This is a genomic window from Pedobacter planticolens (assembly GCF_014172375.1).
In the GTDB taxonomy this organism is placed as follows: domain Bacteria; phylum Bacteroidota; class Bacteroidia; order Sphingobacteriales; family Sphingobacteriaceae; genus Pedobacter; species Pedobacter planticolens.
The window spans coordinates 1-115343 of sequence record NZ_WNXD01000001.1; the positions used below are offsets into that span (position 1 = coordinate 1).

88 protein-coding genes, 2 tRNA genes and 1 rRNA gene (1 of these 91 running past the window's edge) are annotated in these 115343 nt (G+C 34.7%); 48 read left to right on the forward strand and 43 right to left on the reverse strand.

Annotation, left to right across the window (positions count from 1 at the left end):
* The 8 genes from rrf to GM921_RS00035 form a co-directional block, all read left to right on the forward strand.
* Nucleotides 1–73 (forward strand): 5S ribosomal RNA (gene rrf, locus GM921_RS17625); the annotation flags it as partial.
* A gap of 340 nt (nt 74–413) precedes the next feature.
* Nucleotides 414–2177, forward strand: a complete 1764-nt coding sequence (locus GM921_RS00005; RefSeq protein WP_182920564.1) for a S8 family serine peptidase — start codon at nt 414–416, stop codon at nt 2175–2177.
* A 271-nt stretch (nt 2178–2448) separates the two neighbouring features.
* Nucleotides 2449–3300, forward strand: coding sequence for a hypothetical protein (locus GM921_RS00010; protein WP_182920565.1), 852 nt, complete (start codon nt 2449–2451; stop codon nt 3298–3300).
* A gap of 37 nt (nt 3301–3337) precedes the next feature.
* Nucleotides 3338–6244 (forward strand): outer membrane beta-barrel protein, encoded by a 2907-nt coding sequence (locus GM921_RS00015; protein WP_182920566.1) that lies wholly within the window; start codon nt 3338–3340, stop codon nt 6242–6244.
* Between the two features lie 408 nt (nt 6245–6652).
* On the forward strand, nt 6653–7018 hold the full coding sequence (locus GM921_RS00020; RefSeq protein WP_235969751.1) for a VOC family protein: 366 nt from the start codon (nt 6653–6655) through the stop codon (nt 7016–7018).
* A 5-nt stretch (nt 7019–7023) separates the two neighbouring features.
* Entirely contained in the window at nt 7024–7896 is an 873-nt protein-coding gene (locus GM921_RS00025; RefSeq protein WP_182920568.1) for a helix-turn-helix domain-containing protein, read from the forward strand.
* A 384-nt stretch (nt 7897–8280) separates the two neighbouring features.
* On the forward strand, nt 8281–11448 hold the full coding sequence (locus GM921_RS00030) for a SusC/RagA family TonB-linked outer membrane protein (RefSeq protein WP_182920569.1): 3168 nt from the start codon (nt 8281–8283) through the stop codon (nt 11446–11448).
* Between the two features lie 12 nt (nt 11449–11460).
* Nucleotides 11461–12951 (forward strand): SusD/RagB family nutrient-binding outer membrane lipoprotein, encoded by a 1491-nt coding sequence (locus GM921_RS00035; RefSeq protein ID WP_182920570.1) that lies wholly within the window; start codon nt 11461–11463, stop codon nt 12949–12951.
* A gap of 364 nt (nt 12952–13315) precedes the next feature.
* On the opposite strand, the gene GM921_RS00040 is transcribed toward GM921_RS00035, so the two are convergent.
* Entirely contained in the window at nt 13316–13672 is a 357-nt protein-coding gene (locus GM921_RS00040; protein WP_182920571.1) for a hypothetical protein, read from the reverse strand.
* Nucleotides 13673–14100: 428 nt separating this feature from the next.
* Between GM921_RS00040 and GM921_RS00045 the strand changes: the two genes are divergently transcribed.
* Nucleotides 14101–14844, forward strand: coding sequence for a DeoR/GlpR family DNA-binding transcription regulator (locus tag GM921_RS00045; protein WP_182920572.1), 744 nt, complete (start codon nt 14101–14103; stop codon nt 14842–14844).
* Nucleotides 14845–14886: 42 nt separating this feature from the next.
* Here GM921_RS00045 and GM921_RS00050 read toward each other — a convergent pair whose 3' ends face one another.
* From GM921_RS00050 to GM921_RS00065, 4 genes are all read right to left on the reverse strand, one after another.
* Nucleotides 14887–16200, reverse strand: a complete 1314-nt coding sequence (locus GM921_RS00050; RefSeq protein ID WP_182920573.1) for a RagB/SusD family nutrient uptake outer membrane protein — start codon at nt 16198–16200, stop codon at nt 14887–14889.
* A 21-nt stretch (nt 16201–16221) separates the two neighbouring features.
* On the reverse strand, nt 16222–19224 hold the full coding sequence (locus tag GM921_RS00055) for a SusC/RagA family TonB-linked outer membrane protein (protein ID WP_182920574.1): 3003 nt from the start codon (nt 19222–19224) through the stop codon (nt 16222–16224).
* Between the two features lie 39 nt (nt 19225–19263).
* The gene (locus tag GM921_RS00060) at nt 19264–20460 is read right to left on the reverse strand and encodes an anhydro-N-acetylmuramic acid kinase (RefSeq protein ID WP_182920575.1); all 1197 of its coding nucleotides are present in this window, start codon (nt 20458–20460) and stop codon (nt 19264–19266) included.
* Nucleotides 20461–20921: 461 nt separating this feature from the next.
* A tRNA-Met gene (locus GM921_RS00065) sits at nt 20922–20995 on the reverse strand.
* 128 nt (nt 20996–21123) lie between these two features.
* Between GM921_RS00065 and GM921_RS00070 the strand changes: the two genes are divergently transcribed.
* From GM921_RS00070 to GM921_RS00080, 3 genes are all read left to right on the forward strand, one after another.
* Nucleotides 21124–21504, forward strand: a complete 381-nt coding sequence (locus GM921_RS00070) for an START-like domain-containing protein (RefSeq protein WP_182920576.1) — start codon at nt 21124–21126, stop codon at nt 21502–21504.
* A 30-nt stretch (nt 21505–21534) separates the two neighbouring features.
* Nucleotides 21535–22983 carry an LptF/LptG family permease gene (locus GM921_RS00075; protein WP_182920577.1) on the forward strand — a complete coding sequence of 483 codons (1449 nt, stop codon included), beginning with the start codon at nt 21535–21537 and terminating at the stop codon, nt 22981–22983.
* A gap of 138 nt (nt 22984–23121) precedes the next feature.
* Nucleotides 23122–24333, forward strand: a complete 1212-nt coding sequence (locus tag GM921_RS00080) for a bifunctional 3,4-dihydroxy-2-butanone-4-phosphate synthase/GTP cyclohydrolase II (protein ID WP_202985612.1) — start codon at nt 23122–23124, stop codon at nt 24331–24333.
* Nucleotides 24334–24424: 91 nt separating this feature from the next.
* On the opposite strand, the gene GM921_RS00085 is transcribed toward GM921_RS00080, so the two are convergent.
* Nucleotides 24425–28825, reverse strand: a complete 4401-nt coding sequence (locus tag GM921_RS00085; protein ID WP_235969752.1) for a translocation/assembly module TamB domain-containing protein — start codon at nt 28823–28825, stop codon at nt 24425–24427.
* A gap of 77 nt (nt 28826–28902) precedes the next feature.
* Between GM921_RS00085 and tsaD the strand changes: the two genes are divergently transcribed.
* Nucleotides 28903–29904 (forward strand): tRNA (adenosine(37)-N6)-threonylcarbamoyltransferase complex transferase subunit TsaD, encoded by a 1002-nt coding sequence (gene tsaD / locus GM921_RS00090; protein ID WP_182920578.1) that lies wholly within the window; start codon nt 28903–28905, stop codon nt 29902–29904.
* Between the two features lie 10 nt (nt 29905–29914).
* Entirely contained in the window at nt 29915–30130 is a 216-nt protein-coding gene (locus tag GM921_RS00095) for a hypothetical protein (RefSeq protein WP_182920579.1), read from the forward strand.
* Between the two features lie 57 nt (nt 30131–30187).
* Here the strand turns inward: GM921_RS00095 and recA are convergent, their stop codons facing one another.
* The 5 genes from recA to GM921_RS00120 form a co-directional block, all read right to left on the reverse strand.
* A complete protein-coding gene (gene recA, locus GM921_RS00100) occupies nt 30188–31201 on the reverse strand; it encodes a recombinase RecA (RefSeq protein ID WP_182922205.1) in 1014 nt (337 codons plus the stop codon).
* A 149-nt stretch (nt 31202–31350) separates the two neighbouring features.
* Nucleotides 31351–31995 (reverse strand): endonuclease III, encoded by a 645-nt coding sequence (nth, locus tag GM921_RS00105; RefSeq protein WP_182920580.1) that lies wholly within the window; start codon nt 31993–31995, stop codon nt 31351–31353.
* A 49-nt stretch (nt 31996–32044) separates the two neighbouring features.
* Nucleotides 32045–33226 (reverse strand): MFS transporter, encoded by a 1182-nt coding sequence (locus GM921_RS00110; RefSeq protein ID WP_202985614.1) that lies wholly within the window; start codon nt 33224–33226, stop codon nt 32045–32047.
* Between the two features lie 588 nt (nt 33227–33814).
* The gene (locus tag GM921_RS00115) at nt 33815–34006 is read right to left on the reverse strand and encodes a hypothetical protein (RefSeq protein ID WP_182920581.1); all 192 of its coding nucleotides are present in this window, start codon (nt 34004–34006) and stop codon (nt 33815–33817) included.
* 212 nt (nt 34007–34218) lie between these two features.
* A complete protein-coding gene (locus GM921_RS00120) occupies nt 34219–34809 on the reverse strand; it encodes an RNA polymerase sigma factor (RefSeq protein WP_182920582.1) in 591 nt (196 codons plus the stop codon).
* 266 nt (nt 34810–35075) lie between these two features.
* Between GM921_RS00120 and uvrA the strand changes: the two genes are divergently transcribed.
* The gene (uvrA, locus tag GM921_RS00125; RefSeq protein WP_182920583.1) at nt 35076–37877 is read left to right on the forward strand and encodes an excinuclease ABC subunit UvrA; all 2802 of its coding nucleotides are present in this window, start codon (nt 35076–35078) and stop codon (nt 37875–37877) included.
* Nucleotides 37878–37891: 14 nt separating this feature from the next.
* Nucleotides 37892–38545: a LysE family transporter gene (locus GM921_RS00130; protein WP_182920584.1), complete on the forward strand. Its 654-nt coding sequence runs from the start codon at nt 37892–37894 to the stop codon at nt 38543–38545.
* A gap of 416 nt (nt 38546–38961) precedes the next feature.
* Here GM921_RS00130 and GM921_RS00135 read toward each other — a convergent pair whose 3' ends face one another.
* The 11 genes from GM921_RS00135 to GM921_RS00185 all read right to left on the reverse strand — a co-directional run bounded on the left by GM921_RS00135 (nt 38962) and on the right by GM921_RS00185 (nt 48843).
* Entirely contained in the window at nt 38962–39444 is a 483-nt protein-coding gene (locus tag GM921_RS00135; protein WP_182920585.1) for a nucleoporin, read from the reverse strand.
* 12 nt (nt 39445–39456) lie between these two features.
* Nucleotides 39457–39807 (reverse strand): DUF488 domain-containing protein, encoded by a 351-nt coding sequence (locus GM921_RS00140; protein WP_182920586.1) that lies wholly within the window; start codon nt 39805–39807, stop codon nt 39457–39459.
* Nucleotides 39808–39813: 6 nt separating this feature from the next.
* Nucleotides 39814–40410, reverse strand: a complete 597-nt coding sequence (locus GM921_RS00145; protein WP_182920587.1) for a YdeI/OmpD-associated family protein — start codon at nt 40408–40410, stop codon at nt 39814–39816.
* A gap of 12 nt (nt 40411–40422) precedes the next feature.
* Nucleotides 40423–41463, reverse strand: coding sequence for a DUF2157 domain-containing protein (locus GM921_RS00150; RefSeq protein ID WP_182920588.1), 1041 nt, complete (start codon nt 41461–41463; stop codon nt 40423–40425).
* 141 nt (nt 41464–41604) lie between these two features.
* Nucleotides 41605–43818, reverse strand: a complete 2214-nt coding sequence (locus GM921_RS00155; protein ID WP_182920589.1) for a cation:proton antiporter — start codon at nt 43816–43818, stop codon at nt 41605–41607.
* 468 nt (nt 43819–44286) lie between these two features.
* Nucleotides 44287–45294, reverse strand: coding sequence for a bifunctional riboflavin kinase/FAD synthetase (locus GM921_RS00160; RefSeq protein WP_182920590.1), 1008 nt, complete (start codon nt 45292–45294; stop codon nt 44287–44289).
* 10 nt (nt 45295–45304) lie between these two features.
* Nucleotides 45305–46165 carry a YitT family protein gene (locus GM921_RS00165; protein ID WP_182920591.1) on the reverse strand — a complete coding sequence of 287 codons (861 nt, stop codon included), beginning with the start codon at nt 46163–46165 and terminating at the stop codon, nt 45305–45307.
* An 8-nt stretch (nt 46166–46173) separates the two neighbouring features.
* On the reverse strand, nt 46174–46908 hold the full coding sequence (gene truB / locus GM921_RS00170; protein ID WP_182920592.1) for a tRNA pseudouridine(55) synthase TruB: 735 nt from the start codon (nt 46906–46908) through the stop codon (nt 46174–46176).
* 29 nt (nt 46909–46937) lie between these two features.
* Nucleotides 46938–47732, reverse strand: coding sequence for an undecaprenyl-diphosphate phosphatase (locus tag GM921_RS00175; protein WP_182920593.1), 795 nt, complete (start codon nt 47730–47732; stop codon nt 46938–46940).
* Nucleotides 47732–47965, reverse strand: coding sequence for a DUF3098 domain-containing protein (locus GM921_RS00180; RefSeq protein WP_182920594.1), 234 nt, complete (start codon nt 47963–47965; stop codon nt 47732–47734). The genes GM921_RS00175 and GM921_RS00180 overlap by 1 nt, the downstream gene beginning before the upstream one ends.
* Nucleotides 47965–48843 (reverse strand): cell division protein FtsX, encoded by an 879-nt coding sequence (locus GM921_RS00185; protein ID WP_182920595.1) that lies wholly within the window; start codon nt 48841–48843, stop codon nt 47965–47967. The genes GM921_RS00180 and GM921_RS00185 overlap by 1 nt, the downstream gene beginning before the upstream one ends.
* A 234-nt stretch (nt 48844–49077) precedes the next feature.
* Here GM921_RS00185 and GM921_RS00190 point away from each other — a divergent pair, with 234 nt between their 5' ends.
* The 7 genes from GM921_RS00190 to GM921_RS00220 all read left to right on the forward strand — a co-directional run bounded on the left by GM921_RS00190 (nt 49078) and on the right by GM921_RS00220 (nt 58312).
* Nucleotides 49078–49491: a hypothetical protein gene (locus tag GM921_RS00190; protein ID WP_182920596.1), complete on the forward strand. Its 414-nt coding sequence runs from the start codon at nt 49078–49080 to the stop codon at nt 49489–49491.
* Nucleotides 49492–49620: 129 nt separating this feature from the next.
* Complete coding sequence (gene leuS, locus GM921_RS00195) at nt 49621–52419, forward strand: leucine--tRNA ligase (RefSeq protein WP_182920597.1); 2799 nt, start codon at nt 49621–49623, stop codon at nt 52417–52419.
* Nucleotides 52420–52568: 149 nt separating this feature from the next.
* On the forward strand, nt 52569–53063 hold the full coding sequence (locus tag GM921_RS00200) for an RNA polymerase sigma factor (RefSeq protein WP_182920598.1): 495 nt from the start codon (nt 52569–52571) through the stop codon (nt 53061–53063).
* 24 nt (nt 53064–53087) lie between these two features.
* The gene (locus tag GM921_RS00205; protein ID WP_182920599.1) at nt 53088–53735 is read left to right on the forward strand and encodes a hypothetical protein; all 648 of its coding nucleotides are present in this window, start codon (nt 53088–53090) and stop codon (nt 53733–53735) included.
* A 128-nt stretch (nt 53736–53863) separates the two neighbouring features.
* Nucleotides 53864–56269 carry an outer membrane beta-barrel family protein gene (locus GM921_RS00210; protein WP_182920600.1) on the forward strand — a complete coding sequence of 802 codons (2406 nt, stop codon included), beginning with the start codon at nt 53864–53866 and terminating at the stop codon, nt 56267–56269.
* A 1192-nt stretch (nt 56270–57461) separates the two neighbouring features.
* Entirely contained in the window at nt 57462–58067 is a 606-nt protein-coding gene (locus GM921_RS00215) for a hypothetical protein (RefSeq protein ID WP_182920601.1), read from the forward strand.
* Entirely contained in the window at nt 58064–58312 is a 249-nt protein-coding gene (locus tag GM921_RS00220; RefSeq protein ID WP_182920602.1) for a redox-active disulfide protein 2, read from the forward strand. The genes GM921_RS00215 and GM921_RS00220 overlap by 4 nt, the downstream gene beginning before the upstream one ends.
* A 107-nt stretch (nt 58313–58419) precedes the next feature.
* Here the strand turns inward: GM921_RS00220 and GM921_RS00225 are convergent, their stop codons facing one another.
* On the reverse strand, nt 58420–60051 hold the full coding sequence (locus GM921_RS00225; protein ID WP_182920603.1) for an ABC transporter substrate-binding protein: 1632 nt from the start codon (nt 60049–60051) through the stop codon (nt 58420–58422).
* Between the two features lie 45 nt (nt 60052–60096).
* Here GM921_RS00225 and GM921_RS00230 point away from each other — a divergent pair, with 45 nt between their 5' ends.
* A complete protein-coding gene (locus tag GM921_RS00230) occupies nt 60097–60552 on the forward strand; it encodes a hypothetical protein (RefSeq protein ID WP_182920604.1) in 456 nt (151 codons plus the stop codon).
* Between the two features lie 77 nt (nt 60553–60629).
* Here the strand turns inward: GM921_RS00230 and GM921_RS00235 are convergent, their stop codons facing one another.
* A complete protein-coding gene (locus GM921_RS00235) occupies nt 60630–61151 on the reverse strand; it encodes an NADPH-dependent FMN reductase (RefSeq protein ID WP_182920605.1) in 522 nt (173 codons plus the stop codon).
* A 179-nt stretch (nt 61152–61330) separates the two neighbouring features.
* On the opposite strand from GM921_RS00235, the gene GM921_RS00240 reads away from it, so the two are divergent.
* The 6 genes from GM921_RS00240 (at nt 61331) to GM921_RS00265 (ending at nt 67790) form a co-directional block, all read left to right on the forward strand.
* Entirely contained in the window at nt 61331–62134 is an 804-nt protein-coding gene (locus GM921_RS00240; protein ID WP_136841435.1) for a ParA family protein, read from the forward strand.
* A 9-nt stretch (nt 62135–62143) separates the two neighbouring features.
* Nucleotides 62144–63043 (forward strand): ParB/RepB/Spo0J family partition protein, encoded by a 900-nt coding sequence (locus GM921_RS00245; protein ID WP_182920606.1) that lies wholly within the window; start codon nt 62144–62146, stop codon nt 63041–63043.
* Nucleotides 63043–63717 carry a DUF5683 domain-containing protein gene (locus GM921_RS00250; protein WP_182920607.1) on the forward strand — a complete coding sequence of 225 codons (675 nt, stop codon included), beginning with the start codon at nt 63043–63045 and terminating at the stop codon, nt 63715–63717. Before GM921_RS00245 ends, GM921_RS00250 begins: the two co-directional genes overlap by 1 nt.
* 120 nt (nt 63718–63837) lie before the next feature.
* Nucleotides 63838–64581 (forward strand): 4-hydroxy-tetrahydrodipicolinate reductase, encoded by a 744-nt coding sequence (dapB, locus tag GM921_RS00255; protein WP_182920608.1) that lies wholly within the window; start codon nt 63838–63840, stop codon nt 64579–64581.
* Nucleotides 64582–64584: 3 nt separating this feature from the next.
* On the forward strand, nt 64585–65784 hold the full coding sequence (lepB, locus tag GM921_RS00260; RefSeq protein WP_182920609.1) for a signal peptidase I: 1200 nt from the start codon (nt 64585–64587) through the stop codon (nt 65782–65784).
* A gap of 134 nt (nt 65785–65918) precedes the next feature.
* Nucleotides 65919–67790 carry a DUF4139 domain-containing protein gene (locus GM921_RS00265; RefSeq protein ID WP_182920610.1) on the forward strand — a complete coding sequence of 624 codons (1872 nt, stop codon included), beginning with the start codon at nt 65919–65921 and terminating at the stop codon, nt 67788–67790.
* A gap of 41 nt (nt 67791–67831) precedes the next feature.
* On the opposite strand, the gene GM921_RS00270 is transcribed toward GM921_RS00265, so the two are convergent.
* The 7 genes from GM921_RS00270 to rpmB all read right to left on the reverse strand — a co-directional run bounded on the left by GM921_RS00270 (nt 67832) and on the right by rpmB (nt 73719).
* Nucleotides 67832–68914 carry an Ldh family oxidoreductase gene (locus GM921_RS00270; protein ID WP_182920611.1) on the reverse strand — a complete coding sequence of 361 codons (1083 nt, stop codon included), beginning with the start codon at nt 68912–68914 and terminating at the stop codon, nt 67832–67834.
* Nucleotides 68915–69013: 99 nt separating this feature from the next.
* The gene (bshC, locus tag GM921_RS00275; RefSeq protein ID WP_182920612.1) at nt 69014–70603 is read right to left on the reverse strand and encodes a bacillithiol biosynthesis cysteine-adding enzyme BshC; all 1590 of its coding nucleotides are present in this window, start codon (nt 70601–70603) and stop codon (nt 69014–69016) included.
* A gap of 47 nt (nt 70604–70650) precedes the next feature.
* Nucleotides 70651–71982, reverse strand: a complete 1332-nt coding sequence (rimO, locus tag GM921_RS00280) for a 30S ribosomal protein S12 methylthiotransferase RimO (protein WP_182920613.1) — start codon at nt 71980–71982, stop codon at nt 70651–70653.
* Between the two features lies 1 nt (nt 71983).
* A complete protein-coding gene (ftsY, locus tag GM921_RS00285; protein WP_182920614.1) occupies nt 71984–72946 on the reverse strand; it encodes a signal recognition particle-docking protein FtsY in 963 nt (320 codons plus the stop codon).
* A 71-nt stretch (nt 72947–73017) separates the two neighbouring features.
* On the reverse strand, nt 73018–73179 hold the full coding sequence (locus tag GM921_RS00290) for a DUF4295 domain-containing protein (RefSeq protein ID WP_173273917.1): 162 nt from the start codon (nt 73177–73179) through the stop codon (nt 73018–73020).
* Between the two features lie 83 nt (nt 73180–73262).
* Nucleotides 73263–73445, reverse strand: coding sequence for a 50S ribosomal protein L33 (gene rpmG, locus GM921_RS00295; protein ID WP_008242799.1), 183 nt, complete (start codon nt 73443–73445; stop codon nt 73263–73265).
* Between the two features lie 40 nt (nt 73446–73485).
* A complete protein-coding gene (gene rpmB, locus GM921_RS00300) occupies nt 73486–73719 on the reverse strand; it encodes a 50S ribosomal protein L28 (protein ID WP_182920615.1) in 234 nt (77 codons plus the stop codon).
* Between the two features lie 178 nt (nt 73720–73897).
* On the opposite strand from rpmB, the gene acs reads away from it, so the two are divergent.
* On the forward strand, nt 73898–75793 hold the full coding sequence (acs, locus tag GM921_RS00305; protein ID WP_182920616.1) for an acetate--CoA ligase: 1896 nt from the start codon (nt 73898–73900) through the stop codon (nt 75791–75793).
* Between the two features lie 97 nt (nt 75794–75890).
* On the forward strand, nt 75891–76076 hold the full coding sequence (locus GM921_RS00310) for a CsbD family protein (protein WP_182920617.1): 186 nt from the start codon (nt 75891–75893) through the stop codon (nt 76074–76076).
* 56 nt (nt 76077–76132) lie between these two features.
* Here the strand turns inward: GM921_RS00310 and GM921_RS00315 are convergent, their stop codons facing one another.
* Nucleotides 76133–78514 carry a hypothetical protein gene (locus tag GM921_RS00315; protein WP_182920618.1) on the reverse strand — a complete coding sequence of 794 codons (2382 nt, stop codon included), beginning with the start codon at nt 78512–78514 and terminating at the stop codon, nt 76133–76135.
* A 120-nt stretch (nt 78515–78634) separates the two neighbouring features.
* Nucleotides 78635–81568 (reverse strand): M16 family metallopeptidase, encoded by a 2934-nt coding sequence (locus GM921_RS00320; protein WP_182920619.1) that lies wholly within the window; start codon nt 81566–81568, stop codon nt 78635–78637.
* Between the two features lie 121 nt (nt 81569–81689).
* On the opposite strand from GM921_RS00320, the gene surE reads away from it, so the two are divergent.
* The 8 genes from surE (at nt 81690) to GM921_RS00360 (ending at nt 90510) form a co-directional block, all read left to right on the forward strand.
* Complete coding sequence (gene surE, locus GM921_RS00325; RefSeq protein ID WP_182920620.1) at nt 81690–82529, forward strand: 5'/3'-nucleotidase SurE; 840 nt, start codon at nt 81690–81692, stop codon at nt 82527–82529.
* Between the two features lies 1 nt (nt 82530).
* Nucleotides 82531–82800: a stationary phase survival protein SurE gene (locus GM921_RS00330; RefSeq protein WP_182920621.1), complete on the forward strand. Its 270-nt coding sequence runs from the start codon at nt 82531–82533 to the stop codon at nt 82798–82800.
* Nucleotides 82801–82815: 15 nt separating this feature from the next.
* The gene (gene lpxB / locus GM921_RS00335; protein WP_182920622.1) at nt 82816–83919 is read left to right on the forward strand and encodes a lipid-A-disaccharide synthase; all 1104 of its coding nucleotides are present in this window, start codon (nt 82816–82818) and stop codon (nt 83917–83919) included.
* A 115-nt stretch (nt 83920–84034) separates the two neighbouring features.
* Entirely contained in the window at nt 84035–84679 is a 645-nt protein-coding gene (locus GM921_RS00340; RefSeq protein ID WP_182920623.1) for a hypothetical protein, read from the forward strand.
* Between the two features lie 71 nt (nt 84680–84750).
* Nucleotides 84751–85752, forward strand: a complete 1002-nt coding sequence (locus tag GM921_RS00345; protein WP_182920624.1) for a LacI family DNA-binding transcriptional regulator — start codon at nt 84751–84753, stop codon at nt 85750–85752.
* Between the two features lie 106 nt (nt 85753–85858).
* A complete protein-coding gene (locus GM921_RS00350; protein WP_182920625.1) occupies nt 85859–86734 on the forward strand; it encodes an ROK family protein in 876 nt (291 codons plus the stop codon).
* Between the two features lie 36 nt (nt 86735–86770).
* Nucleotides 86771–88189 carry a glycoside hydrolase family 125 protein gene (locus tag GM921_RS00355; protein ID WP_182920626.1) on the forward strand — a complete coding sequence of 473 codons (1419 nt, stop codon included), beginning with the start codon at nt 86771–86773 and terminating at the stop codon, nt 88187–88189.
* Nucleotides 88190–88215: 26 nt separating this feature from the next.
* On the forward strand, nt 88216–90510 hold the full coding sequence (locus GM921_RS00360) for a GH92 family glycosyl hydrolase (RefSeq protein ID WP_182920627.1): 2295 nt from the start codon (nt 88216–88218) through the stop codon (nt 90508–90510).
* 91 nt (nt 90511–90601) lie between these two features.
* On the opposite strand, the gene GM921_RS00365 is transcribed toward GM921_RS00360, so the two are convergent.
* Complete coding sequence (locus tag GM921_RS00365; RefSeq protein ID WP_182920628.1) at nt 90602–91246, reverse strand: response regulator; 645 nt, start codon at nt 91244–91246, stop codon at nt 90602–90604.
* Entirely contained in the window at nt 91243–93441 is a 2199-nt protein-coding gene (locus GM921_RS00370; RefSeq protein WP_182920629.1) for a sensor histidine kinase, read from the reverse strand. Before GM921_RS00370 ends, GM921_RS00365 begins: the two co-directional genes overlap by 4 nt.
* 203 nt (nt 93442–93644) lie before the next feature.
* On the opposite strand from GM921_RS00370, the gene GM921_RS00375 reads away from it, so the two are divergent.
* A tRNA-Ala gene (locus GM921_RS00375) sits at nt 93645–93721 on the forward strand.
* 224 nt (nt 93722–93945) lie between these two features.
* Nucleotides 93946–95142: a tyrosine-type recombinase/integrase gene (locus tag GM921_RS00380; protein WP_182920630.1), complete on the forward strand. Its 1197-nt coding sequence runs from the start codon at nt 93946–93948 to the stop codon at nt 95140–95142.
* Nucleotides 95143–95148: 6 nt separating this feature from the next.
* Here the strand turns inward: GM921_RS00380 and GM921_RS00385 are convergent, their stop codons facing one another.
* Entirely contained in the window at nt 95149–95463 is a 315-nt protein-coding gene (locus GM921_RS00385) for a hypothetical protein (RefSeq protein WP_182920631.1), read from the reverse strand.
* A 409-nt stretch (nt 95464–95872) separates the two neighbouring features.
* On the opposite strand from GM921_RS00385, the gene GM921_RS00390 reads away from it, so the two are divergent.
* From GM921_RS00390 to mobC, 3 genes are read left to right on the forward strand one after another with little or no spacing between them, the layout of a single operon-like run.
* On the forward strand, nt 95873–96277 hold the full coding sequence (locus GM921_RS00390) for a mobilization protein (RefSeq protein WP_182920632.1): 405 nt from the start codon (nt 95873–95875) through the stop codon (nt 96275–96277).
* Nucleotides 96262–97452 (forward strand): relaxase/mobilization nuclease domain-containing protein, encoded by a 1191-nt coding sequence (locus GM921_RS00395; protein ID WP_182920633.1) that lies wholly within the window; start codon nt 96262–96264, stop codon nt 97450–97452. Before GM921_RS00390 ends, GM921_RS00395 begins: the two co-directional genes overlap by 16 nt.
* A gap of 2 nt (nt 97453–97454) precedes the next feature.
* Nucleotides 97455–99473 (forward strand): conjugal transfer protein MobC, encoded by a 2019-nt coding sequence (gene mobC, locus GM921_RS00400; RefSeq protein WP_182920634.1) that lies wholly within the window; start codon nt 97455–97457, stop codon nt 99471–99473.
* Nucleotides 99474–99538: 65 nt separating this feature from the next.
* On the opposite strand, the gene GM921_RS00405 is transcribed toward mobC, so the two are convergent.
* The 6 genes from GM921_RS00405 to GM921_RS00430 all read right to left on the reverse strand — a co-directional run bounded on the left by GM921_RS00405 (nt 99539) and on the right by GM921_RS00430 (nt 108650).
* Nucleotides 99539–102013: a hypothetical protein gene (locus GM921_RS00405; RefSeq protein WP_182920635.1), complete on the reverse strand. Its 2475-nt coding sequence runs from the start codon at nt 102011–102013 to the stop codon at nt 99539–99541.
* Between the two features lie 257 nt (nt 102014–102270).
* Nucleotides 102271–103038 (reverse strand): TonB family protein, encoded by a 768-nt coding sequence (locus GM921_RS00410; protein WP_182920636.1) that lies wholly within the window; start codon nt 103036–103038, stop codon nt 102271–102273.
* Nucleotides 103039–103103: 65 nt separating this feature from the next.
* Nucleotides 103104–103622: a hypothetical protein gene (locus GM921_RS00415; protein ID WP_182920637.1), complete on the reverse strand. Its 519-nt coding sequence runs from the start codon at nt 103620–103622 to the stop codon at nt 103104–103106.
* Nucleotides 103622–105271, reverse strand: a complete 1650-nt coding sequence (locus GM921_RS00420) for a hypothetical protein (protein ID WP_182920638.1) — start codon at nt 105269–105271, stop codon at nt 103622–103624. Before GM921_RS00420 ends, GM921_RS00415 begins: the two co-directional genes overlap by 1 nt.
* Before the next feature lie 49 nt (nt 105272–105320).
* Complete coding sequence (locus GM921_RS00425; protein WP_182920639.1) at nt 105321–107297, reverse strand: transglutaminase domain-containing protein; 1977 nt, start codon at nt 107295–107297, stop codon at nt 105321–105323.
* A gap of 90 nt (nt 107298–107387) precedes the next feature.
* The gene (locus GM921_RS00430; protein WP_182920640.1) at nt 107388–108650 is read right to left on the reverse strand and encodes an O-antigen ligase family protein; all 1263 of its coding nucleotides are present in this window, start codon (nt 108648–108650) and stop codon (nt 107388–107390) included.
* Between the two features lie 680 nt (nt 108651–109330).
* Between GM921_RS00430 and GM921_RS00435 the strand changes: the two genes are divergently transcribed.
* Nucleotides 109331–109879 (forward strand): RNA polymerase sigma factor, encoded by a 549-nt coding sequence (locus GM921_RS00435; RefSeq protein ID WP_182920641.1) that lies wholly within the window; start codon nt 109331–109333, stop codon nt 109877–109879.
* Nucleotides 109880–110689: 810 nt separating this feature from the next.
* On the opposite strand, the gene GM921_RS00440 is transcribed toward GM921_RS00435, so the two are convergent.
* Nucleotides 110690–111070, reverse strand: a complete 381-nt coding sequence (locus GM921_RS00440) for a helix-turn-helix domain-containing protein (protein ID WP_182920642.1) — start codon at nt 111068–111070, stop codon at nt 110690–110692.
* 681 nt (nt 111071–111751) lie between these two features.
* Between GM921_RS00440 and GM921_RS00445 the strand changes: the two genes are divergently transcribed.
* On the forward strand, nt 111752–113056 hold the full coding sequence (locus GM921_RS00445) for a TlpA family protein disulfide reductase (RefSeq protein WP_182920643.1): 1305 nt from the start codon (nt 111752–111754) through the stop codon (nt 113054–113056).
* Nucleotides 113053–115343: the 5' portion of a SusC/RagA family TonB-linked outer membrane protein gene (locus GM921_RS00450; RefSeq protein ID WP_182920644.1), read on the forward strand. The gene runs 913 nt beyond the window's last position; 2291 of the gene's 3204 nt are visible here — the first part of the coding sequence; the start codon lies at nt 113053–113055; the stop codon falls past the right edge of the window. Before GM921_RS00445 ends, GM921_RS00450 begins: the two co-directional genes overlap by 4 nt.

Genomic DNA, 115343 nt, shown 5'->3' on the forward strand with positions numbered 1-115343 from the left:
CGAACAGAGAAGTTAAGCCCGCCAGAGCCGATGGTACTGCAGTAACATGTGGGAGAGTAGGTCGGTGCCAAATCTTAAAGAAGCCCTGTAACGTAAGTTGCAGGGCTTTCTTGTTTTATAACAATTGCAAAAGCATACCTCAATAGTAGTACAAACCCGATTGGGATAAACCTGATTGCGCCAAGGTACCGTGATGGGGCTAAGAGCAAGGTTGTACTGGCAAAAGCAGGGCTGCACTCTTTTTCTAGCTCTCCAGTACCTTTCCAATCTCAAAAACAAATTATCATTTCTATGCGAATATTACGAATTTTAACTCTTGTTAAAATTTTGTTAAAATGTCTCAAATTGTGAGCTTAAAAATTTTAAAACTGTATTATTGTAAATTATGTTAATCTAAAAAGAGCATTTGAATCATGAAATTGAAGATCAGTTTATTTTTTGCATTTTTTATAGCGATAAGCGTTAGTATTTTTGCACAAGATAAAAACGTTATTCTCCCCCCAAATTGGTTTAATCTCGATTTAACAGCGAATGGTTATTTTGGTATCAGTACAGAAAAAGCCTATAATGAATTGCTTAAAGACAAAAAGCCTAAGAAAAAGATTATAGTTGCTGTAATAGATGGTGGTACAGATATTAAACATGAAGATTTAAAGGATGTTTTATGGACGAATGCTAAAGAAATTCCGGATAATGGAATAGATGATGATGGCAATGGTTATATAGATGATGTTCATGGTTGGAATTTTATAGGTTCTAAAAAAGGTAACCTAGCTTATGACAATCTAGAGCTTGTTCGAATTAAAAGGAAATATGAACCAAAATATAGATCTACTATTATGAGTACGGTATTAGATAGCACTGAGAAAAAGGAATATGCACTATATAAAAAGGTTCAAGCAGATTTTGGTAAGAAATATGATGATGCGAGTTCAACATTCCCTGTTTATATTATAATTAAAAAGGTAATGGATTCTGTTGCCTTGATTAATAAAAAAGAAGTTCCATCCTTAGAAGATATAGAGAAATATAAAGCTGATGATGAAACAGAAGAATATGTAAAGAAAATTATAAGAAAAGGAGCTAAGGACGAAGGTAGTATTGAGAAATTCTATACCACAATAAAAAAGGGGTATAAAGAATTAGAAGTAATGCTAAAATATAATTTGAATGTGAATTATGATCAACGTGCTGAATTAGTTGGTGATGATTATGCGAATTCTGAACAACATAATTATGGTAATAATGATGTAACAGGTCCGAATGCTGACCATGGAACGCATGTTTCAGGAATTATTGGTGCTAATAGAATGAATAATATTGGGATTTTAGGAGTAGCCAGCAATGTAAGTATTATGACGATTAGGGTTGTGCCAGAGGGTGACGAACGTGATAAAGATGTAGCAAATGGAATTCGTTATGCGGTTGATAATGGCGCAAGAGTAATAAATATGAGTTTTGGTAAGGGTTATAAATGGGACAAAAAGGTTGTAGATGAAGCTGTGAAATATGCAGAATCTAAAGGGGTATTATTAGTGCATGCAGCAGGTAATGATAACAAAAACAATGATATCGAAGAGAATTATCCAACTAAATATTACGATAGTCCTGAGGCTATTGCTTATGCCAATGCTCATCAAAAACCTGAGAAATTAGGATTTATTCCGCCAAAACCGGGAGAAATAATGAATGGGCAAGGGATGGGAAGAAAACCAGATCCATTTGCGAAACCTAAACCATTAGATTCTGCAAAATTCAATTTACCTCATGCGAGTAATTGGATTGAAGTTGGTGCTAGTTCTTATAAAGATGATGATGATTTGAAAGCATCCTTTTCGAATTATGGCAAGAATAATGTGGATGTATTTGCACCTGGTTTTATGATAAATTCTACGGTACCTGGATCAAAATATGAAGAATACGACGGTACAAGTATGGCAGCACCGGTTGTTTCTGGTTTGGCAGCTTTAGTATTAAGCTACTATCCAGAGCTTAATCCAACGCAGTTGAGAGATATTATTATTAAATCGGTAGCCAAAGTTGATCATAAGATTAAATATAAAAATGATAGAGATGAAAATGTTAGAGTTCCATTTTCAGAAATTTGTGTAAGTGGTGGGATTGTTAATGCTTATAATGCATTAAAGCTAGCAGAGTCTTATCAGCTTTCAAAATAGTTGCTACAAAGTATAATGTGAAATCCTTGGTTTTTATAATCAGGGATTTTTTGTGTAAGATATTTTTTTGATACTTAGAATTAGTAACAATTTAGTGATGTGGTTAAAATGAAATCAGATAAAAGTGCTTTTTTGAGCTACATATGGCTTTTTTGTTTCGGTAATTTATCTTTACTTCATAAATATTGATTTTGCTATTAAGCCATTAGCGGATTAATAAGTCTATTCGCTTAATGCTCGTTATTTGCTATAGACTAACCAGTAAATCAATATGAAAAAAATATACTTAAGTTTATGGATGGTGTTTTTGGCCATTTCTTCATTTGCACAGAAATTGCCTGATATACAGACATCCAACATGGCTGCTCCTGCCACTGTTAAAATAGATGGGAAAACGACCGAATGGAATGATTCTTTTGCTGCTGAAAATAAAAGAACAGAATTATTTTATAGCATAGCCAATGACGATAAAAATCTGTATTTAGTACTTAAATCATCTAGTACAACAGGTTCTAATAAAATCATGATGGGAGGAATAACATTTCTCATCAATACAGATGGTAAGAAAAAAGAGAAAGATGCAATAACCGTAACTTATCCGTTAATTGTTCGTGCAAATAGAGCACAAGGTGGAAGAGGAGGACAAAATAGACAAGGTGGTGGACAGGGTGGTTTCCAAAATCGAACTCAACAAAGTACACAACAGCGAGATTCTATAGCACTAGTTTTGCATAAAACTCAATTGGCGACTGTAAAGGAAATAAAAATATCAGGCTTTAAAACGATAACTGATTCGTTAATTTCTATTTACAATGAACATGGAATTAAAGCAGTAGCATCTTTTGATCAAAAAGGAATATATACTTGTGAGTTTGCTATTCCATTAAATCTACTTGGCTTATCTGCAAATGATACCAAAGAATTTGCTTATCAAATTAAAGTTAATGGATTAAGTAACATGAATTTTGGTGGTAACGGCGGTGGCTTTGGAGGAAATGGTGGCGGTTTTGGTGGAAATGGTAGAGGCGGAGGTGGATTTACCGGCGGAAATAATGCTGGTAGTGGGCAAGACTTAATGAGCCCTACTGATTTTTGGGGTAAATATAGTCTCGCCAAAAAATAGTCTAATTTAAAAGCTCTTGACTCTAACCAATCCTTACATGATCCACTTTTATCAATTTCGCTCTTTTACTACTCTGTTTAAAGGATTAGTTTTTCTAATTTCATTAACTATTATTAGTACTAAATTACAAGCCCAAACACCTCAAACCCCTAAAAAGACAAATACACCACCTCCAGTATTAGTCCGCGAGATAAGTGGAATTGTAAAAGATACAACTGATGTTGGATTGCCTGGGACTACTGTACGTTTAACTTCTGATAAAGATACATTAGTAATTAGCACCAATCCTGATGGGATTTTTGTATTTAAAAATGTAAAATCAGCAACTTATACCCTAAGTATTAATATGTTGGGCTATAAGTCTTTGGTTGCAAAATATAAACAAAATGATGCCATTCCTAGGATTGTAATGGATCCAATTATTCTAAAATCTCAATCAAATACTTTAGATGCCGTGGTAATTAATGGAACTCCTTCTATTACTTATAAAACGGATACTGTAGAATATAAAGCAAGCGATTATATTGTAAGAGAAAATGCAACGGTTGATGAATTGCTGAAAAAGATGGAGGGGATGGAAGTTGGTACAGATGGTTCATTGGTGCATCAGGGAACTGCTGTTACTAAAGCTAAAATTAATGGGAAAACTTATTTAGGAGGAGATGTTTCTACTGCTATTCAGAATTTGCCAGCAGAAATTGTTGAGAAAATCCAAGTAGTAGATGATTATGGAGATCAGGCTGCAAGAACAGGAATTAAGGATGGTGATCCCGAAAAAATCTTAAATATTGTTACTCGTGCCGATAAATCTGTTGGAAATACAGCTAATATGGCCGCTGGGGCTGGAAATAATGAAAGATACGAAGGTTCTGTATTCGCTACTAGGTTAAATGCTAATCAAACAATAGGTGTAAATGCCAGAATAAATAATACAGTAAATGGGGTGGCGAATAGTGGAAGTAACAATGGCGGGGGAAATACTGGAGGTGGCAATGGTGGAAGAGGTGGAAATGGAGGGAATAACGGGGGAGGAAACTCCTCAGAAGGAAGTGGAGGAACTACAAATAACGGAAATACCTCTTTTTCTTATCGTGATCAACTGAGTAAAAAAGTTAAAATCAATACCAATTATAGATATAATTTTAGCGATGTAAATTCGCTGAATAGCAGTATTTCTCAAATACCTAGTTTATTGGGTAAAACGTTTTCAACTAATGATGGATCAACTAATAACAATACAAAGGCACATAATTTGAGTTTTGAATTAGAGGCTGATTTAGATAGTGCAAATTTTTTGAGGGTTAGTCCAACATTTAGTTATTCTTCGACTGAGTCAGCTAATCAATCATTTAATACACAACGTTTTATTGCAACAAATCCTACACCTGCAAATCCGTCATTTCGTCAAGATCAGACTGGTAAAAATACAAGCTCAAACACAAGACCTAATTATGGAATAACAGTTTTTTATCAGCATATATTTAAAAAACCTAGACGGAATATATCCTTCCAAGTAAGTTTAAATAACAATAACCAAGAAGCTGAACAAGAACGTAATTCTCGAATCCTATATTATAATGGTTTATCGGATGATTTACTTAAAGATTCGTTGGTCAATCGAATTGTTGATAGAGATAATTTAACAAAGAATTATAGAGGAAGTTTAACTTTTGCAGAACCTTTAACTGCAAATACGCAATTGGAATTTAATGGGCAGATTAATTACAATGGATATGACAATACAGCTACAACAAGCAATATTTTTGCAGATGGAAGTAAGCACTTAGTAGATTCATTAAGTAATATATACGATTACTCATTTACGCAAACGCGTTTGGCTTTGAACTATCGTTATGGTGTTTCAAATGCCTCTAAAGTTAGGTTCTCTTTAGGTTTAACAGCTGTTCCTGGTGTGTTGAGTGGAACTAAAGCAAGTTTAGGCACAACAACTCATAGAACTAGTTTTAATTTGATACCTATCGCTCGTTTTCAATATTTATGGTCGAGACAACATAGCATACAAATTAATTATTCTGGGAATGCTTCTGAACCTACTTTTGATCAAATTCAACCAGTTAGAGATGTGTCGAATCCTCAAAATCCAATAGTGGGTAATCCAAATCTTAAAGTAACCTTCAATCACTCGATAAACACCAATTATAATAATTATATAGCTAATTCTAAGCTTAATTATTCGGTAAATGCTAATGCGACATTTGTGGAAAATTCTGTAGTACGAAATGTAGTACAAATTGTTGATGCATATAATAGTAAGAAAAATGAAACTCGTTATGTAAATATTGCAGGTGTATATCGTATAAATGGAAATTATTCTATTAGTAAACAGCTTGATAATCGCAAATATGACCTTACACTAAATGGTAACGCAAGTTATAATCATGGTGTTTCAATGAGTGATAGCAAGGAAAATATTACAACAACTTGGAGATTTAACGAACGTTTTGGACCAAGAATCAATCCAACAGAATGGTTGGAGATTAACCCTTTTGTTTCATACGATTATACAAAATCGAATAATACTTTGGCCAGTTCAATAGATAGTAAAACAAATACATTAGCGTTTAATATTGATGGAAAAGTTTATATGTGGCAAACCTTAATTTTTGGATATAGTGCCAGCAAAAACTATGTGAGTGGTATTAATGCAAACATTACAAACAATCCTTTGGTAATTAATGGTTATTTAGAAAAAGAATTTTGGAAACGCAAAGCTAAATTCACTTTTCAAGCATTTGATATCTTAAACCAAAATAATTTTGTGAATAGAAATATTTTAGATAATGGAGGGATAGTAGATACAAAATCAAACTCACTTAGCAGATACTTTATGCTGCGCCTTACAGTAAGATTACAGAAATGGAGTGGGGTTAAACCTCGTGATGGAAGGCAAATGATGAGAAGAGGAGATGGAAGTTTTAATTAATCGATTGGCCTAAATCTAGAATTAAGTCCTAAACATTACTTATTTAATGTAGTTAAATCTCTCTGAAAGATTGTAATAAAGCATCTCTATGTTTCGTAAATAACTTGAATAAGTACTTTTTCATAAGATTTCTAGAGTAAATAACCATCATTATTCAATTCTTTGTTTTCTAAAGTTAACCTGTAACCCACCGTAATAAAATCATCTTTTGGTGTGAGATTAAACATATTGATTTTTTCTCGATTATTATCATTTTATACTTAATAATTCAATTCTGCCCCCTATTTCTTCAAATTTGAAGCTTATTTCAATAAATAATTTATCAGCTTAAAAGGTGATTGTATGGAGAAATTAGTAGCTCTAATTTTGGGATATGATTATAAGTCTAATTGATAATGTATCTAATTTATGAAGTTGGCATTAGTATATACATGCTTAAAAGTGAACGACATATGTAGTGCAACTCAGTTTCTTAGGGATATATTAGGCTTTGAAGAAGACAAATTCAATTTAGATGTTTTTGACGGAGGTTTGGTATTTACCAATGGAGAACATCATAAAATTGTGTTAGTAGAGTGCGCAGAAGAAGTTCAAAATCCAACGATTTTACTGCTTACTAACGATTGTATTCGTGATTATCACAGTCTATTGGATAAAGGTATTCGATTTACTAAAACTCCAGATTATACGGATAATGGTTTAATAGCCGAATTTTTAGATCCATTTGGAAATTGCTATTGCTTATTGGAAGAGCGTAATTATAAACTTAATTAAGTACAATGAGGATTTATAAGGAATTAATTAATAAAAATACGATTACAAGCGGTACTCTTAATCGTGTTTCAGCTACTGTGGATGAACAGAACTATAGCTTTAAGATTATATTTAGTGGACATCAGGATTTTTTAATAGGCAATAGAGAGATTAGACTTTATCCTGATAGTTTTATTCTATTGGCTCCAGGAACTAAATATTTAAGTCGGGTGGACTCGGATGAACCAATCAAAACACTTTCGATTTCTTTAACCCAAACCTTTGTAAGCGATTTTTTGGAGTCCAATTACATGAATTCAAATTGTTTAACTGCCTATAAAAATGCAGAAGCACAATTGCCGATCCAAACAATTTATCCTTTTAAAGGAGACATGTGGTTCAATATAATGAATTTACAAACTCAACTCCATAAAGATCAAAACAATGAACAATTAGTTAATGAATATCTTTCACATGTATTAATTAACTATTATCGACTTTATCATGAAGAGGTACAAGTAAAATTTGGTAATCTAAATTTTGCAAGGAATAGTACAAAAAAGGAAATATTTGGCAGGTTAATGCTAGCTAAAGAATATATCAGTAATAATTACAACCAGAAATTTAAAATTGAAGATGTCGCTTCTGCCTCTTGCTTATCAGCTACGCATTTAATGAGAACTTTTAAACTCGCCTATGGATTATCTGCTTATGAATATTTAACACTTGTTCGTTTAAGTAGAGCGCAGGCTTTATTAAAAGAAGGAAAATATTCGATAAATGAAATTGTGATGTTAGTAGGTTTTGAATCGGTAAGCTCATTTATTAGTTTATTTAAATCATCTTTTAGTCATACTCCTTTAAAATACAAGAAGTTAATACATCAAAAAACAGCATAGAAAAATTAAAATATTTTACTTTTTAGCAAATTGTGAAATTTTAAGAATGGTGTTCTGGAAATATTTTAGGTAAATATTGGTCCATACATTTGAATTGTTGAATACGCATAATTTTTAGTACAGGTTATATCACGAATTCAATGTTAGTTAGTTATTTAATAGCAGTAAACTTCCAGGATTGGAACTTACTGCTTTTTTATTTACTAGGGTTTTTGACTATTTAATTAAACTATTCAGCTCTATTTTTCTGCCATTTAAAAGCATTAAGCATGGTTATTTTCTAAATGGTGTTCTGCAAACATTTTACATTTTGCCTTCTGCCTAACTTGCTAAATGGACAGAAATTCATCTGTCCATAAAATCTATTAACTAAAAATCTAAATTATGAAACAAAAATTACTATTATTAATGGTAATGTCTTGTTGGTTATTTAATGCTGCTTTGGCACAGCAAATAACCATTAAGGGGAAAATTACCGGTTCTGATGGTTTGCCTATTCCAGGAGCAAGCATCAAAGTACAAAATACACAGAAATTTGTTGCATCAGATTCAGATGGGAACTATGCTATTGCTTTACCTAATGGATCAACCGCACTAGAGTTTTCATTTGTTGGGTTTGTATCTCAAACCAAAACAATTGGTACGGCACGCACAATTGATGTAGTATTGGTTGCTGATTCTAAGACTTTAATTGAGGTGGTAATTACTGCTTTGGGAGAAAAAAGAGAGTCAAGATCTTTAGGTTATGCTGCAACTGAAATTTCAAGTGAAAAACTCACCGTAGCAAAAAATACCGATATCAGTACTGCATTAGCAGGTAAAGTTGCAGGTGTGCAATTAAATGGTTCGCCAAGTTCTTCTTTTGATAATGCTTCAGTTATTGTTCGTGGTATTAATGGCTTTAGCGTTGGCTCTCCATTATTTATAGTTGACGGTACTCCTGCTACTCAGGAAAACGTGAATATGGATAATATAGAAAGTGTTACAGTATTAAAAGGTGCGGCTGCTACTGCCCTTTATGGTCAACGTGCTTATAATGGTGTTGTTATCATTACAAGTAAAAAAGGAACTAGAAAGGCTGGTACGTCTGTAGAAATCAATTCGGGAGTTGCATTTGAAAAAACGTCTTTATTGCCCGATTATCAAAATGAATATGCAGGTGGTTATACTGGACAGTTTGTGAAATTTGTATATGACCCAGCAATTCACCCTGTAGCTTGGGCAGCATTCAATGGTCAAAATATGTTAGATTATGGTGCAGATGCAAGTTTTGGTCCTAAAATAGATGGTACAACACTTTATCGCCCTTATTATAGCTGGTATCCTGGCGAAGATTTTGGAAAACAAGCGCCACTTACTGCACAACCAGATAATGTTAATCAATTTTTACAAACGGGTGGTTCATATAACAATAGTATCGCATTTACCGCTGGTGGAGAAGGTTTTAATTTGCATGTTGGTTATACCAATCAAAGCAGAACTTTGGTTCAAGAAAATTCAAAAAGGTCAATGAATATTCTGAATTTAAACGGCTCATTTGATATCAGTAAAAGATTTTCTGTTTCAACAGATTTTCAATTTGCAAAAGAAAGTAGAGTAGGTCAGCCTTATGAAACCTATCGTAATGATGGTTTAAATGTAGTACAAGGATTTAACCAGTGGTTTCAACGCCAGTTAGATATGAACTATTTAAAAGCCCATCAAACTCTTACAGATGGAACTATTACCTCATGGAATATTGGTGATCCAAACGGTAGCGGAGATTTTTCTGATATTCTTCAGCCACAATATTGGGATAATCCTTTTTGGGTAATTAATCATAATTACAGGACACAAAGAAACAATCGTTTGGTTGGTAATTTAGGCTTAAAGTATGATCTTGGAAGTGGTTTGGCACTCACAGGATTTTTAAGAGGAAATGTTAATAATGAATCAGGTGATGAGCGTATGGCAACTGGAGGCTTAAAGCAAGATTATTTTAAAGATAGAAATTGGACAGATACAGAATTTAACTATGAATTAAATTTAACGTATAAAAAAACATTTGGTGATTTCTCTCTAAGTGGTTTAGCTGCAGGTAATATACGTCATGAAAAAAGAGAACGAATTGACATGGCTACTGCTGGTGGTTTAAGTTTCCCTAACTACTTTAATATAGCGGCTTCTGTGGCTCGCCCAACTGTAACTAATGATTATTATGAGAAAGAAGTAAGAAGTGTATTTGGAAAAGCTTCATTAGCGTATAAAAATTATTTATATGTAGATTTAACAGCAAGGAATGATTGGTCTTCTGTTTTTGCTTCAGATTTAAATTCTTATTTTTATCCTTCAGCATCATTATCATTTATAGCTTCCGAGTTTTTCCCAGATGGACTAAAAAGCATACTTTCTTTTGCTAAATTAAGAGGAGCTTATGCTCAAGTTGGGTCTGATGTAGATCCATACCGAGTAAATCTTCAATACAATACTTCGCCAGCTTACGAGAATAATCCATCTTTGGCAATTGGTAATGAATTTAGAGATGGCAGACTTGTGCCAGCTAAAACAAATTCATTTGAGGTTGGAGCCGAACTAAAATTTCTAAAAAATAGAATTGGTTTAGATTTCGCTTATTATATCAACCAAAATAGAAATCAAATTTTAGGAGTTACATTAAACGGTGCAACTGGTTATACCTCTAATTTAATTAATGCTGGTAGTTTAACAAATCGTGGTATAGAATTTAGTTTAACAGGTACACCTGTTAAATCTAAAAATGTAAATTGGGATTTAACACTAAACTTCAGTAAATCAAAAACAATTGTCAACAAAATCACTGATAAACAGTCTAACGTTATTTATCAAACATCACAAATCGGAAATACCTTAAATCTACGCGAGGGTGAAGAGTGGGGTTATGTTTTAGGTCGTAAATGGAATCGTGATGCGAACGGTAATGTTATTATAGGTGCAAATGGTTTACCTACTTCAACAGCAAATCAATTTATCGGTTATGCTCGTCCAAAATTTAATGGTGGGGCATTTAGTTCGTTAAAAGTATTTGATTTTGATTTAGGGTTCTCTTTAGATTTTCAGAAAGGTGGTTTGTTTAATTCTACAACCAGAGCCTATAATATGGGTAGCGGTTTATCTCAAGAGACTGTTGGTTTAAATGATAAAGGAATTGATTGGAGATTACCAGTTTCTCAAGGTGGGGGGTATAAGTTTGTTGGGGTATTAGCAAGTGGGCAACCAAATACAAAATATGTTGCTGCAAGTACTGCATTTTATAATGGTATGCAAGCAGGCTCTGGAGAGTTATTTATGATTAGTGCTTCTTATCTGAAATTGAGAGAAGTTAGATTAGGATATAATTTACCAAATAAAATACTTTTAAAAACAAAATATCTAAAATCAGTGAATTTAGGTTTTGTAGTAGGAAATGCTTGGCTAATTGCTGCGCCAGGTAAAAAATATGGTGTAGATCCATCTGAAATTGAGAATTTTTGGCAAGAGGGAGGTCAATTACCATCTTCACGCACATTCGGTCTTAATTTAAAAATTGGTCTTTAATTTAAAAAATTTATGAAAAATATAAAACAATATATATTTCTTGCACTTGGTGTTTGTGTTTTAGCTACAGGGTGTGAAAAATTTGGTGACTTTGGTGATACCAATGTAGACCAGACAAAAGTTTCTAAGGCGGCAACAAAAGCATTGTTAACATATGCTATGCAAAAAAGCCAAGCTAATAGAGATGGAAATACAACCGCAACAACAATTCTTTCAATAGATGGCGCTGTTTTTGGTCAATATGTATCAGAAGGGCCTTATTTGACATACTCTCCATTTAATGATGCTGGAAGTACTTTAAATAGGAGTTATTACACTTTTTATTCTGAGGTTTTAAAGAATTTAAATCAAGTAATAATCTTTGCTAAGGCAGGAGCCCCAGAAGCGGATGCGATTACAAATGGTTCAATAAATAACCAAATTGCTGTTGCTAGAATAATGAAGGCTTACATATTTTGGCAATTGACAGATAAGTGGGGAGATTTGCCTTATGAGGAAGCTCTAAATAGTAATAATATCACTCCGAAATTCTCTAAACAAGAAATTATTTATAAAGACTTATTTAAAGAACTTAAGGAGGCGGTAGCACAAATTGATGCTGGTGCTGGTCCAACTGGAGATATTATGTTTGGAGGAAATATGGCGTCGTGGAAAAAATTTGCAGCTACACAAAGGTTATTAATGGCATTAAGATTATCTAAGGTTTACCCTAATGCTGGAGAATTCGCAGCTTCGGAGTTTGCTTTAGCAGTAGCCGCAACTCCATTAGCAGCAGACGAATTACTTAAATATACCTTCTTAAGTGGAGATCCAAATAATTATAATCCTTGGTATTCAAATTATACGGTATCTAATCGTAATGACTATGCAATTAGTAAAACATTAGTTGATGTTATGAAGAATAATGGAATCGGAACCGATCCTCGTTTGCCAGTATATGGTGAAGTTTTAGCTGGTAATCAAGTTAAAGGATTAGAGTTTGGTACAGCTATCCAAACAAATATTCCTAATGCTTATAGTCGTATTGGGACAACATTAAGAGCAGCAGGCTCTCCAGCCTATATTTTTACTGTAGCACAAGTTCAATTTGCTTTAGCAGAAGCCTCAAAAATAGGCTGGATAGCTGGAGGAGACGTAGCTGCTAAAATATATTATGATGCGGGGATTGACGCCTCATTAACTCAATATGGTGTTGCGGATGCTACATTTAAAAATGCAATCGATATTGCTTATTTACCTTCAACAGCATTGCAACAAATAGGTACACAAAGATGGATTGCATCTTATCTAGATGGTTGGGAAGCGTGGTCAGAATTTAGAAGAACTGGTTTCCCTGCTTTAGTACCAGGGCCAAACTCTCAAAACGGAATCGTTATCCCAAGACGTGTAGGGTACCCAACTGCAGACGCTACTACGAATAAAGATAATTATAATGCTGCAATTGCTCAGCAAGGATGGACAAACAATAGTATAAATAATAGAATGTGGTGGGATAAACCATAATTTTAACAAAGGAGCAATTGCCTTTTAAATACTTTGCTTAACCTAAAAAGCAGTCATAATTGATTTTATGACTGCTTTTTTCTAAAATATAATTTTCAAAGTTAATTAAGGAAATAATTATGCTTATATCATCGAACTAGAAAAATTGATGGTCAATTAATTAATTTAGAGAAAATAATGGAAGGATTAAATTCTAATTAAAAAGAATAACTAGTAATGCCAAACACGAAATAATAATGAATAATAGATATATTATATTAATTGCATCTGCTTTTTTCATAGTTGGATTAATCGGTATAAATTTTAATGGTTAATGTTTTGAAATGAAAAATATAGAGAAGGTTTTAATAAAAGGAAGATAAAATTATCTCCATTCGTAAGTAACAGCCTTGATAATTTGCCGACATGCGGTTTCTGTTAAGTCAAAACGCTCTTTTAATAAGTTCAAAGTAATTGCCTCGCCCGTACATAAATCGTATTGACACCAGTTTTTATAATCAGCTGCAACTTTCCATATGCTTTTGAAAAGTATTGAAGCATTTTCATTTTTTAAATGATGAGAAATATAAGATTCGAATTTCCAAGGCATATTCCAGGTTTGAAAGGTTAAAACTGTTTCTTCAATCTTTTTAAGAGAAGATTTGTGATTCATTTTATTGTAGTCTTTAAGGATGATATTGTGATTTGCCATTACTCTTAAAACTTTAAGTTCTTCTTGCATATTCAAATGTTTCAAATAAATAATCAGTTCAAAAATTAGGAATTAGTATAAGTTAGGTGCTTTATTGCATTAAAAACATTTCAAAAATCTACAAGATTTTTGAAATGTTTTTCCTTCTCAAAGTTATTAGCAAAAGGAAATTTAGATATCATCTTTTAGGATGAAAACAGCGACATTAAATGTGCTGAAAAGTTGATGTAATAAGAGCTGCATGAGCAATATCAAAAGAAGAGGGAGTAATTGACCACTTTGAATTTAGTATTTGTAATTATACAGAACAAACCATTGCTGTATATAGAAACTGATATGATCACAAAAGAAAAAGAAACATATCAATAACTAACAAGTACCTACCTTATTAGTATGTAATTGATGTGTAAATATTGCGTTGATTTTGGTATATTTGAGTTCATGAAAACCGCCTTCTAATGCTCAAGGATGAAAGACAAGCTTTTATTATAAAGCAGATTAACATACATAATAAAGTGCTTTCTTCTGACCTAGCATTGCAGTTAAATGTGTCTGAGGATACAATTAGACGGGATTTAAATGAGATGGCAGAAGAAGGGAAGGTGTTAAAGGTTTATGGTGGTGCGATTTCAAAATCTTTTCACTACCCTTTTAGACAAGAAGGTGTTTACTCAAGAGACGCTAAAAAAGAAATTGCAAGAAAAGCACTAAAGCTTATTCAGAATGGAATGGTTATTCTAACTGGTGGTGGAACAACCATGATAGAATTAGCTCGTATGGTGCCGAGCGATTTACGATGCACATTATTTACGGTAAGCCCTTTATTGGCCTTAGAATTAATTGAAAGTTCTAATATTGATGTGCATTTAATTGGCGGCCAACTCTCTAAAAATTCGCAAATTAGTACAGGGTCGCAAGTGATTAACCAGTTATCGGATATCAAAGCAGATCTTTGCTTTATGGGAACAAATGGGTTATCAATAGAAGATGGTATTTCTGATTCGGATTGGGAAGTGGTGCAAATCAAAAAAGCAATGATTAAGTCTGCTCAAAAAACCGTTTTAGTTAGCATAGCTGAGAAAATAGATTCTGCTCATAAAATGAAGGTTTGCAACTTGAATGAAATTAACTATTTGATTACCGATTTAGATCCTAATGACAACTTATTAGTGAATTACGCGAAGGTAGTTACGGTTTTATAAAAAAAAGCATGTGCATCATGCACATGCTTTTTTATAGTTTAATTAGATTGCTGGATCAGCTGGAGTATTTGGATTTGTAATACGTTCCTGATCTGGATAAGGATAGAAATTCCGGTTACGTTCAGAAATATCTGTTGGTGGTGCTGGACGTTCAAACCTACGACTGTCTTCTAGTCTTTGGCCAGTTAAATATAATTCTGCACAACGTTGACGGTAAACTTCAACTAATAAAGCGTCTTTAGTAATGGCTCCAGTATAAGCAGGTAATCCTGCGTTTACGCCAAAAATATCTCCTGATGTTTGTGTTCTAACCTCGTTAATTAAAACTAAGGCATCTACTAATGAGGTTGGGGCATTACTTCTGAGAAGAGCTTCAGCTCTAATTAACTTCATTTCATCAGGTAAATACACGGGTACTGAACCTAATTGATCAGCTGCAAAACCTTTTAATGTTCTGGTGGTGGTACTGCCGGATACTGTTGTAGTGATATAGAATGATTCGCGTTGGTCGCCTGTTTCAAACAGTGTTGATGGAAGACCAAAACCAGCTCTAGGCACATAGTATTTTAAAATGGCAGCTGTATTCCACAGCGGATTTACACTTACAGAACTATAAGCAAATTGGTTTTTGCTAGTTAAATCTACAGCGGTAGCATTAGTTATAGCTGCTGCATAATTTCCAGCCATTAAATTATATCGGGCATTAAATGCATACAGTACATTTTTAAGGTTGAAATTAGCACCTGCAACATTGGTGGTGAAATCTGCCGATACTGGTGTTGCATTTAATTGTGCAATTGCATCATTTAATAAACGGATAGCTTCTGTTAATACAGCCTGGCGAGAAAGAAATGTAGCTTTTCCAGTTTTATCTGTGTTGATATTGCTTTTTTCGAAAGAAGTAGCCAATGTGCCTAATGCGATTGCTTTAAATAGTTTTGCATTAGCCAATACGCCAGATAATGTGCCGCCAGTAAGTGTACTGATGTTTGCAGCATTGCTGATGATGTCTTCGCTCATGCTCATTTGTTTTTGCATGTTTGCCCATAAGGTAAGAATACTGCCATTGGCGGTTGGTAATGCGGTTCCACCTGCTTCGAGCTCTAGTACATTTGTAAATGTGGCAACGCCTTGTAATTCGCGACTAGTTACTGCGGGATAGAAGTAAGAAGCAGCTATTCCATTTGTAGAGTAATATTGCCTTAAGCCAACACTTAGCCCAATAATACCTGCTCTGGTTGTTAGTACATCGGCATCGGTTGGTGCGTTTAGGTTAACGGTATCCATTTTACAGCTGTTGGCAAGTAGCATAATGGCTATTAATAAACCGGCTTTTATTTTATATATATTTTTCATCTTTATACAGTTTATAATCAATTAAAAGGTAAAATTAAATCCTAAAACGATTTGTCTCGGGATTGGAACCTCCACAAAATCAAATCCTCTAACTGCCGAGCTTTGTCCTGCAGCATTAATTTCAGGGTCGTAACCACTATAATTATCAATAGAGAATAGGTTTCTGCCAGCAAGACTAAATCTCATGTTACCAGATTTAAGGAAGCGTGGTTTAAATGAATAAGAAGCAGATACTTCTCTTAGTTTTACAAAAGATCCATCTTCTATCCAGTTTTCGAAAATTGAGAATAAAGCTGCAGATGTTCCTTTTGGTACTTCTCCTCTTAATTCAGGTTCGTAACCTTTTAGGCCACCGTATAAATCTCTATCGCCAACACGTTTAGTGAAGTTAAATACATCTCCACCGATAGAAGCGTCTAATTGAGCTCTGAATGAGAAGTGTTTGCCAACGCTAACCTCATTAATTAATGAACCAACCCAGTCTGGATTAGGATCGCCAATTACTTTCTTTAATGTAGCACCAGAAGGTTGTCCACCAGTTCTTCCTGCTTTTTCAGTTTGAGGCAAGCCTCCAGCGGTAAGTAATAGAGAACCGTCCGCATTGCGGGCAAAATAAGTAGCATAAAATGCACCTAATGGAGAGCCATTTACCGCTGCAACTTGGCCAAAACCTCCTGCAAAAGTTAATACCCCGCCAGGAATATTATTTACCACATTTTTATTTCTCGAATAAGTGGCTACAACATCCCATTTCACCTTGTCGGTAAGTACTGGTACACCTCTAACCATTAGCTCAAAGCCTCTATTGGTCATTGTTCCAACATTAATGTATTGACTGCTATAACCTGTGCTTGGCGTAAGGTTTGCCAATAAAAGTAAATCTTTTACGTCTTTTTTATAATAAGAGAATTCTACTCCTAATCGATCTTTAAAAAAGCTTAGGTCTGTACCTACTTCAATTTCTTCTTGACGCTCTGGTTTTATGCCTATATTGCCTAATAAAGCAGGAGAGTATACACTTGGCAAACCTGCAGAATTTACAGGAATATAGCTACTGTATCTGTCATAAGCACCTATTGCGGTTAAATTACCTGCTTGACCATACGACGCTCTTAGTTTAACGCTTGAAATGACATTGGCAAGTTTTCCTGACCAAAATTTCTCATTAGATAAAATATAACTTGCGCTTACTTTTGGATAAAACTGACCTCTATTAGTAGCTCCGAATACTGAAGAAACATCATAACGTGCAGCACCTGTTAAATAAATTTTTTCTTTAATGCCAAAGGTTTGCTGTATAAATGCTCCCATTACATTAATCTCTGATCTAAATTCTGATGGTATGGAAACACCATTGTTGATGGTTTGACCAATTAAGCCCAGTTGAGTTGCGGTAATTCCTGTTTGATAAATTTTTTCAGATTGTGCTGTTCCCCCGATACCTGTGGTTGATTGTAGCCAATCAGCAAGTTTGGTCTGATATGAAACATTGATATCATTGTTGACTAAGAATGATGTTTTATCTGCTCTTTTGGAAAATCCTGTGTTATAAGATGGGGTAGTATTTCCAACGGGAATGTAGCCTGTTCCAATTTGCGTAGAGTTATCATACCCTAAAACATAATTGATACTTAGGCCTTTTATTGGTGTTGCAGTTGCCTGAAAGTTTCCGATAAAACGACTAGTACGTTGTGCAAATTGAAAACGATTAATGGCTTCTAAAGGATTTGTCCTTTGTACAGCGGTTGGTGATGTAGAAGGGTAAATACCTGTAGCTGGATCGGCAGCAGGATTAATAAAATTATTACTAAAAATAAAGCCAGTTAATGCGCCATAAGCTTCATTCAGACCGCCGTTTGGTATTTCATGACTTGAGCTTAATACATAATTCATTCCAGCAGATATTTTTAACCAATCATTTAATCTTTGATCTACCCTTGCTCTAGCACCAGCTCTGCTAAAATCTGATTGATCTATGATACCTTGATTAAATAAGTAATTGCCACTTACAAAATATTGAGTGCCATTGCTACCACCAGAAACCGAAAGATTATTTTCTGTTCCTACTGCACTTCTAAAAATATCATCCTGATAATCATATCGCTGTACTGCAGTTTTAGAAAGATCGGTAACTGTAGTATTATTATATCTAAAAGGATAGGTGTTTACATCTAAAGTCTTTCTTACATCACTTATTTTAACGTTGGTTGAAAAAGAATAAGAAGGCTTGCCTTCCTTACCTTTTTTAGTGAAAATTTGTACTACACCATTACTTGCTCTCGAACCGTAAATAGCAGCTGCGGCAGCTCCTTTGATAATTTCCATATGGTCAATATCTGCAGGGTTAATATCTACTAACCTGTTTTGAGCATAACCACCAAGATCAAGTAACTCTGTAGAACTATTGTTTACAATTACTCCATCAATAATGTATAATGGATCTGCTGCGCCTACAACAGTACTTGTACCCCTTAATCTTACACTAATACCACCTGCCGGATTACCAGAGTTTTGTGATATTTGCGCCCCAGCAATTTTACCGCTTAAGGCCTGGTCAATTGAAGTTGCATTACTATTTGCAAAATCTTTTGCCCCTACAGTTGATATGGCATTACCTAAGGTTTTTCTGCTGGTAGCTACAGATGTACCTGTTACAACTACTTCGTTTAGGCGTAAAAGATCTTCTGAAATACTCGCATTTAGGGTAATGTTCTTCTGGTCGCCAAGATTTAAGTCTACAGTATATTGCGTATAACCTAAATAACTAACGACAAGTTCATATTTGCCAGCAGGAAGTTTTGCTGTGAGTTCATAATTTCCATTCGCATTTGAAGTGGTTTCAATCATCTTGTTGCTGATTTTTACACTTGCTCCAGGAATAGGCAGTTTTGTTCTCCCATCTGTTACTACACCTTTTATTACATAAGGTGTGTTTTGGGCAAAAAGAGATCCCACGGCAAACAATGAGAGAAAAAGTATAAAGAGGCTATGCCTAAATACTTTAAAGGGTTGTTTTTTTTTCATAAATTAAAATTTAGTTGAGGTTAGTTTAATGCTATTTAATTAATCAGGGAAACTTATTTTACCCATAGCAGTTGCGGGCATTTCTGGTCTGTTTTTATAGGCTGGTTTTTCTCCTGCAATACATTCGTTGGCTAATAATGCAAAAAGGATAGCTTCTTTAGCATCTGGATTTATATCGAGATCTGCGGTTGTTTTAAGTTCACAATTTAAATAATCCCCAATTTTTTTAACTAATAGTGGGTTATGCATGCCACCTCCGCTTAGGTAAATAGTGAAAGGATTGTTTTTTGGAACACATTGCTCAATAGCTCTTACAATACCTTGTACTGTAAATTCGGATAGCGTTGCCATAATATCTTCATTAGAAATACCTTGTAGTTGGGTACGTTTAATAGCTTCATTTAGGTAATCTAGGCTAAATAATTCGGGGCCTGTAGTTTTTGGAAACCCAAAATCATAAAATGGAGTATCAAGTAAAGCATCTAATAGTTTTTTATTGATGCTACCAGCTAATGCGAGTTTAGAATCCTCATCGTAGTACATGTTTTTGTAATGCGTCTGTACAAATTGATCCATCATGGTATTGCCAGGCCCAACATCTGAAGAAAATATTAGGTCAGATTCTTTACCTGCGGGTAAAAACGTAAAATTGGCTATTCCACCTATATTCAATAAAATTCTATTTTCAGTTAAGCTAGAGAATAATAAATAATCTCCGTAAACAGCAAGAGGAGCGCCCTCGCCGCCAGCCGCAATGTGCTTTTGTCTAAAATCACTCAATGTAATTACACCAGTTTTAAAAGCGATATGATCTCCATCGCCAATTTGAAGGGTAGCATTTGGATAAGAGTCTAGACCATGTATAGAAATAGGTGCGTGGAAAATAGTTTGTCCATGACTTGCAATAAGGTCTACATTCTCTACTGGAAATTTCCATTCTTCAAGGCATTGTAAGATTAATTCGGCAAAGTAAGTTCCGATATAAGCATTTAGCAAGGTCACTTTCTGCAAGTCGACCATTAGCTTTGAAGAGATAGACCTCAGTTCGGCTTTAAACTCAGGGCTATAACTAATGGTTTTAAAATTGAGGGTTTTGATTGAGGTGCCTATTCCAGCGCCTTTAAATTCACATAATGCAATATCTAGACCGTCAAGCGAAGTTCCAGACATTAATCCAATAATTACTCTAGACGGTGCATTAGCTATTTGTTGTAGTTTGAGTAAGTGTCTATTCATTTTCTACTGGGTTTAAATATTTGGCATTATAAATTGAAACATGCATGAAAACGCATTTCATTTCTTCTCAATTTATTGTTAATGTAAATATATAGAATTTTAGAAATCAATTTATGCATATTTAAAATAAAAAAATGCAAGAACATGCAGTATTTTATATGAATATGCGTGTAGCATCTTAAAATGGCATTCGAGGTATATAAGAGGTCGATTTAGTTTTGGATATTGAAATAGAAATATGAATTTAGAGATTTTTGATTAAATTTTCTTGTCTTTAATGATAGAGGAGAATCAAAAAATATGCGCCAAAGGATGCGCCAAATAGCTGGATAGAATTATACCAATTTAGCTTTGATCTCTTATACTTAAAATAAGCAGATGTTACTTTTAATTGTGCTAAAAAGGGGATTAAAAACTTCTTTAAACGTAAAAAAGCCCATCTTTCGATGAGCTTTTACCAGTAGCGGGAACGAGAGTTGAACTCGTGACCTCAGGGTTATGAATCCTGCGCTCTAACCAACTGAGCTACCCCGCCAAAATCAAAATAATACCAAATGTTGAATACTATTTTTTAAAGAGTTGCAAATATAGAATAAATTACTTTTCTTTAGAAACAAATAATAAAAAATAGTCCATTATTTTTAAGAATAGAGGTGTTTAAGGATGTCAGAAAAGAAAAAATTTACATTAGAGTATGAGTTGAGATCATCTCCCCGTATATTGTTTAGTTTTATTAGTGAGCCAAATGGCTTATCGCAATGGTTTGCTGATGATGTAATTTTTAGAGATCAGGTATATACTTTTACATGGGATGATGAAGTACAAAAGGCAAAACTCCTTAGCATAAAAGAAAATAAATTAGTGAAATTTAAATGGCTTGATGACGAGCCTCATTGCTATTTCGAAATGGAAATTGTACAAGACGAGTTGACAAATGATGTTGCTTTAGCTATTACAGATTTTGCTACCGATGAGACTCGTGCAGAAAGAACACAAATTTGGGACAATCAAATTACCTATCTACTTAGTGTAATTGGTGCCTAAATTTTCGTCGGCTTTGCCTATCTTTGCGTCTTGAAAAAGATACATTTACTGCTAATAAAGGCATTCATTAGACCATTCATCGTCACTTTTTTTGTTGTGATGTTTATTCTATTGATGTTTTTCCTATTCAAGTATGTGGATGATTTGATAGGAAAAGGCTTTGAATGGTATACCATTGCAGAGGTAATGATGTATGCATCGGCCTCAAATGTGGCAATGGCGTTGCCACTTTCTATTCTACTATCTTCTATCATGACTTTTGGTAGCTTGGGTGAAAACTACGAGCTTGTAGCTATTAAATCTGCTGGTGTATCTTTACAAAAGGCAATGCGGCCACTATTTGTACTAATCATCGGTCTTTCAATTGCTTCATTTTTATTTTCTGATTACATGCTTCCTAAGGCCAATTTAAAATATGGCTCGTTGCTTTGGGATATGCGCAATAAAAAGCTTTCTTTTTTAATTAAACCTGGAGTTTTTAATAATAGTATACCTAATTATGCCATGAGAGTGGAGCGTAAAGGTGAGGGGGCTGTAGATTCTTTATACGGAATTATGATTTATGATCATACTGGAGGTAATGGAATTCCGAAAATTATTATGGCGCAAAAAGGTAGAATGGCGAAAACTAGTGATGGCAAATATTTAGTGTTAAAACTGGTTGATGGAGTGCGATATGAAGAAAGCAATGGTAGTGGAAGTGCATCATACAATCCTCGTCAGGCTTTTAATCGAATGCGCTTTAAACAAACAGAAGTAAAATTTGATTTTTCTAGTTTTAAGGATTTAAGTCGTACGCAAGAAGAAAGTTTTAAAAATAATGCGCCAATGCTTAACTTAAAAGAACTTGCACATCGACAAGATTCCCTAAGTAAATCATTAGATAGTGTAAATAAAAGCACAAAAATTAGTGCTCAAAGTTATTTTAAGCAGAGTAATATCCTAAAAGGATATAGTAAAATGATAGCGCCAGTAAGAACTATTAAAGGGTCTATACTAACTGTTATTCCCAAAGAACAACGTATACAGGCCTTGCAAAATGGATTTGATCAGGCCGAAATGATTAAGCAAGTTGTTAATAATCGTATTTTGGAGCATGGCGCTCGAGAAAAAGAAATTATAAAGGCACGTATCGAATATCAAAGAAAGTATACATTGGCGGTTTCGTGTTTACTATTGTTTTTTATTGGTGCTCCTCTGGGTGCAATTATAAGAAAAGGCGGTTTAGGTTTGCCAGTAGTTATAGCGGTTGTGTTTTTCTTGATCTATCATATTATTTCTACCGTAGCAGAAAAATCTGCGAAAGAAGGTTCTTTAGATCCTATTTTTGGTATGTGGACGGCAATAATCATTTTAACTCCATTAGGCATATTTTTAACATATAAAGCGACAGTTGATTCTGCGTTATTTGATATCGATTATTATAAACAACTTCTTACAAGCCTATTTAAGCGTAAAAAGTCTAAAACATTAGACTAAAAGATAATCCTTTATCCTTATTCCTTACTTATTGATGATATTTTATGTCAAATTATTGCCAACAAAGGTTGTAACTTTGCGTATCAAAATTATAATGGGAGATAATATCCTTAAATAATTTTATTGATTAAATACAAAATGAAAATAATATTAAATACAATAGACGAAGCTCTTGAGGATATCAAAGCGGGTAAGATAATTATAGTGGTAGATGATGAAGATCGCGAGAATGAAGGAGATTTCATAACTGCGGCCAGAAATGTAACACCAGAGGTAATTAATTTCATGTCTAAGTATGGAAGAGGGTTAATTTGTGCGCCATTGATTGAAGATCTTTGCAACGATTTGAAACTTGACTTAATGGTGCAAAACAATACGGTTTTACATCAAACTCCATTTACAGTATCAGTTGATTTAATTGGACACGGATGTACAACTGGTATTTCTACACATGATAGAGCTAAAACTGTACAAGCGTTAATTAACCCAGATACCAAACCAGAAGATTTAGGACGGCCAGGTCATATTTTTCCTTTAAAAGCAAGAAGAGAAGGTGTATTAAGAAGAACTGGACATACAGAAGCTACAATAGATATCGCTAGACTTGCAGGTTTTGAACCAGCAGGAGTTTTGGTCGAGATTATGAATGAAGATGGTACCATGGCTCGTTTACCAGATTTGGTGAAAATTGCAGCGCAACATGAACTTAAAATCATTTCAATTAAAGATCTTATTGCGTATCGCCTAGCGGCAGAAAGTTTAATTAGAGAAGAAGTTTCCGTAAATCTGCCTACCCAATGGGGAGATTTTAAAATGACTGCGTATACACAATTGAGTAATGATGCTACACATTTGGCGATTAGTAAAGGAGAGTGGGCAGCTGATGAGCCTATCCTTGCTCGAGTTCATAGTTCGTGTGTTACTGGTGATATTTTCGGTTCTTGCCGTTGCGATTGCGGACCTCAATTACACGCCGCTTTCCAGATGATAGAAAAAGAAGGGAAAGGCATTATCGTATATATGAATCAAGAGGGGAGAGGAATAGGGCTAATAAATAAATTGCGTTCTTACAATTTACAAGATGCTGGTTTTGATACTGTTGAAGCTAATATAGAATTAGGTTTTAAGGGCGATGAACGCGATTATGGAGTTGGTGCACAAATATTAAGAGCACAGGGTGTAAGTAAAATGAGATTGCTATCTAATAATCCTACAAAAAGAGCGGGACTTATTGGTTACGGTTTAGAAGTAGTAGAAAATATACCAATTGAAATTGAAAGTAATCAGCATAACGAAACGTATTTAAAAACGAAACGTGATAAAATGGGGCACCATATTATGAAAGGGTAACAGGATTTACTGGATTATGTGATTATCAAGATGATTGTTTAATTTCCTGCAATCTTAAAATCTTGTTCATCCTTTAATTCCATAATCCTGATCATTTTTTCTTTGGATTTTTTTTGCTCTCATTCATGATCGCTTCTTTATCGAGTTTCTCTTTTTTCTCGGCTTCTTTTTTCTTTTGATCTCTCCGATATTTACCACTTATTTTCTGAAGAAATTCTGTAAATGAATCGAATTGTTGGCTATAAATTAAGCCTAAAGAAGTTACATTCGCATTAGGATCTACACCCGGATTAGCGAATATACTTTGTTGTGTTGGTGGTTTGTTGGCTAGTTTACCTACTAATGTCCCATCTTTTTTAATTAAACCTAAAATTTCTACTTCTTTACCTACGTTATCTTTAAAAAGACCTATAGAATAATCGGTAGAGCTTTTTGTATTGTCTACAATTCCAGCGTTCACAATAATTCTATCATTAAAAAATTTAAAGGAAGCACTTGCTTCATTAAATGATTGAACATTTATATCAACAAAATTTAGGTTAAGTGAAGAAAGTAGATTATTAAATTGGTTAAAAATCAACTCGGTAGCAGTACTTGTTCCTACAGAACTTAGTTGCTGTCCTAGATTTGTTTTGCCAGTTCCTGGTGCAAAACGGCGCTGAATAATTAAACTTAATGCTTGCGTATTTAAATTATCTCCATCGTTAAAATAAGCTTGTAATTCGTCCTTAACAGCTGGATTGGTTGGGAAGAAAATATCTAATTTAATATCTGGTTTTAAAAGAAGTCCTGATAAACCCATTTCAACTTCTGTTTGAACCCTTTCATTGGCATTGCTACTTGCATCACGATTGGCAGCAGTATACAAATCACTTAAACTAGCCCGTAAAGCATATATTGCCTTTAAGTTAATTTGCGCATTACTAGGATTTCCTGTCCAACGGATAGTACCACCTTGGCGAATATCAAGACGTTTATTAATTACTTCTTGTGCAGTAAAATCAAAAGTTCCTGTTTCTATAATATAGTCACCTTTCATTTCAAAATCACCTATGCTATTAATTTTTAACTCTAATTCTGCATTACCTTTTCCACTTAATTTACCCAATATGGTATAAATATTAGCCGAACTATTCGGATCAACTTTAAGTTTAAAGTTCATGGTTAATCCATCGAAGCTGGTTTTTCTTTTAATGACCTGCGTAGTGTCTTTACTCACAAAAGTGATAAAATCCTTTTCAGAAACTGTTTCAGAGCTATTTAATGGTAAATTAAAGATGGTGCCTTTTTCTGTTTTTGCATCAATATCAATAAACATTTTATTAGTTGGCCCTCTAAAAGAGAATTCACCAGTAGCATAAGCCTTGCCATAATAAACAGAATTGTCTTTTGAGGTAGTGTTTAATGCCATAAAATTAGTGGCAACTAACTGAACTTGTATATCTGGATTATCAATGTTATTCAAATCAACAGTCCCATTTGCAGTAGCCTCATTCCCATCCGCATCTTGTAAAACCAAATCGTCAATAGCAATTACACTATTTTTCACCTCAACTTTGTCATTTAAAGTATAAGCAGTTTTTAGATAATTAACGGTTACTTCACCTTTGTCAAAAGATACATTTCCATCTATTCCTGGTTTGTTAAATGAACCTTTAACAGTAAGATCTGCAGAAACATTTCCTTTTAGATTAGAGACTAATTTTTTAACGAATGGCTCTAAAACAGTAAGTTTACTATCATCTAACTTTATGTTAAGATCGATTTGTTTCTCTTTCAAATCTAAATTTCCAGTTAATTTGAAAGTCTCTTTGTCATCTGTTACAATTTGAGTATAAACATTGGCTAGGTTTATGCTTTTATTGTAAGATGAAGTGTCGGTTAGTTTACCAATATAAGTGCCGTTAAAATTGAGGGAGTCAATTTGTAAACTATCTGTTATCCTTGGCGATTTAAGGATGTCATATAATTTTGTTTTGCCATTTATATTGCCGGCCATTTTTAAGCCTAGTGTTTTAACAAAAGGATTTAATGTTTTGAGACTAAAGTTTTCAAAACCTACTACCAGCAAATCTTTTGGGTCATTTGACACAATTCCATCTACTCTTAATAATTGTTTATCATTACTTAATGAAAAATTATTAATTTCAGTTTTGCCATTATTAAAGCTAATTCTAACTTTTTCTTGGATAATCCAATCTTCATTGTTGATTTTTAAATTGGAAGGTAAAATACTGATTTTGGCAGTTGTATCTCCTGCAAATTCTATTAATCCGTTCAAATCCAATTGATTAGCGTCATCTGCATTGGATAATTTAACGTTTAACGATAAGCTGTCATTTCTTAAAACATTGGCTATGTTGACATTTTTAATGTATAAACTATCATTTAAGTCAACTCTATCTGAAGTGATAATAGCCTGTAACTGTTTCGAAGTCGTATTTTCATCAATAATAATATTGCTCGCTGTAATTCCCTTATAAGTTAACTTTTTTATACTCCCATTTAACGTTGCTATATTATTTCTCGAATCGAATGATCCAATAAGTAATGCCTGCTCATCAATTTGTAAACCGGGCATGATAAGTTCAGCAATGGGTTCAAATCGTTTAATCTTTAAATTGAAATCAAAAATTTGTGTTTTGTACTTAATAATATCCGCCTTTAGCGATGGAACATAGGTTTTAGCAATTGCTTTATAATAAGAAACAATAGTATTAAGATCGTATTGACCTTTAATACTGGCGTCTAAAATATCAGATTTAATGGTTAAACTTCTATCTATGCCAACGCCATTTGCATTTAATTGAACAGAATCGATATTATAAATACCTTTTTTATTATCTAATCTTATTTGCTGAATTACTAAATTTCCTTGAATATTATCTAAGTTATTGCCAGAGAAATTAGTGCTAAATGTAGCATCCACTTTTAGTGAATCCTTATATAATTTCAGGGTTTTAAGTCGAGCATTTTTTATAGATGCTTTAAAGTTAAAAACAGGCAATTTAGGATTTAAATTTACGCCGCCATCAAAAACTAATTGAACATTTTTGTCATTAATTTTAAGATTTCCATCAAAATATTTTTTATCAAATGTCCCGTTGATATTCACATTTCTATAGCGATACCCATTAAAATCTATATAGGTTACTTCGCCTTTTAATTGTTCTGTAAGTCCTTTTACCTCTATTCCTTTGCCTTTTACATATAAGGCAGAAGTGATTTTCCCTAAACTTTTTTCACCTAATAATTCGCCCAAATTAAAGTCAAAAGTTTTAACGTTTCCAGAATAAGAAGGAACATCATTCTTATCTATCTTCATGTTAACATCAGATTTAAATCGACCTAGTTTTGTTTTAAATTCACCATAGGCGATAAAATCATTCTGAAAACCTGTAAATGAGCCATTAAAGTTAATATTGCCGAATTTATTAACGATTACTGGAATAGACTTCATTTGTTTTCCAGTAATATCTGTTAAGATTGCATCTAAGTCTTTTTTGTTAGTGCCAGCCATCTCAATCTTCATGTCCATAAAAGTCTGCTCCCAATCTGGTAATCCCTTCATGGTAAAATCACCTTTAATATAAGTGGCTTTCCCTGCTTTTAATGAAAGTTTTTTGGCTTTAAGATCGGTGACATATCCAGTGATTTGACCATCAATATCGATGTCCAATTTCATCTTTTTTAAAGCAGGAGTGAAATAGGCAATATCGTTAGACGAAATATGACTTTCTTTAAAATGAGCCTTCATACGTACTTTATTTACGTAATCGTTAAAGTCCTTAAACTTGCCAAATTTCATCTGGTAGTAATCAGTCAAACGACTTTGATTAGTTACCAATAAAAGATTTTTTAGCTCAATAGCATTGGTGTCAATTGTAGTAAAAGCTGTTAAATTTTTTAAATAGAAGCCGCTCTTCTCTTTAAAAGTTAAATTTTTAATATTTGCCTGAATGATATGGCCATTTGTATTAAGTTTCTCAAATATTCCGTTCAATTTGGTTAAACTAATATCTTCAAAGTTTACGCCCTTTATAACGGTATCCTTTTTTAAGTTTTTATATTTAAAGGCAACATTATTTAAAATTATTCTATCAATTAAAAACTGAAATTTCTTTTTTCTAACCTTTGGTGGCGGTCCACTATCAAAATAATCTATAATAAAATCGAGATTTGTAGCGCCATTTTTATATTCTTTTAAAAAGAAAGCGCCATTATTAACTTGAACAGTATTTACATCTAAAATTCTTTCTTTTAACGATAATCTGTTCAGATCTACTAAAAACTTCGGAAAATTAGCTAATGTGTCTTTTTGTTGATCGAGTACAACTAAGTTTTCTAATATGACAGATTTGAATGGTTTTATATACAGACCACTAATAGAAACGGTGGTTTTTAGCTCTTTAGACAGATATGCGGCGGCTTTTTTTGCAACATATGTTTGTACAGGTTTAAACTGAAGGGAAAATATGACAATAGCAAGCAACAATATTATTGATGCAACAACCCAAAGCAGTATTTTTAATAGTTTTTTAATAATTTTGTAGCTTAATAATAATAAACGTGCCTATAATACTTGCCATTGAATCTTCTTGTGATGAAACATCAGTTGCTGTATGTAACAACGGCAAAATTACGGCCAATGTTATTGCAAACCAAACAATTCATGAAAATTATGGAGGGGTAATACCAGAATTAGCATCAAGAGTTCATCAACAAAATATAGTTCCTGCTGTTCAACAGGCTTTGTCAATTGCTAAAGTTAACAAAAATGAGCTAAATGGCGTTGCTTTTACACAAGGTCCAGGTCTATTAGGTGCTTTGTTGGTGGGAGTATCATTTGCTAAATCATTTGCCTTAGCTTTAGATTTGCCATTAATTTCGGTGAATCATATGCAGGCGCACATATTGGCTCATTTTATAGATGAACCAAAACCAAAATTTCCATTTTTATGCTTAACAGTTTCTGGCGGGCATACGCAAATTGTTTTGGTAAAGGATTATTTTGATATGGAAATTGTGGGTGAAACCTTAGATGATGCTGCTGGAGAGGCATTTGATAAAACAGCTAAAATTTTGAACTTGCCTTATCCAGGAGGACCATTAATTGATAAACATGCTCAACAAGGAAATCCGTTAGCATTTAAATTTCCTGAACCACAAATACAAGGACTTAATTATAGTTTTAGTGGATTTAAAACTGCAATTTTGTACTTTATAAGAGACAGGCAAAAAGAAAACCCTTCGTTTGTAGAACAAAATTTAGCAGATATTTGTGCCTCTGTTCAATACAGCATCGTAAATATTTTATTGAATAAGTTGAAAAAGGCTGCAAAGCAGTATGATATTAAAGAAATTGCAATTGCCGGTGGTGTTTCTGCAAATTCTGGATTAAGAAACACATTATCTGATATGAAAGATAGTTTAGGTTGGAATGTATATATTCCAGCTTTTCAATATTGTACAGATAATGCAGGGATGATTGCTATTGCTGGCTATCAAAAATTTTTAGCTGGTGATTTTGTAGGACAAGATGTTTCGCCAATGGCGAGAATGAATTTTTAATTAAAAGAATATGGGAACAACGAGTTATATCTTTTTTGGTTTATTGCTAATTCCATTAATCATTTTTTTAATCTGGGCAATTAAGCAGGATAAAAAGAAAAATTATCTGGGCTTATTCTTTTTGATAGTAGGGGTGATTATTGCTATTTACACTATTCTTCGATTAGATAAAGACTTTATGGAAAATAATACGCAGGTTGCGCCTAAAGCATCGAGCTTTAAATAAATAAAAAGGGAGAATTTTTCAATTCTCCCTTTTTATTTATGATGATTAGTTTTGAAATTATACTTTCTCTTCTAATTTTTCGCCAGTTACTTCGGCTCTGATTTTTGCTTCAATTTCATCAGATAATTCTGGATTATCTAGCAACAATTGTTTAACAGCATCTCTTCCTTGACCAAGTTTAGTTTCTCCGTAAGAGAACCAAGATCCTGCTTTTTTAATAATGTTGAAATCAACACCTAAGTCGATAATTTCTCCAGTTTTAGAAATACCTTCGCCAAACATAATATCAAATTCTGCAATGCGGAAAGGCGGTGCTACTTTATTTTTAACGATTTTAACTTTAACTCTATTTCCAGAAACTTCATCTGAATCTTTAATTTGTGAAGTTCTACGAATATCTAAACGTACAGAAGCATAGAATTTTAAAGCATTACCACCAGTTGTAGTTTCTGGATTACCGAACATCACTCCAATTTTTTCACGTAATTGGTTGATGAAGATACAGCAACATCCAGTTTTAGAAATAGTTCCTGTTAATTTACGTAATGCCTGGCTCATTAAACGAGCTTGTAAGCCCATTTTGCTGTCGCCCATTTCGCCTTCAATCTCTGCTTTTGGTACCAATGCAGCAACCGAGTCAATTACGATTACATCTATAGCGCCAGAACGAATTAAATTATCAGCAATTTCTAATGCTTGTTCACCATTATCTGGTTGTGAAATCAATAAATTATCTACATCTACACCTAATTTTTTAGCATAACCTTTATCAAATGCATGTTCTGCATCAATAAATGCCGCAATGCCACCTTTTTTCTGCGCTTCAGCAATAATATGTGTAGCCAACGTAGTTTTACCAGATGACTCTGGTCCGTATATTTCTATCACACGCCCTTTTGGAACGCCACCAATACCTAAGGCAATGTCTAAACTAATAGAACCAGTAGAAATTGAATCGATTGCTTCTACAGCTGCATCTCCTAATTTCATTACAGCTCCTTTACCGTATGATTTTTCTAATTTATCTAAAGTTAATTGTAGTGCTTTTAATTTTTCTGTGTTTGGGTTCATGTTCTTCATTCTCTAAGTAAATAATATATATGTATCGGCTAATAATCTAATTTTTGTAATGCTAATAACTTTAGCAAACATATTAATTTATATTTGATTTATGCAAATTATATTTAAAATATTTTAATAAAATTATCAACATGGCTAATTTATTTAGTTTTAATGGCCTTTTCAAAGTACTTGCAAAAATGAGTTATTTCGCAAATGCTACATTTCGGACTTCTTGCAACACATACATATCTACCATGTAAAATTAACCAATGGTGCGCCATGGCAATAGTATGTTCAGGCAAATGTTTTACTAAATCTTTTTCTACTGCTAACGGAGTTTTACCTTTTGTTAATCCAATTCTATTGGCTACCCTAAACACATGTGTGTCTACCGCCATTGCAGGTGCATCATAAATTACTGAGGCAATAACGTTTGCAGTTTTACGACCAACACCAGGCATTTTTTGCAATTGATCAATATCTGAAGGCACCTCATTATTAAATTCATTCACCAACATATTTGCCATACCTACTAAATGTTTGGCTTTATTGTTTGGATAACTTACACTTCTAATATAATCGAAAACTAAATCTGGAGTCGTATCAGCCAATGCTTTCGCATTAGGAAAACGTTGAAAAAGGGCAGGAGTTACCTGATTTATTCTTTTATCAGTGCATTGTGCAGATAAAATAACAGCAACCAATAATTGATATGGATTATTATAATGTAATTCTGTTTCGGCGTTGGGTTGTTTGGCGGAAAAATGAGATACAAAAAGTTGATACCGTTCTTTTTTAAGCATGAACAAATATAAGTATCAGGCAGGAAGTATCAAGTATAAAAGACTAGTGTTAAACACTCAATTCCACTTTAAGTTTAGCCTTTGCAGGATGATGGCTTTTGATTAACCATAATGCAAATAAAGAACCTACAAATGCCATTGCAGCACCTACTAAAGCTGGCCAAGTGAAATCGAAACCATATACTAAAGGAAGTCCGCCAAAAAATGCACCTAAGGCATTACCTATATTAAAACTTGCCTGACTAGCAGATGCGGCTAACATTTCTGAACCTTTTGCAGAAGTAATCATTAACATTTGTATAGGAGCAGCCAATGCAAAGGAAACAGCGCCAGTAACAAACGTCATAATCAAAGCTAAAACAGGGTTGAAGGAAACATAATGTACTACGATTAATGTAAGTGCCATAGTTATCAATAAGGTGATGCAGGCCTTAGCGGGAGAAAATTTATCAGCGAGCAAGCCACCAATAAAATTACCACAAAGCATGCCTAAACCTGCTAGCATAATAATATACGTTACACTATTTGATGAAAAGCCAGCAACTTCTGTCATTAATGGGGCGATATAACTGTACCAAGTAAATAAACCTCCAGTACCAATAGAAATCATGATGATAATTAACCACGCTTCTTGTTTTTTAAAGAAACCTAGTTCAGCTTTTAGATCTCTATTTTTATTTGCTGGCAAAGCCGGAAGCCATTGTTTTAGGCTTAATAAAGTAATAATACCTACAATAGCCACTACCGCAAAAGAAAAACGCCACGAAAAATTGTGGCCAATAAAAGTGCCTAATGGAACACCAACAACGTTTGCAATGGTCAAACCTGCAAACATCATAGATACTGCTTGTGCTGCTTTTCCTTTTTCGGCAATGCGACTAGCAACTACAGATCCAACACCAAAAAATGCACCATGAGGCAGACCAGATAATAATCGTGCAATAAATAAGAGATTAAAGTTTGGTGCAAATGCAGATAATGCATTAAAGACTGTAAACATGATCATTAAAGCGATCAATATTTTTTTAGGTGGAAATTTTCCGGCAATCATCACTAATAATGGTGCGCCAATTACAACACCCAATGCATAAGCAGAAATCAGATAACCAGCCTGTGGAATAGTAATGGCTAAATCTTTGGCAATATCTGGAAGAAGGCCCATCATTACAAATTCGGTAATGCCGATACCTAAGCCGCCTAAAGTCAGTGGAAGTAATTGTTTGTTGATCATTTTACTTAGTGTTTTAATTACACTATGTAAAGGTAGGGTGTTAAATGTTTTTGCAAAGGTTTTAAATTAAAAAATGCCATTACAATGATAAAAAGTGTATTTCAGTAAAAGTAGGCACTTAGCTCCCAGTACCTAAAAGCCCCTAATTTAGCTAATTGATTACTTTGGTAGGTAATATGCTGTCACTTTAGGGAAAAGATGTCATCGCCACTTTTTGAAAACCCCCAAATAAGCAAACATGGAAATGCTGGCGTTAAAAAATGGGTAACAAAACCAGCAACTTAATTTCTTTTTTGTTTTGTACTTGTTAAGGTCTTGTTCGGGACACCTTCGATACACCTTCGAGAAAACCTAGCTTTTCTCGAACAAGACCTAAAGAAGACCTTAACAAAAGCTATTATTTTTATTTGATCTTTAGCTTGGCTTAAACACTCACTGTTCTAAAAGGCATTTCGAAAACTTAATGTTAAGGATTTAAAATCCGCTTTATCTTTAAGTTCAAGATGTTACCATCTATAAGCGCTGGATTAATACCCAATAAAAAAGCTGCTTAACCTTGGGCTAAGCAGCTTTGTCTTTTCTTGTAAATTACTTCTTTTTACTGTAAGCTAAAATCTTATCAATGGTTTCATCTGAAGGATTTTTAACTAGCTTATTCAGCTGAGATTTAATGCTGTTATAAAACAGTTCATCCTGTTGCTCAGCTACATCTGCAACTTTTTCTACAAGTTGTGAGTTAAGGGAATTTACAATGTGGGTTGGAGTAGAAGTTTTTGTCATACGCAATTAGAAATATAATTTAGTTTTTAATTGTAAACGCAATTGCATACATATTATTTTATATGCAGATTAAATTATTTCATTATTCCAAATTATATTTCTTAAAACGTTTTTCTGAGTGTGGATTCGTGTTTTTACTTTAGCCACAGATTAGCATTTTTTTTGTAATCTGTCAATCTCTGGCTTTTATAATGAATAAAATTCCCTGATATCTACAAACCTCTTTGCGATGTTACTTCTTTAACGTTCATCATTTTACGCAGGTTGCTCAGCGCATAACGCATACGGCCCAAAGCAGTATTGATGCTCACATCCGTTAAATCGGCAATTTCTTTAAAACTTAAATCTGCATAGTGGCGCATAATTAATACTTCTTTCTGCTCATCAGGTAAAAGATGAATCATTGCACGTAAATCGGTATGCGTTTGTTCGCGTAACATTCTATCTTCTGTACTTTCTTCTAAAATTTGCAAAAGATTAAGTACATCCGTGCCATCAGCGCTGGTAATTACTGGTGCACGTTTTTCGCGACGGAAATAATCGATTACCAAGTTATGCGCAATACGCATCACCCATGGTAAAAATTTACCTTCTTCATTATATCTGCCGCTACGTAAGGTATTAATTACCTTAATAAAAGCATCTTGAAAAATATCTTCGGCTAAGTATTGGTCTTTTACCAATAAATAAATAGATGTATATATTTTGGATTTGTGTCTGCGAAGTAACTCTTCTAAAACAGATTCTTCTCCGTTAAGATATAACTTCACCAAATCCTGATCACTGTATTGTTGTAATTTCATAGGAGTGCGTATACTAAAAACTCTTCTCTTTTATTGAATATTAAATAAATAAGTAGCTTTTTAATCTATAGCGTTTCTCCTTGTTTTTAAGATGGTTATTTCTAACTGGTGTTAGTTACAATTCCAAATGACGGATTTTTTTTTGATAATCCAACAATAAATCTGTTAAAAAATGTAAAATTTTGTAAAAGCCATCTTATTTTTGATGCGGTTGAAACCAAAATTGTAATTTTGAACTATATTAGCCATATTCTAGAAAGCGGTACATGAGCAAGGAAATAGAGAAAGATCCACACAAAAACATCATTATAAAAGGGGCAAGAGTTCACAATCTTAAAAACATTGATGTTGCCATTCCTAAAAACAAATTAGTTGTAATTACGGGTATGTCTGGCTCGGGCAAATCATCTTTAGCTTTTGATACGTTATATGCAGAAGGACAACGACGTTATGTAGAAAGTTTATCATCTTATGCTCGTCAGTTTATGGGCAGAATGAACAAACCCGATGTAGATTATATCAAAGGTATAGCACCAGCTATCGCGATAGAACAAAAAGTAATCACTTCTAATCCACGTTCTACAGTAGGTACATCAACCGAGATTTACGATTATTTAAAACTGCTTTTCTCTAGAATAGGAATTACCTATTCGCCAATTTCTGGTGCAGTAGTTAAAAAAGATACGGTTACCACAGTGGTGGATTTTATTATAGGTTTAGGAAATGATGCAGTTGCGACAATTTTCTGCCCATTGCATCCACATAATAATCGTTCTGTTAAAGAAGAACTAGCGGTATTGCTACAAAAAGGTTTTTTACGCGTTTACTTCAACGGTAAAATTGCGAAAATTGAAGATTTATTAGAAGATACTTCGATAAAAGATATTGAGCTAACAGATACCGAAACGATTCGGATTTTAATAGATAGGATTGTTGTGAACGAAGAGGAAGAAACCTTAAGTCGCATAGCGGATTCTGTACAAACTGCATTTTTTGAGGGTAAAGGCGATTGCTTTGTAGAATACGAAGGAAAACAAACTTTCTTTTGCGATCGTTTTGAATTAGATGGCGTTAAGTTTGAAGAACCAACCCCTAATTTCTTCAGTTTTAATAATCCATATGGTGCGTGTAAACGTTGCGAGGGTTATGGAAATGTAATCGGTATTGATGAAGATTTAGTAATTCCTGATAAGAGTAAAAGCTTATACGATAACGCGATTGCGCCTTGGCGTGGTGAAAAAATGGGCGAATGGTTAAAGAAATTTATTAAAAATGCTGATAAATTCGATTTCCCAATTCATCGCTCTTATAGCGAATTAACAGAAAAACAACAGCGTTTAATTTGGACAGGAAATAAATATTTTGCTGGTTTAGATGAATTTTTTAAAGAGTTAGAAGAGCAAACGTATAAAATACAATACCGCGTAATGTTATCGCGTTACCGCGGAAAAACGGTTTGCCCAGATTGTAAGGGAACTCGTTTACGTAAGGATGCATCGTATGTGAAAATTAATGGAAAATCTATTTTAGATATGGTTTTAATGCCATTATCAACAATACTTCCATTTTTTGAAAAATTAGAATTATCAGAAACTGAAGTTAAAATCTCTAAACGTTTATTGGCTGAGGTTACGAGTCGGGTTTTATATTTGAATAATGTTGGTTTAGGCTATTTGACTCTAAATCGATTATCTAACACACTTTCTGGAGGTGAAAGTCAGCGGATTAATTTGGCAACATCTTTAGGAAGTAGTTTAGTGGGTTCTATTTATGTTTTAGATGAACCGAGCATTGGCTTGCATCCACGAGATACGCATAAACTAATTGAAGTTTTAGAATCATTAAGAAATGTTGGTAATACCGTTTTGGTGGTAGAACACGAAGAAGAAATGATGAAAGCTGCGGATCATATTATTGATATTGGTCCAGAAGCAGGTACGCATGGCGGAAATTTAGTTTTTAGTGGTACGTACGATGAAATCATTAAAGATAAAAATTCATTAACTGGTCGTTATTTAGCTGGGAAAGAAGAAATTGCTATTCCTGCAAAGCGACGCGAATGGAAAGATCACATCCTGATAAAAGGTGCTCGAGAAAATAACTTAAAAAACATCAATGTTAAATTTCCATTAGGAGTTTTTACATGTGTAAGCGGAGTTTCTGGTTCTGGGAAAACGAGTTTAGTGAAGAAAATCTTATATCCTGCTTTGCAGAAAGCCATTGGTAATTATGCTGGCGAACAAACTGGTACTTACGATGGTATTTTTGGTAACATCGATTTGGTGAGTGCAGTTGAAATGGTGGATCAAAATCCGATTGGGCGTTCTTCGCGTTCAAATCCAGTTACGTATGTAAAGGCTTGGGACGATATTAGAGCTTTATTTTCGGCTTTGCCAGCTTCTAAAGCAGGCGGATTAAAACCTGCTGCATTTTCTTTTAACGTGGAAGGAGGTCGTTGCGATACCTGTCAGGGTGAAGGTGAAGTGAAAATAGAGATGCAGTTTATGGCTGATATTTATTTGCCTTGCGAAACCTGCGGAGGAAGAAGATTTAAACAACAAGTTTTAGATATCACGTATCAGGATAAAAACGTTGCCGATATTTTAGATTTGACCATTGAACAAGCGGTAGATTTCTTTGCTAAAGAACCAAAAATCTTACATAAATTAAATCCTTTGGTAGATGTTGGTTTAGGCTATGTGCATTTGGGTCAATCGTCAAATACATTAAGTGGTGGTGAGGCACAGCGAATTAAGTTGGCATCCTTTTTAATTAAAGGGAACAACGCCCATAAAACGGTTTTTATATTTGATGAACCAACAACTGGTTTGCATTTTCATGATATTAAAAAACTGTTAAAAGCATTAAATACTTTGATAGAACAAGGGAATACAATTTTAGTGATTGAACATAATATGGATATGATTAAATGTGCTGATTGGGTGATAGATATCGGTCCAGAAGGCGGTGATAAAGGCGGACACGTTGTGTTTGAAGGTAAACCCGAAGATTTGCAAAATGCTAAGGGTTCTTACACTGGTCAATTTTTAAAAGCACATTTGAAATAGTATCTTAGCAAACTATGCTCTTCCTTACCTTACTTATAGGCATCGTATTAAATGCCATGGGCTATATCCCTCCAGGGAATATTAACCTTACTGTAGCGCAGTTGACCATTAATAAAGGCATGCGCCAAGCATTGTATTTTATACTTTCATTTTCTTGTGTAGAGGTGTTTTTTACCTTCGGGATGATGCGTTTCGCTCGTTGGGTATCAAGCGATGTTAACCTAGATGCCAACATTAGCGAGGTAAGATTAGGAACCTATGTAGATGCTTTTATGATTATGTTATTCATAGTGATGGGTACTATTACTTGGGTAAATCGTAAAAAAGTTCCTAAAACAAAAGCAGATGATAGAAGTAGAAAGGGTAGTGTATTTTATGGGATGTTATTGGGTGTTTTAAATCCTGTGCAAATTCCTTTTTGGTTGTTTTTTGGTAACTACGTAATTCTTCATGAATGGATTCGTACTGATTACTTATCATTGGTGATTTTTAGTTTCGGTTCTGGTATGGGTTCAGCTTTGGCTTTATATGGTTATGCTCACTTTGCTCGATATATTCAAGAGAAATTTGCATTGAGTAGTCATATTATTAATCGTTCTATTGCGCTGTTTTTGTTTGCGTTAGCACTTTATCTTATTATTAAACAGAGTTTAATTTATTTGGGATAAGGGTTGTTAAGGCGGTCGTCATCCTGAGCACTATTGTCTGCATGACCGTCATTGCGAGGAACGAAGCAATCTTTCTCGCTTTTGCAACTTCTTTTCTATTTAATCCGTTAAATTTTTTTTTGTGCGTTTTGTCATCCTGAGTTTGTCGAAGGACTTTTCTTTTTCCACGCTCGGGCTTGCCTCGGCTCTTGACAGCCGATGGGTCAAGTAACTTTTTCCTTGATGAAAAAGTAACCAACGAAATCAAGGCTTAGTATCATTTTTTCGGTAGCATATATTGTTTTTTGTCCTCAAGAGCACTTCGTGGTTCTCGGATTAAGCTATTAAAACTTTATTAGCAACAAGCAGCAGGTTCGATGAAGGATCGAACTGGCTCATTGTTTTGGGTTGTGGTTTTTGAAAGTGTTTGCAGAAGTTTAAACAAGTTGGTTTATTTTTTTAATTGTTTGTTTGAGCTCATGGCGAAAAGCCATTCGGTTTAACTGCTTTCTCCTTCGGGATGCTACAAGGCCAGTCCTCGTTCTTGGGAATGGGTTGTTGTTTGGGAAAGGTTGTAAAGGAGTATAGCAAGAAACAATTGACAATTGTTCGTTGTCATATGACATTGTTCTAAAAACAGTTGACATCGCAACAGAAACAGTTGAAGATTGTTCATCTTCATATGAAGTTGTACCAAAAACAACTGAAGATTGTCTATCTTCATATGAAGTTGCGCCAAAAACAGTTGAAGATTGTTCATCTTCATATGAAGTTGTACCAAAAACAGCTGAAGATTGTCTATCTTCATATGAAGTTGTACCAAAAACAGTTGAAGATTGTTCATCTTCATATGAAGTTGTACCAAAAACAGTTGAAGATTGTCCATCTTCATATGAAGATGGACCAAAAACAATTGACAATTAGCTACAATACTATTTCATTACTTCTTTTATAAACTGCAATAAAACCATAGCGTGTGTATGATGCTTGTCTTTAGCAGCATATAGGAGGGTTACTTTCTTCTCTTTCTCAATTACTTCAATCAATTCATCCAATACCATTGAATGTTTTAATTCTTCGCGATACGCTTTACCAAATGCAGTCCATTTTTCGGGTTCATGGTTAAACCATTTTCTCAAATCGGTTGATGGAGCAGTTTCTTTCATCCACAAATCTACATGGGCAGCTTCTTTGGTCATCCCTCTGGGCCATAAACGATCTATTAATATCCTATAACCATCATCTGTATGGTAAGGCTCATAAATGCGCTTCAATTTTATCATGACAATTTAACGCTGATATTTCCAGTTTAGCGATTTCCCTTCAGATAGCCATTCAATTGTTGTCGCCATACGTTTTATTCTGGTTGCTTCGGCTTTAGCAGTAGTTATCCATTCTAAATATTCTCTTCGGTGTGATGGACTAAAGCTTTCGAACTGTTGTTTTGCCTTTGGATTTTCATTCAATACACTTGCAAAGTCTGCAGGCATCGCAATTTCCGCCTTTGGCGTAATTACTTTCTTAACTTTTGTGCCTTCTTCATTCAGCTTTAATGCTTCTAAAATATACTCTGTAAGAATTTTGGTTTCAGGTATATCTTCTATCTTTTCTACTCTCCCCATTGTGCCCATCGCATCTTTTTCGAAAACCTGATAAGGATCTTTCATTAATGAAGCTTTCCAAAATCCAAATGCGCAATGTGCTTTAAAACTTGCCATTGAACACACAGTACCTTTATAATCGAAATGAGGGAAGCCCCATTTAATGGTTTCATTAATTAATTGAGAGGCTTGGTGGATTGTATTTCTTAAATGTGTTAAAATGGGTTGTGCAAATGGTGCAGCTTTTGCGATGTAAGCATCTACCCGTTCATCGTATTGTTTCATTTTTTGATGATTTTATTTCTTTGTAAACTCTACATTCCATATTTTTTCTGCCTTGCGACCAATTAACCAAAATGAAATGGCTAGTACAGAAAAGAATAATGCTTTGTGCCAACTATCCCAAAAATATTCGAAATAGCGACTATATAAATTTATAAATAAAAAGGTAATACCAACCTCTCGGGCAACTTCATCGTGGTATTTTAAGCCTACAAAAATGCTAACCACACAAACAATTGCCGAAATTATAGCCCAATAAAATAAGCTAATTTGTTTAACGGTATACCAGCTTTCTAGAGTACCAAAATTGCCAAAAACAGAAAGTAGCCAGAGGGATATAAAAAGGTAAGCCATGCCACAGACGTAAGTGGTTGGGAAAAAGTACTGGAGATTTTTTTTCTGTTTTAGTAAATAAGAAGCTGCGGTAAGGATAAAGCCAAATAACACAAAGCGTAAGGGATAATTTAAACCGATAAAATAGCCACTCCAACGCGATAAATAGCCTGTCTCTGTGCCAAACCATGCTCCGAAAGAAAGTAAGGTAAATACCCAAATTAGCCTCGATTTAAATAAATAGGCTAGGCCTGCATAAATAACTACCGATAGTAATATTAAAATAGAGAAATGGTTGCTGCCATTATTTAATGATTTTCCGAAGTAGGCAATGGCATTGGCAGTAAGCATTACAGCAGTAAAAACCAGCGCTTCATTGCTAAAAATTTGCTGCGGTTTAGTCTTTTTTCTTTTAAAACCTAGTATAAATAAACCAATTGCTGCCAAAGCAGAAAACAAACTAATTAAACTGTTAGGCGTATTGTATAGCTTTTGAATGTAATTGAGTAAGGTTTTATCTATCAATAAAGCGCCTAAAGAAATAACACCACAAGCCATGGCAACCCAAAATGAATATTGCGCTAACCTACGCCAATCGAATACTTTAGCCTCATAACTTTGGCGTAATTTATTTGCGGTAGCCTCATTAAGTAAGTTTTCTTCTTCCCAATACTTAATTATTTCTTCCAAAAACTCACCTTTTTCTTGGTCTATTTTCTTCATCTTTTACTAAGATAAAACAATTTTAAGTTTTGTCATTCCGAGGAACGAGGAATCTCATTAATAGAAATGATATTGAAGATTTAACTTATAGAGATTCTTCGCTGCGCTCTGATCCGATAGCTATCGGATGACAAAAACTTTTTACTTTAGCAAATCTGGGATGCGTTTATTATTTCCTACTATCCAGACAATGTCTTCGTTCTCAAATATTAAATTAGAATCTGGGTTTAAAATGCGTTCTCCATTTCTTTCTATACCAACGACCAAACCTTGCGTTTGTTCTCTAATACCAGAATTCCTAATCGTTTGTCCAAAAACAGGAGATTTACTGTTAATCACAATTTTTTGCAAGGACATATCCTGCATAGGGATAGAAACTAAAGTTTCGTCTACAATTCCTTCAAATAATGGTTTAATATTTGCCAATTGATCATCCGTTCCAATAATCAATAATTTATCATAAGGATATAAACGTTCATCTCGACTTGGCGTTGAAATATTGATTTTACCTCTTTCTATCATGGCAATATTAACCCCGTATTGCTCTCTAATTTTTAAATCGACTAAGGTTTTTCCTACAAGTTCGGATTCTGGCGCAACGGTAATTTCGGTTAAGTGCGTATCCCAAGGTAAAATATCTGGCGTTCTATTTTCTCTAGCATTTAAGTTTAGCATAAACCTAGTTTCCAATTTATTGTAAAACGATTGCAGTTTCCTAGAGAAGATAATCATGACCAATATAACGAGTCCTAATGCTATTCCTGCTGCTATCGAAGTATCAAAAAACTCATACATTAAAAATCCGACAAAGAAAATTCCTAATAAAATTCTAAACACTTCAATAGCAATTAATGGTCCTCTCGTATATTTTTTATTTAACCATAAGTGTGAGTAAGCAGTTTTTTGTATCCTTCTGATGGATAATGCCCATAAAAAGGGAGACATTAAAATAAAAGAGATAATTACGCTGATAATGGTTGCGTTTGAGCCGATATCTAACTGATTTGCTATGAAAGGATTTAAAAGCCTAGCTGCTAATAAAATGATGGAAATGATAATAACCGAGTGGATTATAGTATTAAATATATACGATCGGAGTAAGATTTTCCAGTCACTGAGTGTGGTTATACCTTCGGTACTAGAACTGTATCTCTCAATTCCATCCAACCATCTTTGCGGTAATCTTTTAGTTAAAAAGTTATAAAATGGCTCAGATAGTTTAATTAAATAAGGTGTGGTAAATGTGGTAATTGCTGCTGCGGCTACTGCGATAGGATATAGAAATTCGCTAGTTACTTTTAAACTTACACCCAAGGTGGCAATGATAAATGAGAACTCACCAATTTGAGCCAAACTCATGCCAGCTTGTACCGAAGTTTTAAGTGGTTGACCTGCTAATAAAGCTCCAAGAACGGTGAATAGAATTTTCCCGAAAATAATAACTAACGTGATTAAAAAGATAGGCATTGCATATTCAATGAGTATACTTGGGTTGATCAACATACCAACAGAAACAAAAAATATAGCTGCAAATAAATCTTTAACAGATTTTGTTAAATGTTCTATGCGTTCTGCCTGTGTAGTTTCTGCCAATATAGAGCCCATGATAAATGCACCCAATGCAGGAGAGAAACCAGCTTTATCCGCCAATAAAACCATGACTAAACATAAGGCTAATGAAACTACCAACATCGTTTCATCGTTCATTAGTTTTTTTGTGGCTTTTAAAAATGTAGGCACTAAAAATATCCCGCCTAAAAACCACAATACTAAAAAGAAACTTAGTTTAAGGATGGATTTAATCATTTCTGGGCCAGCAGATTGCTGACTAACTGCCATTGTAGAAAACAGTACTAATAATAAAATGGCCACTAAATCTTCCACTATCAATACGCCAAATACTAACCCAGCAAACTTTTTATGTTTAATGCCGAGTTCTTCAAAGGCTTTAATGGTAATCATGGTAGATGAGATAGAAATAATCCCGCCAAGGAAAATGCTATCCATATTATTCCAGCCCATTGCTATACCAATTAGGTAACCACCAAGGATGATGAAAAGGACTTTAACGATGGCAGTAATTGATGCAGAGCCACCAACTTTTACCAATTTTTTAAAACTGAATTCGAGCCCAAGGCTAAATAAAAGGAAGATTACACCAATTTCGCCCCAAATTGTAATGCTTTTATGATCGCTAACGGTGGGAATAATGTTAATGTGTGGGCCAACTAGTAAACCGGCTAAAATATAGCCCAATACCAATGGTTGTTTAATTTTTTTAAATAGGAGTGTAGTTACTCCAGCTGCGGCAAGGATAAGGCCTAAATCGGCAATTAATACAGGTAAGTGAATCATAAAGTATATTTTTTGTAATGAATAATTTTAATGCTGGTTTGAGCAAAAAGAACTACCAAAAAGTATGCTTCGGAAATAGACAATTAAAGATAAATTGATAACTATAATTGACCTTGCCTTTAAATTTATTTATCGATTGAACTGGTGTACATACAAGTGTTATATAGCTGTGAATAATGCTAATTGCACTTGTTAGGGTAGGATGTTGTATGGTTTGATGAATACGATTTAGATGTTCGGAAAATGGTTCTTTACTTAAAGAATTGCTTTCCATTTTAGATAGCACATTCACTTTATCTAAAACGAGATTGGATTGTTTAATCGACTTTTGAACAACTATAATCGTTCTATTATCTAGTGCATGAGCAGTAGATAGATAAAAACAAGACAGCAGTAGAAAAGTAATAAAAACCCTCATTGCTTTAAATATAACAAAAATAATCGGTTTTTGAATGGTTTAAGGCACTATTATAAATTTGAGTTTTGTTTAAAGAAGGCTAAAGTATCTTCTTTATCTTGATGCAATTGTATGGTTAATGCTTCTAAACCTGTAAATTTTACATCGTGACGTAAGAATTTTAAGAAATTCATTTTAATAGTTTGACCGTAAATCTCTCGGTTGAAATCGAAAATATTTACTTCAATATTACGCGTCATGCCGTTAATGGTTGGGCGCTGCCCGATGTATGCCATTCCCCTGTAAGAAAGTCTTGAGTCTTTAGTAGATAGGCTTGAGTGTGAAGTAAGAGACTCTTGACTTGAGACTTCTGACTCTGGACTCATTTCGACGGTTACAGCATAAATTCCATCGCTAGGGATAAGTTTATACGTTTCTTCTACAAAAATGTTTGCTGTAGGAAATCCGATTGTTCTACCAATTTTATCTCCTTTAATTACTGGCCCACTGATAGAGAAGTGATAGCCTAAATAGGTTTCAGCTAATGCAACATCTCCATCTAATAATGCTTTACGAATTTTGGTTGAACTTACCGCTACATCGTTAATGTCTTGCTCAGGTATTTCTTCGATGGTGTAATTGTACAATGCTGCACATTCTTCTAACTCCTTCATGCCGCCTTTTCTATCCTTGCCAAAACGATGGTCGTAACCCACAATAATTTGTTTTGTACCGATGGTATCAACTAAAATATTTTTAATATACTCGGTTGCGCTTAGGTTAGAAAAATCTCGTGTAAACGGAGTAATAATTAAATGATCTACACCTAAATTTGCTAAAATCTCCGCTTTTTCTTTAATGGTATTGATTAGTTTTAAATCCTGGTTTTCAGGGTCAATAATCATCCGTGGGTGCGGGAAAAAAGTTAAGATTACACTTTCTCCGCCAGAAGATTTTGCGAGTTCGCAAAGGCGTTTTATAATTTTCTGATGTCCGTAATGTACCCCATCAAATGTACCGATGGTAACCACAGCATTAGTTAGTTTTTTAAATTCAGAAAGTTGATGATATATCCTCAAAACGTATTTTTTAATGTAAAGCTTGACGTTTAACAACGCCACCCTTAAGGTCTGCAATTTGTTGTTGTACAACAAAAGCATCAGGGTCTATTTGTCTAATTTCAGATTGTAATTTGCTCATTTCGAGTTTCGTTACAACCGTATAAATGATATCAATATCTTTCTTTTCTAAATACCCTCCTTCGCCTTTATATACGGTAACTCCTCTTTTCATATTATTGATAATGAAGTGTTTAATGTCATCATTTTTTTCAGAAATGATAGTTACACCAGTATAAGCCTCTAATCCATTTACAATAAAATCGACTGTGTTTGAAGCAGATAGATAAGTTAATATGGCATACAATGCGGTTTCGATATTTAAAAAGTAGGCAGCAAATGCGAAAATGATGATGTTTAAGATGAGGATAATATTTCCTACCGTTAACATGCTATTTCTGCTAATATATAAAGCTAGTACCTCTGTTCCGTCAATTACACAGCCACCTCTCATGGCTAAGCCAATTCCACCCCCTAAAAAGAAACCACCAAAAAATGCAATCAATAATTTATCATGAGTAATTGGGTTAAAAGGCAATACAATTAAAGCTATTGAAAGTAAGGTAATGGCGATTGAAGTTTTTATCGCAAAACCCTTTCCTATTTGTTTGTACCCCATTATAATAAATGGAATATTGATGATGATGATGAGGTAAGATAAATTCCAACCAGTTAACGCTTTAACCAATAGAGAAATACCAGTTACACCGCCATCTATAAAATGACTTGGCAACAAAAAGCTTTTAAGACCAAAGCAAGCTGATACTACACCACAAATAATTAAAGCCCCTTCTTTTATTAATCGAGTATTTTTATTTTTGCTGTTTCCCATAAATGATTTTATTTAGGTTCTGTTTCCTGCTTATTTTCTTCTCTCTTATTACGAAGATACTCAACCAAATCTGCTACTTCAAATGCATTTTTTAATAAGAAATTGCCGCTGCGGGTACGAGTAAGTTTAGATAAATAAGCTGCATTGTTTAATTGTTTTCCAAAATCTGAAACTAACGAACGGATGTAAGTTCCTTTACTACAAACAATTCTAAAATCGACTTCTGGTAAAGCAATTCTAGTAATTTCAAATGCATTTACGGTAACATAACGTTTGCGCAATTCAACCTCTTCGCCTAAACGAGCTTTAACATATAGGCGTTCGCCATTTACTTTAACAGCAGAATGTGCTGGTGGATATTGCTCAATGTCACCCTTAAAAGGCTCGGTAGCAGCATAAATTTCTTCTTCAGTTATATGTTGAATAGGGAAAGTTGCATCAATTTCAGTTTCCATATCGAAAGAAGGAGTACTTGCTCCCAAAATCATGGTGCCTGTATATTCTTTTTCTTCAGCCTGAAAAGTATCGATTTGCTTAGTTAACTTTCCAGTACAGATAATTAATAAACCTGTAGCTAAAGGATCTAATGTGCCAGCATGCCCGACTTTTAATTTAAGTGGCTTTAGCGAATTTCTAATCTTGCCAACCACGTCAAAAGAAGTCCATTTGTAGGGTTTATTTATTAAAAGAAGTTCGCCTTGGGCAAAGTCAAAATCAGGAAATTGTAGGTTTTTGTTCTCCAAAAGAAATTATTTTGATGCAAAGCTACGGTTTAAATGATAGAGAGTTGATGTCCAGATAAAATCAGTACGATAATAACCAGTCCAACAATAATTCTATACCATCCAAATAACTTAAAACCATTTTTGTTCAAATAGCCAATAAAGCTTTTGATTGCCAATAGAGCGATGATAAAAGCGACCACATTTCCAAAAGCTAAAATTTGTATTTGCTCATGCGAAATAGAATGACCTTCTTTATAAAAATCTAATAATTTTTTACCTGTAGCGGCAAACATGGTTGGTACAGCTAAAAAGAAAGAAAATTCTGCAGCTACTTTTCTGCTTAATTTCTGGCTCATCCCACCAACTATACTTGCTCCAGATCGAGATACACCAGGTATCATTGCTAAGCATTGAAAAAAGCCAATTTTTAGTGCAGTTAAGTAATTTATCTCCACTTCTTCGTTTACAGTCGGATTACTAAACCATTTATCAACGAATAATAAAATAACACCACCAACTACTAAAGAAATCCCAACTGTAAGCGGGCTTTCTAGCATTTGATCAATTTTATTGCTTAGTAAAACACCAAAAATTGCAGCAGGAATAAAAGCAATAACTAGTTTAATGTAAAAGTTAATACTCTTAAAAAATCGTTTGAAATACAATACGACAACCGATAAAATAGCGCCTAATTGTATACAAATGGTAAATAATTTCACAAAGGGATCAGAAGCAATGCCCATTATAGATGAACCTATAATCATATGCCCTGTTGATGAAACTGGCAAAAATTCGGTTAATCCTTCAATAATTGCGAGGATTAGGGCTTGTATAAAATTCATTAACCCTTATTTTTTAAAACAGCATAAATACCAAATGCAAAGCCAAACAATACCACCATTGGTGCTATTAAAGTTCTTCTTACATCATAAATATCACCTGTGGTACCCATCATTAATATAAAGCCAACTACAACAATAGCAATGCTAATTAATAATAACTGATAGTTCTTTTTTGTAAAAACCAATTCTGTTTTTTTATCCTGTTTTACAGGAGCTGACTGTTTTTCTGCCATTATCTATATAGATCGTAAATTTTTAAACGTAAATATCTGCTCACTGCAAATAATGTACTTATTGAGGTGATAAAAATACCAATTGCAATCATGCCAATTAATACAAAACCAAATTCGGTATAGTTTCTTAAAATTAGTATTTCGGGTATTTCTTTTTGTGCGTAATACAAAAGGCCAAGCAAAATAATAATTGCAATAAAAGAGGCAATTAAGCCATGTAATGCGGCAACTAAAATGAAGGGCTTTCTGATAAAGTTCTTGGTAGCGCCAACTAACTGCATACTTTTAATTAAAAAACGTTGCGAGAAAATTGCCAATCGAATAGTATTATTAATTAATGCTACTGCGATTACTAATAAAATAATTGCAAAACCCAACACAATGAAACTAATGGTGCTAATATTTTTGTTCACCATATCAATTAAAGAACTTTGATAGATCACTTCCTTAACGATAGGGTTTTTTTCTATGTTCTTTTTAAGTGCATCAATGCTTTGGTTATTTGCATAATCTGCTTTTAAATAAACATCTATGGTAGAAAGTAATGGGTTATATCCTAAAAAGTTTACAAAATCTTCACCCAAATCTTTGGTCAAATTATGTTGTGCAACTTCCTTATTTACATATTGAGTTTGCTTAACCGCTGTATTTCCATTCAATTCTTTTTGGAAAGCTAAAATGTCGGTTTCTTTAGCGCCTTCATCAACAATAATGTTTAAAACAATATTCTCTTTTACATAATTGGATAAGTTTTTAGCGTGAACTAAAATCAAACCCAACATACCTAACATTAGTAAAACCAAAGCAATACTAAAAATGGTGGAAATATAAATGGTTTTTGTCTTCTTAGAAGCTTCGCTTACTTCAAATTCTTCCATGTATCTGTGTTTTTGTTTTTGCGAAAATAAAGAAAGATAAGCAAAAACGTAAATAATATGGCTTTTGTTTTTGCACAAAAGACCTATTTATAGCTAGCAAATTAGTAATAATTAAGACAATATGATAAGACTTGATTAGAATTTAACCTTTATTAACAAACCAAGTTGGCACATGTTTTGATTTGTTTTTAGCATTAGCGTTTCTCATTAAACTTAAAACTAATTTTAAATTCGATGAAAAAACGACTAGTATTAGCAGGAACGATTTTACTTTTTATTGCAGGCTTTTCTGCCTGTAAAAAACAAGATGAAGCTACAAAACCACTTAGAGCAAAGATGGTAGGTAAGTGGCAAGTTAACAAAATTGATGTAACAACAGCAGGCTCTGCGACAATTACAACAACTTATGCTGCAACAGATTACTTAGATTTTAAAGACAACGAAAGCGATGATTTTGAATTAGGCTTAGGTAGTAATCGTTCGGTCGGAACGTTTGGCGCTCGCGTAGGAGATGAATTTTACATGGATTTCTCTTCCAAAGATTTAGATTGTACGGTATCTGCAATTACCACAAATAAATTTCAGTTTACAGGAACAGTTGTAGGCTCAAATCCTAAAGTAACAGAGACCTATTATTTAAGTAGATAAAGGTTTTAAAGCACAAATTTTACTACAAACGCTGTCTTCAAAAAAGGAGATGGCGTTTTTTATTCTTTCCACTTCAAAAACAGGCTTAATTTCCTTATTTTCGCAAACTATTTAAGAAAGAGGAGATTAATGGATTATCAATTTGCAGCCATAGAGCAAAAGTGGCAAAAGTTTTGGGCAGAAAATCAAACGTTTAAAGCCGAAACCAATTCTAGTAAGCCAAAATATTACGTGTTAGATATGTTTCCTTATCCTTCTGGAGCGGGTTTACACGTTGGGCATCCGCTAGGTTACATTGCTTCTGATATTTTTTCGAGATATAAAAGACTAAAAGGATTTAATGTTTTGCATCCAATGGGATATGATTCTTTCGGATTACCAGCAGAACAATATGCCATTCAAACTGGTCAGCACCCAGCAATTACTACCGAAGCTAACATTGCAACGTATCGTCGTCAGTTAGATCAAATTGGTTTTTCATTTGATTGGAGCAGAGAAGTTCGTACAAGCGAGCCATCGTATTACAAATGGACGCAGTGGATTTTCATGCAATTATTTAATTCGTGGTACAACTTAGAAACCGACAGAGCAGAAGATATTACTACATTAATTGAGAAATTTAATGCGGCAGGCAGCGCTAATATAAAAGCAGCTTGCGATGAAGATGTAAAGACTTTTATGCCAAGCGATTGGGCAACATTTACAGACGAAGAAAAGCAAGTTGAGTTATTAAAATATCGCTTAACGTATTTAAAGGAAAGTACAGTGAATTGGTGCCCAGCATTGGGAACTGTTTTAGCTAACGATGAAGTTAAAGATGGTTTTTCTGAACGTGGAGGATATCCTGTAGAGCAGAAAAAAATGATGCAATGGAGCATGCGAATTTCGGCTTATGCAGAGCGATTATTGCAAGGCTTAAATACCATAGATTGGCCAGAACCAGTTAAAGAAATGCAACGCAACTGGATTGGTAAAAGTGTAGGGGCGAGTGTCCGCTTTGCAATTTCAACTGAAAACTCCCAACTGAAAACTGCTAACTTTATCGAGGTCTTCACAACCCGCGTCGATACAATTTTCGGTGTTTCATTTATTGTTTTAGCTCCCGAACACGAATTAGTTCAAGCTTTAACCACCGAGGCGCAAAAAGAAGAAATAGCAAAATACATCACCCAAACTAAAAAGAAATCTGAATTAGACCGCATGGCGGATACGAAAACAGTTTCTGGAGCATTTACTGGAAGTTATGTAATCAACCCTGTTAACCAAGAATTAGTGCCAATTTGGATTGCTGATTACGTTTTAGCGGGTTACGGAACTGGTGCGGTAATGGGTGTGCCAAGCGGCGATCAACGTGATTGGTTATTCGCAAAACATTTCAATTTGCCAATTATCCAAATTTTAGATGCGCAAAAAGATATTGAGGTAGAAGCTGATGCTACAAAAGATGGAAAATATATAAATTCTGGTTTCATTAACGGATTAACCTATAAAGAAGCGACAGAAAACCTTAATAACTGGTTAGAAGAAAACGGCGTAGGGAAAGCGAAAATTAATTATCGCATGCGTGATGCTATTTTTGGTCGCCAACGTTATTGGGGAGAGCCAATTCCAGTTTATTTTAAAGATGGCTTGCCGTACCTTATTAAGGAAGAAGAATTGCCATTGCTATTACCTGAAATTGATAAATACTTACCAACCGAAAGTGGCGAACCGCCATTAGGAAGAGCAACAGATTGGAGTTACGAAAACCGTTATGAATATGAACTAAGTACAATGCCAGGTTGGGCAGGAAGTAGTTGGTATTGGTATCGTTATATGGATGCGCAAAACGGAAACAAATTTGCTTCAAAAGATGCCATTGCCTATTGGAAAGACGTTGATTTATACATTGGCGGTTCTGAACATGCAACTGGGCATTTATTATACAGTCGTTTCTGGAATAAATTTTTGAAAGATTTAGGTTATGTAAACGAAGAAGAACCTTTCAAAAAATTGATTAACCAAGGAATGATACAAGGTAGAAGTAACTTTGTATATCGTGTGGTTGATGAAGAAGGAAAAGGAACAAATACATTAGTTTCTTATGGATTAAGAAAAGAATATAAAACTTCTGCACTGCATGTTGATGTAAATATTGTTGAGAATGAAATCTTAAATATCAACAAATTCAAAGAGTTTAGACCAGAGTTTGCAAACGCTGAATTCATTCTAGAAAATGGAAAATACATCTGCGGCGTTGAAGTAGAAAAAATGTCGAAATCAAAATTCAATGTGGTAAACCCAGATGTTTTGATTGAAAATTATGGTGCTGATACCTTACGGATGTACGAGATGTTTTTAGGTCCGTTAGAGCAAAGTAAACCTTGGAATACAAACGGAATTGAAGGTGTATTTAAGTTCTTGCGTAAGTTTTGGCGTTTATTCCACAATGAAGAATGGGTTTTCCATATTAATGATTCGGTACCAACTAAAGCAGAATTAAAAGCATTACATAAAATCATTAAAAAAGTACAAGATGATGTAGAACGTTTCTCGTTTAATACTTCCGTTTCTAGTTTCATGATTGCAGTAAATGAATTAACCGATTTAAAATGTAAAAATCGTCAGGTTTTAGAAGATTTAGTCGTTGTACTCTCTCCGTATGCACCACATATTTGCGAAGAATTATGGTCGTTGTTAGGCAATACAGATTTATCAAATACAGCATATCCAACATTTAATCCAGCTTATTTAGAAGAAGCAGAATTCGCTTATCCAGTTTCCATCAATGGTAAAATGAAAATGAATTTAAACTTGAGCTTAAGTTTAGAACAAGATCAAGCAGTTGAAATTGTATTAGCAAATGAACAAGTTCAAGGATATTTGGAAGGTAAAACCCCTAAGAAAATCATTTTTGTAAAAGGAAAAATTGTGAATATTGTAGTCTAATCCACTGCACTTATATATTAATTAGCCACAGATTAGCAGATTTTAAATCTGTAAATCTGTGGCTTTTTTGTGCGCAACAAAATATTTTTCACATTCCCTGTGATATTTCTGACCTTGCTGCGATTAATAGGGAAAGATGATTTAAATTAATGCAGCAAGCTCAACAAGAATTCTTAAAAATTATTGAAACCAACAAGCGCCTCATATTTAAAATATGTAACTCTTATTGCCAAAATGCAGACGATCGCGAAGACTTGGCGCAAGAAATTATATTTCAGTTATGGAAGTCGTGGGGAAATTTTAATAACGATTACAAGTTGTCTACTTGGATGTATCGCATTGCGTTAAACGTTGCCATTTCATTTTACAGAAAAGAGCAAAAAACAACAAATACAGTTTTAATGGGCGAACATTTAATAGAAATTGTTGACGAGAATTTGGAAGAAGGATTAGAAGCAAACTTAAATGCATTGCAAAAGTTCATCAACGAATTAAAGCCTTTAGATAAAGCATTGATGTTATTGTATCTCGAAGAAAAATCCCATAAAGAAATGGCAGAAATTATAGGTATTACTTCCACCAATGTGGCCACAAAAATTGGAAGAATAAAAGAACAGCTTAAACAGAAATTTTCATCCCAATAGCTATCGGGACTAACATTAATCAAAATGGAAAATATAGAAATCATCAATCTTTGGAAACAATACGATGAAAAATTAGAGAAATCACTTTCTCTTAATCAAAAAATTATAACCGAATTGCAACAACAAAAAGCTAAAAATGCACTTAAACCAGCAAGAAATTATAAAATTTTAGCAGTTGTAGTTGGGATTGTTTATGCAGTGGTGGTAGCTTATTTTTTATATCATTTAAATCCAATTGCTTCAATTTTCTTAAAAATCTCAATTGCCATACATCTATTAGTTACAGTTATTGCTATAGCAATGTATGTTAGACAAATAATACTGATTAGTGAAATTGACAATAGTCAAAACATAATTCAAATGCAGCAAAAACTAGCTTGCTTGCGAGCCTCAACAGTAAATGTAATTGGTATATGCTTTTTGCAACTCCCAATTTTTAGTACTTGGAATATCACCTTTAAAATGATTAATGAAACACCTTTAAATTTTTGGTTCATTCAAATGCCAATTGTTGCATTATTTACGTTTGCAGGTATTTGGTTATTTAAAAACGTAGATATTAAAAATATGGATAAAAGATGGTTTAAAATTATGTTCTATGGTGTAGAATGGAGTTCAATTCTTAAATCAGGTAAATTTTTAAAAGAAATAGAAAACTTTGAGAAAATGTAATCAACTCATTCACCGCTTAAAAATCAGCATTCACCGTTAATTCAAATCAAACGGTCTAAAATCTCTATACAAATCATGTAACAAAAACTACTTTTGTTAGACTAAATACCAAACAAAAAAATAACACAATGAAAAGAATTCTACTTTTAAGTATAGGTTTAATCTTCATGTATAGTGCTAAAGCACAATTTCCTGGAATGGGAGGCGGTCAAAAAGTAACTGTAACTGGTCGTATTACCGCAATTATTTTAGACTCACTAACAAAAAAACCAATAGATTATGCCACCGTTTCATTAACTAAGGTGAAAGATGGTAAAGCCGTAAATGGTGGTGTAACAGACGAAAAGGGTAAAATCGTTTTACAAAACGTAGCACCAGATGAGTATAAAGTATCCATTGGTTTTATGGGCTATAAAACAAAAACGGTTATTATAAAAACTACTCCAGAAAAACCAGATAACAACCTTGGTTCTATCTCAATAAGTACAACTTCAAATACATTAAACGAAGTAAACATCGTTGGACAAAAAGCTGTTGTAGAAAATAAAATTGACCGTCTAGTGTACAATGCAGAAGCCGATGCTACAAATGCAGGTGGAGACGCGACCGATGTAATGCGTAAAGTGCCAATGCTGTCGGTTGATATTAATGGTAACGTTCAACTACGCGGAAGTTCTGTACGTGTTTTAATCAATGGAAAACCATCAGGTACAATGGCAAATAGCGTAGCTGATGCCTTGAAAATGTTGCCAGCAGATCAAATTAAAAGTGTAGAAGTGATTACCAACCCATCAGCTAAATATGATGCAGAAGGCTCTGGCGGTATCATCAATATTATTACCAAAAAAAGCAATGCAGAAGGTGTAAGTGGAAGTGTAAATGCAACTACCGGAACTCGTCAAAATGCTGGTGCTTTTAATTTAACTGCTAAAACAGGTCGTTTCAGTGTTAATACTGCATTAGGAACTCAATTGGCATATCCGCAAGAATCGAGAGTGGTATTTTTTAATCAAACTACTGCAAATAATGTAACAACCTCTATCCTTCAAGATGGAATTTCAGATTGGACAAGACAAGCGTACAATGGAAGTTTAGGTTTAGATTACGATTTTAACGCCTATAACAACATTAGTACAAACGCTAAATACACACGTTTTTACAATGGAGGGCCAGGAAATTCGGCCACCTCAATTAACAATGTGCTAACTGGAAATACCTTAAGTAGCACAAAAATGAGTAATGGTAATTTAGATTGGAATATGGATTATAAATTAACCACTAAAAAACAAGGAGAAGAGTTTTCTATTTCTGGTCAATTAACCACAGGTAAAAACACCAATGAGTTTTTTAACGATTTTAAAACTTCTGCTGGTGTACCAATAAAATATACTGAAAGTAATAATGTTGGCGAAAACAAAGAATATACTGCCCAATCAGATTATGTGTATCCTTTTAGTAAGTCGGTAATATTTGAAGCAGGTGGTAAAGCTATTTTTAGAAATATCCAAAGTCAATACGGAGGTAATGCTAACCAAGATTTTGATTACGATCAGAACGTAGGTGCCGCTTACAGTACCATTAGCTTTAACCTAACCAAAAAAATTCAGTTTAAAGGAGGTGTTAGAGCAGAATATACAGCTATCAATTTCTCTAACAATAAGAACGATTACTTCAATCTGTTCCCAAGTGGTATTTTGTCACAAACAATTAATGGTAAAACAACATTAAAACTAGCCTATAATCGTAGGGTACAACGCCCAAGCTTAGCGTATTTAAACCCATTCCGTAATGAAGCAAATCAATTTAGCGTATTTCAAGGAAACCCTAACTTAAAGCCAGAATTGAGCGATAATTTAGAATTTGGCTATTCTACTTACATCAAAGGATCAATTATTAATGCATCTATTTTTTATCGTAACACTAAAAATGCTATCGAACCTTTTAACAGTCCCGATCAAATACCAGGAACTACGCTATCTACTTTTATAAATGCAGGTACAACACAAAGTTATGGCTTTAATTTATTTACATCTTACAATCCAATTCCAAAATGGACATTGATGAGTAACATTGCCTTAAACACTTACGAAATTAAAAGTAGACCAGATATTAAAGGAATGAACGAAGGAACATTTTTAAATTATAATTTCTTCATGCGCTCCGCAAATTCATTTAAAGGCGGTTGGAATTTAGAGTTTTTCGGTGTGGTTAACTCACCTCGCTATACCTACCAAAGTAAAACAGAACCTATGTTCTTTTATGGTGGAGCTGTTAAAAAAGACTTCTTCAAAAAACAAGGAACAATTGGGTTAAATGTTTTAAATCCATTTAATCGCGATTTGCATATCGAAACAGTAACACAAGGAGACAATAACTATCAAACCCAAAATATCTACTATCCGTTACGTTCATTTGGTTTAAACTTTAGCTACAAATTCGGTAAACTTAAATTTACAGAGAAAAAGAAAATCAAAAACGACGACATCAAGCAAGATCAAAACCAACAAGGTGGCCAAGGTGGTATACAACAATAAAATATAATATTACATCATAACATAAAGCCTCCAGATGTAAAATCGGGAGGCTTTATTGTATTATTTAGTCATTGTAAATCCCTTTTTTATTGGGACTCGCAATCCTTCATTCAAGCAATCTTTTCATGTTGTTTCGTCATTGCGAGTCCCTTTTCGGGGCGAAGCACCAAAGGAGTGCAAATGGTACAATCTTTCATACAAGCAATATTTTTCGAAAAGCAAAAGCAGCATTTCATCGGCTATTTCAGTCCTGCCAACGCTGTAATCTTTTTGTATGAACACTTCGCCGTCATTTCGACCGTAGTGGAGAAACCTTTAAACACTGCATTGAACTACAGATCTCTCATTCCACTGCGCTCCAATCGAGATAACGCAACACAAAAAGTATTTCCGATAATGTCAGGTTTAATAAACTCAAAACAGAACAACAAACTAACACCCCATCCAACCAATCCCAAACCACAATCTATTCCCAAGAACGAGGACTGGCCTTGTAGCATCCTGAAGGAGAAAGCAATCCAAACTTCTCCACAACCGTTCAAAAACCACATTCCAAAACAGAATGCAGTTCCGATTCTTCATCGGGATCTTATTCTGTTGTCAAAAAAGTTTTGATAGCTTAATCCGAGAACCACGAAGTGCTCTTGAGGACAAAAAACAATATATGCTACCGAAAAAATGATACTAAGCCTTGATCTTTTGTTTCTTTTCTATCAAGAGATACTGCGAAGTATTCTTGAATACCCCTAAAATGAACACTCATGAAAAACGAAAGAGCCATAGCGGGGGCGAGCTAAAAAATCAAAAACCCTACTAAAACTATAAAACAGCCTACTTATTCCCTACTTATATCAACATTGTCCCGTATTATATCAACCTTGTCCCATATTTAATCATATTAGTCCCCATTTTTATCATCTTCTTCCCCATTTATGTCAACTTTGTCCCAATTTTAATCACAATAGGCCCTGTTTTAATCACCTTTGTCCCGACTTATATGAACTCTGTCCCAACTTATATCACCTGCAACATTACTTTTCCAACCTGAAAGTCTGCATTACTAATTTCCACCCAATGCTCCCCTCTCCTTTGGAGAGGGGTTGGGGGTGAGGATATATTATCTTATATTAGGCTGTCAGAAACAATAACCCACACCAACTAAAAACTAAAGTGAAAGCCAATTAATAATTAAATGAAAATTTCAGAAGACCTACAAAAGCTAATACCCTTCGGCTATCTTTTTTTAGTAGTTATGGGCATATTAAAAGAAAGCGTACTCTTTTATCAATTAGGAATTAACATTTTAAAATATTCTACAATCATGGATATTTTAATTAGCCCAATTGCCACCCTAACCACCCATCCAATTACATTTTTAACCACAGCATCTGTCTTTGTAACTTGCTATTATTTGCCATCAATTTTATATAAATACGATCACAATAAATGGGTAAGAAAAATCTTCGAATTAAAACAGACCAAAATAGATTTGCCAGAAATTGAAATAAAAAAATACTACTTCGCTATTTCGATTAAAAGTCTTGCCATTGGTTTGCTATCAATTTATTTAGGTTACGGCTCAGCCGAAGGATTCTTTATCTCCAAGAAAATAAAAACCGACCAATTAAAATACGATTACACATTAAATTACAATAGTGGAGAAACCGAGCAAATTTTCCTTGTTAGCACAAACAGTGTGTATTATTTTTATCTTGCCAAAGGAAATAAAGCCATAAAAATTGCCCCAATTGCAGCAATAAAAAACATGGAAATAACTAAAAATAGAATGTTCAAATGAGTAAAAAAAGCCTTTCAGAACTGAGTAATGAAGAATTGCTCAAAAACGAAAAAACATTAAAAACAATAACAGCTATGCTTGCAGGCGCAATACTTGTGCTGTTCATCATCAACATAGTTCTAGCTTTTAAAAAAGGATTTAGCGCTTTAAGTGCAGTTCCAATTGCATTATTACCAATAGTGATTATAAATTTTAGTTCTTTAAAAGAAATGAAAAAAGAAATAAAATCAAGAAACTTAAAGTAAGGTTTAAGCTATAGCAATATTACTTCTCTAACAGCCACCCTGCAAGTATGCAATATTAATTCCATCCTGAGTTCCCCCTCCTTAAGGAGAGGGGCTAGGGGTGAGGTTTACTTCTTCTTCACTCGTTTCAAAATCATTAAACTCAACGGATTAATAGGGTAACCGCTAATGTTATTTTGCAACATCACCACAACCTGATCGTATAAAACAGGTACAACCGATGAATGTTCCATCACCATATTATCCATTTTATAATACAATTCATATCGCTTTTTAGGATCGCTTTCAAAATAACTTTGCTCAAACAATTTGTCAAATTCTGCATTAAAATAGCCTGTATAATTTGGCCCGAATGGCACTTTGTTTTTAGAGTAAAACACCGATAAATAATTCTCTCCATCCGCATAATCTGCAATCCACGAACCCCTAAAAAAGTTCACTTCGTTCTTCGCCATCATATCACGCAAACTCGAATTAGGGCTAACATCTACCTTTACTTTAATACCAATATTATTCAATTCCCCCTGAATAAATTCAATTAAATCTTTGTAAGTAGTAGAAGTGCTCAACGTAACTTCGGGCATTCCTTTCCCATTCGGAAACCCAGCTTCTACCAATAATTTTGCAGATAATGCAGGATTATAATCGTAACCTTTTACCCGTGTGCTATCAAAACCTGGCATCCCTTTGGGTATAAAACCCGATGTTGCAGGAGTTCCAACACTATTTCTTAAGTACTTGATTAATTTTTGTCTATCAATGGCATAATTAATCGCTTGCCTAACTTTTTTAAATCGTAAAGGAGAATTTTTAACGATAGTTTTAGAAGTATCAACTAAAATTCCTACATATTCTGTACATAAATAAGGGCCTTTAAATAACTGAAATTTCCCTTTATACTTGCTAGTCATTTTGCCGCTTTTGGTCAAAATATCATCGCGATAACTTCCGTCGACACTGTTAAAAAAATCTAAATCCTTTTTAATGAAATTCATGAAAGCACTTTGCTTATCAGTAATAAAAGTAACCTTTACAGCATCTAAATAGGGAAGTTGTACATTTCCATCCTTTTCCCAATAGTGTTCATTCTTAAGTAACACTAATATTTCATCTTCTTTCCAATACTTAAATTTAAATGGACCCGTACCAACGGGATGACTTCTAAAATCCTTGCCATAATGCTCAACAACTTCTTTAGGCACAACAGAACAATATTGGGCAGTCAATAAATTCATAAAAGCAGGGAAAGGTTTTGATAATTGAATTTGAAAAGTGGTATCGTTTAATGCTTTAAAACTGCCAGCATCTTTCACTTTATCACTAAAAATCCATCCTCCAGATGAGGCAACTTTAGGATCTATTAATCTAAAAAAACTATACGAAAAATCTGATGCGACTACTTTTCTTCCTTTTCCATTTTTAAATTGAGGATCATCCTGAAAATAAACATCATCACGTAAATTAAATGTATACGTTAATCCATCTTTAGACATTTGCCAGCTTTTAGCAATGCAAGGAATGGTATTCAAATCTTTATCTACTTGCACTAATCCGTTAAATATTTGGTTAATCATCCAAATGGCATTTTGGTTACGAGCAAAAGCCGGATCTAAGGAAGTCACATTTTGATCTAAGTTAATATTGAAAACTTTTTTGCCATCGGTTTCGGTTTTCCCCTTACAAGAAATAATCGCCAGCAGGCAAAAAATCCAAAATATATTGTTTATAATTCTACGCATCGCTTTAGGAATACTATTTTTGTACAAATTAATAAATAAATTCAGATGTCTTTTTTAAATGAGCTTATAAATAGTGAAAATGATGAGATTTTACGTGAAGAATTACATGATCGTGTAGATATTGTAGCGCATAAAATTAAATTCATGGATAAAGTGCCTGTAGTTTGTTTAGATACATTCAACATGCAGAGCTTAGTTTTAGCCGATGAAATTAATGCTGCTGGAGGAATACTCGAAACAGAAATTTTGGGTGCTGTTTATATTATTTATTACCAAGCAGGCAAAACGTTGAATGATTTAATGCGTGAAGTGCCTGCATTATTAGACGCAAACTGGTCAGCGGTAAAAAACGGTAGAATTATTTTATTAAATGATGATGTAAATAAATTGCGTACTCCAGCCAATGCTGTAACATTGATAGAAAACTTTGCTGAAATGCTACATCCAGGTTTCTTTATTTTTGGTTACGAAGGCGATAAGTGGATTAGGTTTGGCGTTTAAACCCCTAAACCCCCTAAAGGGGACTTCATAATAAGGCGCATTACATGAACACTAAAAAGACAAGCCCCCTTTAAGGGTTAATACTTAATAAACTTATCCATTTGCTGATTGGTAAACTTCAGCGTATCTGCCTTAAAAAACTGCCCATTTTCATCCAATTCTGTTTTAATATCAGGAATATGCAAACGCAATGGCATTACATTTAAATGCAAATACGCACAAACCCCATTAAAATGTTCAACCCCACGAATGTTTCCATATTTGCCCGACGAAATTCCAACTAAACATGCTTTTTTATCGTAAAAACTTTCAGGGAAAGCACAAGCATCTATAAAGGTTTTTAATACTCCTGGATAACTACCATGATATTCTGGAATGATAAATAGAAACTTAGTGGTTTTCGTAATTAATTCATGAATTTTTTCAAATTCTGCACTTCTTTTACCGTATAAATCATGACCAATAAAATTTTCTGGTAAATCTTGTAAGTCCAACAGTTCAGTTTCTAAGCCCTTTTCTGCTAGTTGCTTCTGATAATATTTGGCTACTTTTAAGGTATTGCTTGCTGGCCTATTTGTGCCAGATATAATGGTAATCATACTAAAATTGTTAATAAGATGTTTAAAACACTTAAGGCTTTAATACTAATATTATGATTTAGTTTGTATCTTAGCTAATTGTTAAAAAGTGCTTTTTTTATACAAAAATAGCATTTTTTCTTAGCTAATTAGTGTAAAATAAAGCCATACTTAATTTTGGTAATTTTTTAAAAAGATAGATGAGTAAAATTATTGCTTTAGCAAACCAAAAAGGCGGCGTAGGTAAAACTACTTCGTCAATAAATTTAGCAGCCAGCTTAGCGGTTTTAGAGTATAAAACACTTTTGGTTGATGCAGATCCTCAGGCAAACTCTACTTCTGGTATTGGTTTCGACCCAAGGAATATAAAAAACAGTATTTACGAATGCATTATTAACGATGTTGATCCGTTAGATGCAATTGTAAAAACTGAAACCCCAAACTTAGATTTATTGCCTGCACACATTGATTTAGTAGGTGCAGAAATAGAAATGATTAACCTTACCAGCCGCGAATATAAAATGAAGGCTGTTTTGGAAAAAGTAAAAGATCAATATGATTTTATCATCATCGATTGTTCTCCATCTTTGGGTTTAATTACCATCAACTCCTTAACAGCTGCAGATTCAGTTATTATTCCTGTTCAGTGTGAATATTTCGCATTAGAAGGTTTAGGTAAATTATTAAACACTATAAAAATTGTACAAAATCGTTTAAATCCAGAATTAGAAATAGAAGGAATTTTACTGACAATGTATGATGTAAGATTACGTTTATCTAATCAAGTGGTAGAAGAAGTAAAAACTCATTTTCAGGATTTAGTTTTCGAAACTATTATTCAGCGTAATACACGTTTAAGCGAGGCGCCAAGTTATGGCGTTTCGGTAATTATGCATGATGCAAATTGCAAAGGAGCTATCAATTATTTAAACTTAGCTAGAGAGATTGTTCGCAAAAACGGTTTGGTAACCGAAGAACAAGATGTAACTACAGCAACCATATAAATTATATAGATGACATCTTTTCAGCGAAAAACAGGTTTAGGAAAAGGATTAAGTGCGCTTTTAGATGATACTGATTCGGTTCATCCTCCAAAAAATGGCAATGATACGTTAGACCAAACTGCACAAGTTGGCAGTATTAGTCAGGTTAATATTAGTGATGTAGAAACTAATCCATATCAGCCGCGTACCGAATTTGATCAAGTTGCACTAAACGAATTATCAGAATCGATTAAAGTACAAGGTTTAATACAACCAATAACCGTTAGAAAAAACGGAAATAAATACCAATTAATTTCTGGTGAACGTAGATTAAGAGCGTCAAAACTAGCAGGATTAACTCAAATACCAGCTTATATTCGCAGTGCGGATGATCAGCAAATGCTAGAAATGGCATTAATTGAAAATATCCAACGCGAAAACTTAAATGCTATTGAAGTGGCTTTAAGTTTCCAAATGATGATTGATGAATGTAACCTAAAACCTGAGCAATTAGGTGAAAGAGTTGGTAAAAACCGAACTACAGTTAGTAATTACTTGCGTTTATTAAAATTACCACCAGTTATTCAGGCTTCAATTCGTGATGGTAAAATATCTATGGGTCATGCTCGTGCTTTAATTAGTGTAGAAGAAGAAGCAAAACAATTGTTTATCCACCAAGAAATTTTAGATAAAGGTTTATCAGTTCGTAAGGTAGAGGAATTAGTTCGGAGTATTCATCATGTACAAATAAAACCTAAAGCTAATCCAGTTGGCGTTTCTTTCGAATATCAAAAATTACAAAACGATCTAGCTTCTAAATTCGCTACCAAAGTGAAGTTAAAAGTTAAAGAGAATGGTAAAGGCGCAATAGAAATTCCATTTGTTTCTAACGATGATTTGAGCAGAATTTTAGAACTTTTAGATTGGTAATGCGAGCACTATTGCTTTCGGTTATAGTATTGTTAACTTTTGCTACGGCAAGAGCGCAAAATCCTGCTGTAAAAAAGCCAGTTGATACTACTAAAAACAGAATTGATACCATTAAACCAGCACCTTATGTAAATCAAGGAAAAATTGCTGGTAGAAAAGCATTTCACAGGTCGTTAATTTTCCCAGGCTTAGGTCAGGTATATAATTACGGACTGGTTGTAAATGATGTTAAAAGTGGTGCTACAAAAGGCAATAAATTCGGACAAAAATTATACATAATTGGCAAAATTGGGGCTATTTATGCTGGCGGTACTTTATTAGTTATGTCGTATATGGACAATAATAAAAATTATAAGTTGTTTTTGGATGAATTACAGTACAGAAAATTGCATAATAATACCCCAGATCCCGAAAATGGGTTGTCACAATACACCAATACCGATGCATTAGTAGTTGCCAAAAATATTTTCAAACGTAACCGCGAAGTTGTTCTGCTATCTTTAGTTGGTTTATATGGCCTAAATGCATTAGATGCTTACGTTACTGCACGTTTAAAATATTTTAACGTAGATGACAATTTATCCTTCAAAATTTCGCCATCTCTACTAAATTCAAGTACAATGTATGGTTATAATCCAGCTGTGCCTGCATTAAAACTCACTATTAAATTATGAAACTAGTAACGATATGAATAAATTCGTGATAGCTTCATTATCTTTAAAAAAAAACATACCGAGTTTACGAGCTCATTAATGCCAATAAAAACATAACAACATATTAATAATTATATACCAATGAAAATAGCATTATTAGGTTACGGCAAAATGGGCCAAATTATAGAGCGTTTTGCTTTAGAAAGAGGGCATGAGGTTGTACTGAAAATTAGCATTGATAATTTAGAAGATTTTACTGTTGATAATTTGGCAAAAGCCGATATAGCCATAGATTTTAGTGCGCCAGATGCTGCGGTAGATAATATTTATAAATGTTTTGATGCTGGAGTGCCAGTGGTTGTGGGTACAACAGGTTGGTATGGCAAATTACAAGAGATTAAAAATGATTGTTTAAGCAGTAACAATACGCTGCTTTACGGCTCTAACTTTAGTGTTGGCGTAAATCTTTTCTTCCATTTAAATAAGGTATTAGCAAAGCTGATGAATAATTATCCAGCTTACGAAGTACAAGTAGAAGAAATACACCATACACATAAACTAGATGCGCCAAGTGGTACAGCGATGACTATTGCCGAAGGGATTATTGAAGAAATTGATCGTAAATCGGAATGGTTAAATGAAGTTGTAGGTACGCAAATACCAGATGTGATTAAAAATGAGCAATTATTAATTGAATCCCACAGAATAGAAAATGTACCGGGTACGCATACGGTAGTTTACAGTTCTGAAGTTGATGAAATAGAAATAAAACACACTGCACATAGTAGAGCAGGGTTTGCATTGGGTGCAGTAATAGCTGCAGAGTGGTTACAAAATAAACAAGGCTTCTATAATATAGCTGATGTTTTTAATTTTAATTCCTAAAATATGAATTGGAAATTCTGGCAAAAAAATAAGGATGCCGAACCAAAAAAGAAAAAAAGTAAAACTAGAGAATGGACTGACGCGATTATCTTCGCAGTAATTGCAGCAACTATTATTCGAGTATTTTTTATTGAAGCTTACACCATTCCTTCGGGTTCAATGGAAAAATCGTTATTAGTTGGCGATTTTTTATTTGTAAGTAAAGTAAATTATGGTGCTCGTATTCCAATGACACCAGTTGCCTTTCCTTTTGCACATCATACATTACCATTTACTGCCACTACCAAAGCTTATTGGGATGGCGTACAATGGAAATATAGAAGATTGCCAGGGTTACAAAATATTAAAAATAACGATGTAGTGGTTTTCAATTTCCCTGAGGGAGATACAGTTGCATTGGAAAATCAAAACCCTAGTTATTATGATTTGGTACGTGCTAATGGTCGGGCAGCTGTAAACAGTCAGTATACGGTTACAAGTAGACCTGTGGATAAACGTGAGAATTACATTAAACGTTGTATTGGTATTGCTGGTGATGTAGTAAGTATGAAGAATGGTATCGTTAATGTAAATGGTAAAGATGAACCATTAAAAAATACTGGAATGATGCCATACCGTATTCAGTTTACGAAAACAGAGATAGAAACAAAACCTCTAGAAGATTTAGGTTTTGTGACAGGCGATATGATTAAGGAGACTGAGGATACTTATCTAGGTAATGCATCCGCGGAAATGATAACCGAACTTAAAAAGTTGGGTTTTGTAAAATCTGCTATCATGATGGCTGCAAAAGCTGATGAAAAAGAGATGGGTGGTTTGTTCCCACATGATTCTAAAAGGGTTTGGAATCGAGATAACTTTGGTCCAATAAAAATCCCTGCTAAAGGATGGACTGTTCATATAGATAGCAATACAATGCCTTTATATTATAGGGCTATTAGAACTTACGAAGGAAATAAGGTAGAGAAAAAGGGGAATGATTGGTATATCAATGATAAAATTGCTACATCTTATACTTTTAAAATGAATTATTATTGGATGATGGGAGATAATCGCCATAACTCATTAGATTCGCGTTATTGGGGTTTTGTGCCTGAAGATCACATAGTTGGTAAAGCTTTATTCATTTGGATGAGCTTTGATAGCGAAGGTTCGTGGTTTAGCAAAATACGCTGGAATAGGCTTTTTAGAGGTATTCACTAAGCACAAAAAATAAGTATAAAAAAGACCTCGATTTTATCGGGGTCTTTTTTTTGGATTTAGTTATGCAATTTTTGATTTTATTTCATCTACCTTATATAAACTTCTTAATCCTTATCATCATTAAATTACGCTTTATGAAAAAAGTTCTCATTTTAAAAACATTTATTCTTTTTCTGAGCTTGTCAATTTCAGCACAAGAAAATCAAATTCAAGTTATTTCAAAAATTAGCAATGTTACTGTGTTTATTAGCGGTGCACAAGTACAAAGACAAGCTGAAAGTATGGATATTCCGCAAGGTGTAAGTCAGTTCGTATTTTCTGGACTTTCATCAGCTATTGAGGCACAAAGCATACAGGCCAAAGGCGAAGGTAATTTCACTATTTTATCTGTTACTCAACAAAAGAACTTTCTGCTAGAAAAGAAAAACTCTGAACAAAAAACAAACTATTTAACAGTAATTACCGACCTAACGGATAAAATTTCAACTTTAAGAAATGAAAGCGAGGTGTATAAAGCTGAAGAAGAAATGTTAGTTAAAAATCAAGTAGTGATGGGCCCAAATGTAAACTATGATTTGGTTAAATTAAAACAAGCTTTAGATTTTCAGAAACAGAGATTAACAGAAGCGAAAAATAAACAAATTGAAATTAATAAAGCGATAGTCAAATTACAAACGGATTTAAATAAATATAATCGCCAAATTAATGAACTCAACGGAAAATCGTTGATTAACTCAAACGATATTGTTGTTAAAATATCGGCAAAAGTAGCCTCTAAAGGCAAAATTTCCTTAACATACATGGTAAATAATGCAGGTTGGTATCCTACTTATGATATTAGAGCAAAAGATATATCTAGTCCTGTAGAACTTGTTTACAAAGCTAATGTTTCACAAAACTCGGGTGAAGATTGGAAAAATATTAAACTAACACTTTCTTCTGGAAATCCGACAAATAATAGTACTAAGCCAAGTTTAGCACCATATAATTTAGGATTTTTAAGCGCTGGATATAACACCTATAATATTTCATCTTCTAATGTTAGAATTATAAAAGGTAAGGTTGTTGCTTCAGACGACAATCAAGGTATACCAGGAGTTGCCGTTCGCGTGAAGAATAATTCGGTTGCTACTACAACCGATGCTAATGGCAATTTTGTACTACAAATTCCTGTCGGAGCAAATACTTTAATATTTAGTTACATAGGTTTTAAAACTCAAGAAAATCTAATAACTACTAACCAAATGAATATAAGATTAGAACCTGATAATCAGTTATTACAAGAAGTGGTAGTTACAGGGTATTCAGATAAATTAGCAGGGAAAGTTGCAGGAGTGAAAATTAGAGGAGTAGGAAGCGTAGGCTCAACGGCAGTTGAAGTAAATGCTGTTGAAAAGCAAACGAATGTTGTTTTTGATATTAAAAACCCATACACCATACTTAGTGATGGTCAGCAGTTTTCTGTTGATATTGGTAATTATGATTTTAAAGCAGATTATGAATATTATAGTGCTCCAAAAATAAGCGAAGAAGCTTTTTTAACTGCTAAAATTAATGGTTTTGATGAAGTTAATCTAATAACTGGCGAAGCAAATATTTTCTTTGAAGGAACATATCTTGGCAAAACTTTATTGGATATTCAAAATTCTTCAGATACTTTAACAATCTCTTTAGGAGTAGATAAAAATGTGGTAATTAAAAGAGAAAAGCAAAAGGACTTTAATGAAAAACAGTTTATTGGTTCTTCTCAAAAAGATAGCAGAAGTTTTATTATTGATATAAAAAATAGGAAAAGTCAAGCTATTAATCTGATTGTTGAAGATCAATTACCGATTTCGACAAGTAGCGATATTACTGTAGAAAAGCAAGAAATTTCTAAAGCAAAGTATGATGAAGCAAATGGAACATTAACTTGGCAAATGATATTACAGCCTGGAGAACAGAAAAAGCTAGCATTAAAATATCAGGTAAAATACCCAAAAAATAAACCAATTAACTTGGAATAAAAATGATAAAACCTCAGAGATTTTAAACTTCTGAGGTTTTTTTATAAGCCCTGAATTCCAAATTTAGCGGCCAATTCATTTAAATCATTTACTACAACATCAATGATTGGAATACCGCTTACTTTTCTTTCTAGTTCTGCTTCTGCTTCAGGTTCACCAGGTATAATTACTCTTTGATTTGAATTTATAGTTTTCGCACTTTTAAAGCGTTCAATCCAATTATCTAAATGACTTTTAAAATCATCCGCAGGGCGAAAACCATCTACACGCATAGCGCCTAAAAAATGGCCAATTCCCTCGCCAACTGGATTTGCATCTGGTTCTAAAAACGCCACAAACGGCGGTACCCAAGGACCATAATTTGCACCAGAAAGCACAGCTGATAAAATATCGACTGTTGCACTTAATCCGTAACCCTTGTGACTTCCATGATCTTTATCACTGCCTAAAGGCAACAATGAACCACCACTTTTCAATTCATTTGGATTAGTAGATGAATTCCCATCTTTATCTTGCACCCAGCCATCTGGAATTTCTTTGTTTGCTCTTTGAGCGATTTCTAATTTGCCATTTGCGGCTGCTGCGGTTGCCATATCAACTATAACTGGCGGATATTTTCCCGCAGGAAAAGCATAACACATTGGGTTTGTGCCCAATAAACGTTCATTCGCGTAAGTAGGAGCAACCAATGGACTAGCATTGGTCATGCTAATTCCAATCATATCTTTTTCTACAGCTAATAAAGCATGGTATCCAGCAATGCCAAAATGATTAGAGTTTTTAACAGCTACCCAACCACTTCCGTATTTTTCCGCTTTTTCAATAGCCACTTTCATTGCAAATGGTGCAACAACTAATCCTAATCCTCCATCTCCATCTACAGTTGCTGTAGTCGGTGTTTCATAAACTACTTTAATATTTGGTGTGGCATTAATTCTTTTCTTTTCCCACAAACGAACATAACCACTTAAGCGAGCTACACCGTGAGAATCTATCCCCCTTAAATCGGAACGAATTAAAACATCGGTTGCTAATTCTGCATGTTCATCAGAACAGCCCATTTTTTTAAAAACAGAATATGTAAAAGATCTAAGTTTTTCTTCGGTAAAGGTTATAAAGTTCATTTTCTTTAAAAAATTGTCGTCATTGCGAGGAGGAACGACGCGGCAATCTATCTTGTATGAAAGATTGCTTCGCCTCGAAAAGGGACTCGCAATGACGGATTATGATGGAAGTAATAATGTAAAGTCTCCTCCTAAAGGTTGAAAATTTTCTATTAATGAGGATAAAAAATCATCGCCATAATTTACATACATTGGTGCAATATTCAATACTCTTTCTTGTAAAGTACCAGTTGGGAAAAGTCTATTTTTTACGTTTTCAATCTGTTTTAAAGAAACTTCATGTTTTCTTTTCTCAGCTCTAAACAATTTCTTTTCCAAATGATCTAATAAACGATTAGTCTTGGCTTTTGCAGATTCAGCAGTGCTTTCTAAGGTTTTATCGATTTTAAAATTCTTTAATTTAATTTGATTAAAAATGGCTTGTATTGCCGCCTTTTCATCAGTTAAACATAAGTTAGAATCGCTATTGTTTTTAATCCAAATCTTTTGTAATTTCTCTTTATTCAAAAAAGCATCTTCTAACGTAAAGCCCAATTTATTTAAGTTTTCTGCACTACGTTTATCAATTAACAAAGCTGAATTACGTAATAATAATACAGGGAAATCTGTTTTGTAGAAATCGAAATTAGCTTTCAATTGCATCCAATAAGAAACTTCAGCCCCACCACCAATATAAGCGATGTTTGGTAAAATTACTTCTTGGTATAACGGCCGCATAATTACATTCGGGCTAAACCTTTCGGGATGATTTTCAATTTCTAGAAGTAATTCACCCTTAGTAAAACTAATTTCTGTATGATTAACGATAAAATGATTATCTTTTTCTATAATCCTTTCACGAAGATTATCAATTAAATAAAAGAAATTAATTTCTCTACCATTAACTTGTGTTTTATACCCTTTTTGAGTTAAATCTTCACTAGTTTTTTCAGTTAAATGCGCACTATTTTGTTCAGTAATATCTTGTTTAATAACCGAACTGAATTGTTTTTTTAGTTTCGCATCATCAGCATTTATAATCACTAAACCATAGCTTTGAAATAAACTATTTACCAAAACCCGAGTTGCATCGGCCAGATTATCGTTAGTTAAATATGCATTTTCGACTAGTTTGGCTAGTTTTTTTCCATTTTTGCTAATGCCTAAATACGCTTTGTATGCTCTTACGGCCGCTTCAACAGTTTTTGTGCTTAGTCTCCCAGTTGCGCCGTTAATCTGTTGTATCCAACTGATATTTTTTTCATCAACACTAACATGGTTGATTTCCTCAAAATCATGATCCTCGGTAGCCATCCAATAAATAGGTACGAAATTCTTTTCTGGGTAAGCAATTTTAAGCTCAAGCGCAAGATTTATGGTCGTTACAATTTTGTAGATGAAGTATAAAGGTCCAGTAAATAAATTAAGCTGATGACCAGTGGTAACGGTAAAAGTATTTTCATCCGCCAGTAAATTAATATTGTGATTTACCGATTTATTCGTTTTTACGTTTTGGTATTGCTGATTTAAAACCTCAACTAATTCAGGTCTATTTCCTTTGAAATTTCTAGCATCAACAGCTTTTTTCAAACCATCCATATCTGGACGAAAGCTGTAAAAAGGTTTCAAGAATTCATCGTCATTTACATAATCTAAAACCAGTTTAGAGAATGAATGCGTATCCTGATAAGATATATATTTTGCCTTCATGTGTTGCGAAATTAAACTAATTTACGAAACATTTTTAGGCGATAGCTTTATTTTACAATTTGTCCATACAGGTCGAAATCTTCTGCACGGTCAATTTTTACATTTACAAAACTTCCATTTGCTGCATAACCAGAATTTGCATCGATTAAAACCTCATTATCAACTTCTGGGCTATCAAATTCAGTACGACCGATAAAGAAATCACCTTCTTTTCTATCGATTAAGACTTTATACGTTTTGCCAACTTTTTCTTGGTTAATGTCGAAAGAAATACCTTGTTGCAATTCCATAATAGCATCAACACGAGCTTGTTTTACTTCTTCAGGCACATCATCAACTAATTGATGAGCGTGAGTTTTTTCTTCATGAGAATATGTGAAACAACCTAAACGATCGAAACGAGTTTCATCAACCCAATTGTACATCTCCTCAAAATCTTGTTCAGTTTCACCAGGGTAACCGCAAATTAAAGTGGTACGCATCGCGATATTTGGAACTTTTGCTCGGATTTCGTTTACAATATCGATGGTTTTTTGTTTGGTTATACCACGACGCATCGATTTTAACATGTTATCTGTAATGTGCTGTAAAGGCATATCCAAATACTTGCAAATATTTTCTCGTTCGTTCATCGCATCTAAAATTCCCATTGGGAAACCAGAAGGATAGGCGTATTGCAATCTAATCCATTCTATGCCTTTTACATCAGATAAACGACGTAATAATTCATCCAAATTACGTTTTCCATAAATATCTAAACCGTAATAAGTTAAATCTTGAGCAATTAAAATGAGTTCTTTTGTTCCGTTAGCAGCTAAAATTTTCGCTTCATTAACTAACTCGTTCATATCTCTAGAAACGTGTTTGCCACGCATTAGCGGAATAGCACAAAAAGAACATGGACGATTACAGCCTTCGGCAATTTTAAAATAAGCGAAGTGAGAAGGCGTGGTTAATAAACGTTCACCTATTAATTCGTGTTTGTAGTTTGCACCTAAACTGTGCAATATGTTTTGTAAATCGTTAGTGCCAAAAAATGCATCAACGTTAGTAATTTCTGCTTCTAATTCTGGCTTGTAACGTTCAGATAAACATCCTGTTACGATTACTTTTCCAACTTTACCTTCGTCTTTTAATTGACTGTATTGTAAAATAGTGTCAATAGATTCTTGCTTAGCATTATCGATAAAACCGCAAGTATTAATTACGATAATATCGTCTTTGCCTAAACTATTTGATTCGTGTTCAACAGCTAGGTTATTGCCACGTAATTGCCCCATTAATACTTCAGAATCGTAAGTGTTTTTTGAACAACCTAAAGTAATTACATTGATTTTAGGTTTGGCAATAGTTTTTACAAGCTTATTTTTAGTAATCATATTAATTAAATAAGGAGTTCACGAAATCTTTTTTATCGAACAATTGTAAATCGTCCATTTTTTCGCCAACACCAATATATTTTACAGGAATTTTAAATTGATCGGAAATGCCAATCACTACACCACCTTTTGCAGTGCCATCTAATTTGGTAATTGCTAATGCATTTACATCAGTAGCTTCGGTAAATTGTTTGCATTGCTCAAATGCATTTTGACCAGTTGAACCATCTAATACTAACAAAATTTCATGTGGTGCATTTGGTATTACCTTTTGCATTACACTTTTGATTTTACCTAATTCGTTCATCAAACCAATTTTGTTATGTAAACGACCAGCGGTATCAATAATTACAACATCTTCTTTATTGGCAACTGCTGATTGTAATGTGTCAAACGCAACAGAAGCAGGATCTGAACCCATTGCTTGTGCCACAACTCTTACCCCAACTCGTTCACCCCACAATTTAATTTGCTCAACTGCCGCTGCTCTAAACGTATCGGCTGCGCCTAAAACTACTTTCAGATTTTCATTTTTCAATTTATGTGCCAGTTTGCCAATAGTTGTAGTTTTACCCACACCATTAACGCCAACCACCATAATTACGTAAGGCTTATGATCGCCATATTCGAAATTTCGGAAATCGTTGCTGTTATTTTCGGCTAATAAAAGCTGAATTTCATCGCGTAGTAAATGATTTAACTCAGAAGTAGATAAGTATTTATCTTTTGCAACTCGAGCCTGAATGCGGTCAATGATTTTTAAGGTAGTACTTACGCCAACATCAGAAGTAACCAAAACTTCTTCAAGATTATCCAATACATCATCATCAACTGTAGATTTACCAGCAACAGCTTTAGTGATTTTACTTAAAAAACCTTCCTTAGTTTTTTCTAAACCTTTTTCTAAAGCTTCTTGTGCTTCAGGAGCAGTTTCTTTTTTCTTAAAAAAATCGAATAAACCCATAGAATGATATTAAAATAAAAAAGCCCTTCCGTTTAATACGGAACGGCCTTTAATGCTATTCGTGAATAGAATTACTTGCTGATACCAGCAAGAGCATCTTTAACGTGATCGTTATGTACAATGATTTCTTTGAAAGAATAAGCACCAGTTTTTGGTGATTTGTTCATTGTAATAACTTTCGAATATTCTTTTCCTGTACCCGTTTTTAGGGTTGCAACTACTTTCTTAGCCATGTCTTTTAAATTTAATTATTGAGTAAGTGGATGTTAAAATGAATGAATATAAAATTCAATCCTTCAAATCATCAATTCTTCAATTATTTTATCTCTTTATGTACTGTTACTTTTTTCAATACTGGGTTGAATTTTTTCAATTCTAAACGCTCAGTAGTGTTTTTACGGTTTTTTGTAGATATATATCTAGACATACCTGGCATACCGCTAGTTTTATGTTCTGTACATTCTAAAATAACTTGTACTCTGTTACCTTTTTTTGCCATTTTATTATTTATTTATGTCGATAAAATCGACAAATGTTTTTTACAAAAATCCTTTTTTCATGAAGCGGTTAAGTGCCTCAGAAATACCAATCTTATTGATGGTTTTAATAGCTGATGTTGATACTTTTAATGTAATCCAAGTATCTTCTTCAGGAATATAAAATTTCTGAAGTTGTAGGTTAGGATAAAATTTACGCTTCGTTTTAACGTTCGAGTGAGAAACATTAAATCCCGACATCGCCATTTTTCCGGTTAAATCACAAACTCTTGACATGACTTTTTTATTATGTTGATTATTTCGCTACTTAATTTTTTTAAGAGTGTGCAAATATCAGAATTATTTTTGTAACCATCAATAGTGATCTAAAAATAATTGAATTTGTTTATTCATTTTTTTAAACTTTAGTAATAATACTATATTTGAAGCTCCTAATTGCTAAACCTAAATTACCATGCAGATTACCTCTTTTGAGCAATATCAAGAAACTTACGAACAAAGTGTAAATGATCCTGAGAAATTTTGGGCAAGTATAGCTGATAATTTTCTTTGGAAACAAAAATGGGATAAAGTTTTATCGTGGAACTTTTCAGAGCCAAATATTAAATGGTTTGAGGGAGCAAAGTTAAATATTACTGATAATTGTTTAGATCGACATTTAATTGAAAATGGTGATAAACCTGCCATTATCTGGGAGCCAAATGATCCCGAGAAAGATAGTGTTACACTTAGTTATAGAGTTTTACATGATCGAGTTTGTCGCTTTGCGAATGTTTTAAAAAGAAACGGAGCTAAAAAAGGAGATCGGATTTGTATTTATATGCCAATGGTGCCAGAGTTGGCAATAGCTGTTTTGGCTTGTGCTCGTATTGGTGCAATACATTCAGTAGTTTTTGGTGGTTTTTCAGCTAAATCTATTGCCGATAGGATAAATGATGCTACTTGTAAATTGGTAATTACAGCAGATGGCGCTTATCGTGGCAACAAACAAATTCAATTAAAAGAAGTAATTGACGATGCTTTAATTGGTTGTCCGACGATAGAAAAAGTAATTGTATTAACGCATACTCGCACCCCTGTTTCTATGTTAAAAGGTAGAGATTGTTGGTGGGAAGATGAAGTGAAATTGGTTGATGCCAATTGCCCAGCCGAAGAAATGGATGCCGAAGATGTTTTATTTATCTTATATACATCGGGCTCAACGGGTAAACCAAAAGGTGTTGTACATACTTGCGGTGGTTACATGGTGTATGCAGGTTATACATTCTCTAACGTGTTTAATTATCAGCCAAATGAAGTGTTTTTTTGCACAGCAGATATAGGCTGGATTACCGGTCATTCGTACATTGTTTACGGACCACTTTCGCAAGGTGCTACAACTTTAATGTTTGAGGGAATTCCGACTTTTCCAACTCCATCGAGATTTTGGGAAGTTGTACAAAAACACAAAGTGAATATTTTATATACAGCGCCAACCGCTATTAGATCTTTAATGAGTTTTGGTACAGAACCATTAAAAGGAATAGATTTAAGCAGCTTACGCGTTTTAGGATCGGTGGGAGAGCCTATTAATGAAGAAGCTTGGCATTGGTTTGATGAAGAAATTGGGCATAAAAAAGCACCGATTGTAGATACTTGGTGGCAAACTGAAACGGGCGGAATTATGATATCTCCAATTGCTTTTGTAACCCCCACCAAACCTAGCTTTGCAACCTTGCCTTTACCTGGCATACAACCAATTTTAGTGGATGAAAATGGGAAAGAAATTGAAGGTAATGGCGTAAACGGAAATTTGTGTATTAAATTTCCATGGCCAGGTATGTTACGCACCACGTATGGTGATCATGAGCGTTGTAAATTGACTTATTTTTCTACTTACGAGAATTTATATTTTACTGGAGATGGGTGTTTGCGTGATGAAGATGGATATTACAGAATTACGGGTAGGGTAGATGATGTGATTAATGTTTCTGGACATAGAATTGGCACAGCCGAAGTAGAAAATGCAATAAATATGCATGCGGGAGTTATAGAAAGTGCTGTTGTCGGTTATCCGCATGATGTTAAAGGACAAGGAATTTATGCATTTGTTATTTATCCTGGATTAAGTAAGGATGAAGATTTAACTAGAAAAGATATTTTACAAACCGTAACGCGTGTAATTGGAGCAATTGCTAAACCAGATAAAATTCTATTTGTATCGGGCTTACCTAAAACTAGATCTGGTAAAATTATGCGTCGTATTTTGCGTAAAGTAGCCGAGGGTGATACTTCGAACTTGGGAGATATATCAACTTTGTTAGACCCAACGGTGGTACAAGAAATTATAGATAATTCGAAAAAAATGTAGAGGTTTAAAACCTGAAAATCTAAATTCATTAAAACAATAACTTTTTCAATGTGTTCTTTTTACAATCAACCAATTGTAAAACATTAAAAATAAGCACATGGACAAGTTAGAATGGCAAGGTAAATGGAATGAAATTAAAGGCAAAGTTAAACAAGCTTATGCCGATTTAACTGAAGATGATTTGAAGCACGAAGAAGGAAAAGATGATGAGCTGTTGGGAAAACTTCAACAAAAAACAGGAAAAGGTAGAGATGAATTAGTAAAATGGATTAATTCACTTTAGTATTATTTTCAATTTAATAAAACAAAAACGATTGCCTTAATTGGTAATCGTTTTTTTTATTTTCCTTTTACTTCAAAAAAATCCTCCGCATAAATAACATCTTTATTTGTAATTCCTTGAACTACAATTCTAAATTTTCCAGTAATATCACTAGTGTAAAAACTCAACTCTGTTTCTTTTCCAGTATTTAATACTGTAGCATAATTCCAGTAAATAGTAGAAAAAAAAGCTGGTTCTAGTGGATCCTTATAGTCGCTCATGTAAAATTCTTTTTGGAGATGAATGCCCTTGACCAAGAAAAAAATCTTCTGATCTACAACTGTACATCCTTGATACAAAGTTGGAATTCCATTTACATTGTACGTTCCGCCAGTAATAGGCGGATGATTGCCAATAGTGCCATTTGGGTGATTACGACAATTTAAGTTGTTATATGAACAAACATAATCTCCACAAGCATTAGCGCCTGTACCATTAAAGCTAAAATCGTTTTTGTTACGAATCACAACTTCTTTTAAACGTATGGATTTTTCATCATTTTTTAATACTAATTCTGCATTATTCTGCAAACTTGAGGGTAAAATGGGTTGCTCAATAGCTGTCGATTTGGTAAGCTTTTGATTCATGGTCGTAAAGTCATCATGAATTAATATTTTAGTTGGATAAGATGCTTTAGTAGCTCCATTCACAAAAAGATATATTTTCTTTTCAGGAGGAGCGATTAAATCCTCAATATTTAAATTAAATAAGCCTTTATTCGTTGTTTTGATTAATTTTATTCGCTCATTAATCATAGAGGCAATGATCAACGAATCTTTTATTTCTTTCCTTTTAGTTACTTGCCCACTCATTTTTAAGCTATCTAATGTTGCTGTTGTATCGGTATAATTGATAGCTTGCAAACCTTGCCAAGTATATCTTCTCCAGCCTTTTACTAATAAAATTTGCTCTAAATAATTGATGTCTTTATAACCATTTCCTTTAACATTGATAGGGAGAGAACTTAATTCATTATTTAGATAGGAATAACTCTCAATGTCAGTCATTTTTTTGATTTCCAATCTGTTATTTTGTATACAAGCGATAGAAACCAATGCATTTTTATCAACGTTAAGCTTGAGTTTTAAATTTATCTTTTCTCGCTGTTTATATATCTTTTGATCTGTTGTTATGGAGATTTTTTCTGCATTATCGTAATGAGCAAAAAACATCCGCTCTGCTAAAGGCCTATTTAAGCTATCTATGATGGTAATAGTTGTCAAACCTTTGGGAACGTCACTTAGTGGAATTTTTATATTGATATTATCTCGATCCATTTCAAATGGAGTAGTTAAAAAACTGGTTCTGAAATTGTGAACTAGAATAGTGAATTTTTTAAATCCATTACTTTTTAGATTTAATCTAACCGTATCTTTAGCAATAGCGTTTTGCATGTTTAAGGTTAGACCTTTTTCAATTGGCATTGGTAAATGATACAGCGTGTCAATAAAACCTGAGTGAACAAGTTTAACTGTATAATCTGCACCAATTTCTGGTGTTAGATTAAACTTGCCAATGCCATAGCTACTAGTTTCAATCGTATCGATTACTTTTTTGTTTTTATAAAGAAATGCTTTTAATGCTAAGGGCATCTGTTGTTGATCTTTCGCTTCCCAACCAATAGTTGAAGATAAACCAGCAACCATATTTCCGCCCTCGGGATAAAATTTAACTAGTGCTTTATTTTTAGTCTGTGGTAAAGCCAGATTGATAAAACTGCTATCCTTTTCTGATTTTAGCTTGACGTAAATATTAGGGTCTGCTAAATTATTTTGAGGTGTTAAAGTGATTAAAGACTGTCCAGATGCATCTGTTAATGTGTTTTTTCTAACGTTGCCATATTTGTAACTAACCTTGATTGGTTTTGGTAAAAAACGATCATCTCTGGTTGTGGCGGCAATTAAAACTTTATACGATTTGCTCTCTGCATTGGCTGCTTCTGCAAGTTTAATATTCGCTTTAAAAGCAGGATCTATACTAGATTTTATGGTAATATTTTGAATAAATATGGCTTCAGGCATTCCATTTATCAATCTATCTGTGTATGCCAAAAAACGATAATTACCTGTCGGGATGGAATCTGGCAATACTAAACTGCCAAAAGCTAATCCCTCATTTATCAAGAATTTATCCTCAAATAATAAGGTGCTATCTACATCTCTAATTAAGGCAACAGACATGATAGTATGTTTAGCAACTTCAGTTTTTGCTTCTTTAATTAAATAACCTGTAAAATATGATGTTTCATTATTTGAGTATACGTTTTTATCAAAATGGACGAAAAGATTACTGGTCGGTTTTGCTAAAGCATACCATGCCATTTTTTGTTCGATAGAATTTTGTGCAAATGTAGTTTGCAGGCCAAAACAAAAAAGAAAGTACAGAATAAGGAAGCGCATTTGCTAAAGTTAACTTTTAGCAATTAAATTTTCAATAACAAAGTTGATGCATAAAAAAATCGGTTTCCGTTTCCGAAAACCGATTGAAATCCTCCCTTTTAGGGGAGGATTTTGGTGGGGTTAATAACCAAAAATCTGCTCTAAGCTTAATTTAGTCACTGGACCAAATTTTGCTAAATCAGCCATGTTGATTTTCTTTTCAGAAGCAACTATACAATAATTGTAAGGTTTGCCAGAAAGATTAGTTTGGTGGAATGATTTTACATCATCAAACGTTAATGGTTTTAAGCTTGCATATTCATCTATTCTTGAATCGTGATCAAAGCCTAATTTTTTATCTGCTAGGTAGGCGTAAATGATCCCATCTTTAGTAATTCGGCTGGTTTCTAAGCCATTTAACGAATTGCTTTTAGATAATGCATATGATTTATCCGACTCTGGTAAAGTGGTTAATAACTCATTCATACCTGCTACTGCTTCATTCATCTTATCTGCTTGTGTACCTACATAAGCAATAATTGTATTTTCTTTCTCTTTTGTGTTTGGAGAAGAATATACTGCAAAAGTAGAATAAGCTAAGGCTTTAGATTCGCGAATAGTTTGGAATACAACTGACCCCATACCACCACCAAAATAGTTGTTAAATAGGGCGATTTTTGCAGCATTAGTTGGATCGTATAATCCGCCATTGCGTACCCAACGGATTTCTGCTTGAACCATATCGTAATCGGCAAAATAAACTTTATTTGCATCAGTTTTGGTATACACAAATTTCTTAATTGGTGCAGCTGGTGTAAATTCTTTTGCTAGCGGATGTGCTTTCACAATATCAGCAGAAAATGCGGCTAATGTTTTAGGCCCGTAGTAAGTAATAGTGTGTTTGTAGTTGGTAAGATTATGTAAGATGTTAATCAAATCAGCTGATTTCATATTCTTAATCTCATCATTGGTTAACCCGTAATTGAATGGATTATCAGTGCCAAACTGTGCATAACTCATTAAACCACCAAGAATTGATGCTTTATTTAATTTTGCATTATCTCTCGATTTTAATAAACGGCCCTTTAAATCTTCTAAGGCTTTTTCATTTGGTTTGCAATTAGCCAACACATCTTCAACTAAAGCAACTGCTTTATCAAAATTCTCTTGTAAACCACTAATTGAAACAGTAGTTAAATCAGTTCCAACGTTTATACTATAGTTACAAGCAATATTGTAAAATGCTTTGCTAATATCTTCTGCAGAATATTTATCAGTACTTAAAAAAGCTAAATATTGAGATGCATAAGGCAATAGTTTGTAGTTGTAAGTGCCCATATCAAAACGGTAACTCATACGGAAAATTCCGTTTTCAGTGTTTTGAACTGCAATCACATCGGCAATGCCAGCTTTACCAAAATTAAGATCTTTTGTATAATCTAAAAATTTAGGAGCGATAGGTTTTACTGGAGCAGCAATAATATTTTTGGTAAATGGAGAAACCTCATTAACGTTAGTTTTTACAGCTGTAATGGCTGGTTTTTCTACTTTAACGATGCTCTTATCTTCACCTTTGTGTTTTAAAACTGCAACATAGTTGTTGATGAAAAATTTATTAGCAAAATCTACAATTTCCTTTTTGGTTACTTTACCCATTGCATCGGTTGATGCTAATGTTTTATCCCACTCTGTTCCACGATTTTGAATAAAGGCGTTCATTGTAGCATCTGCACGAACATCGTTATTATCAAAACTTTGTAGTTCACCTAATTTAATGTTGGCAACAGTTGCTTTAATTAAACTTTCATCAAACTCGCCTTTTTTAAGCAATTCTACTTGTTCTAACAATAATTTTTGAGCTTCTTCTAAACTTTGTCCAGCTTTTGGTGAACCAGATAAAATGAAGATACCATAATCTTTCATAGAGTTATAGCCAGCACCAGCTCTCAACATTTTTTGTTGTTTATTAATGTTGATGTCCATTAAACCAGCTTTGCCGTTTGATAAAACACTGCCAATTAAATCTAGTAACAAACTTTGGTGTGTGTTTTGAGCAAAACCTCTGTACGCAACATATAAATTTTCAGCACTTGGACCATAAATATCAACAGTTTGAACTTGTGTTAATGGTTTTTCAGGAGCAGGATTGTATAATACTACTGGTTTTGCAACCATGTAAGCGAAATCTTTATCAATTTTTTTGATTAAATCATCATAATTAATATCACCAGACATAATTAGCGCCATATTATTAGGTACATAATATTTGTTGTAATATTTTCTGATTTCGATTAATGATGGATTTTTTAAATGCTCAATAGTTCCAATGGTAGTTTGTTGTCCGTAGTTATGTGTTGGAAATAACGAATACAACATTTTCTCGTACATTTTACGACCATCATTGTCCATACCAATGTTTTTTTCTTCATAAACAGCTTCTAACTCTGTATGAAAAATGCGGAAAACAGGAGCACGAAAACGTTCTGCTTGTACAGCTAAAAATTTATCAATAGCATTTGACGGTAAATCCTCTTCATAAACAGTTTCTTCAACCGAAGTATGTGCATTTGTAGAACCACTACCAATTGATTTCATCATTTTATCGTATTCATTTGCAATAGAATAATTTGATGCTTCACCAGAAGTTTTATCAATTTCTTTGTAAATCTCTTTACGTTTTGCAGGATCTGTGGTTTTGTTGTACGTTTCATACAAGGCCTCAATTTTATCTAAAAGAGGTTTTTCTTTGGCGTAATTTAAGGTTCCGAATTTATCAGTTCCTTTAAATAAAAGATGCTCTAAATAATGCGCCAAGCCTGTATTTGTTCTTGGGTCGGTATTGCTACCTGCCCTTACCGCCATTTTGTAAGTAATATTTGGCTCTTTATTGTTTTGCGATAAAATTACCGTCAAACCATTTTTTAAAGTGTAAAAACGTGTTTTGGTTGGATCGTTGGTTACATATTTGTAGGGGTAACCTCCTGAAGTGGCTGTTTTCCATTGGTAAGTGGATTGAGCCAGTAAGTTTTGGCCTGTTAGCAATAAACAGACAAAGAAAAGTAGTTTTATTTTCATAATTAATAAGTTATAACTCAAATATAAGCGGATAACCTATACTTTTCCTAAAAAATAAACGAAAATAAATATTATCATTTAGCTGATTTAAGCTTCCAATAATTTCTCGTATTTTTACAGTATGAATAATGACACCAAAAAACCTACTATTTTAGTTGTAAACGATGATGGAATAACTGCTCCAGGCATTAAAAGCTTAATTGAAGTAATGCAAGAAATTGGGCATGTTGTAGTTGTAGCGCCCGATGGGCCTCAATCTGGAATGGGTCATGCCATCACCATTGGTAAACCTTTACGTTTTGATAAAGTAGATTTATATCCTGGCGTGGAGATGTACAAATGCTCTGGTACACCTGTAGATTGTGTTAAACTGGCTGTAAATAAAGTGTTTAAAGGTAAAAAACCTGATTTATGTGTTTCGGGAATTAATCACGGATTGAACAATTCTATCAATGTAATTTATTCGGGAACCATGTCTGCTGCGGTAGAAGGCGCCATAGAAAAAATACCTTCTATCGGATTTTCTTTAGATGATTTTGCTCAAGAAGCCGACTTTAGTCATTGTAAACAGTTCATTAAAACCATTGCCTTAAAAGTGCTAAATAACGGATTGCCAGAAGCGACTTTGCTTAATGTAAATTTCCCGAAAGGAGCAGATTTAAAAGGAATTAAAATATGCAGACAGGCAAATGCCAAGTGGGCAGAAGATTTTGAAGAAAGAACTGATCCTTATAAACGCCCATATTATTGGTTAACAGGTGTTTTTGAAAACTACGATAAAGGAGAAGATACAGATGTTTGGGCTTTAGATAATGGTTTTGTGTCGGTTGTGCCTGTACAATTCGATTTAACCGCTCATCATGCTATTCCAATTTTAAATGGTTGGGGATTTACCGATACTGAAGTTTCAAAATCTACCGTAAATAAAACCGCTGGTCCCGACGGAAAAAGCTTAGGTTAATATGCAAAAGAGAATTAACGCCATAAAAAATACAGTTTGGAATGGCGTTGCAATCGGATTTATCGTTCCAATTATACCAGGTGTTTTAGTTTGGTTTTTAATGCAGCGTGTTACAGTTTTACATCATGCTGATTTATTACTAATTGGTTGCGTAGCGATTAATGCTTTTTTGATGAACTATTTTTTTAAATTGAATAAAGATAACATTGGAAGAGGCATTTTGAGCATTACATTTTTATGGGCTTTTGCCTTCTTTTTCTATAAAGTTTAATACTGATATTCAAAAATGAAATACTATCTCGTAGCTGGAGAAGCATCTGGAGATTTGCATGGCGCTAACTTAATGAAAGCGTTAAAAACGGAAGATCAAAATGCAAGTTTTAGATATTTTGGTGGCGATAAAATGCAGGCGCAAGGAGGTGAACTAGTAAAACATTATGCCGAAATGGCATTTATGGGTTTTACAGAAGTGATTCTTAATTTGAGAACAATTTTTAAAAATCTAAAAGCATGTAAGGAAGATATATTAGTTTATCAGCCAGATGCTTTAATTTTAATAGATTTCCCTGGATTTAATCTTAAAATTGCTGAATTTGCTAAAGAACAGGGCATTAAAGTTTGCTACTATATTTCTCCAAAAGTTTGGGCCTGGAACCAAAAACGAGTATTAAAAATTAAAAAAGTAGTGGATCAACTATTTTGCATTTTACCATTTGAAGTAGATTTTTATAGAGAATGGGGAATGGAAGTGAACTATGTTGGTAATCCATTATTAGATGAAATCGCTCAATTTTCTCCGGACTTAGAATTTAGAAAAAACCAGAATTTAAGCGAGCAAAAAATTATTGCACTATTGCCAGGAAGTAGAAAACAAGAAATTGAACGGTTGTTGCCAGATATGTTAAGTGTAACGGCGAGTTTTCCTAATTATCAATTTGTGGTTGCTGCGGCCCCAACATTTACATCCGATTATTACCAGCAATTTATTGGCGATAAAAATGTAAAACTTGTTTTTTCGCAAACGTATAATTTATTGCATCACGCAGAAGCTGCTTTGGTGGCGTCAGGAACAGCTACATTAGAAACTGCACTTTTTAAAATTCCACAAGTTGTATTGTATAGGGGAGGAGCTATTTCTGTAGGTATTGCCCGCTTAGTTATAAAAATTAGATTTATTTCATTGGTAAATTTAATTATGGATAGAAAAGTAGTTACAGAACTAATTCAGAACGATTGTAACACAGGAAAAATCATTTCAGAACTAAGTCCAATTTTAATTGGCGATGAAAGAAACGTGATGCTAAATGATTACGAAGAACTCGCCAAAAAAATGGGAACTTCTGGCGCATCTGAACGAACAGCAAAACTTATTGTTGAGTTTTTACGATAAAAAATTTCGTTTTAAGAGAATAATTACCCAATCAACTAAATATTTAGGAATTTTTTAAGAAACACTTGTTTTGTTTAATTTGAATAGATATTATTGTGTTCAAAAAAACACATACATGAAAAAAATCTTATTAATTCTCACCATCCTTAGTTTAAATTTTGTAGCGAAGGCTCAGTTTGAAGGTTCAAAACAAATTTTCGAAAACCCAAAGTTAAAATCAGAAATTGTTCAACACAAAGTAGTTGCAATTTTACCATTTGACACCAAAATATCTTACAAAAAACAACCTAAAAACTTTAGCGCCGAAGCTAACAAAGAACAAGAAAAAACCATGTCTAAATCTATTCAGTCTAGTATGTATACCTTCCTGTTAAGAAGAGGGAAAGATTATTCGGTAGAATTTCAAGACGTAGATAAAACAAACATTTTGTTAAAAAAAGCTGGTATGACCGATAAATTGGATGAATTTACAAGAGATGAAATTGCAAAAGCTTTAGGTGTAGATGCAATTTTAGGTGGCCGCTTTGAAACAGAACAAACTAAATCGGAAGCCGGTGCTATTGCATCTGCTGTATTATTTGGTGGTCTTGGTGGTAAAACTGGGACAGGAACTTTAACACTGACCTTAAATAATGGGATTAGTGGAGATTTATTATGGCGCTTTTTTAAGACAATGGATGATAGCATCACCTCGTCAACAGACGATTTAGTAGAGCGTATGATGCGTAAAGTTTCTAGAAATTTCCCTTACACAAAATAAATAATCTTAAAACCTAATATTCTATATTTGATTACTGTGAGGTTGAAAATAGTTAAAGCAGTAGTCAAATTATGAAGGCACTCTCTATAAAAGATATTGCACTAAAGGCCAATGTATCCATTACAACGGTTTCTTTTATTATTAATGGTAAGGCTAAAGAGAAATCAATTAGTGATGCTGTTATAAAAAAAGTTCAGCAAATCATTATAGATAGTGGTTATAAACCAAATCAGATTGCCCGTAGTTTAAGAACGGGCAATTCTCATATTATTGGATTAATTATTGAGGATATTTCTAACTCTTTTTTCTCTAGAATAGCCCGATTAATAGAAGATAAAGCCTACAAAAAAGGGTATAAAATTATTTATTCAAGCACCGAAAATAACGTAGAAAAAGCACAAGACTTGATTAACTTGTTTAAATCCAGAAATGTAGATGCCTATATTATTTCCCCAATTAAAGGAATTGAAGAAGATATTCAGCTTTTATTAAATGAGAACAAACCTGTAATTTTATTTGATAGGAATTTACCAGAACTCAATACTAATTACGTTGGAGCAAATCACTTTGCGGCATCATACCAAGCGATAGAAAGTTTTATTAAGCAAGGGAAAAAGAATATTGCATTAGTGACGATTGATATTGATGTCCAACAAATTATTGAACGCTACGAAGGTTATAAAAAGGCATTAATAGATTATGCAATTCCTGTTGATGAAGAATTAGTGCTTAAAATTCCTTTTAATCAGCCAGAAGTTGATACCATTAAACAAATTAAACAGCTTTTTAAAGCAAAAAAGATAGACGCAGTATTATTTGCTACAAATTACCTTGCCATAAGTGGATTAAAGGTTTTAAAGCAAATCAATAAAAAAATAGATGAGCATTTTGCTGTAATTGGATACGATGACCATGAAGCCTTTGAATTACATACGCCAAGTGTATCCACAATTCAACAACCGTTGGAAGAAATTGCAGAAACGATTATTAAGTTAATTTTAAATCAACTTTCATCAAAAACTAAACTGCCAGACCAGCAAATTATTATTCCAGCAAAATTAATTCTTAGATAATAAGCAATCAAAATAGCATCAATTTTCTATTTATGATTAAACCTTTATTGAATTACTAAAACGTTTTATTATATTTAACATTCAAATAAAAACCTTATAAATAAAGATGGAAAAACCTACTGTTTTAGGTGTAGATATTGGTGGCTCGCACATTACGGCTGCATTGGTAGATTTAGAAAAAGGCACCTTAATTCAGAATTCCATTAAACGCAATGCGGTTAATTCTCAACAAAATAAAGAAGAACTTTTAAATGCTTGGTGTGATGTAATTAATACTTCTTTTGGCGCTATTCCTATTAGTGAAAGAAATATTGGTATCGCTATGCCAGGTCCTTTCGATTATGAAAACGGAGTTTCTTTAATTAAAGATCAAGATAAATTTAAGTCGCTATATCTCCTAAATATTAAAGAGAAATTGGCCAAGCGTTTAACTATTCAGACATCTAATATTAAGTTTATAAATGATGCGGCTGCTTTTTTACAGGGCGAAATTTTTAATGGCGCAGCAAAAGGATACACTAATGCATTGGGGCTAACTTTAGGAACCGGACTTGGCTCTGCAGTTTCTATCAATGGTGTTGCGCAAGATGCAGCATTGTGGGATTCGAAATTTTTAGGTGGCATAGCCGAAGATTATCTTTCTACTAGATGGTTTGTAAATAAATACTATGACTTAACAGGAAAAGAATTAACAGGCGTTAAAGAATTAGCAACCATTGTAAATGATGACCCATACGCTAAACAAATATTTAATGAGTTTGGTCGTGCACTTGGGCATTTTTTAGCAGATATCATCAAAGAAAAGAATGCTGAAGTTGTAGTTTTGGGTGGTAATATTTCACAAGCTTTTAATTTATTTGCACCTCATTTAATTGCGAATTTAAAAGCCTTTCATTTAGATACAGAGATTAAAATAACTGAATTAAATGAACATGCAGCATTAATTGGAGCTGCTAGCTGCTGGAGACTCTCGACTAAATAACGATTTAAAAAAGTCAATCTATTTAAAAATCTGATTATGAAAAGAAGAAGATTTATACAAAATACGGGATTATTAGGAGCAGGAGTTTTAGCTTCTAAATTTTCTTTTGCAACTGTTCCCGAAGATTTCCCAGTGGTAAGAGTAATTGCATCAAAACGTCATTTTACAAGTATTGCAGTTGATAATGCTATTAAAAAATTTCAAGCCAATGTAGCCGATAAAGAATTGGGTTGGTTGTTTGAAAATTGTTTTCCGAATACTTTGGATACCACTGTTACTCATACTACTAAAAATGGCAAACCCGATACGTATGTGATTACTGGAGATATTGACGCCATGTGGATGCGAGATAGCTCTGCACAAGTTTGGCCTTACTTGCAATTTGTTAATGAAGAGCAAAAGATAAAAGACCTAATTGCAGGTGTAATTAATCGCCAAACGCAGTACATTTTAAAAGATCCATATGCTAATGCATTTTATAATGATGAAAATAAAGTAGGCGAATGGAAAAGTGATAAAACCGCAATGAAGCCTGGTGTTCATGAGCGCAAATGGGAAATCGATTCGTTATGCTATCCTATTCGTTTAGCCTATAATTATTGGAAAAAAACTGGCGATAAAGCTCCGTTTGATACTGATTGGAAAAAAGCAATTGAAACGACCTTAAAAACATTTATCGAACAACAACGTAAAGAAAACAAAGGGCCTTATCGTTTCCAACGCGAAAGTTTATATCCAACAGATACACTTTCTATGAATGGATATGGCTTTCCTGTAAAACCTGTTGGCTTAATTTGTTCTTCTTTCCGTCCAAGCGATGATGCAACTGTTTATCCATTTTTAATTCCATCTAATTTTTTTGCAGTAAGTAGTTTAAACCATGCTGCAGAAATGGTTGCGACATTGCATAACGATAAGATTTTAGCAGATAAATTATCAGCCTTAGCGAATGAAGTGGATGCAGCGCTAAAGAAATTTGCAGTCAAAGATCATCCCGAGTTCGGTAAGCTATTTGCTTTTGAAGTTGATGGTTTTGGAAGTGCTTATCTAATGGATGATAGCAATGTGCCAAGTTTACTATCTATGCCATATTTGGATGCCATAAAAGTGGATGATCCGATTTATAAAAACACCAGAAAATTCATTTTATCAAGCAATAACCCTTACTTTTTTAAAGGTAAAGTTGCCGAAGGAGTTGGCGGCCCGCATATTGGACCAGATATGATTTGGCCAATGGCGATTACCATGCGAGGCTTAACTTCTGTTAGCGATGATGAAATTAAAAATTGTATCGCCATGCTTAAACGCACACATGCAGGGAAAGGTTTTATGCATGAAAGTTTCCATAAAGATGATCCTAAAAATTTTACTCGGAGTTGGTTTGCTTGGGCAAATACGCTTTTCGGCGAGTTTCTTTGGAAAGTGTACAATGAAAAACCTCACTTGTTGAAATAGAAAAATTAAATCTCAATACATATCAAATGATTAAGAAATTATTAACGACCGCTTTAATTTTTACTGCTTTAGGTGTATCAGCGCAAACCGTTGGTAAAATTACCGACCCTGTAGAATGGATAAATCCCCTAATGGGAACACAATCTAAACCAGATCTTTCAAACGGTAATACCTATCCAGCGATTGCTGTGCCATGGGGAATGAATTTTTGGACGCCACAAACGGGTAAGATGGGTAATGGTTGGGCCTATCAATACGACCAAGATAAAATTCGCGGTTTTAAACAAACTCATCAACCATCTCCTTGGATGAACGATTACGGCCAATTTGCCATTATGCCAGTTACTGGGAAATTAAAATTTACAGAAGACGATAGAGCGAGCTGGTTTACGCACAAAGCGGAAATCGCTAAACCCTATTATTACAGCGTTTATCTGGCGGATGCCAATGTAACAACGGAAATTACGCCGACAGAAAGAGCCGCACAATTCCGTTTTACTTTTCCTAAAACAGACAGTGCTTTTGTAGTAGTGGATGCATTGAATAAAGGTTCCTATATCAAAATTATTCCGCAAGAGCGGAAAATTATTGGTTATACTACTAAATATGCTCGCGGTCCATTGCCAAGTAATTTTAAGAATTACTTCGTTATCTATTTTGATAAAGCATTTACACTAACCAAAACATGGTCGGGTAATAAATTAAATAATGAAGATTTAGAATTACAGAGCGACCATACGGGTGCAGTAATTGGTTTTAAAACAACCAATGGCGAAAAAGTAAATGCAAAAGTTGCTTCATCATTTATCAGTTTTGAACAGGCAGAAATTAGTTTGAAAAGAGAATTAGCTAATGATGCATTTGATGTAACTAAAGCAAAAGCGAAAGCAATTTGGAATAAAACTTTGAGCAGAATTTCTGTTGAAGGCGGAACGGTTGATCAGACTCGTACTTTTTATTCATCATTTTATAGAACACTTTTCTTCCCTAATAAACTATATGAAATTGATGCGAACAATAAAATTGTACATTGGAGCCCATATAATGGAAAAACGTTGCCAGGCTATATGTTTGCTGGTACAGGTTTTTGGGATACGTTTAGAGCATTATATCCATTCTTAAACTTGGTTTATCCTTCCATAAATAAAGAAATGCAAGAAGGGTTAATTAACGATTACAAAGAGGGTGGATGGCTGCCAGAATGGAGTAGTCCGGGTTATGCAAATATTATGATTGGTAATAATTCTGCTTCTGTAGTGGCAGATGCTTACATTAAAGGTATGCGTGGGTATGATATTGAAAAGTTATGGGAAGCATTAAAACATGGCGCTAATAATGAAGGTCCAATAGACGCAGTAGGTCGTTCGGGTGTTAAATATTACAACGAATTAGGTTATGTACCTTTCGATGTTAAAGTGAATGAAAATGCTGCGAAAACGTTAGAATACGCATACGATGATTTTGCCATTTATCAGTTAGGGAAAGCGTTGGGTAAACCTGCAAGTGAAATTGATATTTATGCAAAGCGAAGCATGAATTATAAAAATTTATTTGATCCAGCCTCTGGCTTAATGCGTGGTAAAAATGCCGATGGAACTTTTCAATCGCCGTTTAGTCCGTTTAAATGGGGCGGTGCATTTACTGAAGGGAATAGCTGGCATTATACCTGGTCAGTTTTTCAAGATGTGGCTGGTTTAGCAAAGCTGATGGGAGGAAGTTCAAAGTTTGTAGAAAAACTTGATTCTGTTTTCTCTATGCCACCAGTTTTTGATGAAAGTGCGTATGGTGGCGTAATTCATGAAATTCGTGAAATGCAAATTGCAAATATGGGCCAATATGCACATGGTAACCAACCCATACAACACATGATTTATTTGTACAATTATGGTGGTGCACCTTGGAAAGCTCAATATTGGGTTCGCGAAGCAATGAATAGATTGTATAAAGCTACACCAGATGGTTATTGTGGCGATGAAGATAATGGGCAAACATCTGCTTGGTATGTTTTCTCAGCCATGGGATTTTATCCTGTTACACCTGCGGTAGATCAATATGTAATTGGTGCACCATTGTTTAAAAAAGTAACATTAAACTTAGAAAATGGTAAAAAGGTAGTAATCAATGCTCCTGCAAATAGCGATGGTAATAGATATATTCAAACACTAAAAGTAAATGGTGTTAGTTATGATAAAAATTGGTTGAGCCATTCAGCTTTACAAAAAGGAGCGGTAATAGATTTTGGTATGTCGGCAATACCAAATAAAACTAGAGGAGTAAGTGAAAGTGCGTTTCCTTATTCGTTTTCTACCGCTAAGAAATAAGTTTTATAAAAGAATTTTAGGCACAGATTAACAGATTAATACAGAATATTAGACATTCAAAATCTGTTAATCTGTGGCTAAATATTTAACCTTATGAACTAATTAGATTGGTTTTTAGCGCAAACTCATACAGCGCCACCGTAGAATCTGATAATTCTAATTTGCGCATAATATTTTTTCGATGTGTGTGCACTGTAAATTCCGAAAGATATAAACGCTCTGCAATATCCTTAGTTCTAAGATTTTGACAAACCAAGCGAATAATTTCTACCTCTCTTTTGGTTAATTTGTACTTTTTTAAGAAATCATCGAAATAAGAAAATTGAGTTTCTGGCATTTCTCTTTCATCAAAACTCGGGAAAACCTCTTTTCCATCCAGTACTTTTAAAATGATATCAGCTAAGTTTTGTAGGTCATCAGATTTCACCATATAAGCACTTGCACCTCTATGTTTACAATCTTTTACCAGTTCAAACGAGTGGTAATTTGTAAGGACAATAATTTTAGCTTTAATCCTTTTATCTTTTAATTCATTTAAAGCTTTAAGCCCATCCAAACCAGGCATATTTAAATCTAAAAGGATAATATCTGCATCAGCCAATAGCGAAGAATTTAAAAGTTCTAGCCCATTATTTACCATTGCAATAATTTCAAATCGCTCATCGCTACTAAAATGAGCCTTTATACCTTGTAAAACTACAGGGTGGTCATCTGCTAATATCAATTTGATTTTCATGGTTTTATAGCGTTTGGTATGGGTAGTTCAATCAATGCAAAAGTACCTGCATTTGGCTCTCCTTTTATCTCTAATTTACCAGATAAATAAGCAATATTAGTTTGTAATAATTTCATTCCCACACCTTCGGTCTCCGTATTTTCATCAGTAATTCCCCTTCCGTTGTCTTCAATATAAATCGTTATCGCGTTATCTAACTCAATAATCTGCACAAATAAATGAGTGGCTTGTGCATGTTTAATGGCATTATTTAATATTTCCTGAATAATGCGATAAGCACTAAGTGTAAAGTTCTGTGGCCAATTTTTAGTGTCATCTAATCCTTCAATCACATGCTCTACACGTAAGCTATTTGCAGCTTTTATATTGGTGAGGAGGTCTAAAATAGCTGCTTTAAATCCATACTTTTCGAGTGCTATTGGCATTAAAGCATGACTGATATTTCTTACCGTCTCACTAATATCATTCATTAAATTTTTAGTAACTGCCAATTTATTTTCCGCACCACTACCAGATACAAACACATTATCCTGCAATGTATTAATATTTAGCTTCGCGATAGATAACATGGCGCCAACCTCATCATGCAATCGCCCAGCTATTCGTTTTTTCTCTTCTTCCTGAGCATCGGTAAGCGTGTTCATGATATCAATTCGATGCTGTTTTTTTAAATCGCTTAGCGTGGCATTATGCAAAAGTAAAGCTTGTTTTTTACGTTGTGATAAAATATAAGCCACACCGCCAAGCAATAAAACCGCTATAGTAGCACCGATGATGATTAATAAATTTCGTTGTTTTTGTTGTTTAAGTTCTAGCTCTTGTACTTGTTTTTGTTTTTTTGCCAGTTCTAATTCTTTCTCTTTTTCATTTACGCTGTACTTGGTTGCGAGTTCATTTGAAATTTTAGATAAACTCATGTGATACAACGTGTCTTTCAAGTGCATTTCCTGCTTAAGGTTTTTAATCAATGTATCTTGCCCAACCGTATTATATTGAGTGAAGTTTTTCAAGGCATTCGCATAAATAAACCGTGTAGCAGGCGGCATTGAATATTGTTTGATTAAATTTTCTGCTTTTTTAAAATATAACGATGCCGAATCATTTTTCCCTTCTCGAGCATATAAACTAGCCAGTCCCGTCAAAATCTCAACATCAATATCTGGAGAAAATTGTTTGTTCATTTTTAGCTTAAAAGCCTTGGTGTAATTTGTTTTCGCCAATTTGTGGTTTTCTTTAGCATCAAAATATCGGCCTTCTGCTAACTGATATAGCTTACGAGAATGTAAACTGTTTTGATCCATACCATGCTTTTTATGGTCGGCATAATAACTCTCGAAATTGCTGTAATTCTTTAAATAAAATGACAAATTAATCATTTTACTAATGCTATTTCCTTTTTGTTGAGTAGTAGCATTAGGTAAATTAAATGTCTTTTCAGCATAGATGAAAGCATTCTTATAATCGCCATTTCTCTCATAGTTTCTAGATAAAATTTCAAAAAACGAACCAGTACGATCCGTCATCGCATTCTCTAAATCCGGAATAAGGTCTTTTAGAATAGTAAAAGCTTCATCGTCTTTATGCATGTTTATAAGCACATTGGCATACGAAAAACGGGTGTCTTTTAAAAGAGCTGGATTATTACTTTCCTTCGCTAATTTTAGCGCTAATTCGTAATTAGATTTTACCTTTTCGTTATTCCCTGTTTTCAAATCTAAGTTAACTCGATTTCTTAAATTCAATACTCGAGGTATAATAAACTGAGGTTTATCTTTTGTAAATGCCTCAAGCTTATCATTATATAAAGTTGATTTTTCAACATCACCAATCCGAGTATAAACTCTCGTTAAATCAGACAACAGATTTACAACTGCCCTTTCTGGTAATTGACCTAAATAACTTTCAGCTTCTTTAATATATTTTACTGCATTTTCTTGATTACCCAAGCCTAATTCTACAATCGCTGTAACTGAAAGTAAACTAACAGTCAATTCATCTCTTTTTGTATCTCGAGTATATTGTAGCGCTTCCTCAAGTAAGTTTTTTAAATCACTAGAATAAATCATTCTTGGATTTCTGCAATAACGGACCAGTTGATTTACTTTATCAATTGATGCTGGCATAAATTTAATCTCTGAAATATCTTTTGGAGGAGGAGGGGCGCCTGGAGTTTGCGCTACTAAAATAGTACTCATGAGAATGAACACCAGCACTAGTGAGAATTTGAGAGCTGTAAATTTTGAGCGCATAATTAACTCCTAAAATAACAATAAATAACAAAAATGATACGTGTTTAAATAAGAATTGAAAATAAAATGTTTCTAAATTCTCTAAACACCGAAATTCCCAGAAATAAATTTGTGAGCACTAAACTTTTAATTACTTTTGCCATCCACCTGGGGGATTAGCTCATTTGGCTAGAGCGCTTCGCTGGCAGTGAAGAGGTGATCGGTTCGAATCCGATATTCTCCACCAACACCCGTAACGTATCTGATAATCAACGATTTAGGAGGTTGTCAGATACCTACTCAGCCAAAAGTCAGCCAAATTCGGAAAACCCCGAAATTAGGCCAGAAACAGCGGTGGGTAATCCGGCATTCTCCACGAAAACCTGTAATACATCTGATAATCAACATTTTAGTAGGTTGTCAGATGTTAACTCAGCCAAAAATCAGCTACAGTTCTTATCTTTGGATTACATGGCAGCTCCAGATATACCTTATACCATTCCAAAACTGGTCAAAGGAAAACGGATCACAACCGTTCCAAAGGGCAGCACGTGGGCAAAGGAAGAGGCCAAACAGAACTGGTATGTGGAATTCTTTTTCCATAATGCTGAAACCGATAAAATGGAACGTTTCAGACCGACCAAAAACCTCAATAGGCTCAAAGACCCAAAAGAAAAGCTAAAACAGTTTTCAAGGTTATGTGATGCTTACAAGATTGCCTTAGAGGGCGGATGGAGTCCGATTGATGAAAAAGCGAACGATAGATTGAAAAGGCAGGTGTCCTCTCTGACCCTAGAAGCCGCCAAGGATCTTTTTGAAGAATACCATATTGCAAAGGGAACAAGAAAGAAATCCCGTCAATCTTATCTATCTAAGATCAATCAGTTCGTTGCCTATTATGGACCTGATAAAAGGGTAAGTGAAATTTCAGATTATGAGATCACCGAGTTTCTGAACTTCATGGAAAAGAAACGCGAATGGACTGGAGTTACCTATAACAGCTCAAGGATCATCCTTAACAATTATTTCAGGTACCTGAAGATCAATAAATATATCGCTGAAAATCCCGTGACCGATATCGAGACCAGAACAAAAATCCCGACCGAATCGCATCAGGTATTTTCCGATAAGGACTTCAAGACAATTATGAAATGGCTGAATGAGCACGACCAATATTGTCTTTTCTTTGTGAAGATGATATACTATACCTGCATCAGGCCTAAAGAACTGCGCTATCTTCAATTGAAGCACATCAATCTTGCTCAGCGTGTGATTACCGTTCCTGCAAGCATTTCCAAGAATAAAAAGTCCTTGCCTGTTAGTATTGATGAAAGCCTGAGCCGTGAACTGAAAGCACTTAAATTATCTTCCCATGAGGAGACCGATTATTTACTGGGCTCGACCGAAACGATTATTAGCGGAAAAAGGATAGGGGAAAATACACCGTACAACCGTTTCCAGAAATGCTTAAAGGCCACAAAGCTCGATAAGAAAAACTACACACTATATTCCTTCAAGCATTTTTCCAATGTAAAGAAATTTAAGGCGGGATGGACGTTGGCCGAAATCTGTGCTGCCAACAGACATGGAAGTCTGGTTGAGACCGAAACTTATCTAAAGGATCTTTTGAAATTTGTGAAGAACGATAAAACTATCCCGAAAATTTAGAAAAGGCTATTTTTTGCGTTTTCTTGGTATGCCGAGCAATATTTCCGCGAGAAATTTTTCCGTCAGGTTTTTTTCTTTCTCAAGGGCATCTTTTGGGAAGTGCAGTGAATGTATTTCGTTGATTTTTTTGCTTATGTATTCTATCCGGTTAAATCCTTCGTCCAGGCGATCCATTTTTTGCGAGAGGGTTGAGACGACCTCTATTAGGGATTTAATGATTTCCTCCAAGGTTTCCTTGTCCCCATAATTGCCCCTGCACAATTTATCGGACGGCTCTGCTTGGAGGGCATCAGGTAACTGGTCAAGGCTTTGGATTTTCATATTATCTTGTATCTGACAAAGATTGCAAGTGTACACCTATGAATAGGTGTATGAACAGGGTTATAACCCTAAATACTAAATGTAGCAGACTCTCACCAAATTGTTTTTCCTCTTTTATAGATTGCTTCAAATTAATGTAGGTTATAACCCAGGTCATAATCCATTACCATAAAAACATCTCTGCAACTTTGGGTAAAGAAATTATCTGATGTGCAATCCAATGTTGCTAAGAAAATTTGATTCTGTGCCTGGGTTGAAAGAATGAACGAACGTCTTTTGATTTCTATTAAGGTAATTCTGGCAAACGCTGGGTTTGCAGCAAGATGTACCAATGCATGCGCATTGGAAATCTTGCCGTCCTTTTGGCCGGAGAATTACTCGGAACTCGTAATTCTAAAAGTAGTAGAAAATGTCAAAGAAAAAGACCAGCGAAGATGAACTGTTAAAGCACAATCTGATCATTCGGGTAAACGATGGACTGCATCAAACGTTGAATAAGCTACTAGTTGAAAGCGATTGCCAGAGCATAGCAGAAGTGGCAAGGAAAATCCTGACCAGCCAAAAGATCAACTGCTTTTATAAGGATGCGAGCATGAATGCGCCGATGGAAGAAATGGCACTGATCCGAAAGGAACTAAAAGCAATTGGGGTAAACATTAACCAGCAGACAAGGTATTTCAATGCCTGTAAAACTGATGCCGAAAAGAAGTTCCATAGTGACCAGACTTTAATACTTTTTACCAAGGTCGAGGGCAAAGTAGAAAGGCTTTTTGAACTCATTTCCAAACTGGCAGAACGATGGTTGCAAAAATAAAATTCGGTAGAAGTATGCGGGGGATTTTGATCTACAATGAAAGCAAAGTCGAGAAGAGTGAAGCGAAAATTATTTTGGCGAGCGGGTTTGCGGTGGATATCGACAGGTTGAACCTTAACCAAAAAATCCAGCGCTTTAAAAATCTCACCGATCTGAACCCGACTATCAAAACCAATGCGATGCACATTAGCCTAAACTTTGATGCCTCCGACAAATTGGACCTGCAAAAGCTGCAGCAGATTGCCCAGACCTATATGGAGCAGATCGGATTCGGTGAGCAACCGTTCATAGCCTATCAGCACCTGGATGCTGCCCATCCCCACATTCATATTGCAACTACGTTGATGCAGAAAGACGGCAAACGGAAATTCACCCACAATATGGGCAGGCTGGTTTCCGAACCAGCGAGAAAAGCCATTGAGATCGAATTTAATCTTATCAAGGCCGAGGGAAGAAAACAAGGTAATTCGTTAACGATTAAACCTGCGGTTTATGGAAAGCAACCAACCAAACAGATTATCAATTCCATCATGCTGTCAGTGAGACAGAATTACGCATTTACCTCACTTGCTGAATTCAACGCTATACTCGGGCAGTTCAATATCAGGGCAAACCGCGGAAATGAAGAGACGACCATGTTTGAGAAAAAGGGATTGCTGTATTCCATCCTTGATGAAAAACGAAATCCGATAGGCGTACCGATTAAGGCGAGCAGTTTTAATGACCAGCCTACGCTAAAGAATTTGGAGAAGAATTTTCAGGCAGGTATGGAAAAGAGGAAACCTTTAAAGGAAAATTTAAAGAAGCGGATAGATTGGGTATTGCAGAAATACAATACAGTTACCAGAAATACGCTTGTAAATGAACTTGCCAAACAGCAGATTGGGATAGTGTTTAGGCAGAACGAAAAGGGAATGATCTACGGATTGACCTTTGTTGACCATAAGCTCAAAACCGTTTTTAATGGCAGTGATCTTGGAAAGGATTATAGCGCAAGGGCGATCACCCAAAAGTTTTCGGCACAAGATCAGATCAGAACCTATCTCAAACCAAATCAAGCAACCCATTTTATCGGAAACCCATTAGAGCCTTTAATGGAAAAGGCAGATTATGATGCGCCAACTGCCATTGGAAAAAAGAAGAAAAAGAAAAAAGCTAACCAGCAAAACCTATAAAAATGAATACAGGTGAAGACATACAAGGGCTAAGAAAAATCATTGATTTTACAAGGCTTATCGGTTTATTTATACTATCCATCCATTTCTATTTGTGCTGTTATCAGGCATTTGCTGGTTGGGGATTTACGGCAAGCATCACCGATCGGATCATCGAAAATATTTCTAAGACTGGACTCTTTACAGGAATTTGGCGTGCAAAACTTGCTTGTTTGTTATTACTGCTTATTTCGCTAATTGGGGTACAGGGCAAAAAAGATGAAAAGATTGAGGTTAAAAGCATCATTGCTTTTTTACTGACGGGTTTGCTTCTTTATTTTATTGCGGTGTTTGTGTTTTATTTGCCAGCTGGTCCTTCGGTTATTGCCATTTGTTACGTCGGTATTACTTCGGTTGGCTATATGCTCATCCTGACTGGTGGCGGGCAATTAAGTAGGTTGATCAAGGATAAACTGAACAAGGATATTTTCAATGAAGAAAATGAAACCTTTCCGCAGGAAGAACGATTGCTCGAAAATGAGTATTCAATAAACCTTCCAGCCAAATACAGATTGGGAAAACAAATACGTAATAGTTTTATCAATGTAATCAATCCATTTCGTGGGCTATTAATTGCTGGAACTCCGGGAGCAGGTAAAAGTTATTTCGTTATCCGCCACATCATTGACCAGCATCTCAAAAAGGGATTTTCCATGTTCCTATATGATTTTAAGTTTGATGATCTGAGCAAACTGGCATACAACAAATTGTTGAAATACGCCAAGAATTATCCCATCAAACCCAAGTTCTTTGTGATCAATTTTGATGATCTCAACCGTACCCACAGATGTAATCCCCTGCATCCAGAAAGTATGGAAGATATTACCGATGCGACCGAAGCCTCGCGTACCATTATGATGGGGCTAAACAGAGATTGGATCAAAAAGCAGGGAGATTTCTTTGTGGAAAGTCCGATCAACTTCTTAACGGCCTGTATCTGGTATTTGCGGAAATATGGAAATGGAAAGTATTGCACCTTGCCCCATGTGATTGAGCTGATGCAGTCAGACTATGACCAGCTTTTTGCGGTGCTGGAAACCCAGGATGAGATCAAGGTACTGATGAATCCGTTTATTTCGGCCTACCAAAGGGATGCCATGCCACAACTCGAAGGACAGATAGCTTCGGCAAAGATTGGTTTAGCTAGATTGGCCTCACCTCAGCTCTATTATGTGTTGAGCGGTAATGACTTTACGCTTGATGTCAATAACCCGGAGGAACCAAAAATCATCTGTGTGGGAAACAATCCGCAGAAATTGCAGGTATATGGCGCAGTGTTGTCACTCTACATTTCCACTATGATCAAATTGGTGAACCGAAAGGGGCAACTAAAAAGCAGTCTGATCTTTGATGAGTTTCCGACGATCTATTTTAACAATATGGATAGCTTAATTGCTACTGCCAGAAGCAACAAGGTTTCCACAGCTTTAGCAGTTCAGGATTTTAGCCAGCTCAAGAAAGATTACGGTGCAGAACAGGCGGACGTAATTACTGGAATAGTCGGCAATGTGATCAGTGGACAGGTGACCAATTCGACCGCTAAAACATTATCGGAGAATTTTGGGAAGATTTCCCAGCAAAAGGATTCGATGAGTATTAATAGTTCAGATACTTCCATTACCAAGGCAACACAAATGGATTATGCCATTCCAGCAAGCAAGATTGCTACACTTTCATCAGGAGAATTTGTAGGGGTTGTTGCAGATAATCCAGAACAGAAGATCAAACTGAAGATGTTCCATTGCGAAATTCAGAATAATCATAAGGCGATTGCAAAAGAAGAAGCTGGTTATAAGGATATTCCAATTATTAAAATTGTTTCAGCTTTAGATGTAACGGAGAACTACAATCGAATTAAGGAAGAGATTTCCGATTTGTTGATAGAGGAATCGAAGAAATTACCCCATATAGCGCAGAAAACCGACCAAACAATAAAGGATAAAGGCAATAGGCCGCAAAATCAGAAAGCTGTTTCTTTTTAAATTCAATAATACTATAACAAATAATGATTTTAATAATAGTAGCAATTCCTTTGACCTTATTAGGATTATTTAACGGTAATGCTGGATTCGCCATAAATCATATCCCGTTGACTAATTCCCTGTACCACGATTCGAAATTTTCCAGAGATATCCCCAGTATAAAAGGAAAACTCCGCTTCTCCTTTGGCAGAAGTGATGATTCCTGGTTTCCAAAAGAGCGTGGGCAGGTATTGTAGGTCTAACAAGCCATCTGGGCTGGTATCTACCCCATAAAATTGCCTTGCCCTATAGATACCATCCGTCCTAAAGAGCCTATCAATGGGTTTGTCCATTTCGCAACCAAGGTATACACTACTAGGTCCAGTAGTGCTATAATAGGTCTTTCCTTTCACTGGTGCTCGATTTCTAGAGTCGCCGTAATGTATTGGACAGTTTAGGATTTTGAATGCACACACGTAATCCCCGCATGAATTTATTGTTTTTGGGCCAGAAGTCCCATAAAGTGAGTTATCCTTGCCTGCATTGATAGTGACCGTTTGTAAGGCAATTGCTTTTTCCAATCCTTTCAATACCTGATCAGTGCTATTCTGATTTGTATTAGCGATTCCTCGATTTGGGATATCGATGTGTTCGGCAAGGATTGTATTTGCTACCTTGCCTGGATCATCAATCTCGACAGTATAGCCCGTATTGATTTTCTTGTTGATGGACAAAAGAACTTTTCGTCCTTCGGTAACCAATAATTGATTAGGATTTAAGATTGATGTTCCATCAGGTTCGGTGGTGACCAGCCCAGCTAAGCTATCCCTAAGGATGGCCAAGATTACAGGGTTCTTCAATTCCTTCTCATTGTATTTTACTCTGGCAATAATTGGTGGAAGTTTTGGATGCTGCGTAGTGTCTTGTATAGTCGTGTTCATCATGGCTTGCCAGGTATAGTTGCGCCAGCTCTTTATTAAAAAAATATCTTCTAGATAGGCTTTATTATCAAAGCCTCTTCCCACTGGGTCTAGTGGCAGATTTCCAAGGTCGTAGTTTAGGTATACATAGCTTTCTATATCCTGTTGCTTGCTGCTTTCTAGGCGATTGTCCTGAACTACTGCTAAGGATACTATGCCTTGGATAGGTTTCGCTGTTTGATCACTTAATTTTAGCTTAAGGATTACTTTTTCCTTTTTACCATAAATGGCCTTATCACTTTTAGCGGTTGCAGTTATTTTATCATTATAACGGGCAAAGAAAAGACGTTCTGCCAAAGGTCGCCCTTGTTCATCCAATATGGTAACTGTAGCCAGGCCCTTTGTTATGGCAGGTAATGGAATGGCCATTTTGTATCCTCCTGGCTTTGTGGAAACACTGAAAGAAGCAAAATCCTCCGTATAGTTATGGACGATGACCCTTACCTTTCGTACTTCCCTGCTGAACAGGCTCATCCTTAACGTATCGTTGATGACTGCATTAGGAACTTGGAGGACAATACCATTTTGCAATATGGTAGGGAATTGGTAAATGGTGTCATTTTCTAGAAAGTTGTTTGACAAGATCTTTAACGTATAATTGCTTTTAGCCTTGGGCATTACCTTAAATTTGCCCATACCATAGCTGCTCGTCGATACGGTATCCATTGGCTTCCCATCTTCTAATAGTATAGCATTTACTGCAATAGGCAAGTTATTGGAGGTTTTTGCTTCCCAACCAATTTTACTTTCTAAGCCTTCTACAAGGCTTCCTCCCTCTGGGAAAAACCTAACATTGATTTGCTGGGTTTTTACTGCGGGAAGACGGGTGCTGAGGTAAAGCATTTTATTATTGTACTTTACAGCTGTTGTTAATACGAGCTCACCATTTGTTAACTGTGTTTTGGGTATCTGAATGGTGTAGGTATTTTCTGTTAGTACAGCAGATTGTTTAGTTCCCTTGTCTAGGCTATATTCTACTATTGGTCGTTGTTTATTTTTTGGGTCGATATTTTTAATGTTTACTGCTACCTGCACTCTTACTCCATTGTTAGTAACAGTAGTATCTAATAAGGTTAAACTGGCACTAAAATCTTGTTCCATTGTGCTTTTTATGGTAATGGACTGGGTAAATATGGCAAGGGGGCGTTTAGTGTTGTTTTGCACGTTGGTGGAAGCGATGAACTGATAATTACCCGGTCTAATGGAATCAGGTAGGGTAAGGCTGCCATGGCTTAATCCGTATTGCATACCATAGCTTGCCTCCAGTACAACCTTGCGGTCATCTTCTCTAACTATTGCCACTGATAGTACACTATGATCTTTTAAAGATTCTGGAGTAGATTTTACTAGATAAGCACTGAACCATAGGGTCTCGTTATTTGTATATAGCGTCTTATCGGTATGTACAAACAGCAGGTTAGTTGGGATTGCTTTCTGATAGAGAGCTAACTTTTTTGAGAGGGAAGAATCTATGGGTAGATTAACCTGGCTATAAGAAAATATGGATATGCCTAAACAATAGCTTAATATAAGGAAGTGTTTCCATTTTGACTTGTCAAAAGACAGATATGATACTTTCATAAGCGTTCCAATTTACCGAGAAATGTAGTGAGAAAGAAGAAAATTGAAGAGAAATCAATTTTTATTTTAGTCAAATATACAGCCCTCTCTTTCTCTAACTTCCTTTTTCAATCGCTCTTTGTTTAGCCTGTCGCCCCATGCCGGTTAACTTTAGGCTTAATTTTCTATTCCCATGGTCAGCGGCACAGAATACCTAAACAAAAGCATTCTGTGTGCTATAGACCAAGGTAGGTGAAATCTAAACTCAATGCCAGAAGTTATTCCACTAGCTTAAAAGGAATTTCCAAAGAAATTCGTTGTGGAAAATATTTACCTTCATTCATTGCTGGAATCCATTTCCTCATATTTTTAAGGGCTCTTATCGCTTCCTCTGAGCACCCGTAGCCTATATCATTGATGATTAAAAAATTTGTTGCTACACCTTCTTTGTTGATAGTAAACTCAATATTAACAATACCTTCAATATTATTTTCAATAGCCGCTTTAGGATAAACAATACTGTTTTTCAAATACTGATACAACTTATTCATCCCGCCTGGATACAATGCGGGTAGAGGATTGTAAACCCGATCAAAAGTATAGGTCGGCTCTTTGGCAACTCTTTTCATCAAAAGCTTTGGATTTGATGATTTTTTTTTTGCTGAGATGGAAAGCTCTGCACTGACACTATATTGCTTGGACTGACTTTCAATTTTTACTAGCAGGTATCTACTTTTAATATTTCTAACGATTTTATCCTCTATTCCATAATAAAATATCAAAGTATCAATTGGATTAATGCCTTTTAGAAAAAAGTGGCCATTGCTATCTGTTTTTGTAGTTCTATAATTATTTTTTCCATCTAAAGTTCTAGAGATCACATTTGCCCCGACCAAGACTTCCCCTTTTTCATTAATCACTTTTCCATAAATATTTATGGTGTCCGTTAGTGTAGTTAGTGTGTCACTAACTTTTTGTGCATAGCTATACTTAGAACCTATGATAAAAATAGATAAAACAATTAAAAAATATTTAAAGCGCATCATAACCTTTAATGTAAAATAAAAAAGTGATAAAGAAAAACAAGATTCATTTTCGTATAGCTAATTCTCTAAAAGACTACACTTACCATTCCATAAGGAATTAGGTAGAAATTTTTATAGTCATTGCCTGTAAATGTTGCCTTAACATTCTTCTTGATCTCTTTATCTATTTTTGCAATGTCTTTTAAATTGATTTTTGTATTTCCATTAAAAAAATAAGAGATATTTTCTATAGAACCATTTTCTTGCAAAAAAGTAAACGATAAATCTATTCTATCTTTATTTTGCTGTAAATCATTCCTTTTACCATTCAATACATCACTAACGATTTTCTTAACTTTAATAATATCAAAATGAATATCTTTTTTGTTTGTACGAAAGCCATTAGGGTTTTTTGGTGGCGGAGAAGGTTTATCCCAGAATCTACCAATAACGCTTACAGAAAACGAAGTTTTATCTAAGTAGGTACTTTTTGTTATTTTAAAGACTTTACCGTCTTGTGTATATTTGCCATCTTTTAAGGTGTCCTGGGCGAAACAATTTGAGCAAAGTGTGATTGTCAATAAAATATATATTAAATTTTTCATTAGCAGTTTCTATTTATATTGTTAAAAAGTTTAATTAAGGCTTGAGGTGATAGGTTTAAGGCAGTGCTATGATTAGGATTGCCTGATAAGGCATTATATGAAGCTAAAAACGAATTATAACTACTCATAAACGTATTATAAGCAGCAATTTCGGTAGTTGTACCACTCGGATTTAACTTGGGATATGTTGTACCATTGCTAGTGGTTTGATTTATCCATAATAGATAGGCATCCTTTTGCGCTTGGGTTGCGCCACTAAAATCAAAAGCTGTTGTATTACCATAATTTATCATATCATTCATTAATGCTTGTTCAAACTCAATATTAACAAAGCCATCTAAAGGACCATTCGGTCCAAGGCCATATTGTTCTGTTCCATTCGGGTAAACATCATCTTGGTAGGCGTGTATGAATTCATGTTCCATTATATACATATTACCGGCTGCCGCATCAGAAGTAAAATTAAATCCGCCATTACTCGGGCTATAAGACCCACTCCCTATACCAGAACCTATGCAAAAACCAAAAGATGTATTTTTATTATCGAAATGATTGTACATGTATTCAGTTGCACAATCATAGGTCTTTAATTCATTTACTGCATTTTCTATAATTGTTTTTTGTGCCTGAGTCATATCGTCGCAGAAATTTTTAATTAAGGAATCCTGCTCGATTTCTGGCGGATCTGTTGGGTCTGGATCAGGATCATCGCCATAGTCACAATCACCATAATCAATGCAAGGGTCTCCTGTATCACAAATACCATAATCAATGCAGGGATCCGGCTCATCATCACAAACAGGAATAACGTAATACGAATCAACTAAGTATGGTTCACATTTAGGCTCTTGATCGTCTTCTTCTGGGCCTACAGTAATACAAGCTTCACCCCAAATTTCAATTAGTACGGGTTCACAGCCAATAGTGCTCATTGTGTCTACGTTTTCTGTTTTAGCTAAGGTCGTACTTGCTTTCTGTGATACTGCTTTTTTTAATGAAAAATAACGGATTTTTTTGCCATTTTCATATTGAAGTAGGTAAAGCCCAGTCCCATCCCATTCTTTAAACTCAATAAAGCCACTAAAATCAGCATCGAGCTTATTTATTTGGTTGTGCGTAATTTTGTTATGGTGTTTTTTCAGGTAATCAATACTGGGTATGTAAGTTAACATACGTGTACTGATCTTACCCGTGCTTTTATCTTTGTAAACCAAAAAGCGGTCAAAACTATATTTAAAAATTAGCTGCCTATCTGTGACACTCGTTTTGGCCACTGTTTTAGGGTTAATTACCGTTAAAGAATAACGCTGGTTGTACACAATTGGTATTTCAACCAAGGTTGACTTTTCAGTTTCAGATTCATATGCTTTCTGAAACAATGCATACCTGCGGTTGTTGTTATTTGATGGTACACCACCTTTATTGGAAGACATTAGGGCACCGCCGCTGGTTTTTATGGGTTTAACCAGTGCGCCCTTCTCTTTTTTTAAATCGCTGTAAATTTTTCTGGCCAAATCTACATCCATCCGGTAGGCAGGGTCAGTGGGATCGGTTGAGCTTAGTAAATCTTTTCTACAGGCATACACCAGTACCGTCATTGCTAAAATGAGGGTGATTAATACCTTGGTTTTTGTTTGGTTTCTGAGCATTAGATCATAGTTAAAGTTTAATTGATTATATAATGGTTATTTTGTTTTTTTACCACCATACTTGCTTACCGTCATCGTAAGTAAATATGCGTTCTTCTTTTCCCCGCGAATGATTACGAAGCAACAGCAAGGCATTTACCGGGATTTGACTAAAGCTTGCTTTCCATGTTTTGGTCATTTGCTTGCCTAAGGGTAGCCATTTATCTTTTTTCCACATAAAAAGTTCATAAACGTCGCCTGGTATTAAAAAATTTGTATCGCTTCTTGGATAAAACCTGATCTTTACAATTTTCTTTGCGCTCCCTAAATCAAGACCAGCCCAGGATACACTATCCTTCACTCCAGAAAAATAGGTTTCTGGGTCGCCATCAAAAACATTAGTATAGTTTGTTCCAATAGCTGTTGGTATTATGGGAGCACCTAAAATTTGTCCTTTTAGTTTAATAGTATCTTGTTTATGGTTAACAGTATATACTTCCATCTCGGCCAAATTGGTTTTTTCTCCTTTTTTTGCCAGATACCTGATATAGCGGTAATTTCCTTTCAATGGCCCTTTAATATCGCAACCTCTAGCTGGTATAGTAGAAATGGTGTAAAAACATTGGGCATTTTTAAAATCAGCCGTATTGGCAACTTGAAACTGGCCTCCCAATAAGGATGAGGCATTATGTGTATTTAAGCGAGAATTAGGGAATTTTCTATCGACCACAATATCCTGTAAGGATGCTTCAGGGTACAAATACCTGATAGTTCCTTTATTGGTTAATATAAAAGGATTTGTTGCGGGTAATAATTTGTTTCCATCATACAGCATAGCCATGTAAACTACATTGGTACCCATATTCTTAAATTCGGCTACATTACCTTGAAGATTACCCCATGCCTGTGCTTCCCATCTCCTTGCAAACGTACAAATGATGGCATGTTTATAACCTTTGCCTGATTGATAGTTGAGCTTGATATTAATGTTAAAGGTTTTAGTATAACTTGAGGTTACATCCTTTTTGTAATCGTTTAAAATTGAAGCCGGGATATCTTCGTGGTAGAGTGGAAGCACATTTTGTGCTGTTGAGGTTTGTCGATATACCTTAGCAAAAGTATATGGAGTAGTATCTAATCCTCCAAATGGATCTTGTGCTGCATTAAATGCAAAAGTTTTTTTCTTATCCTGAATAATGGTTAGCCAGTGATGCCCTCTATCCATATTTCCCCACAATGGCACTTCATCAATTGCAACTGGGATTCCGTTTGCACGCATTACCATCGCTTCGTAATTTACTAAATGTTTACACGCACCTCTTTTAGCCATTTCCATTTGCCGGGCTGTCATATCAAATGGATATTTGTTGATGGTATGGTTTAAGGCTATGTTTTCTCTCAATATCACATTAATCCTTTTTGCCATCTGGAATTGGTCACTTTTGGTTTTGTCGTCCAATTGCAGCTGAAAAGCCTGATAAAGTTTGGCTCTCCAAGGTTCAATTCGTTCTGTACCTACCCGATAGGGTAATAGATATTCACAAAAATCATCAAAAGACAAATAGCTGATTAAAGGATTATTTTTCCACTGATAATAAGCTTCATTAATGTTGTTAATGAGGTAATCTGCTTTGATTTTTTTATAATCAGGAACTTTCTCGGCAAGAGATAGGTTTGGATAGCCATAAATTGTAGTCAAAGAATCCCAGATAGAATTTAAAACTGGAGAATTGGTTAATAGTGTGGCTTTTTTTTGATGTAAAGAGTCGAGTTTGGTAAAAAGAACATCAAAATTTTCAACAACTTCACCTTCATAACTAAATTGTTGTTCCATATTTCCAATCAGGAAGTAGGCTACCTTTAGTTTTTCGGGGTTGTTCTCTGCCTCAAAATAAGCGATAACTTTTTCAAGTTCAGATTTATTTTGACCTGAAAGCGATAAAATTCTTGATACCTTTTCTGGATTTTGTTTACAACTGCATATAATACAACTATAGGTAATAAATAGAAATAAAAAATATGACCTTTTATTAATTAATTTTTGCATAGAGCACTAATACCTTATCTGAGGCTATATTATGCTTTAATTACAATAATAAAATCATTAAAATAGACACGATTGTAACCTATTTTGGCATTACGCTTTTTTATTGAGCATGTCTGATTTACGCAGTTCACTTTTAACTGTCGCCTTAAAATATTCTATAGTGTTTGAGGGAACTTTAACTGGCATTTTTAGAATCTCCATACCTATACGCTTGGCTTTTTTGGATTGATTTGTATTTTGGTATAATAAAAACAAATGGAATCTGCCAACAAACCTGTTAGGGGCTTTGTAAATAGAATTTAGATACGCTGTTTCTGCTAGTTTGATTTTGTGCTGTTTTTCATAACAATTACCTAGCAAATCATAATTAACAGAACTATTATTTCTTTGCAATAAATTTGCTAGTAGCTCTTCTGCCTCTTCAAATTCTTCATTATCCATTAAGCACTGAATATATGATGCTGTTATTGCATTGTCGTATTTTAGATTTGGATACACCTCTTTATATAGTTTATTGGCATCATCAAAATATCCGCCTTTGGAAAGAGAAAGAGCTTCAGCGGCCTTACCGTAGTCATTTTTAAAAACAATATAGCGACCAAAATGATAGGCCATTAAAGAGCCTGTAAGAATTACTCCCAGAATTAATACCGGTTTTAAACGGAGGTATCCATTAAAATAAATTACGATCAAAAAGGAAATCAGAAGCACGCATTGCCAATGAACCTGATAAATCATAAATGTAAATAACGAGGCAATAGAAATTGCGATAATCTGAACACATGCAATAAACAGTAAGATTGGGCTTTTTACGTTATTCTTTAAAGCATTGTTTACTAGGAAACCTATTGATATCAAGAAGGTGAGAATTAAAACCAGTCCAATCCATCCTAATTCTATAATCAACTCCAAATAATCATTATATACATGTATAATATTATCTGCCAGCATAAATTCTTTTTGGGAATAGTGTCCGGATTTAAAATAGTCAATTTGAGCATTACCATAAGCAACGTCAAAATTATTTAGACCTATTCCTTTCGGAAAGTTCTCAGACAGAATTTTAGATGATAATTTATAGATTAGCAACCTTCCTTCTGTAGAATCTGTTTTAAACAGGAATGCAATACTAACGGATGAAGCAATTAAGCTTAAAAATATGAGTATTAAGGTTCTTGTTTTCCTTGCTGAACCTCTGCTAATGTACAACGTTAAAAATAGACCAAATATATACCCTATAAATAATGCCCGATTTTGAAATATTAATGTAGCGATGATTAAAAGTACAGTTAAATACAATATAGGATAATCAAGACCGTTCTGCTCAATAAAATGTTTTAGCCGCCTTTTCAATTTTAATAGTTATTCATCGTATGAATTGTGTTATCAAATATAAGAAAACTGTTAACGATATATAGGATGACGAGCTTTTGATACATCTTTTCGCTCCAAAGTTTGCACTTTATCTTGCCCTAAATTGAACATTCGGCTGATTTTAAGGCGTTTTGAGGCTCTTGTGATGTGTTGTGGACTCATTGTGCTATATCGAAGCCAGATGGAGTCTTTTCATGATAGCATTATAGTCCATTCAAAATATCTAAGACTGAAAATTGTGCATATAGTTTGGGAGAGTTTTTCAAATGGTAAAGTATTTAAGTTTAAGATATTTTTTGGCGAAAGAAAAAAAATGCAATATTGTAAGAACTACTAATTGAAGATAGATATGAAGAAAATCAAGATGTTTTGTCGGAAATGTTTTCTACACTGAGTGATAGCTTAGAAATACCATGGTTAGTCAAATGGATCGACTTACTTCAAGATAAGTTTCTAGCATTAAATGACCAATCCAGCGTATTATTTCTTTATACTCAAACTAGAGAAATAATTTATTATCACCTGGATCAGACGCGATTTATGGAAAATATGGTTTCTTGCTTTATTGTAAAGAGTTCATTATCAATAAAATAAATTTTATTTGAGAAAATTGTGCAGCAAATGCATTTTCATTTCGTCTCTTAACTGAATCCAAATATATGAGCCTAGTAATTGATCAACAACATGATTTAGTAACCCAATGCAAATCTGGAAATCAGGATGCTTTTTACAGATTGTACAAATTATATGCTAAATCAATGTATAATGTGGCAGTTAAGATATTAAATGATAAAGATGAGGCAGCGGATATATTACAGGATTCATTTATACAGGTATTTAGTGATATTAAAAACTTCAGGCAAGAAGTAACTTTTGGACTATGGTTAAAACGGATAGTAATTAATCAATCTATCACTGCAATTAGAAAAAGAAAATATGATTTTGTAGCGATTGATTCTGTTTCCGATGAAGATTTGGTAGATGATAATGAAATGGAAATGCCAGATTTAAAAGAAGAGGTCGTTAAAATTAATGAAGGAATAAGAAAATTACCTGATGGTTTTCGATGCATCTTAACGTTGTTCTTTTTGGAAGGTTATGATCATTGGGGGTTATCCCAGAAGTGGCCACCTGTTTTTTTGCAAAGTGGCCACATTTTTCGCTCCAAAGTGGCCACATTTTTCGCTCCAAAGTGTCCAATCGGCTGATTTTAAGGCGTTTTAAGACTCTGAAAATACCTTCTGGACTCAATGATCGGTCCTTGTACAGAAAAGAAATCCTGGCTGCTATAAGTGCTTAAAAAAGGCACGGCTTTCGGCCGTTGTCTGATCAATATCTATTACCCTTTTTTGGTGATGTTCTGGAGGTGCTTATCTGCTTTTGCTGCGCAAAAGGCATGGTGATGGAGTTTAGGATGGTCGGGTTCAGGCTGCAATAGATCCCACTGGATGGGATACTGCTAAAAAGAAAAAGCCCTGATCGGGCTGGACAGTTTGGAACGAAACAGGGTGGATACTTTCACTGAAATACACAGCCAAAGCAACAACATAAGACAATTCTTTTACCTAAAATTAAATTACAAATTGAATAAATTAAAATAAGGATTGAAAATTGGGTTTTTTCAAACAATTTTTAAAATTAGGTAACCCTTAAAAAGAATTTATATTGTGGTTTTTCGGGAATAAAATCCTTTGGTGAAAGTCCAAAATGATCAGCTAGTTTTAGGTATATGATTTCATTTATGTAATCTCTTTGAATTCCATATTTGAGCTTATTTTCTAGAATAAACAAAAGTACCTTTCTTGGTTGGATGAGGTTCAATTTTGATTAAATCAGGTATTCGCGACATCACCATGGAGATTGCAGAACTGGTATAAACCCATCCATACTGTAGGAAAAATTGTTTAATCTCTTTAATTTCAATAGGTTTTTTTAAAAACTCATCTTTAATTAGTCATTTTTGACTGAGCATACTATTGAAGGTTGCTCCTCAAGAAGTACAACAAGCTCTTTGTTTTTTAATCTTCATTTTTACTAATTGGCTCAATACTTATTACCTCTATTACCTTCTTCGTAGAGATAGAACCATCATTGTTTATTTTATTAGTTTTCTTTAACGTAAGTATCACAAGGTCATAAATAGGAGATTTCTGAGGTATGAGATTTTCTATTTCAACTCCTAACGCTTTAGCTAATAAAGGTAAATGACGGATATTATATTTGGCTCGCTCAGTTAATGTCTCAACCTTGGATACAAACCCGTCTGCAAGTTTCATCTTTTGAGATAGCTGAAGTTGAGTTAGACCTTTTTTTATCCTTAACTCTGTAATGTGCAATACCAATAGATAGTCTATTTCTGATATTTCTCTGTGTAAAATTTCATCAGATTTATTAGCCATTTTTGAATGGCAATTGACATATATAAAATATTTTAATCAACTCCACTTGTGGATTTAAAAATTTATTATTATATTAGTCGTATCAAATAAGGGAATTATAATAATCGTAAAAAAGATTAGATAAAAATAAAATTCAGTTAACTGAATTGAAGTAATTACTGAAAGAACTTGTGGTGAAAAGTAGGACGTTCGAACACGAGAAGTAGGGAAAACTCAATTCCTATGCTATCTTTGTATAGCGTAAGGATTTGGGTCACCTGCTTATTCCGTGTTCGGCTGCTGTAAGGCGGTGGTGGTCCTACACCTTCACTGCGGAATAAGCACTAAAGGTGGCCCAAATCTTTATGCTTTCTTTCGGTTAAATTGATTAACCGTGAAAAAACTAACCAAAACGATATTCAGTTTTATCATTGATTTTCAGCAATGGAGAAGATGGTGTGTTGTGGTTGCTTTTTTCTCGGGAATTTTCTTTGTGTACAGTTTAGGGTTTAAGATCCTGATTAGCCTGGTGATCTGTAGTCCCGAGTAGTTGGGGCTATGGGAACGGGCGGTGTTGTTGGATTTGGGTTAAATAGTTAATAACTGCCGTCCGTTTTTTCTTTTATTTCTTTCTTTTTTGGGGTGTGGTGTTTTTGTGCTGCATTTCTTTTAGTTCAACTTAAATTTTTTAGAACCATAAACATGAAAAAATTGATGATTTTATTCGTCCTGGGACTGCTACGCCTGAATTGTGGGGTGATGGCTCAGGAGGTTATAGGGGCTGTGGTGCCGCTGAAAGTGGGAGATAGGGTGCCCGAGGTATTATTGGGGCGGGATTTGGAGTTTTATGCTGGAGGGAAAGTCTCTTCGGTGCGGCTTTCTTCGTTTAGCGATAAGTTGGTGATACTGGATTTCTGGGCAACATGGTGCAAGGCTTGTATTCCTGAGCTTTATCGGCTAGATAGTCTGAGTTTGGGTTTTGCAGGGGATTTTGTGGCTTTACCAGTGACTATGCAATCGGTGGTGGATATGCAAGGTTTTGAGAAAATTCAGGGACGCTTGGTACATTCGGTGGTGTCGGATAAGGTGCTGGCAACATATTTTCCGCATCTATCGGTGCCGCACCAGGTGTGGATCCGAAAAGGGATAGTCGTGGCTATTGCCAGCAAAGCTTATGCGACAGCGGCGAATATCCGTTTGGCGCTTTCTGGAGCGGCATTGTCCTTTCGAGAGAAGAGTGAGCAGCTTGATTTTGATTCGGGGAAACCGCTTTTTATAGCGGGAAATGGCGGCGATGGCAAGGAGCTACTGAGTCAGTCGGTGATCGCTGGATATGTACAAGGACTTGACAATTCGGGCGAGCGGGTGCTGCAGCGTAAGGGGTTTATCTCGCTGACCAACGGAACGCTGATGAGTTTATACAGTAGGGCACTGGAGGCACAGATTCCATTTTATCCAGTGAATAACAGATTTGTGATCGAAACTGGAGAGCAGCTACGTTCGAGAATTCTTTTTGATGGAGATGATGCGGCTCAGGAGAATTGGATGTTACAAAATGCGTATTGCTATAACTTGGTGTTGCCTGGTGGGGTTTCTAGAGCAGAGCTGATGGAGATCATGCGCTCTGATTTGGATCGGTTTTTTAAGGCTCATCTGGGGGTGCAGGTATCAGTGGAAAAACGGAAAGTGAAATGCAGGGTGCTGAAGGTGGTTGGAGATACTGCTGGGCTTGTGGCTGTCTCGGGCGGAAGGAGCTTGCCTGAGTTTATTGCAGCTTATAGCTATGCCAACTGGAACTTACCTCTACCAATTGTAGATCAGACAGGACTTTCTTCTTTGCTAAGGATGGACATAAAAGTAAACTTTAAAGATCTTTCTGCGGTGAATGCAGCGCTGGCAGTCTATGGCTTGCAATTTTCGGAGGAAATTGCTGAAACAAACATGGTAATTGTGAGAGAAGTGGGTGGCGGCTCACTTTTAAAGGAAACTATAAAGAGGGAGAGATGATGGAAGGATTAAGATATAGAGCAGTACGCTTTTTAATACTGTGCTTTTTGCTTGGCCTTACAGTTGCCAGCTTTGGGCAAATAAAGGGACGGGTGGTGGATGGTGCGGATGGAAGATCGCTTTCAAGTGCCGTAATTAAGGTGAAAGGAAGCAGTTTTGTGGTGATGAGCGATAGTTCGGGAAGGTTTGTCGTGCCTAGTGAAAGTAAAGTACTGCTGGTGAGTCTGACGGGCTATGCTCCGATGGAGCAAGTTGTAGCAGGTGCTGAATTGGGAGTACTCGTACGGCTAGTGGCATCGATCAAACTGCTGGATCAAGTGGTGGTCAATACGGGCTATCAGCAATTGGTGCGCGAGCGGGTGACGGGTTCTTTTGTAAAAGTGGATTCGGCACTATTGAACAGGAGTGCTTCGGCGGATCTGTTGGGGAGATTGGAGGGAACGGTTCCAGGACTAGTTTTTGACCGGCGGGGAGTAGAACCCGAATTCGATAGAAGTACAACCAAATTGCGTATTCGCGGAGAGAGTAGCATCAACGTGGCCACCGAGCCGCTGGTAGTGGTTGACAATTTCCCTTATGAAGGGGATTTGACCAATATTAATCCTAGCGACGTTGAGAGTGTTACCGTGCTCAAGGATGCAGCAGCAGCCAGTATCTGGGGGGCAAAAGCGGGGAATGGGGTGATTGTAATTACTACCAAAAAGGGCAAGTACAATGGCCCACTAGAAATCTCCTTTGGCTCTAACCTTATCTATTCGCCCAAACCCGATTTGTACTATGACAGGGGCTTTATGCCCTCGGTGGATTTCATTGAGGCCGAACGAGCTTTCTTTGCAAAAGGCTTCTATTCGGCCTTAGAGAATGATTTAGGTAAATCGGTGCTATCGCCCGTGGTGGAATTGTTGTTCGATGGAAAGAATGGACGACTGACTTCCGCACAGGTGGATGCGGCGATTTCGGGGCTATCGGACAACGATATTAGAAAACAGGCAAACCAGTTGCTGTATAGAGGCTCGATGCTTAGTCAGTCTTCACTCTCGATTTCGGGCGGTTCGGCTCGTAGCAGTTCCATACTAAACCTTGGCTATAACAATTCGCTCGCTTCGGTGCGTGGGAACCAATCAAATCGGCTAACCTTAAATACCCAGCATCGCTACCGCCCGCTCGAAAAACTAGAGTTGACAGTAGGGCTGTTTCTGGTGCAAGCAAGGGAACTGGAAAATGGAGTAGCGTTTAGTGACCTTGGCGTTGGAGCATATCCTTATGCACAGCTCGAGGATACCGATGGGAATCCCCTTGCATTGGTACGTGATTTTCGTAGGAGTTATGTGTTACAGGCACCTGCTTTAAGTCTATTGGACTGGCAGTACAGACCAGTGCAAGAACGAGATCTACTCGATAATACCAATACCACAAGAGAACTGCGGACTTCCTTCGGACTGAAATATGGCCCTTTTCGTGGGTTTAATGTTCAGCTGGACTACCAATTTCAGGGACAATGGACAGACAGAGAAAATTTGTATGCAAAAGACAGTTACTACGTACGTAATCTGGTGAACAGGTATACCCAAGCAGACGGATCGATGGCCTTTCCAAATGGTGCGGTGTTGGATGCGAACAGTTCATACAAGAGTGGGCACAGCCTCAGGGGGCAACTGAACTATCAGCAAAGTTTTGGCATACATTCGGTAAATCTGCTACTGGGAGCTGAAGGGCGAGAAGTGGTAGCAGAAACCAACGGATTAAAACTATACGGCTATGATCCAGAAGTGCTGACTTTTGCAGATAGGTTAGATTTTGTGACCCGTTACCCAACTAGACCACGACTGACCGCACAGTTGCCAACTAACAGTGGGGCAGTCGGTTCCCTAACCGATCGGTTTCTTTCTTCTTATGTAAATGGTTCCTATAGCCTATTAGAAAGATATACCTTGAGTGGGAGCGCTAGGCTCGACGGTTCAAATCTTTTTGGGGTAAAGGCCAATCAGAAGAGTGTTCCACTTTGGTCAGCAGGCCTGGCCTGGAATATGGATAAAGAACAGTTCCTGAAATTTCCATGGCTAGACAGGTTGAAGCTTAGAGCGAGCTATGGATTTAATGGAAACATTGATAACCGAATATCTGCTTTTGTAACCGCAAGCTATGCCAACGATCCTTTAACTGGCCAACGCAGGGCATCAGTGTTGAATCCTGGCAACCCCCAATTAAGATGGGAAAAGGTGCAGATTACCAATCTCGGTCTTGATTTTGGATTTTTCGGAAGGTTCGGAGGTAGCCTTGAATATTA

Coding starts and splice junctions, on each gene's coding strand:
- GM921_RS00350 (WP_182920625.1), top strand. CDS start 85,859: ATGGAAAAACCTACTGTTTTAGGTGTAGATATTGGTGGCTCGCACATT.
- nth (WP_182920580.1), bottom strand. CDS start 31,995: ATGCTTAAAAAAGAACGGTATCAACTTTTTGTATCTCATTTTTCCGCC.
- GM921_RS00215 (WP_182920601.1), top strand. CDS start 57,462: ATGAAAATTTCAGAAGACCTACAAAAGCTAATACCCTTCGGCTATCTT.
- GM921_RS00415 (WP_182920637.1), bottom strand. CDS start 103,622: ATGAAAAATTTAATATATATTTTATTGACAATCACACTTTGCTCAAAT.
- GM921_RS00070 (WP_182920576.1), top strand. CDS start 21,124: ATGTCAGAAAAGAAAAAATTTACATTAGAGTATGAGTTGAGATCATCT.
- GM921_RS00425 (WP_182920639.1), bottom strand. CDS start 107,297: ATGCAAAAATTAATTAATAAAAGGTCATATTTTTTATTTCTATTTATT.
- GM921_RS00030 (WP_182920569.1), top strand. CDS start 8,281: ATGAAACAAAAATTACTATTATTAATGGTAATGTCTTGTTGGTTATTT.
- GM921_RS00035 (WP_182920570.1), top strand. CDS start 11,461: ATGAAAAATATAAAACAATATATATTTCTTGCACTTGGTGTTTGTGTT.
- GM921_RS00130 (WP_182920584.1), top strand. CDS start 37,892: ATGCTCTTCCTTACCTTACTTATAGGCATCGTATTAAATGCCATGGGC.
- GM921_RS00365 (WP_182920628.1), bottom strand. CDS start 91,246: ATGAAAATCAAATTGATATTAGCAGATGACCACCCTGTAGTTTTACAA.
- GM921_RS00345 (WP_182920624.1), top strand. CDS start 84,751: ATGAAGGCACTCTCTATAAAAGATATTGCACTAAAGGCCAATGTATCC.
- lepB (WP_182920609.1), top strand. CDS start 64,585: ATGAATTGGAAATTCTGGCAAAAAAATAAGGATGCCGAACCAAAAAAG.
- GM921_RS00310 (WP_182920617.1), top strand. CDS start 75,891: ATGGACAAGTTAGAATGGCAAGGTAAATGGAATGAAATTAAAGGCAAA.
- GM921_RS00220 (WP_182920602.1), top strand. CDS start 58,064: ATGAGTAAAAAAAGCCTTTCAGAACTGAGTAATGAAGAATTGCTCAAA.
- uvrA (WP_182920583.1), top strand. CDS start 35,076: ATGAGCAAGGAAATAGAGAAAGATCCACACAAAAACATCATTATAAAA.
- GM921_RS00270 (WP_182920611.1), bottom strand. CDS start 68,914: ATGAACTTTATAACCTTTACCGAAGAAAAACTTAGATCTTTTACATAT.
- GM921_RS00250 (WP_182920607.1), top strand. CDS start 63,043: ATGCGAGCACTATTGCTTTCGGTTATAGTATTGTTAACTTTTGCTACG.
- leuS (WP_182920597.1), top strand. CDS start 49,621: ATGGATTATCAATTTGCAGCCATAGAGCAAAAGTGGCAAAAGTTTTGG.
- GM921_RS00155 (WP_182920589.1), bottom strand. CDS start 43,818: ATGATTCACTTACCTGTATTAATTGCCGATTTAGGCCTTATCCTTGCC.
- GM921_RS00225 (WP_182920603.1), bottom strand. CDS start 60,051: ATGCGTAGAATTATAAACAATATATTTTGGATTTTTTGCCTGCTGGCG.
- GM921_RS00005 (WP_182920564.1), top strand. CDS start 414: ATGAAATTGAAGATCAGTTTATTTTTTGCATTTTTTATAGCGATAAGC.
- GM921_RS00370 (WP_182920629.1), bottom strand. CDS start 93,441: ATGAGTACTATTTTAGTAGCGCAAACTCCAGGCGCCCCTCCTCCTCCA.
- recA (WP_182922205.1), bottom strand. CDS start 31,201: ATGAACCCAAACACAGAAAAATTAAAAGCACTACAATTAACTTTAGAT.
- rimO (WP_182920613.1), bottom strand. CDS start 71,982: ATGATTACTAAAAATAAGCTTGTAAAAACTATTGCCAAACCTAAAATC.
- GM921_RS00150 (WP_182920588.1), bottom strand. CDS start 41,463: ATGAAGAAAATAGACCAAGAAAAAGGTGAGTTTTTGGAAGAAATAATT.
- rpmG (WP_008242799.1), bottom strand. CDS start 73,445: ATGGCAAAAAAAGGTAACAGAGTACAAGTTATTTTAGAATGTACAGAA.
- GM921_RS00235 (WP_182920605.1), bottom strand. CDS start 61,151: ATGATTACCATTATATCTGGCACAAATAGGCCAGCAAGCAATACCTTA.
- GM921_RS00120 (WP_182920582.1), bottom strand. CDS start 34,809: ATGAAATTACAACAATACAGTGATCAGGATTTGGTGAAGTTATATCTT.
- GM921_RS00115 (WP_182920581.1), bottom strand. CDS start 34,006: ATGACAAAAACTTCTACTCCAACCCACATTGTAAATTCCCTTAACTCA.
- GM921_RS00435 (WP_182920641.1), top strand. CDS start 109,331: ATGAGCCTAGTAATTGATCAACAACATGATTTAGTAACCCAATGCAAA.
- acs (WP_182920616.1), top strand. CDS start 73,898: ATGCAGATTACCTCTTTTGAGCAATATCAAGAAACTTACGAACAAAGT.
- rpmB (WP_182920615.1), bottom strand. CDS start 73,719: ATGTCAAGAGTTTGTGATTTAACCGGAAAAATGGCGATGTCGGGATTT.
- surE (WP_182920620.1), top strand. CDS start 81,690: ATGAATAATGACACCAAAAAACCTACTATTTTAGTTGTAAACGATGAT.
- GM921_RS00440 (WP_182920642.1), bottom strand. CDS start 111,070: ATGGCTAATAAATCTGATGAAATTTTACACAGAGAAATATCAGAAATA.
- GM921_RS00175 (WP_182920593.1), bottom strand. CDS start 47,732: ATGAATTTTATACAAGCCCTAATCCTCGCAATTATTGAAGGATTAACC.
- GM921_RS00185 (WP_182920595.1), bottom strand. CDS start 48,843: ATGGAAGAATTTGAAGTAAGCGAAGCTTCTAAGAAGACAAAAACCATT.
- GM921_RS00020 (WP_235969751.1), top strand. CDS start 6,653: ATGAAGTTGGCATTAGTATATACATGCTTAAAAGTGAACGACATATGT.
- GM921_RS00095 (WP_182920579.1), top strand. CDS start 29,915: ATGGGAACAACGAGTTATATCTTTTTTGGTTTATTGCTAATTCCATTA.
- GM921_RS00055 (WP_182920574.1), bottom strand. CDS start 19,224: ATGAAAAAAAAACAACCCTTTAAAGTATTTAGGCATAGCCTCTTTATA.
- GM921_RS00265 (WP_182920610.1), top strand. CDS start 65,919: ATGAAAAAAGTTCTCATTTTAAAAACATTTATTCTTTTTCTGAGCTTG.
- GM921_RS00200 (WP_182920598.1), top strand. CDS start 52,569: ATGCAGCAAGCTCAACAAGAATTCTTAAAAATTATTGAAACCAACAAG.
- GM921_RS00010 (WP_182920565.1), top strand. CDS start 2,449: ATGAAAAAAATATACTTAAGTTTATGGATGGTGTTTTTGGCCATTTCT.
- GM921_RS00015 (WP_182920566.1), top strand. CDS start 3,338: ATGATCCACTTTTATCAATTTCGCTCTTTTACTACTCTGTTTAAAGGA.
- GM921_RS00025 (WP_182920568.1), top strand. CDS start 7,024: ATGAGGATTTATAAGGAATTAATTAATAAAAATACGATTACAAGCGGT.
- ftsY (WP_182920614.1), bottom strand. CDS start 72,946: ATGGGTTTATTCGATTTTTTTAAGAAAAAAGAAACTGCTCCTGAAGCA.
- GM921_RS00180 (WP_182920594.1), bottom strand. CDS start 47,965: ATGGCAGAAAAACAGTCAGCTCCTGTAAAACAGGATAAAAAAACAGAA.
- GM921_RS00340 (WP_182920623.1), top strand. CDS start 84,035: ATGAAAAAAATCTTATTAATTCTCACCATCCTTAGTTTAAATTTTGTA.
- GM921_RS00330 (WP_182920621.1), top strand. CDS start 82,531: ATGCAAAAGAGAATTAACGCCATAAAAAATACAGTTTGGAATGGCGTT.
- GM921_RS00145 (WP_182920587.1), bottom strand. CDS start 40,410: ATGAAACAATACGATGAACGGGTAGATGCTTACATCGCAAAAGCTGCA.
- GM921_RS00245 (WP_182920606.1), top strand. CDS start 62,144: ATGACATCTTTTCAGCGAAAAACAGGTTTAGGAAAAGGATTAAGTGCG.
- GM921_RS00240 (WP_136841435.1), top strand. CDS start 61,331: ATGAGTAAAATTATTGCTTTAGCAAACCAAAAAGGCGGCGTAGGTAAA.
- GM921_RS00165 (WP_182920591.1), bottom strand. CDS start 46,165: ATGGGAAACAGCAAAAATAAAAATACTCGATTAATAAAAGAAGGGGCT.
- GM921_RS00380 (WP_182920630.1), top strand. CDS start 93,946: ATGGCAGCTCCAGATATACCTTATACCATTCCAAAACTGGTCAAAGGA.
- GM921_RS00045 (WP_182920572.1), top strand. CDS start 14,101: ATGCTCAAGGATGAAAGACAAGCTTTTATTATAAAGCAGATTAACATA.
- GM921_RS00205 (WP_182920599.1), top strand. CDS start 53,088: ATGGAAAATATAGAAATCATCAATCTTTGGAAACAATACGATGAAAAA.
- GM921_RS00390 (WP_182920632.1), top strand. CDS start 95,873: ATGTCAAAGAAAAAGACCAGCGAAGATGAACTGTTAAAGCACAATCTG.
- dapB (WP_182920608.1), top strand. CDS start 63,838: ATGAAAATAGCATTATTAGGTTACGGCAAAATGGGCCAAATTATAGAG.
- GM921_RS00445 (WP_182920643.1), top strand. CDS start 111,752: ATGAAAAAATTGATGATTTTATTCGTCCTGGGACTGCTACGCCTGAAT.
- GM921_RS00110 (WP_202985614.1), bottom strand. CDS start 33,226: ATGATCAACAAACAATTACTTCCACTGACTTTAGGCGGCTTAGGTATC.
- GM921_RS00080 (WP_202985612.1), top strand. CDS start 23,122: ATGAAAATAATATTAAATACAATAGACGAAGCTCTTGAGGATATCAAA.
- GM921_RS00230 (WP_182920604.1), top strand. CDS start 60,097: ATGTCTTTTTTAAATGAGCTTATAAATAGTGAAAATGATGAGATTTTA.
- GM921_RS00060 (WP_182920575.1), bottom strand. CDS start 20,460: ATGAATAGACACTTACTCAAACTACAACAAATAGCTAATGCACCGTCT.
- lpxB (WP_182920622.1), top strand. CDS start 82,816: ATGAAATACTATCTCGTAGCTGGAGAAGCATCTGGAGATTTGCATGGC.
- GM921_RS00190 (WP_182920596.1), top strand. CDS start 49,078: ATGAAAAAACGACTAGTATTAGCAGGAACGATTTTACTTTTTATTGCA.
- GM921_RS00040 (WP_182920571.1), bottom strand. CDS start 13,672: ATGCAAGAAGAACTTAAAGTTTTAAGAGTAATGGCAAATCACAATATC.
- GM921_RS00050 (WP_182920573.1), bottom strand. CDS start 16,200: ATGAAAAATATATATAAAATAAAAGCCGGTTTATTAATAGCCATTATG.
- GM921_RS00320 (WP_182920619.1), bottom strand. CDS start 81,568: ATGAAAATAAAACTACTTTTCTTTGTCTGTTTATTGCTAACAGGCCAA.
- GM921_RS00315 (WP_182920618.1), bottom strand. CDS start 78,514: ATGCGCTTCCTTATTCTGTACTTTCTTTTTTGTTTTGGCCTGCAAACT.
- GM921_RS00405 (WP_182920635.1), bottom strand. CDS start 102,013: ATGAAAGTATCATATCTGTCTTTTGACAAGTCAAAATGGAAACACTTC.
- GM921_RS00420 (WP_182920638.1), bottom strand. CDS start 105,271: ATGCTCAGAAACCAAACAAAAACCAAGGTATTAATCACCCTCATTTTA.
- GM921_RS00395 (WP_182920633.1), top strand. CDS start 96,262: ATGGTTGCAAAAATAAAATTCGGTAGAAGTATGCGGGGGATTTTGATC.
- GM921_RS00410 (WP_182920636.1), bottom strand. CDS start 103,038: ATGATGCGCTTTAAATATTTTTTAATTGTTTTATCTATTTTTATCATA.
- mobC (WP_182920634.1), top strand. CDS start 97,455: ATGAATACAGGTGAAGACATACAAGGGCTAAGAAAAATCATTGATTTT.
- bshC (WP_182920612.1), bottom strand. CDS start 70,603: ATGAAGGCAAAATATATATCTTATCAGGATACGCATTCATTCTCTAAA.
- GM921_RS00290 (WP_173273917.1), bottom strand. CDS start 73,179: ATGGCTAAGAAAGTAGTTGCAACCCTAAAAACGGGTACAGGAAAAGAA.
- GM921_RS00140 (WP_182920586.1), bottom strand. CDS start 39,807: ATGATAAAATTGAAGCGCATTTATGAGCCTTACCATACAGATGATGGT.
- GM921_RS00360 (WP_182920627.1), top strand. CDS start 88,216: ATGATTAAGAAATTATTAACGACCGCTTTAATTTTTACTGCTTTAGGT.
- GM921_RS00210 (WP_182920600.1), top strand. CDS start 53,864: ATGAAAAGAATTCTACTTTTAAGTATAGGTTTAATCTTCATGTATAGT.
- GM921_RS00385 (WP_182920631.1), bottom strand. CDS start 95,463: ATGAAAATCCAAAGCCTTGACCAGTTACCTGATGCCCTCCAAGCAGAG.
- GM921_RS00355 (WP_182920626.1), top strand. CDS start 86,771: ATGAAAAGAAGAAGATTTATACAAAATACGGGATTATTAGGAGCAGGA.